This window comes from Corynebacterium tuberculostearicum (genome assembly GCF_022347235.1).
Lineage (GTDB): Bacteria > Actinomycetota > Actinomycetes > Mycobacteriales > Mycobacteriaceae > Corynebacterium > Corynebacterium tuberculostearicum_F.
In genome coordinates, this window is the sequence record NZ_JAKRDX010000006.1 from 1 (window position 1) to 113,259 (window position 113,259).

The following is a 113,259-nucleotide window of genomic DNA, read 5'->3' on the forward strand; positions in this document are numbered from 1 at the left end:
AACCGGCACACACCAACCAACAAACCACTAAGCCTGCTGGCAGACAAACCAATCAACACACAACCATGCACACAAAAAATAAAAAGTACATTGGCACACTATTGAGTTCTCAAACATCATCACCACACAACAACCACACACTTTTGCATGTAGCTCGTTGTGAGCAAAAAGAATTTTGTTTTGTCAGGGCCTGTTTTCCTATCGCCGCTTCAGCCAGGAACTTTAGTGTTCCTGTGGGGCGCTGTCGGTCGCGCTGACCCGTATTAAGTTACACAGCGACCTAAACAAACACAAATCCCCAGGTAAATGGTCCTTTTGGGTGGCTTAAGATATGCCCATCCAAGCACTCATTCCGCCACGGTGTGCATTTGCTCGGCGAATGTAGGCGGGGAACGTCAATGCCCAGGCCGCATAGAAGGCCACCGCCAAGAAAAGCTGGACAACCGCGGGAACCGCCACCTGAGTGCACAGAAGGGCCGTCCCGGCGATGAGGACCGCATAGAAGGCGAATAGGTACCAATTCTTCTTTCCCAGAAATTCCAGACTGGCCACTACTGGGGCACAGGTGGCGCTAGGCAGCGCGACGGCCGCAACGAGTCCACCGTCTTTCCCTAGTACTGCGCTGAAGGTTAAGGCGACGACGACAGGGATCAGTCCGAGCACTGCAGTGTGGCGGGCCCAGACGGTACGGCTACCACCAAGCACCGTGTATCCACGAAGGGATACCCGCAAGCTGTGCAAAGCCGCAGCGAGCGCTACCGCTGTCAGTGCCCAGCATAAACTTCCTAGGAAGCCTAGGACTGGGATTTGATCCTCATACCTGTAGAGAGCAAGACCGATCGCAGGAGCCAAACACGCTGCGCCCCACGCCTTGACCTGGGGGCGATAGATTGCTTGCCCGGCCAAGGTACGAGGGAACCATCCAAATCCGTTTGAGGGTTGGGAACCGGTCGTGGTGTACCCGACCCGTTTAGGAGTAGCCCTGCGGTACATGGCCCACGCCGCTGCGACGGCATAAATGGGCAATGCCCACCACAACTGCACGGTGAGGGCACCGATAGCTGACGCTAATGTACACAGGACAACGAGAATGCGGCGATGCTCATTCCAGAATTTCGAGCCTAGGCCCACCAACTGATACTTCTTAAAGTCTGGTGTCAGGGAAAGTATTAGTGACAAGGAAAAGATCACCGGGAGCACGTTCCACGTTCCCTGCGCCATGACGGGCATGAGGAGCAAAGCGAAAAGGAAAAAGGTCCAGCTCCACCAATCGCCTAGGTACCACAGGAGTTTCATGCTTTCTCCTCCAATGCCATAACCGCACGTTCCAAGGAAACTTCATTGATCCGCAGGCCATGGGCCTGGGCCGTGCGGAAGATAGGCTCGGTGGCGGCAGAGCGGGCGTCGGCAAGCAGGCGATCTCCTACAAGCGTGGTTTCTCTACTCAGCACTGGGAGATCGAGCTCTTCGACCGCTGCGTTGAGAGCCTCCGATGGGCCCGTGAGCTCAAGAATTCCCTCGATGAAGTCATCAATGGGGCCTGAAATTGGGCTGTCCCCCATCAAAGCGACGGTATCGAGAAGACCCGCTACCTCATTGAGGTGATGGGTGGAGATGACGATGGTACGGCCGTGTTCCTCACGAAGGACCTGATAGAAAAGCTCGCGGCGCTGTGTGTCGAGGCCGAGATAGGGCTCATCAAGAAGCATGACTTCACAGCCAGAAGCAACGGCGAAGATGAAGCCCACCGCAGACTTTTGCCCGCGGGAAAGGGCAGAGTAGGCCTTGGCCGGCACGTCAAAGCGAACCAGCAGCTCATTGAACCGCTCCTCATCCCAATGCGGCCAGCGCGCCTTACCAATAACGCCCAGCTTTCCGATGCCCCAGGAATCCGGCAGTGGGTTATCAATACCCATCAATATGACTCGGTTGAGAACCGACTGCTTGTCAAAGGGTTCCTCACCGAAGACGGTGATACCGCCAGATTGGATTTGTCCGGCAATTTTGCGCAGGAGCGTGGTTTTGCCAATGCCATTGGGGCCAACTAAGCCGTGTGTGAGGCCATCGGCAAAGGTGAAATCTCGTGTTGTAATCATGAGTACATTCCTCGGCTTTCTGCAACGCGATCAAATAGGTCGTGGAGTTGGGCGCGGTTGTAGCCCAGGCGAACGGCTTCGTCGACAAGCGGTGCCATGTATTCCGCCGCGAAGTCGGCGCGGCGGCGCTCGCGGATCGTTTTCAGGGCCCCTTCTGCCACAAACATGCCGATACCGCGGCGCTTATCCAGCACCCCGATATCCACTAGGAGGCTGATGCCCTTGCGGGCAGTGGCCGGGTTGATGTTGTGGAAATCAGCAAGCTCGTTAGTAGATGGGGCCCTATCCCCCTCACCCAAGGTTCCGTCCACGATGGCGTCCTCCACCAAGGAAGCAATCTGGCGGAAGAGTGGTTGCGTGGAATTATCCATTGACCCTCGGTTCGTTGGTTAGTTACTTGTGTAACTAACCATATCGGCAACACCCCATCCCTGCAATACTTCCAGAGAGAAAACTTTTTTGCGGCCACTGCGCTGGGATTTTGCCCAAGCTTATCGACGTTTTGTGACTAATGGGGCACACTGGAAACCACAAAGAATTTTATTTAGAACAATTAGAACGGAACTTAGGAGCCATGCTTGAACGCACACTCGTCTTTGTCGATACCTCATACTTGCTCGCAAGCTTTTATAACTCGTGGGAAACGGGTGCCCGCGCACAGCTAGAAATCGATCTGCCCGAGGTGGTCAGCACCATGGGCGGGATGATCGAGAACCAACTGGGAACCCCAATCCAGCGCCAATACTGGTATGACGGCATTCCCGATACCGGCCCACACCGCTACCAGCGCGCCCTGCGCACCTGCGAAGGGGTCCAGCTGCGCACCGGTCAGCTCATCGAATGGGGTGAGCGCCGCACCCAAAAGGCCGTAGATACCCGTCTCGTAGCGGACATGGTCATCGCCGCCATGAAGGGACAATTCACCGACTTTGTCCTCGTCAGCGGCGATGCGGACATGATTCCCGGCGCTCAAGCCGCCGTGGATAACGGCATCCGCGTACATCTTTATGGGTTTGGCTGGGACTCCATGTCCTCCGCACTGCGCCATGCCTGCGATTCCACCACCATCTTGGACCCTCGCGAGGACTTCGCAGACGCTATGGAATTGCAGGTCCTAGAAGGCCCGCTTCCTCCAGTGGTGCGCGAAAATGGGCATAAAGAGGGCGAGGAAATGCCCGAACCGGATGAATGCGGCGAGCCTTCAGAGGTGGAGGCAGCCTTCGGCGCCACAGAAAAGCCCACCCCGGCCCCAACGCCCAAGCCGGCTCCTCCCAAGGCGGATGCCGCAGAGGATTCCGCCGCCGAGGAGGACTCCCCCGCGGAGAAGCCGGCGCCCAAGCCATCCATGATGGCACCGCGCCGCAAGCTGCGCTCTAAGTATGTGCCGCTGCCGGAAGAAGTATGGAGCTCGGCCGGCTTCCAATCCCCATTCGACGTGGGCCAGCAATACGCCTCGTGGTGGTTCGATAACGCTGCTAGCACCGAGCAGCGAGATCAGGCACATCTACTTTCCGGCGGCGGGCTTCCCCCGGAGATCGACCGCCCGCTGTTGCAGTTTGCCTGCGAAACCCTGCACGAATACACCCTGACCGAAACCCAGCGCGTGAACCTGCGCGATGGATTCCACTCAGGGATTCGTGGGGTTCTCATTAACGTTCGCCGGCAGAATTAATCGCCGGACTCGAGCTCTTTCTTCTTTTTAAGATCCGCCCGGATGGCATCAAGGCGCGCAGTCGCCTTCATGTCATTGCCGGCGGCTTGGATCTCATTAATGCGATCGCCGCCGGTGGCGTGCTGCAATTCTTGCGCGCCAAGGGCATCGGCGTAGCGCTTTTCAATCTTGGCACGCACAGAATCAAGAGTAGGTACGGAATCGTCCGGGTTGAGCTGATTCATGGAATCAATAGCCTGGGCGTTCTTTTCTTGCATAGCCGCCTGGTCCGCCTGAGCCTCCAGCTGGCTAACTTGCGCTAGTTGTTCCTTCAAGCGCGCCTCAGACTGCTGCTGCTGGCTCTTGGCCTGCGCGGCAGCCTGCTCTGCGGCGGCGTACTGCTGCTTAACGTCTTCCAGCTCCTGCTCCACCGCTACCAGCTGGGAGGCAACCACTTCCGCAGCCTGGTTATACTCGGAGGCCTTTTGCGGGTCCTCCGCAGAATCCGCCAGCTCCAATGCACGCTGGGTTTGAGACTGGTAGTCCTGCTGGGACTTAACCAGCCGATTCATCTGCATCTCCAGCTGGGACTTATGGCCGATGATTTCTGCAGCGTGATCAGAAATCTGCTGGTGCTGCTCCTTGGCGGCCTGGACGGCCTGCTGGATCTGCACCTTCGGATCAGCGTTCTCATCAATCTTCTGATCGAAGGAACTCATCATGTACTTCCAGCCCTTGCTGAAGGGGTTAGCCATTATCTTCTCCTTTGGACATAAAAAGACGCTTTCTAGCGAGTTTAGCGATACTCACCAGAAAGCGCCCAGGAAGCTAGCGGGGATTAACCCTGCGCGTTCTGCTCTTCTACCTGGCGGCGAACCTCCGCCATATCGAGTTCCTTGACCTGCTTCAGCAGGTCTTCCAATGCTGCAGGTGGCAGCGCGCCAGCCTCGCGGAAGACCAGGATGCCATCGCGGAAGATCATCAGCGTAGGAATGGACTGAATCTCCAGCGCGGATGCGAGGCCCTGGTTAGCCTCGGTATCGAGCTTGGCAAAGGTAGCATCCGTGTGCTCTTCGGAGGCCTTTTCAAAAACCGGCGCAAAGCGCTTGCAGGGGCCGCACCAATCGGCCCAGGCGTCTACGAGCGTAATGCCCTCGCCGGTAACGGTTTCTTCAAAGTTTTCTTCGGTGACGTCGATAGTAGCCATGGTTGTTCTAACTCCTTTGCGGATTGCTTTATTCCCCAACGTACATGAAAAATCCTTGTCATATACCCCTAGGGGGTATAGAATGGGCCCAGAAACCAACTCTAAGAAAGGATCATCATGAGCACCAAGAACTACACCGTAGAGGGCATGACCTGCGGACATTGCGAAATGTCGGTGAAGGAAGAGGTCGGCGAAATTTCTGGCGTTAGCGAGGTCACTGCGGACCATACCACCGGCGCCGTCACGGTTACTGGCACCGATTTCACCGATGAACAGGTAGCGGCCGCCGTGGCTGAGGCCGGCTACACGCTGAAGTAGGAACCACCATGTCCCACTTGGACCTTGGCGTAACAGGAATGACGTGCACCTCCTGCTCCTCCCGCGTCGAGCGCAAGCTCAACAAGCTCGAGGGAGTAAGCGCCAGCGTCAATTTCGCTACCGAGGCGGCGGCCATCGAGTATGACTCCCAGTCGGTAAGTCCACAGGAGCTCATTTCGGTGGTAGAGAGCGCAGGATACGGCGCCTTCGATATGGCGGGGGCGAAGGCGGAGGAGCCCCAAGCCGAGAAGAGCAGTGACGGAGGGCTACTGCGCCGCACCATCATCTCTGGTGCCCTATCGCTACCGCTCATGGTGGTATCGATGTGGCCGGCACTGCAATTTCCCAATTGGCAGTGGGCCTGCGCCATCGTGGCCACCATCGTCTATATCTTTGGTGGCGCGCCTTTCCACACCGCTACGTGGACGAACCTCAAGCACGGTTCTTTTACCATGGACACGCTTATCACCATGGGAACCTCCGCGGCCTATTTTTGGTCGCTGTGGGCGCTGTTTTTCGGCAATGCAGGCGAACCGGGCATGAAAATGCACATGACGCTGGACGCGAACGCGGCGCAGATGGACCACATCTATTTCGAGTCCGTGGGCATGGTCATTACCTTCCTCCTACTCGGCCGGTGGTTCGAGGCACGGGCCAAAGGCCAGTCCTCTGAGGCTCTGCGGGAGCTACTCTCCCTAGGAGCTAAAGAAGCCTCGGTGCTGCGCGAGGGAGGCGAGCAGCGCATTCCAATTGCCCAGTTGCAAGTAGGCGATGTCTTCGTAGTACGCCCGGGCGAGAAGATCGCCACCGATGGCATTGTCGTTGCCGGTAACTCGGCGGTCGACGCCTCCATGATCACCGGCGAGCCCGTGCCCGTCGAGGTCGGGTCCGGCGATGCGGTGACCGGCGCAACCATTAATGCCTCTGGCAAGCTTGAGGTTCGAGCGACCAAGGTGGGCGAGGATACGGTACTGGCCCAAATGGCCCAGCTGGTCACGGATGCACAAACGTCCAAGGCACCAGTACAGCGCCTCGTGGACCGCATTGCGCAAGTCTTCGTCCCCGCGGTCATCGCCGTAGCAGTGCTGACGCTCCTTGCGCATCTCTTCTTCGGCGGGGTGGCCCCAGCGTTTATTGCCGCGGTCTCCGTCCTCATTGTGGCCTGCCCTTGCGCTATGGGCTTGGCGACGCCCACCGCGATCCTCGTCGGCACCGGCCGCGGGGCGCAGCTGGGGCTTGTCATTAAAGGCCCGGAGATCCTGGAATCTACGCGGCAAATCGATACCATCGTCATGGATAAGACCGGAACGGTCACCGCCGGAGAGATGTCCGTTACCGCCGTACACGGCGACGTCCTCGACTTGGCCGCGGCCGTGGAACACAATTCCGAGCACCCCATCGCTCGCGCTATCGCTAGCGAGCGCAGTGTAAAGCCGGCTACCGACTTCGCAGTGGTTCCGGGTGGCGTGGAAGGAACTGTGGAGGGGGTCCGGGTAGGCGTCGGCAAGCGCCAAGGCCCGTTGGGCGACCTGGAAGGGCCGTTCCGCGCCGCACAGGATGCTGGTGCCACGCCGGTGGTCGTCACCGTCAACGGACAGCCCGCAGGCGTCATTGAGGTGCGCGATACCATCAAGCCCAGCTCGGCCGCCGCCGTGGCGCAGATGAAGGAACTGGGGCTAACCCCTTACCTGCTGACCGGTGATAATGCCGGGGCCGCCCGCGCAGTGGCTGCCGAGGTGGGAATCGATCACGTCAGCGCTGAGGTCCTGCCAGAGGACAAGGTGAACCACATCAAGGAGCTGCAGGCCGCGGGGCACACCGTGGCGATGGTGGGCGATGGCATTAACGACGCCGCCGCGCTGGCCCAAGCCGACCTCGGCCTCGCCATGGGCGCGGGTACCGATGTTGCCATTGAAGCCTCCGATATCACCCTGATGAACGGCGATCTACGCTGTGCCGCTGATGCCATTCGGCTCTCGCGCCGCACACTAGCAATTATTAAGGGCAACCTTTTCTGGGCCTTTGCCTATAACGTCATACTCATTCCTGTTGCCGCGCTCGGCTGGCTCAATCCCCTACTGGCGGGCCTGGCCATGGCGCTGAGCTCGGTTTTCGTGGTTACTAACTCGCTACGGCTGCGCGGCTTTTCCGTCCGGCGCTAAATAAGGCCGCCGAGCACCCCTGAGCAGGCTAGCATTGGCGGGGCGTACACTCCCCCGCCACGAAAGAAAGGACTAGCGCGTGCTCAGCAGGGTATCCCTCGCCGCGTGGACCGCGGTTATGGTCGCGTTAACCACGCTCAAGCCCTTCTACCAGATTGGCTATTTGTGGAAACCGGAAAATCAGCGCGCCCGGGATTTGCGCTGGGTTCCTTTCGATGAATTTTCCGGCGGCAGCTGGTTTGGCCCGCTATTTGAGTACGCGGGCAATACCGCATTCTTCATCCCCTTCGGCATGCTGGTCTTTAGCCTCTGCCGCTCCGTTAAGAAGACAGCTGCGTGGGGATTTGGCCTCAGCCTCGTACTAGAAGTGTGCCAATATGCTTTCGCCCTGGGGCGCACGGATATCGATGATCTTCTCTTCAATACCCTGGGCGCTCTGATTGGCGCGACGTTCGCCCGCCTGTGCGGCGAACGCCTTTTCCCCGTATGGCGGTGGCTGGCGCTCGCCGCAGCTGCGGTTTTCTTGGTATTGGTCATCCTTGGCCCACGATTGGGAGACCCCAACGCGGTGGTAGACCTGTAATTTAACCGTGCGCCATATTGACAAACTTGGAGTAGTGCAGCTGGTGCGCCACCTGCACGGTATCGATCGGGCCGCCACGGTGCTTGGCTAGGATAATATCCGCCTCTCCGGCGCGCTCATTATCGCGGTCCTGGGAATCGGGGCGGTAGAGCAGCATGACCATATCGGCGTCCTGCTCCAGCGAGCCAGACTCACGGAGATCCGCAAGCTGCGGCTTTTTATCCGTACGCGCCTCAGGTCCACGGTTCAGCTGCGAGATCGCGATGAGGGGAACCTCCAGCTCCTTGGCCAAGAGCTTCAGCTGGCGGGAGAACTCAGAGACCTCTTGCTGGCGAGACTCGACCTTTTTACCCGAAGACATCAGCTGCAGGTAGTCCAAGACGATGAGGTCCAAGCCGTGCTGCTGCTTGAGGCGGCGGGCCTTGGACCGAATTTCCATCATCGTGAGATTCGGTGAGTCATCAATGAAGAGTGGGGCGTCTTGTACTCGGTTAAGGGTCTCATCGATCTTTGCCCAGTCCTCGGTGGAAACCCGGCCACCGCGCATATCGGCCAGCTTCACCTCTGACTCCGCTGAAAGCAGGCGCATGACAATCTCAGAAGCCGACATCTCGAGAGAGAAAATCACCGAGGACTTGCCGTGCTGCAAGGAGCAGGACCGCATAAAGTCCATGGCCAGGGTCGATTTACCCACACCAGGGCGAGCAGCAACGATGACCATCTGGCCCGCGTGAAGGCCGTTAGTTAACTTGTCGAGGTCGATGAAGCCAGTCGGCACGCCTAGCTCCACACCGCCGGCTTGCTGCAGGGCGGCGAGCTCATCAATGGTGGGGTCAATGAGATCCCCCAGGACTCGGTAATCTTCTGCCGTCTTGCGCTGGGCGACGGCGAAAACTTCCTGCTGCGCACGGTCCAGCACGGACTCGATTTCTGCATCTTCGGTGCCGGAAAATCCGAGCTGTACTACGCGCGTACCGGCATCAACAAGCTTGCGCAGCACTGCCTTTTCCGCGACGATTTCGGCGTAGTAGCGTGCGTTGGCCGCCGTTGGCACCGTGGCTAGCAGAGTGTGGAGATAAGGAGCACCGCCGACGCGCTCGAGGTTATTAAAGCGGTCGAGCTGGGAGGCCAAAATGACGGCGTCGACGTCCTTGCCCTCTGAATAGAGGTCCAGCATGGCACGGTAAATCAACGTGTGTGCCGGATAGTAGAAATCCTCCGGCTCCAGCTCCTCGATGACTTCCATCACCGTATGGGGGCTCAGCAGCATGGCACCCAGAACACCCTGCTCCGCTTCGCGGTCCGCGGGGGGTTGGCGGAATTCGCCATAGCGCTTTGGCTCTTCCTGCTGATAGCGACGGCGCGGAGCCGGTTCCTCCTCTGGCGGCGGCTCCGGTGGCAGGTGTTCATCATCAAAACTGGCGTTGGTCATGTCTTCCCCCTTGTAGCTATTCGAGCGTCCGAGCGTATCGGAATCTCAGTGTAGTCTAGTGCCCGGACACCACCCCCTGGGCATAACTTCCACAGTTATCCACAGGGTGCTGTGAAAATTGCAGGTCGCGAGAGCCTTTGCCCATATTTGCCCTGCATAGGCCTGTGGATAACTCCAAAAGCCCATGACCTGCGCAAATCAAAATCCCAGCTCAGGGTATGTTTTTCCCGGTGTGAAAATAGGCACATCATCCGTGGATAAGGGGCCTGACCTGCGGGTTAATAAAGCAGCCTCCACGTAAACAGAAAGTTAAACGGCCAAAGAGTTATCCACAGAATTCCACAGTTATCCACAGGCCGGTGAAAACGCGCTAAAGGCCCCAAGTACCTGCCACCTCACATAGCAGGAACTTGAGGCCTAAAGCGTTGCTGTTGTCTTTGGGTCTTATTTGGACCGTCGTGCGCCTAGTTAGGCAGCAACGACCGAGAAGTTCACCTTGCCGATAACATCAGCGTGCAGCTTCAGCTCGACCTGGTAGTTGCCGGTCTTCTTGACCAGGCCCTTAGGAAGCACAACGATGCGCTTATCCAGCTTAGGGCCACCAGCCTTGGAGACGGCGTTGACAATGTCTTCTGCTTGAACGGAACCGAAGAGCTTACCGGATTCGGAGGTCTTAACCTCTACCTTGACATCCGTCAGCTGCTCGAGCTGGTTGCGGACCTCACGTGCGTGATCCAGGTCGCGAATCTCGCGAGCTTCCTGGGCGCGCTTGATGCCCTCAATCTGCTTCTCTGCGCCGCGGGTAGCCACGATGGCCAGGCCGCGAGGAAGCAGGTAGTTACGTCCGTAGCCGTCCTTAACCTCAACAATTTCGCCAGCGGCGCCGAGGTTCTCAACGGCAGCGGTGAGGATCAGCTTCATGATCCCTGCCTTTCAATTGAGTTAGTTGAATAGTTGCGGGTGACAGACTTAGAACGGAGGTTCAGAATCAGCGCCTCCGAAACCACCTGCAGGTGGTGCGGAGTTCCACGGATCCTCAGAAGGAGCCTGGTTCTGCTGCGGCTGCTGTTGCTGGCCGCCTCCAAAACCGCCCTGATTATTGTTATTCGAGCGCTGTTGGCCGCCGCCGCCAAAGTTATTGCCGCCCTCACGCGGATTGCGGTTTACCTGAGCGGTGGCGTAGCGCAGAGACGGACCGACTTCGTCGACGTCAATCTCGAATACGGTGCGGTTATCGCCCTCACGGGTCTGGAAGGAACGCTGCTTCAAGCGGCCGGTAACGATGACGCGCATGCCCTTAGACATGGTCTCGGCAACGTTTTCCGCTGCCTGACGCCATACGTTGCAGGTCAGGAACATAGCTTCGCCGTCTTCCCACTGATTCGTCTGCGAGTTATAGCGACGAGGGGTGGAGGCGACGCGGAAGTTAGCTACTGCCGCACCCGCCGGGGTGAAGCGCAGCTCGGGGTCAGCAACGATGTTGCCTACCACCGTGATATTGGTATCTCCCTGTGCCATGTCTTTACTCCTTATCGGTTACGTGGATTGTGCTTGATCCCAGTATCCGCTACTTGCTGTCGGTGCGCAGAACCTTGGTACGCAGGATGGTGTCGTTCAGGTTCAGACGGCGGTCGAGCTCGGCAACCGAAGTGTGCTCGCACTCCAGGTTGACGACGGCATAAATGCCCTCTTCCTTCTTGTTGATGGGGTATGCAAGACGACGCTTGCCCCATACATCAAGGTTCTCAACCTTGCCGCCTTCCTGGCGGACGATTTCGAGGAACTTATCCAGGGACGGGGTTACGGTGCGCTCATCCTGATTAGGATCCAGAATGATCATGACTTCGTAGTGACGCACGGACCTCATCACCTCCTATGGTCTAGTAGTTTTCGGCTGCATCACCTTTGCGGATGCAGCAGGAGGGTACGTTGCGTCAAGCAACCCCACTACAGTACCGCAAATGACCGGCGAAAAGAAATCTAACCAGTGGTCGTTGCGGCGAAAAACACAGCAGCAGTCGCCGGAATGATGGTGAGGAAAAGAATGGCCAAAAGCCCCAGCACGATGGGCCCGCGGCGATCTTCACGATTGTGGAAGAGCCAGAAGGCCCCCATCACGCAGAGGAATCCCAAGATGATGGATGCCATTCCGATATAGGTAATGATCATGCGAATGCTCCTGCCAAGGGGTCGCGGCCGGCGTGCGCATCGCGCACCTTATCCGGGGTCTTTCCGCACATCTGGCGAATGACGAGGACAGCCATGGCGATAATGAGGGCGTCGCGGGAGATAATCGCAACGTCAAGCAGCTCGTGCGGAATACCCTTATTGTCTGTACCCAGCATGTGCCACATGAGTAGGGGCCACACGAGGGCGTCGACAAGCGCCCAGCTAAAGACCAAGCGCCAGCGTGGCAGGGCTAGGGCCGCGGGCACTACCAGCCACAGAGAATACTGGGGCGACCATACCTTGTTGAATAGTAAGAAGGCTGCCACGATGAGGTAAACCAGCTCGGCCATGCGCGGGGTCCGCGCGCTGCGCAGGCCCAACACCGCAATCGCCGCACAGAGAGCCAAAAACGCCACCAGGCTGAAGGTATTGAGGAACTCAGGGCTAAAGCTAATCCCAGTATTGCGGCTGAGCACCGAGTAGATGGTGGTCCACTCCGCACCGCGCTCTTGGTTGAGGCGGAAAAATTCGCGCCATGCCTCCGGGTACTTCAGTGCCACCGGCGCGTTGACCACAATCCAGGTCACGGCCGCGCCGAGCAAGGCATAGAAAAATTGCGGCAAGCGACGATTGCGCACCGCCAAGACCAGGAACGCCCCCAAGAGAAAGAGCGGCCACAGCTTAAAGGAAGTGCCAAGGCCGATGAGGACACCCGCAACGACAGGGCGCTTGCGCGCGGCGGCCAAGAGCGCACCTACGGCAAAGGCAATGGAGGGGATATCCCAGTTGCTGAAGGCGTGGATGATGACAAGGGGGCTGGCGGCGACGAGGATGGTGTCCCAGGTGCGGTTGCCCACCAGCAGGTAGACCATGTAGAGCACGCCTACCCAGATGCACGCCATGACCAAGGCGGTCAGGCCGAAGTACCATCCGGCCTCCGGGATGCCAACCCACTCAACCAGAGAGTACGTATTGCGGGCAATCCAGCCCATCAACCCCTGGAATAGGCCCGCGAGGACTGGGTACTCCATATAGCGGGTCAGGTCACCCTCTTGCCAAGAATAGGCATAGGGGAAGCCGCCTTCGTCGAGGCCACGGCCACCGTAGAGCGGGATGATGTCGTTATAGCAAAAAGAGGTGTACTGGCGGTTGCCCGCCCAATTTAGGTTAATGACCCCGTCATCACCGCGGGTGCCGCCGGCGCAATTAGCCTTCGAGAGGAATCCGCACGCCAGGAAAACCCAGCCGACGGCGATTATGGCGCGCAGCGGGGTCCACCACTGGGTGCGGCGTACACCGGCAAAACGGCCCCTTGGCCCGCCGAGGAATTCAATTACCCCGCGGGCCAAGGGTTCTGAGGAGGCGGGAATGCGCTGGTGCGGATTCGCTGTCACTGCCGCCTACCCTAGGAGATCTGCCAAGTCGCTATCGGGGCCGATGAGGTCATCCAACGACGGCGCCTCTGGCTGGGCCGGAGCCTGGTTGCTATTACCGCTATTGCCACCATTGCCGCTATTGCCATTACCGCGTTGCGGTTTCGGGGCAGGCTTCGGACTCTCCGGCTTATTCTCCGGCTGAACCGGTTTGGTCTCCTCTTCCGGAGCTGCTTGCTCGGCAGGGGCCTCGTAGTCCTGGGTATCGCCAGCGCCGCTATCCCAGCTCGGGTCATAGGCCGGAGCGGCCGTTCCGGCGCCCATGTTGCCGAATCCCAGCGGATAGGCAGCCGGGAAGTTTTGGAATTCGGAGTTGGCCAGGGAGTTGTCCAGCACGGCCTTCCAAATCTTGGTTGGCGCGCCGGCGCCGTACATGATGCCGCCGTACTGATCGAAGATAGCGGAGGTGTTATCCGCGGTACCTACCCACACGGCGGTAGCCAGCTGCGGGGTAGCACCGACCATCCAGGCATCCTTGTTATTTCCGGTATCGCCCATCTGAGTGGTGCCGGTCTTTGAGGCGGAAACACGGCCACCGGCAAGAGCGCCATTAGACCATGCGGCCACCGGCTCCATGGCTTCGAGGACGTTATTGGCCACGTTGGACGATACGCGGCGCTCGCCGCCGTCTTCGGGGTGCTCGTACAGCACTTCGCCGGCAGCGTTTTCTACGCGCTGCACAAAGTGCGGGTTATGCCACACGCCCTGGTTAGCCAGGGTGGACATTGCGGTGGCCATATCGAGCGGGCGGGACTGATACTGACCCAGAGCGATGCCTTCGAATGGCTGCTTGCCCTTTTCCGTCAGCGTCTTGTCAATGCCCGGCAGGGACTTAGCCACGCCAAGGGCGTGCGCCATATCCGCGGTGTCCTGGGTGCCGTTCTTGAGGTCCGCCTGCAGGCGAAGGAAGGAGGTATTCAGGGATTGCTTAGTAGCCTCGCGCAGGTTGCACACGCCGCAGCCGCCGCCCACGTTGGTGACAACATCCGAACCAGGCAGCTGGTACGGAGCGGACGAGTAATTGGTATCGAGGCTGATGCCCTGCTGCAAGGCGGCCGCAAGGGCCATGATCTTGAAAGTAGAACCGGTCTGCAGCGGGGAGTTGGCATAGTCCCAACCATTGGAATCGTGGCCGCCAAAGTATCCGCGGACCGCACCGGTCTTCGGATCGATGGTCACGGAAGCCGCACGCGCATCCTCTTGCAGCGGAGCCATCTGGTCATCAACTGCCTGAATGGTGTTGTTCTGCACATTCATGTCGATGGTGGTGGTGATGCGCAGGCCGCCGGTGGACACCTCGTTTTCGGTGATGCCTACCTCTTCCAACTCGCGGATGACCTGATCCTTGATGTGGCCATTAGCGCCGGGCGCCTCGGTGTAGGCGGAGTACTCAGCTGGGTCGCGGGTCTCTGGGAAGACCATGCCATCGCGCTGTTCTTGGGTGAGGTCGCCCATTCCCACCAATCCATCAAGGACGTAGTTCCAACGGTCCTCGGAACCCTCCTGGTTCACGCGCGGGTCGAGGCCGGATGGGGACTGAATGAGGCCGGCGAGCATGGCGCCTTCCTCCGGAGTGAGGTCCTTGGCGTCCTTATCAAAGTAAGCGTTGGACGCCGCCTGGATGCCGTAGGCATTGCGGCCGAAATACACGGTGTTGAGGTAGGCGTTGAGAATATCCTTCTTATCCCACTCATTGGTCATCTTCACCGAGTAGATGAGCTCGCGAATCTTGCGCACGTAGGAGTATTCGTTGCCCACCAGCGTATTCTTCACATACTGCTGGGTAATGGTGGAACCGCCACCAGCATCTTCATTACCGGTTACCTTACCCACCACGGCGCGGCCGAGGCCGGTGAAGGAGAAGCCGGAGTTATCCCAGAAGTCACGGTCCTCCGCGGCCAGCACGGAGTCCTGCACGTAATCTGGGATTTCATCCAGCTTCACGTGGGTGCGATTGCCTTCCGGCGGCACCAGGCGGGCGAGCTGGGTCTGATTATCACCCGCGTAGATGGTGGAGACCTGGTTATTGGCCAGGTCCTTGGGCTCCGGAACGGTGTATTGCGAGTATGCGTAGGCAAAAAGTCCTGCGGGCAGTGCTACAAAGACCAGTAGGAACGCCAAAACGACCCACGGCCAGATGCGGCGCTTCTTTGTCGCCTGCTTTTTGCTGGGGCGAGCCACCTTAGTGGACTTGCCGGTAGATTCCTTCTCGGTCACTGATTCGTGTCCTCATTCATCCCTGATCACAAACTAAATAATTGCAGCTTACTGCCTAAGGCGGTGCGCTGGAAACTAACACGCGTTAAATGCAGTAGCAGAACGCAACAAGTGGTTCCACCGGCACTGGCGGCATACCTCCACCTCGTGCACCGTAAACTCCAAGCCCTCGGCCACAAACTCCGCTATTTCTTTCTCACTGCGGGCGCTTCCGGCGCGGCGGCCGAGGTTCTCGCCATAGACCCAGCGCGTGAGCCGCAAAGGCTCGCCGCACACGGGGCATTCCTTATCCATGGTGCGCCCATGGTGCTCAGCTGCGGCGCGCAGCAAAAAATCAGCATCGCACACGTCCTCCCGCGTGAGCTGCCCGGCGCGAAATTCGCGCAGGTGGTGGGCGCGCTCCCACTCATGGGAGAGCACGTGCTTATAGGCAACGGAATTCACCCGGATCATCCTAATTACCTCTTCTTGATCGATCCACATGGCGTTATGCCACCGTAGGGCATAGTTTTCGGCTTACTCTTGCGCAGTCACTGACAGCCACAACTCATGGAGTTAAAGGAGTAGACCGTGTCCGAAAAAGTAAAGGTCGCCATCGTGGGCGTCGGCAACTGCGCCACGTCCCTCATTGAAGGCGTGGAGTTTTATCGCAACGCCGCGGCCGACGCAGATATTCCCGGTTTGATGCACGCCCAATTTGGCCCGTACCACGTAGGCGATGTGGAATTCGTTGCCGCTTTCGACGTGGATGCGGACAAGGTGGGCAAGGATCTGGCGGAGGCTACGCGCAGCTCCCGCAATTGCACCATTTCCATTACCGACGTCCCTGAGCTGGGCGTTACCGTGCAGCGCGGCCCTACCCTGGACGGCCTCGGCCGGTACTACCAAGAATCCATCGCGGAATCGGAAGCCCCGCTTGCCGACGTCCCCGCCATACTCCGCCAGTCCGGCGCCGACGTCGTAGTCTCCTACCTGCCGGTGGGCTCTGAGGAAGCGGATAAGTTCTACGCCCAGGCGGCCATCGATGCAGGCTGCGCCTTTGTCAATGCCTTGCCGGTCTTTATTGCCTCTGATCCGGTATGGGCGAAGAAGTTCGAAGATGCCGGGCTGCCCATCGTGGGCGATGATATTAAGTCCCAGGTGGGCGCCACCATTACTCACCGCGTCATGGCGAAGCTCTTTGAAGACCGCGGCGTGCGCTTGGAGCGCACCATGCAGCTCAATGTGGGCGGCAATATGGATTTCAAGAATATGCTCGAGCGCGAGCGCCTCGAATCCAAAAAGATCTCCAAGACGCAGGCCGTAACCTCTAACCTGCACAACTCGCCCATCGCCGGCAAGCGCGAAGACCGCAACGTCCACATCGGGCCTTCCGATTACGTGGAATGGCTCGATGACCGTAAGTGGGCCTATGTCCGCTTAGAGGGCTCCGCCTTTGGCGAAGTACCGCTGAACTTGGAGTACAAGCTGGAGGTCTGGGACTCGCCTAACTCCGCCGGCATCATCATTGACGCCGTACGCGCCGCCAAGATTGCCCTCGACCGCGGGGTGGCGGGCCCGGTACTGGCTGCCTCGTCCTACCTGATGAAATCCCCGCCGGTACAAAAGGCTGATGACGTGGCGCGCGCCGAGCTAGAAGGCTTTATTGCCGGAAACTAATTTTTTGACTTCCGAACTACCGCGCAGGGAAAACGGGCTATACAATCGTTTTCTATGACGCAGCAACATGAGGAGAAGGGCCCCGCTCAATCCCCGTCTACGTACGAGGATGCCGTCGAGGTCGCGCGTTCCATCCAGCCGTCGCTCAATAAGCTCATTCTTATTTTCCAGCGCACGGCGGAGGGCTCTTCATTGACCACCTCCCAGGTGTCCATCATGAACCAGCTGCGTATGCGCGGACCGTCCCGCGTTTCCACCATCGCGCAGGCAGAGCTTATCCGCATGCCCACCGCCTCCAACGCGCTCTATCAGCTAGAGCGCCGCGGATACGTGGAACGCCACCGCGATGAAGAGGATCGCCGCGGCGTCTTGGTAGCGCTGACGCAACTAGGCGAATCCGAACTAGCCATCGTCTCGCAGCAGCGCGCCTCCGCCCTAGCAGAGATCATGCGGTGGCTCGAGCCGAAGGATTTGGAGACCGCCAACGAAGTAGCCACCGTTATCTCCAAGCTGGCTGATGTCTATCGCCCCACAATGCACGGCGAACAGCGCTAGTTTTGCCCGCGGTGATTTCATTTTTCGTGGGCTTAACGTGATAATTGAGAAAACGAAAACCGTAATCTCTCACTAGTTCACTCCGTATGGCAACTGATTCTTCCGATGGGCATCTGCCGGCCTTGAGCAAGGGCTCGGCCGATAAACCCCTTCGCATTCTTATTTCTTGGAGCCCTTCTTCCTCCGGCACCGAGGCTCTAGATTGTGCCGCGTGGCTTTCCCGTACCGCCGCTACCCAGGTGCGCGTCATCTCGACCGTGTTTCAGCCGTGGACTACTACTTCCCTCACCAAGCTGGGCGGAAAATATAAGAAATGGTTTAAAGCACAAAAGGAGGCCTGCGCGGCCGCGACCCATGCCGCCCTCGATGAAGCCGGCGTACCCCGCAGCTGCTGGGATGACAAGCCTTCCCTCTTGGTCGATGGGCCTTCGCGCCCCCATCTGCTGACGGAGATGGCCAAGAAGTTCGAGGCAGACCTCATCATCTTAGGCCCCAACCAGGCGGCGCCGAAGGGCCGTTTCTTCGCTGGTTCTACGGCCGATACCCTGCTGCATTATTCCCCTCAACCATTGGGCTTGGTGCCCCGCAAGGTGAAGCTGTCCAAACACGGCGTCACCCGCTTCAACTTTGCCATTACCGAACGCAGCCCGCGCGAAGATCATGAGATGCTCGCCGCAGCGGAGCTCGCCAACCGCTGGAACCTGCCGCTGCGCCTGCTTGCCTTCTCGGCAAAGGGACTGCTCAATACGCCGTCCAAGGATAAGCACGATATGGCGCTTAAGCTGACGGCCGAGTGGCTCGAGGATTCCCTCGCCATGCTGGACCGCGCCCGCGATAGCATCCAAGAAAAATTCCCCGATCTGGATGTCACCTCAGAAATCGGTTCCGGTGCAGGCTGGGGCGGGGCGGTGGATTCGCTCAAGTGGAAAAAGGGCGATCTGATGCTCATGGCCTCCACCCCGCAGGGCCCCATCGCCCGCGTGTTCTTGGGATCTACCGCCACGGAGCTGCTGCCGCATATTCGGGTGCCTATCTTGGTCCACCCATCCTGCGGTTAGGATTGGGGCATGAGCCTGCGACCAGAGCATCCCGAAAACGATCTGACTTCCGATGCGGACTATGCCAATCTGCGCCGCCCGGAACCGCGGAGCTTTGATGAGCTGGCCGATGAGCCGGACCCTTTAGAGATTGCCGCTGCTAACCGCCGCTCCACCCGCCAGGCCGTCTGGTACATGATCGGCGTTCTTGTGCTCTCCGCGCTGTATGGTTTCGCGGTCGCACTCTTTACTCGGCTCTCCGGCGGCCCCTTGTGTGAGGATGGCACCACCACGTGGCTCTGCACCGACGGGCAGCGCACCTTCTTTAGCCTGACCACCCCGATCATTCCCTTCTTCGGCATGATCGGCTGCGCCATCATCATGGTGCGCAAGCTGCACCGCTATCTGCGGTGGCGCAGTTGGATGGCCATTTTCTGGGTAATGGCCTGCAATTTCATGCTGTGGACTATCACCGATATCCAGCTGTTCCTCATGGACTCGGCCGCCGCATAGATACTTTCCGCCTCCCTATGATCCTCCTGCTTGATAATTACGATTCTTATACCTTCAACCTTGCCCACCTCATCGCGGAGGTAGCCGGACGCGAACCACTCGTCGTCGCTGCCGGTGAAGCGGACGGACTGGCCGAGCGCGTCCGTGCCGGCGAATTTTCGCATGTGGTGATTTCTCCTGGCCCGGGCACGCCGGAACGCGAGGAGGATTTCGGTGCTGCCCGGGGCATTGTCGCCGCCGCAGCCGCGGCCGAGATTCCGGTACTGGGTGTATGCCTTGGTCACCAGGGGCTAGGTCTGCTGGCCGGTGCCCAGGTGTCGCGCGCGCCGCAGCCGCGCCACGGTTTTGTCTCTACCATCAGTCACTCGGGCGAAGGCATCTTCGCCGGAATCCCGCAAGACTTCGAAGTGGTGCGCTACCACTCCCTGCATATAGAGGAGACCCCCGGCATTACCGTGCATGCCCGCAGCGAGGATGGCGTCATCCAAGCGCTTAAGGTCGACGGCTTGCCGCACTGGGGCGTGCAATTTCACCCGGAGTCGGTGCTTACCCAGTACGGCCGGGAGATTATGCGCAACTTTCTGGGCGGGTTCCACCTGCTCCACCGCGAAGTCCCCGGCGCGGTGGACTGCCCACGGGTCTTTGCCGCCCTGCAGGCCGAGGGCAACAATGCCTTCTTCCTCGACTCCGCGGATCCCCGCGGGCGCTATTCCATCCTCGGCGATACCGCCGGCGCATTGAGTCGCTCTTTCCGCTACCGGCTTGGCGACGCCCCCGATATCCTCACCCTCCTCGACCGCGAGCTCGCCACCCGCATCATCGACGCACCGGAGCTCCCGTTTACCGGCGGGGTCATCGGGTACCTGGGCTATGAATGCGCCCAGCTCACCCTGCCCATTGAGCTACGCCACCGCTCCCCTTACCCAGATGCCTACTTTGTGCGGCCGCAGTCCTTCATCGTCTATGACCATCAGGCAGAAACCGCGCACCTGTGCTGCCTTGCCGGTGACGGCGCCGAGGATCTCCTGGACCGCCTGGAGGCCGCCTTGGCTGCAAAGGAGTCACGGTCTACGGAGGAGGACGGTGGGGCGTCGCTAAGCGCGGGCTCCTGGCGCAGCCCTGGCTACCTGGAGCGGATTAAGCGCGCCCAAGAATTCCTGCACGCCGGCGAGAGTTACGAAGTCTGCCTGACCGATACCTACACGGCCGCGGCCGAAGGCGAGCTCTATCGCCGACTGCGCTCGCACAATCCCGCTCCCTATGCCGCACACCTCGTCTTCGACGGCGTGGAAGTATGCAGCGCCTCGCCCGAACGCTTCCTCACCGTGCGCGGCCGTGGGGTAGAGGCCAAGCCGATTAAGGGCACCATCTCGGCCGACCAGGATCCCGCGCTGCTGACCACGGACCCGAAGACACGGGCCGAAAACCTCATGATCGTCGACCTACTGCGCAATGATCTCTCCCGGGTATGCGAGCCCGGCACCGTGCGCGTGCCGAAGTTAATGCAGGTAGAAAGCTATGCCACCGTGCATCAGTTGGTCTCCACCATTACCGGGCAGCTGCGCGCCAGTGCCACCGCGGTCGATGCCCTCCGCGCCACCTTTCCTCCCGGATCGATGACGGGCGCGCCGAAGCTGCGCACCTGCGAGATCATTGACCAACTCGAAACGGGACCGCGCGGCGTGTACTCCGGCGTGGTGGGCTACCTGGGGTTTGACGGACAATCCGATCTCAGCGTGGTCATCCGCACGGCCGTGCGCGCGGCCGGTGAGGTCACCATCGGCGCCGGCGGGGCCATCGTCCTGGATTCAGATCCGGCCGCCGAGCTGGAGGAGCGCAACCTCAAGGCCCAATCCGTGTTGGGGGCGTGGCAATGAGCACCTACCTCTGGCACGAGGGCAGCTTCATTCCAAGCCAGCCCCACCCCGGCCCCTTTGACGTTGCGGATTCTTGGCGGATGCTTGCCGACGCCCACTCCAACGCCCTCCCCCTGCACCTCCAGCGCTTCGAGTCGGTGGCCGGACCGCTTCCCGCCGGCTTCGTCCCCGCGATGCTGCAGCTTATGGGCCCCGGCGATCTCTTCCCCCGCATCTCGCTAGCCGGCGGACAACTGCGCCTCGATATTCGCCCTGCGCCCCCTGCGCGCCCGGTCACCCGGGTGACCTATGTGCAAGCCCCCGACCCGCGCATGCAGCCTTTAGTCAAGGGCCCCGACTTCCCAGCGCTGGCACGCTACCGTAACAAGCATCAGGCAGACGGCACCGATGACACCGCCATCGTGGATGCCTCCGGTGCCATGGTGGAGACCACCACCGGCGCGCTCGTCGCCTGGGATGGGGAGACGCTCATCCTCCCCACCGGTCAGGCGCTACCCAGCATCACGCTGCGCCAGGTCATCCGGCGCGCCTCGGACCTTGGAATTCACACCGAAACGCGCCCCATCACCCCTGAGCTCGCCGCCGAGTGCCCCCTGTGGTTCCTCAACTCGCTCCACGGCATTAGCCCGGTCAGTAAGCTACACGCCCCCACCGGCACCGGCGCCATCCATCCGCCGGGCAGCCCACATACCACCGCGTGGCAGCACTGGTGGTGGGGCTGCTTCCGCAAGGAACCGGCGCGCGACTAGCTCTCCTGCTTGGCTAGCTGCGCTGCCACTTCGGCGCAATCCGGCCGGCCGCAGTGCTGGGTTTCTACGTGCTGAATGCAGTCATCACAGATGAGTACTTGCTGGCGGCAGGTGTCTTCATTGATGCAATTGTGGAAGGTATTGGTGCCCTTGCCGCAGTGCACGCAGTGGCCCAGCTGGATGAAGCCGGGGTCTTGGAGTCCTTGGCCAAACTCATGGTGCATGCGCTTGTCAAAGACATACATGGAGCCTTCCCACAGGCCATCGTTGCCGTACTTTTCGCCGTAGCGCACGATGCCGCCATCGATCTGGTAGACCTCTTGGAAGCCACGGTTCTTCATCAACGAGGACAGGATTTCGCAGCGAATGCCACCGGTGCAGTAGGACACCACCGGCTTATCCTTCATCCAGTCATACTTGCCGGATTCGATTTCCTCGATGAAGTCATGCGTGGTTTTCACATCGGGCACGACGGCATTTTTGAACTTGCCAATCTCTGCCTCCATGGCGTTGCGGCCGTCAAAGAAGACGACCTCCTCGCCACGTTCTTCTACCAGCTTATTTACCTCTTCGGGCTTGAGGTGCACGCCGCCGCCGACGACGCCGTTTTCATCCACCTTCAGCTCGCCCGGCGCGCCAAAGGCCACGATTTCATCGCGCACCTTGACCGAAAGGCGCGGGAAGTCATCCGCGCCGCCCTCGGACCACTTGAACTGCATGCGCTTAAAGCCGGGGTATTCCTTGGTCTGGCGGACGTAGCGCTTGCAGGCTTCCATATCGCCGCCAACGGTGCCGTTAATGCCGTGCTCGGAAATGAGGATGCGCCCCTTGAGCCCCAGGGACTCGCACAGGGTGCGCTGCCACAGCATGATCGCGGTGGGATCTTCGATGGGGGTAAAGCAGTAATACAGGAGAACTTTGCCAATAGTCACGCCCCAATCTTAGGCCCGCAGCTGCGCAGATCCCCAATCTTGTAGCTCTCCTTTATATGACTGCGGCCCCTCCAGCACAAGCTGAAAGGGCCGAATCTTGAGCATGCGAAAGTTAGCGCTTTTGGTACAGCGCCTTCTTGCGGGCAAAGACTGGGTCAGAGGTCACGAGCACGCCGAGGTTGCGGAAGATTCCCTCATCCACAGAACCCAGGATGGTGGTGGTGTGGACGTCGCAACCAGCAAGCTCCTTGATCTGCTCCAGCGCCTTGCGGGCATTGTCATCCTTCGCCGCAGACACGGACAAGGCGATCAGAACCTCGTCGGTATGCAGGCGTGGATTCTTGGAACCCAAATGCTTGGTCTTGAGCGTTTGAATCGGCTCGATGGACTCGGGCGACAGGAGGTGGATATCGTCATCGATGCCCGCTAGGTGCTTCAGCGCGTTGAGCAGCATCGCCGCCGAGCAGCCCAGCAGGGGCGCGGTGCGGCCGGTGATCATGGTGCCGTCGTGCAGCTGCATAGCGGAGGCGGGCTCGCCGGTTTCTTCCGCGCGCTGGCGAGCAGGTGCCACCACGGGGCGGTCTTCTACCTTGATGCCGGCCTTGGCCATGATGACCGCGGCGCGCTCGGATTGCTCGGTGCCCAAGCCCGCACGAGCCTCTTCCACCTGCGCCTTGAAGTAACGGCGGATGATTTCTTGCTGGGCGGCGGCGCGGCACACGGCGTCGTCAGTAATGCAGAAGCCCGCCATGTTCACGCCCATGTCCGTCGGGGACTGGTACGGGGTGGTGCCGGTGAGCTTTTCCAAAAGCGTGCGCAGCAGCGGGAACGCTTCCACATCGCGGTTGTAGTTCACGGTGGATTCGCCGTGGGCGGACAGGTGGAAGTGGTCAATAATATTGGAATCATTGAGGTCCACCGTGGCTGCCTCATAGGCCAGGTTCACGGGGTGTTCCAGGGGGAGATTCCAGATAGGGAAGGTTTCAAACTTGGCGTAGCCGGCATTTTTGCCGCGCTGGTGTTCGTGGTAGACCTGCGAGAGCGCGGTGGCCAGTTTGCCGGAGCCAGGGCCCGGCGCGGTGACAACGACGAGGTCGCGGGAGGTTTCCGCAAACTCATTGCGCCCAAAGCCCTCTTCGGACACGATGAGGTCCGTATTGGTGGGGTAACCAGGGATAACGCGGTGGCGCGCCACCTTGAGGCCGAGGCGCTCGACCTTTTCGATGAAGGCCTCCGCCTGGGAGTTGCCTTCCTCCAGCTGGGTCATGACGATGTTTTCCACCAAGAATCCGCGGCTGCGGAATACATCCACCAGGCGCAGCAGGTCATCTTCATAAAGAATGCCCAGGTCCGCGCGCACCTTCTGGCGGGAGATATCTTTCGCATTGATGCAGATGAGGATCTCTACGTCTTCTTTGATGCGCTCCAGCATCGCGATTTTATTGTCCGGGGTGAAGCCGGGCAGCACGCGGGAGGCGTGCATATCGTCAAAAAGCTTGCCGCCCATCTCTAGGTAGAGCTTGCCGCCGATTTCCTCGCGGCGGGCGTGGATGTGCTTGGACTGCAGCTCAATGTATTTCTCGCGGTCAAAGCCGATTTTTTGCGTCATGATTTGAAAGCCTTCCCCTGAGTTAAATCATTCCGCATTTCGAGTTTACGCTATTGTCTCCCCGCAAATAAGTGAGCTGGTTAGCGCCCGGTTTTGCCGAAAATTCTTCCCGATTAAACTGGATTTCATGCCTGAAGGTCACGTCATCCACCGCCTAGCTAATAAATTCAACGCCGATTTTCGCGGCATGCCGCTGCGCGTGACCAGTCCGCAGGGTCGCTTCGCGGCGGAGGCGGAGCTTCTCGATGGCGAGCGCATCGAGCTGGCAGAGACCTACGGCAAGCACCTTTTCGTGCACTTTAGCGCCCCGGATCCGCGCCATATCCTCTATATTCACCTAGGCCTGATTGGCAAGCTGCGCTTCGAGCCCCGCGAGGAAGCCGGCGGACAGATCCGGGTGCGCATCGATAATGGCACCGAGGCCGCTAACCTGCGCGGACCGCAGTTTTGCCGCCTGCTCACTGAAGAGGAGTACCGCGCACAGCTAGCCAAGGTGGGCCAAGATCCGCTGCGCGCGGACGCCGACGTGGAGGCGCTCTGGGCCAAAGTGCATAAATCTCGCCGCAGCATCGGCTCACTCATGATGGATCAGCACCTTTATGCCGGCGTGGGCAATATCTACCGGGCGGAGACCCTCTTTCGCCACGGGCTCTCCCCCTTCCTGCCGGGCCGGGACGTTTCCCGTGAAACCTTTGACGCCACGTGGGCGGACTTGGTGGATCTGATGGAGTACGGGGTGGAGCACGGCCGCATCGATACCGTGCGGCCCGAGCACTCCCCCGAGGCCATGGGCCGCGAACCGCGCAAGGACGACCACGGCGGCGAAGTCTACGTCTACCGCCGCGCCGACCTACCTTGCTATATCTGCGGCACCCCGGTGGCAGAAAAGGTCATGGAGGGACGCAACCTATTTTGGTGCCCGACCTGCCAACCGGCTCCTTAAAGGCCTATCCTGGCGGGCATGCGACATGCCTATAGCGTTGCCGCCGTCCGCGCGGCGGAGCATTCCCTTCTCGCCCAGCAGAACTTTGACGATGAGCTCATGCGCCTAGCTGCACGAGGCGTGGCGGCCACAGCCGCGAGCATGCTCGGCTCTTATCGGCGCGTAACTATCCTTGCCGGGCCAGGCGGCAACGGTGGCGATGGCCTCTATGCTGGCGCTTTCCTGGCAGAAGAGGGCTACTCAGTGGAGGCCATCCTCGCGGCGGATAGCGCCCACGAACCCGCGCTAGAGGCATTTACCGCGGCCGGCGGAACCATTGCGCACGACCTAGGAAACGCCGATCTGCTTATCGACGCCGTCGCCGGCCTCGCCTCCACACGCGGCCTTTCCGGTGCCCCGCTGCGCGCCTATACCGAGGCCAAGAAGCGTGGGGTGCCGGTATTAGCGGTGGACATTCCTTCGGGCATTAACGCCGATACCGACGTGGCTGCAGCCGATGCCGTGGAGGCAGACGTGACCATTAGCTTTGGCTGGGCCCGTGCCGGACATATCTTTGCCCCGGAATGCGGTGCGGTGGTGCTCTGCGATCTGCGCCTACCCGGCGCCCCACGCTCCTTTGCAGAAGAGCTTTCCGCTACCGCGGAACCGGTGGGCTATATCGCCAACGAACCCACTATTGCCTTGCCCTACCAGTGGCCGACTGAGCCGGTGCTTTCGGGAGAACAAGGCCTGGTCACCGCCCCAAAGCCGGTGGGCTGCACGGGACCGATTCTGGATCCGACTCCGGGGGCGAAAAGCACCAAGTACACCGGCGGGGTGACCGCGGTCTGTGCTGGCAGCAGCGCTTTTCCCGGCGCGGGCATCCTCGCCGCCACGGGTGCGGTGCGCGCTACGCCGTCCATGGTTCGCGTCGTGGGCAGTGACTCCGTGGTCACGAGCCTGCCGGAGGTAGTGCCCCATGCCAGCGTCCAAGAAAAAGTCCACGCCCAAGCCTGGGTAGTAGGCCCAGGGCGAGGCACCGGACCGGAGGCGGCCGCCGAATTGCGCGCCGTGCTAGAACGCGGGCTGCCCACGATTATCGACGCCGATGCGCTCACCGTGCTCTCGGCCGACGGCGATCTACGCGAACTCGTGCGCGATCATCCCTGCGCCGTCCTGACCCCGCATGCCGGGGAATTTGAGCGGCTCTACGCGGCAACTCTCGGCCGCGAACTTGATCTTTCGAAGGGGCTCGGGGTGCGCCTGCGGGAGCTTTCCGACGCGCTCGACTGCTTCATCCTGCACAAGGGCCGGATCACCACGGTCACGGCCCCAGGCCAGAAAATTTATGGCATGAACGCAGGGCACTCCTACGCGGCCACCGCCGGTTCTGGTGACGTACTCTCTGGCATCCTCGGAGCCACGCTCGCGCAACTGGATGCCGCCGAGGCGGATGCGGAGGCGATAATTATGGAAATCCTGCACGCCGCGGCCATCCACCAACACGCGGCGGCCATTGCCGCCCACACCCCGGACGGCTTTGGCCTTTGCTCCGCCTCTCAGATTGCCGCGGCCGTGCCGCAGGCAATCGCACGACTACTCCTCATGCAGCGCTAGCTGAGGCTAGCTGAGCGCAGAAACCTTCTCCTGCTCGGAGACGTGGCCGTCCTTGACCTCCACGACGCGGTCAGCGAAGTTCAGCAGGGAGCGGTCGTGGGTCACCAGTACGGTTGCGGTGTTCATCTCCTGGGTGACATCGCGCAAGAGGCGGATGATTTCCTGCGAGAGGTGGGAATCAAGCGCAGAGGTAGGCTCATCGGCCAAGAGCAGGTCCGGCTGTTCCATGAGCGCTCGGGCGATATTGACGCGCTGGCGCTGGCCACCGGACAACTGACCCATGCGGCGGTTTCCCATCCCCGCTAGGCCAACAAACTCCAATAGCTCATCGGCGCGCTGTGGGCGCAGCTTGCGGCCAGCGATATGATCCATGATCACCAATTGGTCGCGCACATTGAGCGAAGACAGCAGGTTGGCCTGCTGGAAAATGATGGAGCGGGTACCGTCCACGTGCACGGACCCGGAGTCCGGGGTGATGAGGCCAGCAGCTACGGACAGCAACGTGGACTTGCCGGACCCGGACTCGCCCACGATGGCGGTAAGGGTGTTGGATTCGGCGATGAGGGAGGCGTCGGCAAGCGCGGTGGTCGTGGTCTCGCCGTCCTGGTAGGTCACGGTGGCGTTGCGGATATCAAGAATGGTGAACATGTTAAGCATTTCCTCCAAGGGCATCGAGTGGGTTGGCTTTAGCTACGCGGCGGGTAGCAATAAGGGCGCCGGCCATGCCGAGGGCCCAGATGCCAACCGCGGGAACGGCGATGGTGCGCAGGGAAACATCGAAGGGCACGGTGCCGGAAGCAAGCGTGCCGAGCACCCAACCAACGACAGCACCCGCAATGGTGCCGGCCGCCAAGATGATGGCGGCTTGTGCCAGGGCATCGCGCAAGAGATAGCGCACGGTGGCACCGAGCGCGCGCAGGATGGACAGGTCGCGGGTGCGTTGAATGGTCCATACGGTCAAGAAAGCGACGGTGACCAGCGCGGAGATGCCGTACAAGAAGCCCTGCATGGTAAGCAGCGAGCCGCGCTCAGACTGATAGGCCGCTAGGCCGGAAAAGGACGTGGACACCTTCACGGAGCCTGGAACCTCGTACTTATACAGCGCTGCAGTACCGATAACGCCTTCTGGAGCATGGCTAATCTGCTGCCAGGACTCGGTGGAGGCCCACACCACCTCGGAGTGGGAGTACATGGTCTCCGGAACGGTGCCCTCCACCGAGAAGTCGGCGCCGCCTAGGGTGACGGTACCGGCCGCGTCGATGGACTCTGGCAGGAGCACACCCTGCTCCGGGATGGTCTTATCGGTACCCGGAACCTGAGTTCCGGCCGGCAGGCTGAGGACAGCAACGCCGCCGTGGCCCTCCAGCTTGGTCTGGGCCGCACCGAAGGGAATGCCATCGCTGGCGACATCGCCGGCGTGCATCTCGGATTCGCTAAAGGAAGGGTCCTCGGTGGAAAAGGAAATATATGGGTACTCCTCTTCTAGGGACTCCAACGCGGAAGTATTTTGCTTGGACAGGCCCTCCGTGAGGCCGGAGAGCATCACGAGCAGAAGGGTAATGAGCGCAACCGTGCCGCCGATGAGCGCGAAGCGGCCGCGCGCTGTGGTGATTTCTCTGATTGCTAGGAACATAGTTCTATATTCGCTTTATGCAGGTCAGAAGTAATCGGCCAGCTCGCTGAACCTCGAGTCAACCAAGTGGTTGATTCACGGTCCACCGGTGCGCGGATATCCTGGGTGGTTGTGTTTAAGGGACAAAAATTATGGGTTTATGGCCTCCACGCCATGTTCGCGTTTCTGCTGGTCTTCGGCGTGGCGCGCGCCTATGTGGATGACCGGCTCGACGCCCGGGTAATCGGCTTAGCCATCGCCCTCGCCGTGGTGTATGCCGCACAGCGTTGGCTGCCCACATGGTTATGGCTGGGTGGGCTATGCCTCCTGTGGCTGGGCCTGATGGTGCATGCGCAGGATTTCATGTGGCTGGAATTCCCGCTCATTTTTGTCTTTCTGCGTGCCCTGCCCACCGTGCCTGGGTTGGTCTCCATCGCCATACTGTGGACAGCAGCGGCATTCATTCCCGCCTGGATGCACCCCGCGAGCTGGTCCATCGCTGCGGCCGTGGGACCGCTTATCGGTACCGCCTTTGCAGCCACGGTCTTTTTCATCCAGCGGCGTCTGCAGGCAGAGGCGGCGCACCACAGGGACATAGCCAAGCAGCTGCGCGAAACCCAAGCCGAGCTGGCCGCCAGCGAGCACCAAGCCGGCCGGCTGGAGGAGCGCGAGCGCCTCTCTCGCGAGATCCATGACACCGTCGCGCAAGGCCTCAGCTCTATCTTGCTGCTCTCCCGCGCGGCCCGCGGCACCGATGATCCAGCGACCAAAGAGGAGCAGTTGGCGGTCATTGAGGATGTCGCGAGCGAGAACCTGGCTGAGGCCCGCCGCTTCGTCCGCGAGCTTGCCGGACCCGATGAGCGGCTGGAAACCCAGCTCACTTCCCTACTGTCCCAGATGCGCAGCCGCGTGAAAGCCTTGGGGGAAGAGACCACCTTTGAGCTGGTGGTTTCCGGCAGCGGCAAGGTGCCCGAACGCATCAAAGAGGTCATCGTGCGCGCCGCCCAAGAGGGCCTGAATAACGTCATCAAACACGCCCACGCCTCGCGCGCCGTGGTCACGCTCGGCCTCTTCGAGGATGCGGTGACCTTGGACGTCGTTGATAATGGACGCGGACTATCCGCCTCCCCTGGCCCCGATGGCGGGGATCATGGTTTCGGGCTTACCGGCCTGCGCGGCCGCGTGGAAGCTGTGGGCGGCACCATGAACCTGGAATCCGGCGAAGGCACTGCCCTAGCCGTCCGTATCCCGCTGAAGGAGAAAAGCAATGGTTAATGTCATGCTGATTGATGATCACCCAGTGGTCCGGGCCGGCCTGCGCGCCATCCTCAATACCTTCTCCGATGTCGAGGTAGTCATGGAAGGTTCCACCGGCGCGGATGTAGATAAGCTCTTTACGGACGACGCCCCACAGGTAGACGCCGTGGTCTGCGATATCCAGATGCCCGGCATGGATGGCATCGCGGCCACCAAGCGGGTAGTGGAGGCCGACGGGCCGCCGGTGCTCATCCTGACCACCTATGACACGCAGGCCGATATCCTTGCCGCCGTGGAGGCCGGCGCGATGGGCTATCTGCTTAAAGATTCCCCCGAGCAGGCGCTGCACGAGGCCGTGCTCAATACCGCCGCGCACCGCCGCACCTTGGCACCGGAGGTAGTGGACCTCCTGGCCCAGCGCGTGGGCCGGCCGCAGGAATCGCTATCCACCCGCGAGCTAGAAATCCTCCGGGCGCTGTCCACCGGTTCCTCCAATAAGGAACTAGCCAAGCAGCTCTTCATCTCTGAGGCCACGGTCAAGACCCACCTCATTCACATTTTTCAGAAGCTGGGCGTGGAAACCCGCACCGCCGCGGTGACCGTGGCGCGGGAGAGGAAGCTCATTTAATGCTGGACTGCATAGTCATCGGTGCCGGCCAGGCGGGTCTTGCGGTGGGCTACTACCTGCGCAAGAAGGGGCTGAATTTTGTCATTCTGGACGCCGAATCCGGCCCCGGCGCGGCCTGGCGCCACACCTGGCCTTCGCTGACGCTCTTTAGCAATTCCGCCTCCTCTAACCTGCCGGGATGGCCCATGCCCCACCACGAGGGTTTTCCGCCGGCCAGCCACGTCATCGACTATTTTGCACGTTATGAAAAGCGCTATGAACTGCCCATCCGCCGGCCAGTCAGAGTGGATGAGGTGACCCATGATGGCGCGTGCTTTCACGTCTTTGCCGGTACAGAGCATCTGACCGCGCGCACGGTCGTGGCGGCCACGGGCACGTGGTCCGCGCCCTTTATCCCCTACTACCCCGGCGATTTTGGCGGACAGCAATGGCATTCAGCCTTCTACCCAGGCCCAGAGGACTTTGCCGGGTCCACCGTGGCGGTCGTGGGTGCGGCCAATTCCGGCGCCCAGATCGCGGCTGATCTCCTGCTTTCCGGAGTGGAGACCACCTGGTATACCCGCAACTCCCCGCGGTGGATGCCCGATGATGTTGACGGCCGCGTACTCTTTCAGCGCAATCGCGCCCGCCTCAACTCCATGATGCGTGGCGAGCCAGACCCCGGCGCGGATTCCAACCTGGGCGATATTGTGATGGTCCCACCGGTCCTACGCGCGCGGGATTCAGGGCTTTTGCAGGCCACCCCCATGTTTTCTTCGCTTGAAGAAGTCACCGCAGACCACCTCATATGGTGCACCGGTTTCCGGCCTGCCCTCCGGCCCATCCGCGGGCTCCTTGATGGCACCTCCCCCACCGTCGACGGCCTCTTCCTCGTGGGGTACGGCACGTGGACCGGACCCGGTTCCGCAACCATTACCGGGGTAAGCCCCTTTGCCAAGCAGACCGCGCGCGACGTTGCGAATATATGTGACTAAAGCTATAGGTTAGTCTCAGCTAATTCGACTACACTGCCTTCACGCAGAGAGTGCGAAACGATTAGGGAAAGCTGGTTTATACATGTCTGCCTGGGATCTCTACGATGACCTCATCGATGCCATTCCCCGTGACATAATGGTCTCCCGCGCCGCCCAAGGCCCGCGGTGGACCCGGGTATACAACGAAAGCCCTAGCTGCGGCATGGCCATGACCATGTCAGCAACTTCTCGCCCGGCCCAGATGCGCGCCGAGTACTCCGGCGTTCCTTTACGCGCCATCGCCCAGCTGGCCAAGAGCTGGAATTTCTCGGAGGCTTCCTTCGGCATGGCCGCGCTAAATTCCTACTACGCCACACCTTCTGTGGCCGACGAGCATGGCTTTGCGCTTGCCGACGCCCCCTGGCCCCAAATCTTCGATCCCTTCCGCAACGCCGTCGCCGGGAAGAAGGTCGCGGTCATCGGCCACTTCCCTTTTGCGCCCAAGGCACTCAACCAGGCTGCGGATTTTTATATGCTAGAGCGCTCGCTCAATGAGGGCGACTATCCCGATTCCGCCGCCGAATACATCCTGCCCGAGTGCGATTATGTCTTTATTACCGGCTCTGCCTTTGTCAATAAAACCGCGCCCCGCCTGCTCGAGCTCTCCCGCGAGTCCTTCAATGTCGTATTGGGTCCGTCAACTCCCTTAGCCCCGGTACTGGTTGAAGACTACGGCGTATCGCAGGTCACCGGAATGGTCCCAACCTCTCCCCTGGCTATGTTCGAGGGCTTAAGTGGTACCGATGCCGGCACTACCATGTTTGACTGGGGCCACCGAGTGGAATTATCTGCCTAAGGCCGCGCCGCCAAAATCGCCTCGCATGCCGCTGCATAGATTTCTGCGAGCTCATCGATGGTTTTCTCCCGCACATAGGGAACGAGAATCACGTTGCGCGTAGTCGCAACGCCAACCAGCCTAAGGCCCACCGCTCGAGGCCTAGTTTCTAGAGAACTACCCCGGCCATAACGGCAAGCAGTAATGCACCCAAGCTCAATGCCGTAAACCACCCGATGACGCGTACAGTCCGCAGCTGGACCTTCGCGCTACTGCGGCTTACCAAGAACGCGCCCACAGACGCACCGAGGGTGTTGAAAACGAGGTCATCGACGTCGCTAAATCCCAACGAGAATACGTATTGGGTAATTTCGATACCCAGGCTGAGCACCATTGCCAGGAGGATGGTTCCACCGCGGCCAAAGCGAATGCGCCGTGAATTCTGTCCCAGCACCACTAGGCACGCCCCGAGCGGCATAAACAGCGCGATATTGCCAAAGGTATTGGTCCACGGACCCCACCACGGATGAGGGTTATTAAAGCCGTTGAACATCTGCAGATCGAGGCTGCGGCGAGCATGCGCACTGGCATCGATCACGCCGGGGATATCAATAAATGGCTTACCCACCGTAGCTACGGCGATTGCCATCAAAACGACCACACAGGCGACACCTGCATTGCGCCACAGGGTGGGTCGGGCAGGCACGCCCGGCGCCCCAACCTGGCGCGAGATGCGGGTGGATGTCGTAGTCATCGTCATGTTGTTCAAGTTAACAAGCAAGCCTGAAAAATCGCCGTGATATTCGCTGTTAAATCCCTGCATCACATTTAACGTACGATGGTGAGCATGAGCACGCTACTAGTAACTCGCAACGAAGATAAGTCCGTTACGACCTCCTTCGAAGAGGGAGAGTTCCTCGGCGAGGGCGACCTTACCGTTGATGTTTCTTATTCTTCCCTGAACTACAAGGACGCCATGGCTATCGCAGGTGACCGCGGCGTCATGCGCACCAGCCCGCTGGTTCCGGGCATCGACGTGGTCGGCACGGTTTCCGAATCCAGCGTCGAGCGCCTCCCAGTTGGCACCTTGGTAGCTTCCTTCGGCGATGGACTCGGCGAATTCCGCCACGGCGGCTACACCCCGAAGCAGCGCGTCAACTCCCAAGCAACCGTCGCCCTGCCCGCGGACTTCACCGCAGAGCAGGCGGCCGCCGTTGGCACCGCGGGCTACACTGCCGCACTGTGTGTTAATTCTCTGCGCGGGCTGCCCGATGGTCCGGTCCTGGTCACCGGCGCCACCGGTGGCGTGGGCTCCATCGCCGTAAACCTCCTTTCCAATGCCGGCTACGAGGTTCACGCGATGACCGGCCGCCCGGATGACTACTCCCAGTACCTCCACGAGCTTGGCGCCCACACCATTGTGGACCGCGCCGAGTTCGCCGAGGCCGGAAAGCCACTACAAAAGGCTAGCTATGCCGGTGCCGTCGACACCTCCGGCTCCCACGTCCTAGCCAATGTATTGGCCCGCACCGTGTGGGGCGGCACCGTCGCTTCCACCGGTATGGCCGCCGGCCCAGACCTGCCCACCACCGTCTTGCCTTTCATTCTGCGCAACGTACACCTGGCCGGCGTTAACTCTGTCGACGCCCCGCTGCACTACCGCCAGAACGCATGGCAGCTGCTCGCGCGCAAGCTGGACTTGTCCATCCTCAAGTCCCTGACCAATACGATTCCTCTGTCGGACGTTGTCGAGGAATCCAAGTCCCTCCTCGAGGGCACCCACCACGGACGCACCGTCCTCAAGATTTCCTAGGCCACCCCTAGATACTCTTGCACGGCACCCGCCATCTCGGCGGGTGCCTTTTTGTATGCCCAGTTACTGCGCGAAGCTCTAGCTTTCCGACGTCCCCTCTTTAACTACCCCGCGTAGCAACGTGCGGGAAATCCTGCCCAAGGTTTGTAGGTCTTCGTCACTAAGGGTGCCCACCACGATTTCCTCGACTGCGGCGGTATGTCGCGCGATCGCTGCGTTGAAAGCGGTACTTCCCTTTTCCGTCACAGTGACTTCAACCGCGCGGGTTCCCAACTCCGGCGCCTCGCGCCTGGAAACCAATTTTCGGGACTCCATGCGCACTAACTGCCGATGCAGCCGCGATTTCTCCCACCGAAGCTCTGCCGCCAATTCATGCGGGCGTGTAGGAATCTGGCGGCGACGATTCAGTACGGCCAAGACCGCGTAGTCTGCCTCGCTCAAACTAGAGCCACTCTGCAGCTCCCCAGAAAGCCGCGCGTGGAGCGCTTCCTGCATGGCAACAAAGTCACCCCACGCCGCGCTTTGCTCCACACGCATGGCATTCCTCCTTTGGTTTTCCTTCTTTCACCAGTCTATACTGCACAGTTGATCTAGCAACTCATTGGCTAGATGGGAGTTGATACACCAACTCCCACTACTGCACAGAGATGTGGGTCTACGAGAACCACAGTTTCCCAAACCAATGCCTTTGGTCTCGAAAGCACTTATGTTTTGCTTTTGAATACCTATCTGCTGAAACCCACCATTGTTTGAGTAGATATGTTCTTGACCGGAAAATTAAATAGTGAAGCGACTACCCGCGGCAAGAATGCGGCTGCGAACGCAATGACCGCTCCGGCAGAGGAGACCACAGCGTTTAGAATGGCAAGCATGGATAAGCTATTTAGCACGTGCGGTTTCGACTTCGCGGATATGGAAGAACTCATTGCGGAGCTGCCTACCGACCACGACATGTGGGAGGCGCCCGGATTTGATCGAGTGCTATTCCACGCCGACCCGTCCGGCATGGCGGTTACAGCCATGGAGTACGAGGGGGAGTGGGCCGCGGTTCCTTCGTACCGGGGTGGGGAAGAGGCACCGGGGACGATATATCGCGCAACGCCCTATATCGGCATTGTGGAAACGGGGGATTTACGGTTCGCGGCGCTGGCGGATGCGCCCTTTGCCCTGCCGGCGGGCAACCCGGTCGGCGGAGAGAAGCTCCAGGAACAGGTGCGGCCGGCGGTTGTGGCATTGAAATACGAGGTAGGGGAGCCGGAAGAGTTTTCCTTGACTTCGCCCGCTACCGAGCGCTTCTACCGGAACTTCAAGCCCAGCATGCTCAACCCGCAGGTAGAGGTGGCGGGGACTATCGGGGGCGTCGCCAAGCACAGCAATGAGCTGGGCATGGGGGAGTTTTGGGTATGCGACCTCGACGGCCTCCCGCTCATTGTGAACGAGAAGCTTGAGGTCGGCCAGGGGATCCGGACGCACGGCATTGCGCTGTGCGCCACGGAATTTTGGGAAGGGTAACTACTTGACCACGAGGTTGACCATCCGGCCAGGGACGTAGATTTTCTTGACTACGTTCTTAGCGTTGGTCAGCTCGGCAATCTTGGCATCGGCGAGGACAACCTCGAAGACCGCATCCTGGTCAGCATCAGCAGCTACGTTGATGCGGGCCTTTACCTTGCCGTTGATCTGCACCGGCACCTCGATCTCATCGTCTACCAGGTACTTTTCCTCAAAGGTAGGGAAAGGCTGGTAGGTGATGGTCTCGTCATGTCCAAAGCGCTGCCACAGTTCCTCCGCGATATGCGGGGCAATGGGGGAGACCAACTGTGCGATCGGCTCCACGGCGGCGCGTGGGGCCTCGGTGCGGTAGGTCTTGGTCAGGTAATTGACGTACTCGATAAGCTTGGCCACCACGGTATTAAGCCGCAGGTTCTCGTAATCATCGCGCACGCCCGCGATGGTGCGGTGGAGCTGCTTGAGGTCATCCTCGCTCAAGGCGGCGTCGGTAGTCGCCAGCTCGCCGGTGTCCTCGTTGACGGCCAGGCGCCACAGGCGCTGCAGGAAGCGTTGGGAACCTACGACGTCCTTGGTAGCCCACGGGCGGGAGGTATCCAGCGGGCCCATGGACATCTCATAAACGCGCAGGGTATCGGCACCGAAGTCGCGGCAGATATCGTCCGGGGCCACGGCATTCTTGAGCGACTTGCCCATCTTGCCGTACTCCTGCTTGACCTCTTCGCCGTTGTAGTAGAACTTGCCATCTTTTTCTTCTACTTCAGCGGCCGGCACGTACACACCGCGGGAATCCGTGTAGGCATAGGCCTGAATATAACCCTGGTTGTACAGGCGGCGGTAGGGCTCCTGAGAGCTGACAAAGCCCAGGTCAAAGAGCACCTTATGCCAGAAGCGGGAGTAGAGCAGGTGCAGCACCGCGTGCTCGACGCCGCCGACGTAGAGGTCCACGCCGCCCGGATCCTGCGGGCCATGCTGCTCCGGACGCGGGCCGGTCCAGTAGCGCTCGTTCTCGATATCGCAGAATGCCTCATCATTGCGGGGATCGATATAGCGCAGCTGGTACCAAGAAGAACCCGCCCACTGCGGCATAACGTTGGTATCGCGGAAGTAGGTCTGTGGGCCATCGCCCAAATCGAGCTCTACCTCGACCCAATCGCGCACCTTTGCCAGCGGTGGTTGTGGCTCGGAATCCTTGTCCTCGGGATCAAAGGAAACTGGCTTATAGTCTTCTACCTCTGGCAACTCTACCGGGAGCATGGATTCCGGCAGGGCGTGGGCAAAGCCGTCCTTGTCGTAGACGATGGGGAAGGGCTCGCCCCAGTAACGCTGGCGGGCGAAGAGCCAATCGCGCAGTTTGTACTGCACCTTTTCGCGGCCGGAGCCGTCCTTTTCTAGCCATTCGATGGCCGCGGCAATGGCCTCGGCCTTGTTCAGGCCGTTGAGATCTAGGCCCTTGTCATTGGAGGAATTAACCAGCGCGCCGTCCTCGGTCCAGGCTTCTTCCTCCACGTTTCCGCCAGAGACAACCTCCGTAATAGGTAGGCCGAAGGCCTGGGCGAACTCGTAGTCACGGGTGTCGTGCGCCGGAACTGCCATGATGGCACCGGTGCCGTAGCCGGTCAGCACATAGTCCGCGATGAAGATCGGGACCTTCTTGCCAGAGACCGGGTTGGTGGCATAAGTACCCAGGAAGACGCCAGTCTTTTCCTTGTTCTCCTGGCGCTCCAGGTCGGACTTGGCGGCAATATCGGTGCGGTAGGACTCAACGGCCTCCTTCGGATCATCGTGGCCGTAGGTCCAACGCTCATCCACGTCATCGTCATAGGGGATGGGGGAGAGGAGGGCGTCGACAAGCTCATGCTCTGGGGCCAGCACCACGTACTCGGCGCCGAAGAGGGTATCCGGGCGGGTAGTGAAGACCTCAATCTCGTAGCCTTCAGCTGGGAAGGAGACCTCTGCGCCGCGGGAACGCCCAATCCAATTGCGCTGCATGGACTTAACCTTCTCCGGCCAATCCAAAAGCTCCAGATCATCCAGCAAGCGATCGGAGTAGGCGGTAATGCGCATCATCCACTGCGAGAGGTTCTTACGGAAGACCGGGAAATTTCCGCGCTCGGACTTACCCTCAGCGGTGACCTCCTCGTTTGCCAGCACGGTGCCCAAGCCTGGGCACCAATTCACCGTGGAATTAGACAGGTAAACCAAGCGGAATTCATCGATAGCCGCAGCCTTTTCCTCTTCGGTGAGGTCCTCGTAGTAGCGGCCGTCCTTGGTGGTGCGCTTATTGGCCTCTAGTTCCTTGATGAGCTCTGCAATCGGGCGCGCCTTCTGCTGTTCCTCATCAAACCAAGAGTTATAAATCTGCAGGAAGATCCACTGCGTCCACTTGAAGAACTCCGGATCGGTCGATTCCACGGAGCGGCGCGGATCGTGGCCCAGGCCCAACATGCCCAGCTGGCGGCGCATGTTTTCAATATTCGCCTCGGTGGTGGTGCGCGGGTGGGTACCGGTCTGGATGGCGTACTGCTCGGCCGGCAAGCCGAAGGCGTCGTAGCCCAAGGTGTGCAGCACGTTCTTGCCCAGCATGCGGTTATAGCGGGCGTACGTATCGGTGGCGATATATCCCAGTGGGTGTCCCACGTGCAGGCCCGCACCGGAAGGGTAGGGGAACATATCCTGCACATTGAGCTTTTCCTTAGGCAACTCGCCCGCATCGGTGGCGAGCTCGCCGACCGGGTTCGGGGCATTAAAGGTGCCATTGTCTTTCCAGTACTGCTGCCAGGTCTTCTCGATCTGGTTCGCCAGCTCCGGGGTATAGCGGTACGAAGTGGAATCGCTCTGGGTAGTCATAATCACACAGTGTAATAGCCGTATCCCGGCGCGGGGTAGTTCGCTACGCTTTCCGCGTTCCGCAGGGCACGCACATCCAAAATCCCCGCCGTATTCGCCCCCGGTTTTCGCGTCATTTCCGCCGCTCGCAGCCAAAATGCAGATCTGCATGAAAATGATCTAGGCTGGGGTAAATGAGCCAGGAGAAGTTTCGCAGCCAGCTATCATCTTTTGCAGACGCAGCGGTATTCCAGGGGATCCCGCACCTGCGCCTCTCTCCAGCTACCGACACTTTGGAGCTGTTCCTACCGGCCGTAACCGCAGGTTATGAGCCAGAAGATCCACAGTGGACCGTGACCGCACACCTGCTCGATGGCAGCGAGGACACCCGCAAGTTTTACTATGTGGAGGGCGAGGAACCCGGCTTGTGGATCAGCATGCCACGTGCCTTTAGCCACCTCAGCGTCTCCTTTGAGGAGCACACTGTGGAATTCGCCGGCGTGGCCAATGGCGGCCTGCTGTTGGATTCCACCCATCGCCCAATCGATACCACCACCGCGGTGGCCAAGGGCTCTTATACCTTCATCGCCCCTGCTGGCACGGAGCTCGCCAAGGCCAAGGTCGGCGAGGCCCGTCCCCACGGTGCATGGGAGGGCTGGACTATCGCCCCGGTAGAGGTCAGCCAGTCTTTCACCGTGGAGGTCCCGCGCCAGGAATCCGCAACCATCAAGGTCTCCGGCAGCCCTGATTTTGCTTGGGACATGGCTGTAAAGACGCTACCCAATGCCCATGGCCTGGATGGCGAACTGGTCTATACCCAGTCCCCGCGGGTCATCGCCAATACGGATCTCAGCATGGAGCTGACCTATGTCCCCATTGGTGGGGAAGAGGAGGCCGTGCTGGAGGATGAACTACCGGAGGGCATCCACGAGGTGCTCCCCGCGGATGCCTTCGAGGATCCCTGGGTAGGCCGCTACCGCTTCACCCTGTACAAGGACGAGGAACTGGTGGATATCCAGTACCTCAACTTTGCGGAGTCGCTGCACATGCGTGCCAAGAACGAAGGCCCGCGCGGCACCAACTTCCGCTTTATCGACGCCCTGGGCAACCTTTCGCCGTTTAGCTATGCTTTGGCTTCTGCGCCGGGCAAGGCTATCCAGATGGAAAAGGGCCAGCGCGTCTTTGGCGAAGACGAAAGCGTGCGCGAGGAGACCGTCGGCAGTGAAGCCGGCTATGAGCTGACCTTCCAGGTGGAGCCGGCGACGATTCGCACCCGCGTCAAACGTACCGCCGCCGAGCCCGTGGATTACCTGGATAAGCAGGTCATCCTGGCGGACCAGCTCGATGCCGATGCACTTTTTACCATCCACTCACCGGAGCCACTGCCGCTGGCAAAGTTCGTGGTTATTGATAAAAACCAGAAGATTAGGGACCTTGTCACCGCCAATGGCTCTACGGAGGCCGCCACCAGCCTGTCCGTGCCTAACCGCGCGCTGAAGTCGGCGCTGACGAAGAAGACCTCGCTGGAGCTCTACCTCCTGTGGTCCACGTTGTCCTATGAGGAATACCTCGAAGGACTGCCGGAAAAAGAGCGCGCAGCGCACCAAAAGCGCAGCTTTGAGCGTCGCGTCATGGAATATGAGGCCACCGCGGCCAGCGACCTCATTTATGCCGCCATTGCCACCGTGCGCAAGGCACCGTTGGTCGCCCGCGCAACCATTGAGGACGGCATCCTCATCCCTGAGCAGGCGCATGAGGAGGAGGTAGAACTGCTGGCTTGGGCGTGGCCGCTGGGTAATCCTGCGGGCGAGCCGCAACCGCTGGAGCCCACGGAGGAAGGCTTTGAGCTGCCCGAGGAGCTGCTGGACGCCGGCCACCTCATCGTGGACTTCCGCGAGGATGAGCCGGCCAGCGACTTGGCCGCGCCGCAGTACCCGCCGGCTAGCGCCCTCATCATCTTCCAGGACGGCGAAACCGAAAACACCGAGGGTATGTGGCCCACCTACGCGGCTATGCGCCGCCTCGCGCCCAAGGCCAAGGAAACCTTCGAGGGAATCATCAAGGAGATTGAGGCGGATCCGCTCGCCAGCATGGATGCCCTCATGGCGGCAGATTTTGAGCCGGGGCAGCGCATGCGCGCCTTTGTCCGCACCGGCTTGGTCTCCCGCACCTTCCGCCGCGAGGAGCGCGAGGAGTCGGCCGCCGAGCCTTCCTCACTCTTGGCCGCGCTTGCCGACGCCGCCCATGACTACGTCGAAACCCACGGCTCCGCCTCCCTCGCGCGCGTGCCGTCCACCGGCGTCGACGATGTCACCCGCCCCATGCTGCTGATGAGTGCAACGGGCGAGGCACCTACGCCAGCAACGGACGGCGACCAGCTCTGCGATGATGCCCACCGCATCGCCGCACTGCGCGAGTGCTTTGCCAATGACCTTGCGCTCACCCGCCTGGGCACCATTTCTAACCTGCGTAGCACCGCAATGCAGCTGCGGGTGACGCTGCAACAGCTGGGCGTCGATAAGTCCGTCCTGCATACCCTGCTCGCGCTGGACGCCTTTGGCGATGGCAATTCGGAGCTCGGCGATTCCGCCTGGATGCCGTTTATTTCCTATGTCTTTGCCATCACGGCGCGCGGCGTAGCCAATGGCAAGCTGGCGGACCCTGCTTTCGCCGCCACGCTTGACGACGCCCTCCCACAGCTCGCCGAGGCCGTCTCCCTCGCCCCGCAGCTTTTCTACCGCGATATTCTCACCGCGGAGGCGCTCACGCTCAGCTAGGGTGACAGGCATGCAGGTCGTCTCCACCAATGTCGCCGTCCGCCGGCCGGACCCGAGCGGGCGGCATGAGTTCTCGGGCATCGACAAAAAGCCGCAGGATTTCATCGATTTGGCAGCACCCGGACCCCATTATGGCGATGGTTCCGGCGTGCTCGGCGATATAATTGGCGACACCCAACATCACGGCGGCAACGATAAAGCCGTCTATGCCTACTCCCGTGAGGAACTGGATTACTGGCAATCTGAACTTTCCCGCCCGCTGGCCTCCGGCAGCTTTGGCGAAAATCTCACCACGCAGGGCATCGATCTGTCTGCTCTGCTCATCAATCAGCGCGTGCGCATCGGCACCGCCGTGCTTGAGGTATCCGTGCCCCGCCAACCGTGTGCCACCTTCTCCGGCTGGCTAGGGGAGCGCGGCTGGCTCAAGCGCTGGACCGCGCGCGGCGACTGCGGCACCTACCTGCGCATCATTTCCCCCGGCCGCATTCGCCCCGGCGACGCCATTGAGCTGGATACTCCGCCCAGCCACGGCATCACGATGCGCATGGCCTTTGCCGCCAAGATGGGCGACCGCGCCCTTGCCCGGCGCGTTATCGATGCTGGCTGCCTGCCCGCTCACCAACAGAACTCGCTTCGAACCTAGTTACACAAGCACTCATAGTCCGCCATGTCGAGCTCAGCAATGTCCCGTTGTCGCACCCGCAGTCGATGAGCCCAAACATCCAATAGGGGAATGGGACCGTTAATCAGCACATCCATGCGCAGCGGATGTCGACGCATACTCTACTTCCGGAACCGCAGGCTGTGTCAGCGCCTTTAGCTTACCGGCGAGGCCAGCACACTCTTTTTGCCCGTTGTGCGCGCAAAACAAAAGCACGCCAGCGCTAAGCGCTGGCGTGCTTTTCATGCTGAGTGCGAAGGAGGGGAAGTGGCTGTGTTACTTGCCCGCTTCAAAGCTCAGATGGTGCCCCTTCGCCTTAGGGAAGCGGCCGTGCACAAAGAAGTAGTAGATAGCGGCGATGACCACGAGACCCGCGAGAATGAGATACATCGTGTCAAAGCCAGTTGCCGCAACGATGGGGCCCAAGCCAAACGGGGCCAGGCCAATGCCGAGGTCCATGAGCAGGAACATGGTGGAGATACCGGCGCCCAACTGCGCGGCAGACACCGAGCGCACGGAGATGGCTTGGCAGGCGGGGCTGAGGGTGCCGAAACCCAAGCCGGTGCAGGCGCCCGCGACTACCAGCATGACGTCATTGGTGGGGAAGCCCATGATCAGCAGGGCCACGACAAAGGCGGCCAAGCCGAGGTACATTACGGCATTATCACCCTTATGGTCCTGGATACGGCCCAAGAAGAAGCGCATGATGAGCATCGTGACCGCATAGCCGATAAAGAAGAGCCCTGCGCCGGTGGCCAGGTCTTCCTTGCGGGCGTAGGCGTTGAGGTAGGTCACCACGCCGGAGTAGGCGATGCCGACTAGGAGCATGAATAGACCGATAGGAACCACATTGGGATGCACGGCATTGCGCAGACTAAAGGCCGGCTTTTCGGAGGAAACCTCGGCCGGATAGCGCAGCACCAAGGCCAGGATCAGGGAAACAATATTTGCACCAAGGGCGACAGCAAAAAGCGTGGTGTAGCCGATGTTGTTAGCCAATAACAGGCCGATAGCTGGACCAAACGCGGTTGCCAGGGTAGTACCCAGGGCGAAGTATCCGGTGCCTTCCGCACGGCGTTCGTGTGGGATAACGGACTGCGCCACCGCCATAAGTGCGGTGGAGGTCAAGGCATAGGCCGCGCCGTGCACCATTCGCACGATAATCAAGACCGCAACATTATGCGCAAAAAAGTACGCCACAGCTACAAGTGTGACGAAGGCCAGGGAAGCCAAGGCCGCCTTCTTGTGGCCCACGCGGTCCACGATCCAGCCGGAGAACACGCGCATGCACGTCGCGCCCAGAACAAAGGCACTGGAGGCGAAACCGCCCACGGTATCCGATGCCCCGAAACTCTCTACCGCGTAGAGGGCCATGGTGGTTACGAACAGGTAAAAGACCAAGAACTGACAAAAATTAGCCACCCACGCGAGGACAAACGTAGGCGTAATCAGCGGCGGCTTAGCCGCTGCAGATTCTGTAGGCGTCATATACTCACTCCAAATAACAAAAAGAAAATTCCTTCTCCACGCGCTGGCCATAAGGCCGCGCATCGCAGACGAAGGAAATAGAAATTGAATTATACGGAGAGGCACTATACGCCCCGCAGGCTGCAAAGGTTAATTGAAAAGCTTTCCAGACCCTTATCGACGCCGCCCTCGTACAGGTGGCTACCGGCAATCGCCGTAACTTGAGCCGGGTCGCGAAAAGGGGACCCGGCTGGTTCCCCCGCTTTGTTAAGCGCTCTAACCTCTAGGCACCGGCATAAGGATCACGGATACCCAAGTACTGCACCGAGGTATATTCCTCAATACCTTCGGCGCCGCCTTCGCGTCCTAAACCAGAGTGCTTGACTCCACCGAATGGGGCAGCGGCATTGGAGATGACACCGGCATTGAATCCCATCAAGCCAAACTCGAGGCCGTCGGCAACGCGCCAGAGGCGATCGGAATCCTCCGTATATACATAGGAGGCAAGTCCGTACTCCGTATCGTTCGCAATCTCTAGCGCTTCCGATTCATCCTTGAAGGTAAGGATGGGCGCGACCGGTCCAAAAATTTCTTCCTGAGCCACGCGAGTTTCACGTGAAACATTGCTCAGGATAGTGGGCGCATAGAAGTGGCCCGCGCCCTCGCCGCGGGTGCCACCGGTGACAACGGTCGCGCCCTTGTCCACCGCATCCTCAACCAGGGAGGCGACATTGTCGAGCGCCTTAGCCTCAATCAGCGGACCACACGTCACGCCTTCGTCCATGCCATTGCCGACGACGAGCTTCTCAAACTCTGCTGCCAGCTTCTGCGTAAACTCTTCCGCCACGGACTCGTGCACCACGAAGCGGTTGGCCGCGGTGCAAGCCTCGCCAATATTGCGCATCTTCGCGCCCATGGCTCCCGCAACCGCTTGGTCGATATCCGCATCCTCGAAAACAATGAACGGTGCATTACCGCCTAGCTCCATAGAGGTGCGCAAGACATTATCCGCGGCACCCTTGAGAAGGGTTTTGCCCACTGGAGTAGAACCGGTGAAGGAGAGCTTGCGCAAGCGGGCGTCGGCAAGCAAGGGCCCCGAAATAGCCGAGGCGGAGCTACCGGAGACAACATTGAGCACGCCCTGTGGCAGGCCGGCATCGAGCATGGTTTGCGCGAAGTACTGCGCGGTGAGCGGCGTCAGCTTGGCCGGCTTCAGAACCATGGTGCAGCCCGCTGCAACGGCTGGGGCAACCTTTCGGGTGGCCATGGCGAGGGGGAAGTTCCACGGAGTGATCAACAGGCACGGACCCACGGGCTTGCGGCGGGCAACCATGCGCAAGGTGCCTTCCGGGACAGGGGAGTAGCGGCCATAGTCACGCGTGGCTTCCTCACTAAACCACCGCAAATATTCCGCGCCATAGGTGACCTCACCTTGGGACTCAGCAAAAGGCTTTCCCATTTCAAGGGTCATTAGGGTGGCGAATTCATCGGCGCGCTCGTGTAACAACTCAAAGGCGCGGCGGAGAATATCGGCGCGCTCGCGCGGGGTGGTGCGCGCCCACTCATCTTGTACCGCACAGGCAGCATCGAGGGCAGCCACCGCATCATCAGAATTCGCCGACGACAGCGTGGCGATGGTCGCGCCCGTTGCCGGATTTTCTACGTCAAAGGTCTCGCTGGAAGACGCGTCGCGCCACTGTCCGCCAATCAATAGCTGGGTGGGGACGTTCGCTAGTAGTTCCTTCTGATCGATGCTCATATTCATCACCTTTCTCCATTGCGTGAATGCACCCCACAGTACCGCGAATCGATATTCGGTCTTCTTGGTCCTGCGCCAGGCACGGCAACATAGGGGAGTGGGCGAATATTTTTATCAATTACCTTCCAAGCTATAGAAATATAGGTTAGTATGACCGACATGAAGAAGATGACTACTGCTTGGTGGTGGCGCGCGTAACCCGCGGGCCTTATTCCACCTCCCATTTTTAGGCTCGCATTCTGCGGGCCTTTTGGCGTTTTAGTGCCTCTGCTCGCGGAAGCCCATTATCCGTTTCCCCGTTCCCCACACCCACCGAAAGGGCACTGCAATGCCACACACCGCTACTCGCGATATCTCCTACGGCAGCGATGCGGCCGCAATCTTTGACGCCCTCGCACAACCGCACGACTCTCTATTGCTCGAGAGCGCGGACATTGAGACGAAGAAGAATCTCAATTGCCTCGCCGTACTCAAGGCGGCCCTGAAAGTAACGTGCCACGGCCAGAGGGTCGAGGTACGCGCTCTCACGGAAGCGGGGGAGTCGCTCCTTCCTTCCCTGGAGGAGCGGTTCCACCATCGCTTAGTTTCACGTGAAACTACCACCGCGGCTTTCGAGTTCTCGCTGTCCACACACCCCGACGAGCGGGAGCGGCTTCTTGCCGAATCTACCGCTGATATTCTGCGGTTCCTGCAATTAGAAGCCAACTATTCCTCTCCTTTATTGCCGTTCCTTGGGGGCGGATTCGCTTATGACTACCTCGCTACTTTTGAAGAACTGCCCGAGGTTGAGCCCGGGGCCAACACCTACCCGGACTTTGAATTCTTGGTAGCCCAAACGGTCCTCGCAGTGGACCACCTACAAGGAACTGCACACCTAGAAGGCTGGGACATCGACGACAAGCGCCTGCGGGAAGAGTTGGATTCTCTTGCCTTACTGCCGGTGGCTGCTCGTCCCACGGCGCCGCAAAGGGAAAGGATCCGGGCGGTGGCCGATGTGAATGATGCGGGGTTTCGGGCGGACGTCGACAAGCTTAAAGGCAATATTCACGCCGGCGATATCTACCAAGTAGTGCCCGCGCGCGCCTTCACCGTGGAATGCCCCAACGCCCTGGCTGCCTACCGGGCGCTGCGCGAGACTAACCCCTCGCCCTATATGTTCTACGTCCGCGGTGCCGCCTATGAGCTCTTCGGCGCCTCGCCAGAATCAAATCTCAAATTCACGCCAGAAGATAGGCAGATTCAGCTCTATCCCATCGCCGGAACTCGGCCACGCGGGCTCAACCCGGATGGCAGCATCAACCATGAACTAGATATTCGCAACGAGCTAGAAATGCGTACAGACCAGAAAGAGATTGCGGAGCACACAATGCTGGTGGACTTAGCACGCAATGACCTCGCTCGCGTGGCCGTGCCCCGCAGCCGGCAAGTGGCAGAACTCCTGCACGTTGACCGCTACTCACGGGTCATGCACCTAGTCTCCCGCGTCACGGCGACGCTCCACCCGGACTTCGATGCGCTCGATGCCTACCGCGCGTGCATGAACATGGGAACGCTTACGGGAGCGCCCAAACTTCGCGCCACCGAACTGATACGCCGCACGGAAGGAAAGCGCCGCGGCTCCTATGGCAGGGCGGTGGGATACCTGCGCGGCGATGGAGCCATGGATAACTGCATCGTCATCCGCTCGGCCTACGTCCAGGACGGCACCGCAGTGGTGCAGGCCGGCGCCGGCGTGGTCAAGGATTCAGTGCCGCAAGCCGAGGCCGATGAAACGGTGCATAAGGCCTACGCCGTCCTCCATGCCATCGCCATGGCACACGGAGCCGAATTGGAGGTACAGCGATGAGCTCGCCGCATATTGTCCTTCTGGATAACCACGATTCTTTTGTCTACAACCTCGTCGATGCCCTCGCTGGGTTCGATACCACCGTTTTTCGAAATACCGTAGCGGTGCACGACGTGCTGCGCGCGCAGCCCGACATTATTGTGCTTTCCCCGGGCCCCGGCCATCCACGGGACGCCGGCTGCATGATGGAGCTTATCGACGCCACCCTAGGCACCATCCCGATCCTCGGCGTATGCCTCGGCTTCCAAGCGCTACTCGAGCACCACGGCGGCGCGGTCGAACCGTGCGGGCCCGTACATGGGAAATCCGTCCCGATGACTCTTACCGAGGCCGGGGTTAAGCACCCCGTCTTTCAGGGCCTTGCCACTGATACCGAGCCGGACCAACCGGATCACCTTGGTACGCAAGTTCCGGTGGCGCGCTATCACTCGCTTGGATGCGCGGACCTCCCTCAGGGGATGCGTTGTCTCGCGCGTACGTCCACGGACATCGGAGAGGTAGCCATGGCGGCCGAGACGAATGACGGTAGCGCCCTCGGCTTCCAGTTCCACCCCGAGTCCATCCTCACGCCCCGCGGCCCCCTCATGCTTGAGCGTTGCATCAATCAATTATATACGCACACCACTATGGATACGGAGAACTAAAAATGAACCACCATCCCCTGCGTACCTTGCAAGCCTTCCTGAATAACCCTCAGCCCACCATCGAAGAAGCCATGGAGGTATTTACCCCCTTGGCCGTGGGTGACTACGACGATATTCATATCGCGGCGCTGCTTACCCATATCCGCACCCGCGGCGAGACCTTCGCAGACATTGCCGGCGCGGCCAAAGCTTTCTTGAAAGTGGGTTATCCATTCCCCATCACCGGAGAAGAACTCATGGATTCGGCCGGCACTGGTGGCGATGGCGCGAATACCATCAATATCACTACGGGCGCCTCCCTCGTTGCCGCCGCCGGGGGAGTGAAGATGATCAAGCATGGCAACCGCTCGGTCTCTTCCAAGTCCGGATCGGCCGATGTTCTCGAAGCCCTGAATATTCCACTGGACCTAGACGCCGCCCGAGCAGTGCGCCAATTTAAGGCTTCCAACTTCACCTTCCTATTCGCCCCGGCCTACAACCCAGCAGTCGCCCACGTACAACCGGTGCGCAAGGCGCTAGGTATCCCCACCATCTTCAATACGCTAGGGCCGCTCCTGTCCCCAGGACGCCCGTCACTGCAAGTTATGGGCATCGCCAACCCAGCCCAAGGCCAACTCATCGCGGAAGTCTTCCGAGAGCTCGGCCGGGAGCGCGCCTTGGTGATCCACGGTGCTGGCACGGATGAGATCGCTACCCACGGCACGACGCAGGCCTGGGAGCTCAACGACGGCGAGATTGTCACTTATGAGCTCACCCCAGAAGACCTTGGCATCAAGCGCCACGAGCTGACGGACCTGACCGGAGGCGACGGAGCCGCGAATGCCCGAGCCCTTCGTGCGGTCTTTGCCGGGCGCGGCGAGCCCGCCCATTGCGACGCCATCGCCGCCACCGCTGGCGCCATGTTTTACCTCAACGGGACCAAGGAGACTATCGCGGCGGGGGTCACTCACGCAAAGGAGCTGATCGGCAGCGGAACTGTTGAACAGTGGCTCACCCTTCACGAGAACGCCAACTATGCAGTAGGGGAGGAGAGTTAATGTCGGAGAATACTTTGCCTACGGTGCTCGAGGAGATCGTCGCCCAGCGCCGCACTCACCTGCCCGCACTCCGGGAGCGGCTGTCCCACGTGGACTTGGCTCGCGTGCCACGCTCGGAGCGTTCGCTTGCCGACGCCCTCCGTGGCACCAACCGCTTCATCTTAGAGTGCAAGTCTGCCTCGCCGTCCCTTGGCAGAATTCGCGAGGACTATCGCCCGGGCGATATTGGCCGGATCTACTCTCGCTACGCCTCCGCCATCTCGGTCCTGTGCGAGCCCGATCGGTTTGGCGGCGACTATGACCATTTACAGACTGTCGCGCTATCCACCCATGTGCCGGTGCTGTGCAAAGACTTCATTGTCGATCCCCTCCAGGTCTATGCCGCGCGTTATTACGGCGCCGATGCCATCTTGCTCATGATGTCTATCGTCGACGATGACACCTACGGTGAGCTCAAGGCACTGGCGGACGAACTCGGCCTAGACGTCTTGACGGAAGCCATCACCGAGGACGAAGTCGATCGCGCGGTGGATTTTGGCGTCGATATCATCGGCATCAACAACCGCAATCTCCACGATCTCAGCATTGATTTAGGCCGCACCGAACGCCTAGCCCGCCATGTTCCAGACGGAAAGGCGATAGTTTCCGAATCTGGAATCCGAGATAACGCCACCGTCCGCCGGTTAGGAGCCCACGCGCATGCCTTCCTTGTAGGCTCGCAGCTCACCTCCCAGGACGACATCGATCGGGCGGCGCGCGACCTTGTCTTTGGTGTCAATAAAGTATGTGGCCTTACCACCGCCTCCTCCGCACAATCAGCGCGCGCTGCTGGAGCCCGCTATGGAGGCCTCATCTTCGCACCGGATTCGTCCCGCAGTGTTTCACGTGAAACCGCACAAAGCATCATTTCCGCGGAACCAGAGCTGGAGTACGTAGCCGTGACGCGCTCTACGGATGTGGAAACGCTGCGGAGCATAGCCCAGATCCCCGGCCTCAAAGTTCTCCAGCTTCACGCCCCATTCCAAGGGAGTAGGGAAGCAGAGCTGCAATTCCTTCACGATGTTCGGGGCGTCGCTGACGGCCTTAACCTTTGGCGAGCCATCGACATGAATAACTCTGAATTCGCTGCCTTAACGCCGGACCTAGTGCCAGAGGTAGAGGCCCTCGTCCTCGACTCCGACAGCGGCGGGACAGGAACCACTTTTGAATGGCAGACGATTCCCGATGAAGTGAAGCAGAAATCCCTCCTCGCCGGAGGGCTCCGGCTAGACAACCTCGAAGAGGCACTGTCAATCGGCACGCTGGGACTCGACCTCAACTCAGGCTTGGAGTATGCACCCGGCCGCAAGGACGCCTCATTAATCGCCCAAGCCTTTAGCACCATCCGAAACTACACACACCCATAGAAAGAAGAGAACGATGACAGTTTCACGTGAAACGCTCCTTCCGGCATACTTTGGTGAATTCGGCGGACAGTTCGTCCCCGAATCCCTCATCCCGGCGCTCGACCAACTTGAGGAGGCCTTTGTCGACGCACAAAACGACCCCGCATTTCGCAAAGAGCTAAGCACGCTATTGCGTGATTATCTCGGCCGTCCCACACCAATTACAGAGGCGAAGAACCTCGGGGGTAAAGCGCGCATTTTCCTCAAGCGTGAGGACCTCGTACACGGTGGGGCGCACAAGACGAACCAGGTCCTTGGTCAGGCACTGCTAGCAAAGCGGATGGGGAAGACACGCATTATTGCGGAGACCGGAGCTGGCCAGCACGGCACCGCTACTGCACTTGCTTGCGCATTGCTGGATCTCGAGTGTGTGGTCTACATGGGCGCGAAAGATGTGGCTCGACAACAGCCAAACGTATTCCGTATGGAGCTCATGGGCGCGAAGGTCGTCGCCGTCGACACCGGATCCGGAACTCTCAAGGACGCGGTAAATGAAGCCCTTCGTGATTGGACCGCCACCTTCCATGAATCCCACTATCTCCTCGGTACCGCGGCCGGACCCCATCCATTCCCAACCATCGTCCGAGAGTTCCACAAGGTCATCTCTGAAAAGGCTAAGTCCCAGATGCTTGAGCGCACCGGTGGGCTACCGGATGTAGTCGTGGCTTGCGTCGGCGGCGGCTCCAATGCAATCGGCATGTTCGCAGACTTTATTGAGGAAGAGGAAGTGGAACTCGTGGGCGCCGAACCTGGCGGCGAAGGCCTAGACTCCGGCAAGCACGGTGCCACCATCAACAACGGTACGGTCGGCATCCTCCACGGCGCGCGCAGCTACCTCATGCGCAACGCGGACGGCCAAGTGGAAGAATCCTATTCTATTTCCGCCGAACTCGACTACCCAGGTGTAGGACCACAGCACGCGCACTTACACGCCAGTGGCCGCGCGCACTATGTCGGCATTACTGACGCCGAAGCACTCGAAGCATTCCAGCTTCTTTCCTCTAAGGAAGGCATCATTCCAGCCCTCGAGTCCTCTCACGCGTTGGCCTACGCCTTGAAGCGGAAGGATGAGGACATCAACATTTTGGTCTCCCTATCCGGTCGCGGCGATAAGGATATCGACCACGTTCGCCACACCCTTGAGAACCACCCAGAATTTAAGCTCCAGGAGAAGAACTAATGAGCACCCGATACGAAGACCTATTCCGCTCACTACACAACAGGGGAGAGGGCGCCTTCGTCCCCTTCCTTATGTTGGGCGATCCCACGCCGGAACACACGCTGGCCATCGTGCGAACCGTCGTCGCGGCCGGAGCCGATGCATTGGAGCTCGGCGTTCCATTTTCTGACCCAGTGGCCGACGGCCCCACCATTCAGGCCTCCCACCTTCGCGCGCTCGACGGCGGCGCCACCGTAGACTCCGCCTTAGAACAGGTGCGAGCAATCCGCGCGGAATTTCCCGAGCTCCCCATCGGCATGCTCATCTACGGCAATGTGGCTTTCACTCGCGGTTTCGACCGTTTCTACGCCGAGTTTGCGGAAGCGGGTGCGGACAGCATCTTGCTTCCCGACGTCCCCGTGCGCGAAGGTGCTCCCTTCATCGCCGCAGCAGAAAAGGCCGGTATGGATCCAATCTTTATTGCCCCGGCCCGCGCGACCGCGCACACCCTCGAGGGCGTCGCTCAAAGCTCACGCGGCTATATCTACGCAGTATCGAGAGATGGAGTTACCGGTGCCGAAAAGCAATCAGAAACAATTGGCCTCGAAGAAGTCGTCGCTAACATCAAGAAGTTTGACGGACCTCCGGTACTGCTCGGATTCGGCATTTCCGAGCCTGAACACGTGCGCGATGCCGTAGCCGCTGGGGCAGCGGGGGCCATTACAGGATCCGCAATCACCAAGATTATCGATCGCCACGTTTCACGTGAAACAGACGCGGAAGGCAGGCCAGTGGAAGGAACTCCAGGCCGCATTTCCGACGAGAGAGCATTGCATAAGGAACTCGCCGAGTATGTAACTCGCATGAAGGCAGCGACTCAAGAGTAGTCCTGAAGACGCGAAGAACCCTCCTCAGCTCTCGGCAGCTGAGGAGGGTTCCCTATAAAAAGCCTCTACGCGGTTGCTTCTGCAGATTCCTCTTCGGTGTGGTCCTTCTTGGAGCCCGCGAACTTATCCACGATCATCGCGATAGCGCCGTCGCCAGTAACGTTGGCAGCCGTGCCGACCGAGTCAATGGCGATGTAGGCCGCGATCATCAGCGCCACCATGCCATCGTCAAAGCCCATCATATCCGCCAGTAGTCCAGCTGCGACCATAACCGCGCCGCCAGGCACACCTGGTGCCGCAATCATCATGATTCCCAACAGGAAGATGAAACCAAGGCCGGTGCTCGTACTAATATCCAGGTTCGCCATGTACACAATCGCAAAGGCATAGAGCGTCAGCTTAATCATGGAACCAGAGAGGTGAATGGTCGCACACAGTGGGATAACGAAGCTTGCCACCGGCTTCGAAATGCCATTCTTCAAGGTGGACTCCATAGACACCGGGATGGTGGCGGCAGAAGAAGAGGTTCCCAGTGCGGTGAAATATGCCGGCACCATATTGCGCAATGCCTTGAAAGGATTCTTACCGGTGATGGCACCAGCGATGATGTACTGGAGCACCAGGTAAACCAGAGTCATGACAACCGCCAGGATCAGGACCTTCGCGAAGGCCGAGAGTACTGAGCCCAAATTGCCATTCATGCCCAAGCCTAGGAACATGCCAAAGATATAGAAGGGCAGAATTGGCACTACAAAGCCCCAAATAACCTTGACTACTACGCTCTCCAATTCCTTTGTAACCGCATACAAGGTATCGGACTTCACTGTAGTCATCGCTACGCCGATGCAGAATGACAACAAGAGAGCCGTCATAACCTCAAAAGGCGGAGCCATTTCCACCTCGAAGTACGGAGTGAGTACCCCCTCATCAATATCGGAGACATTTGTAATCAGATCCTGACCACTGAGCATGGTGGGGTAGAGCCAGTGCGCAAGTACGTAGGCAAGAAGACCCGCAACAATCGTTGAGCCGTAGGCAATACCTGCAGTAACACCCAGCCATTTTCCGGCCCCTCGTCCCAGACCAGCAATCGACGGGGCGATAAGCGCGAAGATGAGGACCGGAATAAAGAAATTGAGGAAGTTACTAAAGAGTCCATTGAAGGTGGCGAATACGCGGCCAAACCATTCTGGCGCGAATTGGCTCACCACCACGCCAAGGATGATGGCGACGATGATGCGGAACAACAGAGATTCCGAGAGTTTCTTGAAATTCATGTACTTACAATCAAATCGGGTGTTTCGCGCCTTGGTAAAAGTTCCAGAGTGAAACAGCGCGGTACAGAGGCAACGGCCGCTTCAATATCTATCGATCGACCTTAAAGGCATACTACCCGACTGGAGGCATAGTCAAAACACTCACCCCAGCGACGATTTTCATCTTGGCGCTACAAGGTTAAACTAAGTACATGATCGCTGTGGGAATCATCTTTTTAATCCTCGCCGTCTTCCTCATCATCGTGGGAGCCTTGGCCTCAACCAAGCGCCTACCTGGAAATAGCTATATCGGCTTGCGCCTGCAGGAGATTCGCAAATCCCGCGAAGCATGGGACAATGCCCATCGCATTGCCGGGCCATTCTGGATGCTGAGTGGCGTCTGCTTAGTCTTCGGCGGCATCGTCGCGCTCCGCGCTGAGGGCTGGATGTGGCTCATCCCGGTTCTTACTTTTGTGGCCGCTGTACTAGCCCTCTCCATCGGTTCCAACCTCGGCTCACGTGCCGCGTTCCTCTACGAACAAGCACACGCAGACGAGGACGGTTGCGGAGACTCCTGTAATTGTGGTTCCGACGGTTGCGGTGGGGAAGAGGCCGCCGCAGCACCCGCCCCTCAGGTTGATGTCGACGCGCTCCGTCACGCCGCTCGCGAATCCGATAGGTGACCAAGCACTGCTGCGCAATCTTCCCCTTCTGGAAAAGAATCACATTTCATCCAGAAGGGGAATTTTTGTAGCCATCGTATTCGTGCCAAACTATCGCCGAGCACTTTTCAGAAGTCACAGTGACGTTATTAATCCGGATAGTTGCTTACCTATTTTTAGTAACTGTCGATATTTTAATCCGAGTCACTGTCTGGAATTAATCACTTCCTGGAATTAACCTATACTTGACTTACTCTATAGTTGAGTTACTGCACTAGCGCGATTCCTGCGAGAGAGGATAGAGGTTACGTAAAGCTGCCATGGAACCCTGGCAGGCAAGAGCACAACCAACCCCCTAAAGGGCAGAATATAGTCCATGAAGAAAAGTACCGCCATAGCGGCCATCGCCGCTTCAACTTTTGTTATCGGCGCTTACGCTGAGCAAGACCATAAGGTAACGACGTCCGTAGCAGAAGCACACGAACAGCAATCTGCACAGAGCATCGTAGATGATTTAGGCTTCGAGTCTGGCACCTATGAACTTGTCACTACTTCCGAGGGCTCTCCGGAGACTTGGGAAGGACTCCTAGCTAACTAACTACAGTGTTTCACGTGAAACTTTGATTTCAACCGAGCGAACGGGAACGGCACAACACGCAAGACCGACAGGCTAGAGTAGAAGCATGATCAAGTGCTCCCGTCGAATGTTCTTGCTTGGATCCGCCACCACATTTGCAGGCGCCTACGCCGCGGCCTGTGGCTCCTCTCCATCCGCAGAAATTGCGGCTACCGAGATTCCAATTGGCTCCGCGAAGATTGTTGATGGCGTGATCTTCACCCAGCCCAAGGAAGGCGAGTTTAAGGCCTACTCCCAAACCTGTCCCCACCAGCACAATCCAATCACCGAGATCGATGGCATGACGGCCACCTGCACGGCGCACAACACCTCCTACAATCTCAGCGACGGAAGCGTGATATCCGGCCCGGGGCGCGATCCATTGGAAGAATACGAAGTTAAACAAGACGGTTCTAACGTCACCACGGCCTAAAGAGTATTTCCGGTGTAGTTTCACGTGAAACTACACGGGTTGTGTTTCTCGGCCCGAGTATCTGCAGCATGTGAAGACGAATCGGGTTTAAACTCTTAGCATGCTGCAGCGTTTGAAGAAGCCCGACCCGCTAATTGTCCTGATTATCCTGGCGGTCATCATTGCGATAATCGCACCAGCCCGCGGGAACTTTGCCGACATATTCGGCCAATTAACAAACGTGGCCATCGCGCTACTCTTCTTTTTGTATGGCGCGAGGCTTTCCACTCAAGAAGCTCTCAACGGACTAAAACACTGGCGGCTACACCTCACAATTCTCGCTTTCACCTTTGTGGTTTACCCGCTTATAGGCATAGCTCTGCGCCCACTCACCGCTGTCATATCGCACGACATGTACCTGGGCATCTTATTCCTCACGCTGGTTCCATCCACGGTGCAGTCATCGGTTGCCTTCACCTCAATCGCGAAGGGAAACGTGGCGGGCGCAATCGTATCGGCTTCTGCCTCAAACTTAGTGGGAGTGATCATCACTCCATTGCTCGTCATGTTCCTCATGGGAACTGGGGGAGGAGTTCACATCGATACGTCAGTATTCGGCGAAATCGCCCTTCTATTGTTAGCGCCATTTGTTTTAGGTCAGCTTACTCGGCGCTGGGTAGGCAAGGTTGCACAAAGCAAGGCCACTAAAGTCGTGGACCGCGGCTCAATCGCGATGGTGGTGTATTCCGCTTTTTCCAAGGGCGTTGTGGACGGAATTTGGTCCTCTATTTCTCTGTGGGACCTGGCGTTCCTAGTTGTCTTCGCCGCGATCTTCGTCGCCTTCATGCTGTGGCTCACCAGAAAGGCAAGCCAAAAGATGGGATTCAACCGCGCCGATACCATCGCAATCGAGTTCTGCGGATCGAAAAAGTCATTAGCCACGGGGCTACCCATGGCCTCGGTCATCTTTGCTTCTGGCGGCGCATCCCTTGGCCTACTAATCCTCCCGTTGATGATTTACCACCAGGTTCAGCTGATGATGTGCTCATGGCTAGCGGCCCGTTACGCGCAGCACCCCGGCACGTAACTACACTTAAGTGCCATGACGAATTACCTTTACGTACGAACCGAACTGAATGTGCCCGGAGTGGGCTCAGCGATCCACATGGCAGAAATGGAAGAGCGCGACGCGAGCAGCTGCCGCATGGTGCGCATGATTGCACTGGATCCCTCGGATGCCATCGTCGGGGTAGCAACACCGAGTAGTTCCACGGGAAACGTAGATCAGCCGCAAGAGGTTGTCCCTCACCCGGATACCTATGATGATTTTCCGGACATCAGCGCGCAGTACGTGGACCAGTCTCGGTTCGACGCCCTGTGGTCCGAAGCCACCGCCAAGTTCGGCCTATAAGAATCACAAGGGCTACAAGACTACGTTGACGAGGAGCATATAGAAGGCGGTTCCGCCGAAGATGGACAGCGCAGACTCCCGCTTCCACAGATGCAGCAGGAAAGTGACCACCACTCCGAGGAGAGCCGCCCAGATGCCACCGGGGGCGCTGGACTGCCCGTGGACGGTATACACCACCAAGATGGTCATCACTCCGACAGGCATCATCATGCCGAGCAAGGAAAAGAACTGACTATCCTTCATCCATTTCACAAAGGAGAAAGGAAGTTGGCGTAGTACAACGGTAATGAGGCCGACGGGAACTAGGACGGCCGCGATGGAAGCAAGGGTGATTCCAGCGGGCATTAGTACTCCTCACGGAATCTCTTAACGTCGCCTCGTCTACGCAAGGTAAAAGCCGCATCGACGCGTGGGGATAGGTACCGAATAATGAGCAGGATGAAGTAGGCGCTCAGGGCCACCATGAGGAGTTGTCCAGGGGCGAAGGCGGCCGCGAGGATCCCCACCATCGCCGCGCTTAGGGGTAAAGAAAGGTCCTGGTTATTGCGGAAGGAATCCATAGCCAGCACGACGAACAGCGCCACTAGGGCGAATTCCATGCCCTGCACGGTAGAGGGAATGACCTGGCCGGCGAGAGCACCGACAATGCCACCGCCTACCCACAGGGCCTGACAAAAAATTTGGATGGTGAGGATCCGGGCCCCGGTCGGACGGTCATCGGTGGGGAGGGAGGAGACGATGGCATAGGTTTCGTCGGTAAGCGCGTAGGTGGAATAAGCCCTGCCTAGGCGCGAGCGAATGCGGTGGCGGGGAAAGGTGAGGCCATAGAAAATATGGCGGAAGTTCACCATGAAACCGGTGACTAGAGAAGCCACGGCTGTGGCGCCGCCGGTGACCATGGAAATGGCGAGGAACTCCATCGAGCCGGCGTAAATGACGATGGAGAAAATAGGCGTCCACCACCAACTGAAGCCAGATTGGACCATGAGCAGGCCGAAGGCTAGGCCGAGGGGAATAAGGCCGATGGCGGCGGCCCAGGTATCCCGCAAGCCTTGTGCAATATCCTCACGCATGCGGGCTAGTGTAGCCCACTGCCTGCAGCTCGATAGGAATTAATTGTCTTCCACGTTGACAGGATAGGTGGAGTACAACGGCAACGGCATGGGTTGGCGCTTCATAACATCGGACCAGAGGTCGGCCGGGCCCGGCGTAATAACGTCTTGGGCCAGGGCAGGGGAGACGAACCATTCGCCGGCCTCGATTTCCTCCTCCAACTGGCCCGGGCCCCACTCGGCATAGCCGGCAAACATGCGCATGCCTGAGACCAAGGGCTCAATCTCTTCTGGGTCGGCACGTAGATCCACATGCGCGAGGCGCGGGGCGAGGCGGGTGAGTCGGTCGTGCTTGTCCGGATCGACGCCCTGGTTGGTCTGCGCGAGTCCTACGACGGATTGCTGATTGAGCGGGCCGCCGATGTACAGCGCCTGCGGCTTGGCCACAACGGGAAGCCATTCTGGCAGCACATTGAAAATCGCCACCTCGGAGCGCTTGGTCAGATCCACGCCGAAGGTCATCATGTCATTGTGCTCAATGACGAGAATGACGGAACGGGCGAATTCCGGCGAAAGCATGCCCGGAGCGGCGATGAGCAGCTGGCCGGGGGCGGGGTCATTGCGCTCGAGGGCGTTGAATAATCTATCGGCAAACATCACTGTTTAGAATCCCACCACTCGCGCAACTTCGCAATCGCGTCCTCGCGCTCGAGGGGTCCATGCTCGAGGCGCAGCTCCTTGAGATAGGACCACGCCTGGCCCACCTCAGGGCCGGGCTGGAGTCCTAAGATCTCCATGATCTCGTTGCCGTCGAGGTCTGGACGCACGCGCGCCAGGTCCTCCTTGCGGCCGATCTCTTCGATGCGCTCTTCCAGCTGATCGTAGGTGCGCTGGAGGCGGCGGGCCTTCTTGGCATTGCGGGTGGTGCAATCGGCGCGCACCAGCTTGTGCAGGCGGGGGAGAAGATCGCCGGCGTCGGTGACATAGCGGCGCACGGCGGAATCGGTCCATTGATTTTCCCCAAACCCGTGGAAGCGCATATGCAGATAGACCAGCTGACCGATGGACTCCGTGGTGGCCTTCGGGTACTTCAACTTGCGCAGGCGCTTGCGGGCGAGCTTGGCGCCCACCACCTCGTGGTGGTGGAAGGAGACCTTGCCATCGGTGTTATCAAAGGTATCCGGCTTGCCAATATCGTGCAGCAGCGCCGCCCAGCGCAGGACGAGGTCTGGACCATCTTCTTCCTGGTCCATGGCCTGGCTCAGCACCTTGAGCGAGTGGGCATAGACGTCCTTGTGCTGCGCGTGTTCGTCCGCGGTCATGCGTAGCGCGGGGATCTCGGGGAAGATATAGTCCGCGATTCCCGTAGATACCAGTAGATCAATGCCATCCCACGGGGCGGTGCCGCAGATGAGCTTATCCAGCTCCACCTGCACGCGCTCCACGGTAATGCGCTGGATTTCGCCAGCCATATCCCGCATGGCCTCCACAACACGATCGGCCACGCGGAATTCCAGCTGGGAGGCAAAACGAGCCGCACGCAGCATGCGGAGCGGATCATCGTGGAAGGAGATCTCCGGCTTATCCGGGGTATCGAGCACCCGGTCAGCTATGTCTTGGAGGCCGTGGAGGGGATCGTGGAACTTAAAGGAGGCGTCGGCAAGCAGCTCAATTGCCATCGCATTGGCCTTGAAGTCGCGCCGCACTAGGTCGCCTTCCAAGGTGTCACCGTAAACCACCTCAGGATTGCGGGACTGGCCGTCATAAGAATCGGAGCGGAAGGTAGTGATCTCAATCTGCTGGCCCTTGTAGGCCGCGGAGACGGTACCGAAGTCTATGCCGGTATCCCACACGGTTTCGGCCCACTCATCGAGGATCTCCTTGACCACCTCGGGGCGGGCCGGGGTAGTAAAGTCCAGGTCATTTCCCAAGCGGCCCAAAAGCGCATCGCGCACAGAGCCGCCCACGAGGTAGAGCGAGTAGCCGCGCGCGGCAAATTTCTCCACCAGTCCGCCCAGCAGGTTGCTGAGGGAGGAGACGGTGGATTCCGCGCGGGCAAGAACGCCGATTAGCTGAGTGTCCTGAAAATTCACGGGTGAGAGTCTACTACGATTGGCAGGGATGACTAACCAAGAACAGGGCCCCTCCAAGGGAGGCGGCCGCAACCGCAACCGGTCTCGGCGCAGGCGGCGCCGCCGGCCGGATAATCGCGCGCGCCGCACCACCCAGCAGCGCAAGCCCTACCGCGGTGGCAATGGCCAATCCACGGCCATGGAAACCCGCGATGAAACCTCCGCGGGTGGCCTCGTTGTCTCCGGCTTGGCGGAGTGCGTCGATGCCAATGGCAACGTCGACCTTTCCCGGCTCTATGTGGCGCTCATCGGCCGCCTCGACCGCCGCGGGCGCCTGCTGTGGTCCATGCCTAAGGGCCACGTGGAAAATGGCGAGGCCAAGGAGGTCACCGCTGAACGCGAGGTATGGGAAGAAACCGGCATTTCTGGTGAGGTTTTTGCGGACCTCGGCATGATTGATTACTGGTTCGTCTCTGATGGGGTGCGCATCCATAAGACCGTGCACCACCACCTGCTGCGTTTTGTAGACGGCATTATGAACGATGAGGATCCAGAGGTCACTGAGGTCTCGTGGATCCCCGTCTCCGAACTCATCGAGCACTTGGCCTACGCCGATGAGCGCAAGCTGGCGCGCATCGCGCATGATCTCCTTCCCGATCTCGCACGAAAGGAAGCCGCGGCGGGGAAAGTGACGCCACGGTAATGCGCCTACGCCTGAAGTCTTGGGCCGCCGTGGGCGGCTGCATGGCGGTAGCGGGGTGGGGCTTGTGCCTGCCGCTACCAGAAGCCGCCGCGCAGATGGACGCGGCCGCCGAAAAGCAGCAGGATATCCAGGCATGGTTGGGCGCGCGCGGGCCGGAGCGGGCCAACCTTGATCTCCTTGCGGCCGAGCCCTTTACCGTGGGCAAAGACCTCAAACTGACCTTCCGGCTGCACAATCCCACCGATGAAGCCATGGAGGATCTCCAGCTCACGAGCCGCCGCGGCGATGCCGTGGAGGACACCGCGCAGGCCCGCACGCAGCTGGCCACGGGCGAATTCCCGTATTACGGTCCCAGCACTACCACCGCGCCCCTGCAGCCGGGCGAATCCCGGGAGGTCACCTTCCAGGTTCCCACCTCCCTGCACGGCGAGCAGACCCTGGCCATCGAAGAGCCTGGCTCCTATCCGCTGCTGTTTACCCTCACCGGCACCGTAGGCGGCGAGGCGGTCAGCTTTGCGGAGGAACGCCTTGTTGGCCAGATAAAGGGGAAGGAGCAGGCGCTTGGCGATGCCCCCTCGGATCCCACACCCCACGATCTCACCGTGGTCTATCCCATCAGCGCCGATATCGACTCGGTACCAGGCGGCGCTGGGGGAGAGGACCTTATCCTCTCCTCTGATGAGCTGGCCGGTGAGCTGGCGGAGGGTGGCCGGCTCGATCGCTTGGTCAGCACGTATGCCAACCATGATCTGCGCGGGGCAGGCTGCGTAGCCATCGATCCCGCCCTCTTGGATACGGTCAACCGCATGGCGGAGGGCTATAAGGTAGGTTCGGCCCGCCCACCTCAAGCCGAGCGCCCTAAGCGCCTGCGCGATTCGTGGTTCACTAACGAGGACGATGTGCACCTCGAACCCGGCACTGGGAAAGAGGATGCTGCCCGCTGGCTCAAGCGACTGCGCGAGCTCGATTGCTTTATGTCTATGCCGTGGGCGAATGCCAATGCTTCCTCCGTGGCCAAGGCGAATAATCCCTTCCTTACCTACGAGGGACTGCAACGCGGCAATCACACCATCGAGCGAATTCTCGGTGCCAAGCCGGCCACCACCGTGCTCGCGGTCGGCTCCGGCTATGTGGACCAGCAGCTTCCCCTGCCCGCATTGGTGGCGGATAATACTTCGTGGCCTGGCCGCGCCGTGACTTTCGACGCCTCCCTGGGCGCCCTCCTCGCCCAAACCGGTTCCAAACCACAGACGGTGGGCTATTCCAACCCAGAGCTGCGCTACGATTACTCGCTCGATTCCGATCTTTCTCGTGCCATCACCGGCGGCGCCGCACTGAGCTTGGCCGCGAGCGATGACACCGTGGCACGCTTGCCCAATTACTTGGATCCCAGCGCGGCCGAGTACGCACTCGACTCTGCCGAGGCACTCATCGCTTCCGGTAAGTCCCATCCGCGCACCGTCGGCAGCCTGAAGCAGGAGACCGCGGAGCCCGGTTCACTGCCCGGCAGCCCCTTTAGCGATCCCGCCGCCTTTGCCGAATCCGATATCGTCCGCGTGGAGCAGCAGGCCCGCTATACCGATGAGCTGATGAATATCATGGTCGATGATCCAGATATCGCGCTCACTCGCTATGAATTCGTCCTGCCTTTGCGCCGGGATCTGCTCGCCGCCCTCTCGCTGACCAACCGCGATAGCTTGGGAAGCAATGCTGAGGCGCAGCGCCGGTTCACTCATACGATGGATGTGCATTCCGATACGCTGCGGGACCTGCGTTCTTCTGTGGCGCTTATCCCACCGGGCAATGTCTATACCCGCGTATCTGAGTCATCGCCGCTGCTCATCGTGGCAGAAAATGGCCTGCCACTACCGGTGGAGGCCAAGCTGCAATACGATGCCCCCGATGGCGCGCGCCTCAACACACCCAAGAGCGTCCGTATTCCGGCCAAGGGCTCTATTACTGTATCCATGACCGCCGATATGCCTAAGGACGCCGATCGCACGGACATTGGCTTGTGGCTTGCTACCCCGGAAAAGCAAACCATCTCCGAGCCCATCAATATCGCTGTGCAGACGCGTGCCGGTATCGTAAGCGTGTATGGCGTCGGCATAGCCGGCGCCCTTGCGCTGGTCTTAGCCACGCTCTTCCGGCTAGGCCGCCATCGGCGCAAAAAATCACAAAGGCTTAAAAAGTAAGTTGAAGTTGTATCCTCTATGACTGATAAGACTGGCCGCGAGGCCGAACACGTGGAGAAGTCACCTGCGGGTGTAGTTGACCCGAAGGATGCCGCCGCGCCGGCAGAGCACCCCGCCCCGGCGGGTGCCCGCGGCCGCATCGTCCAGGCCTCTCCTCCCGCTCCGGTGCCAGAAAAGCGCCCCACCCCAGCGGTGAAGGACACCACCGTTCCTCCTGAGGAAGATAAGTCCGCGCTCACTGGACGTAACGCGGACAACGAATCATCCAATCAGGATGTCATCCGCGCAACAGGCACGATGGCCATCGCGACGCTGCTATCCCGCATCACTGGTTTCTTGCGCCAGATGCTTATCGGTGCCACGCTCGGCGCCACGGTGGGCACCGCGTTTAGTAGCGCCAACCAGATCCCGAACCTCGTCACCGAGATCGTTTTGGGTGCGGTGCTGACCTCTCTGGTTGTGCCCGTCCTCGTGCGGGCCGAAAAGGAAGACACGGACCGCGGCGAGACCTTTGTCCGGCGGCTATTTACCCTGGCCTTTTCCATCCTGGGCATAGTTACCATCGCCTCAGTGGTGCTCGCACCCTTCTTAACCAGGATGATGCTGCCGGAAGATTCCAAGGCCAATGCCGTACAGGCAACTTCCTTGGCCTTCTTGCTGCTGCCGCAGATTCTTTTCTACGGCCTCTTCGCCCTTTTCCAGGCCGTCCTCAATACCAAGAATATCTTTGGTCCGGGCGCCTGGGCGCCGGTGATCAATAACTTCATCTCCATTGGTGTGCTGCTGGCTTATCGCTTCCTGCCAGGCGAGCTCGACCCGCATGATCCCACGCCAGTAGCCGACCCACACGTCATGCTCTTGGGCTTGGGCACCACCACAGCGGTGATGGTGCAGTGCCTCATCCTATTGCCGTATCTGAAAAAGGCCGGCATTAACCTGCGCCCCAAGTGGGGCCTTGATGCCCGCATCAAGCAATTCGGCGGCATGGCACTGGCCATCATTACCTATGTGGCCATCTCCCAGCTGGGCTACGTGGTCACCTCCCGCGTGGCCGCCTATGCGGATGCCGGCGCACCGCTGGTCTATCAGAATGCCTGGCTCATGCTGCAGGTGCCTTATGGCGTAATCGGCGTAACGCTGCTGACCGCCATCATGCCGCGCCTGTCCCGCAACGCCGCCGACGGCGATGTAGATGCCGTGGTCCGCGATCTCACCCTGGGCTCCAAGCTGACCTTCATCGCGCTTATCCCCATCGTCATCTTCATGAGCGGCTTCGGCGTTCCTATCGCCCGCGCCCTCTTCCAATACGGTGCCTACGGCGCCGAGAGCGCCGAGCAGCTTGGCCTGACCATCAGCTTCTCCGCCTTCACACTCATCCCGTATGCCTTGGTGCTGCTGCACCTGCGCGTGTTCTATGCCCGCGAGGAAGCCTGGACGCCTACCTTCATCATCGCCGGCATCACGCTGACCAAGATCGTCCTCACGCTCTTGGCACCATTGATGACGTCCAACCCGGACCGCGTGGTGATTTTGCTCGGTACGGCCAATGGTTTCGGCTTCGTCTCCGGTGCGGTCATTGGCGGCTTCCTGCTCAAGCGCAAGCTCGGCAGCCTCGGCGGCAAGGCCGTCACGCAGACCGTGCTGTGGGCTTCCGGTGCCGGCCTGGTGGGCTTGGTCGTCTCCTGGGTGCTGTACTGGGGCGTGAATTTCCTCCTCCCGGAGAATCTGCCGTCCATCGTCTCGCTGATCAAGGTCGCGGTGCTCGGCATCATCTTCCTCATCGCCACCGGCTTGGTGCTGTCCAAGTCCTCCTTGCCGGAGGTGCAGAATTTGGCCCGCGCCCTGCAGCGCATCCCGGGCATGTCCCGCTTCATCAAGGTCGATTCCTCCAAGGCCATCGAGCTGGAGGAGCCCGACGTACCGGAAATTCGACCGGTATTCTCCCAGGACGCCTTCAACGCCACCCTGGTGCCGCCGCCGATGTCCGCCGGTATCGTCCGCGGACCACGCCTCGTGCCGGGTGCCCCGGTATCGGATGGTCGCTTCCGCCTGCTCCAAGATCACGGTGCGGTCACTGGTGCACAATTCTGGCAAGCACGCGAGCAGGCCACCGGTCGCCTGGTCGCCTTGACGTTCGTCGATACCAATAGCTTGGCGCCAATTGCGCCGGCAACACCGGGAATCGCGGCGCGCCGCTCCGCGGAGATCTCGCGCAATACCCGCCGCCTTGCCGAGCTGGAGCTCGATACCGTGGCGGATAATATCCAAGTTCTGTCTTATCGCACGGGCTGCCTGGTAGTGGCGGATTGGTTTGAGGGCACCTCCCTTAAGCAGGTGGCTGAGGCCGATAACCTCGATCCCCATTCCGTGGCTCGTGCTACTGCACCGCTTTTTGCTGACGCCGCCGCTGCCCACGATGCCGGCCTCATCCTCGGCGTGGAACACCGCGATCGTTTCCGCGTCTCTACCGACGGTGTGGTCAAGGTTGCCTTCCCCGCCGTGCTGGACGGCACCTCCGCCGCTACCGACCGCGAGGCTCTAAGCTCCGCCCTGGAGCTGCTCGTAGAGTCCACGGAGCCTTCGCCGAAGAAGCTGCGCGATATTTCTGAGGACGCCAACCTTCCCGCGGACGAGGCCGCCCAGCGCGTCGAAGATGCGCACTACGGACTCGATAGTGCTGATGAGGACAGCCGCGAGGAAAAGATGGAGGAGCTGCAAGAGGCACAGGCGCTAACCTTGGCCGGCATCGCCCAGCGCCTGCGCGACTTCGCTCCGGAAGAGCCAGAAGAAGCACCTGAGGCCCTGCCGGTGAAGGCACAGGTAGAACCGGATCAAGAGGATGACCCGGCGCAAGAACCCGGCTTTGGCGGCCGCGGTTATTCCGGTTCCGGCGTCATCGTCATCGGCATCTTCGCCACCATCTTCGTCGTAGCAATGGCCGCGCTCACCACCTGGATCATGTCCTTGCTCAGCAATGTGGAGGCATCCAACCCGGTCAGCGAGACCATCCATGGCAGCACGGGCATTCCGGATACCCCGCCGGTGCGTCTCCAGCCTTCCTCTGCGGTTACCGTCCCTGATAACAAGGACTATGCAGCGCTTATCGACGGCAAAACGGCCACCACCTGGTCCACCGAAGAGGAGGACACCGGCGTCCTCGTCACCTTGGATACGCCAACGCACCTTGCGGTACTGCCGGTGGTGCAGTCCAACTCCACTGGGGCAAAGTACGCCGTCTATGGCGTAAATCAGGACAGCTTCAATCCGGAAAACCCACAAGCTGGCTCCCTGCACCAACTGGCCAGGGGCAAGTTCAAAAACGGCAAGGAAGATATCGAGCTGGAGGAAACCACCGAGCAGTTCGACGGCCTCCTCCTCATGATCACCGAGCTGCCCAAGTCCGATAAGGCAACCATCGCAGACATTGGTCTCGTCGGGCAGCCCTAGGCACAACCCACACGGCCGAATCGAGGACACGACCCTCGATTCGGCCTTCTTTTTTAAGATTTTCCGCATTAACAACTCTTTGACCTGCACGTTCAAAAATTATTTACTTCACGTGTTGACTATTTAGAAGTGGTACTTACACTGTGGGGCGTAACGCACACAACAGCCTTAGGAGTATTCATGGTGCTGTTGCAAAGTTGGGGCAGTAGAAAGACCGGCGTGAAATAATCAGAGCCATGGGCATCTTCTCCGGTCGGCATTTCCCCCGTGACATCATCCTGTGGGCGGTGCGGTGGTACTGCCGCTACGGCGTGAGCTACCGCGACCTCGAAGAAATGATGACCGAGCGGGGTGCGCCAGTCGATCACACCACGATCTACCGCTGGGTGCAGAAATACGCCCCTGAGCTGGATAAGCACACTCGCTGGTACCGGCAGGTACCCGACTGGCAGGCCCGGTCCTGGCGGGTGGATGAGACCTATATCCGGGTCGGCGGCACGTGGTGCTATCTCTACCGGGCTATTACCGCCGGTGGGCAGACCTTAGACTTCTACCTCTCACCAAAACGGAATGTGGCTGCGGCCAAGCGTTTCCTGGCCAAGACGCTGCGATCGAATACGACAGCCGGGTCCCCGCGGGTCATCAACACCGACAAGGCACCAGCTCTGGCCAAGGCAATATCCGAGCTGAAGGCGGAGGGAATCTGCCCTCAGATGGTGGAGCACCGGCAGGTGAAATACCTGAACAACGTTCTCGAGGGAGATCATGGCCGACTTAAAAGAATCCTGGGACCGAAGGGGGCGTTCAAAAACCGAATTTCCGCCTACCGGACGTTGAAAGGGATGGAAGCGATGCATTCATTACGGAAAGGTCAGGGCACGATGTTTGCTTATGGGCACCCCAATCCGGACGCGGTGATCGTCAACCGGGTCTTCGAGACGGCCTGAGAACGCCGGCACGCAGCGGCCATCAGGAAATGAGAAACTGGGTCGTCTCGGCTCTCCGCCCAACTTTGCAACAGCACCCAACGTAACGACCCTTGGACAGACGCCTTCAGGTGAGTGGAGTTTCCAAAGCAATCGTTACACTTGTAATTATGGAGTTTGCCTCTATTAAGGTGTGGTGCGTTGGAAGCTGATGTGTGGGCTCGGGGGTTAACCGAGGCCGAGACGGTCGATGACGTCCGCTTGAATCTTGCGAGAATTGGTGTTTTTTCAAAAACAGAACTCGTCAACATACCATTACTCAGTTTGACTACGCTCACTGAGCGCTATATTTCTGTTTCAGCTAAAGAGCAAGAGCAGACTGATGATATTTATCAGAATTTGCTCGTGAAGCAGACCGACGAGTTTGGCGAAGCGATAAAAAGATTGAGCGCGGATCCTTATTCTTTCGTGTTTTCAGTGCTCAACCAGCCCGACAGAGTTACGGGTGAGTTTGCGGCGGCGCTGCAGTTGAGGTCAACGAAACGTATTGGAAAGATGACTGCGCAGATTTGGGCCGGTATGTTTTGCCAAGCCGGGATAGAACACCTTCTCCATACTGGGGAAAACTGGAAAGCGCATCCTCTCGCCGCAGTCTTTGGGAGTTCCCCTAGGACTACTTACTTGCCTGTCCATAAGCACCGATGACCGTCTGACTGTTCATCAACTACGTAGGTTGATTCTGAAATCTGAAGTGTCCCGGGTTTTGTTCTGTTTGAGTACACCCAAGCGCCACAATCTGCACCGTTCGCCATGGATTGCCCCAGCCTTTTGCTGTAGTTTCTACTGCTTCTACAGAAAGCAAACACGCTTTGAGCTCGTTCGAGTTACTGGAGCTTGAACCCTACGACGTCTACTTCGTCATCGGCAGCTAATCCGGGATAGTGAGTATCTAGCGCTTCCTGAAGCTCGGAAAGAGAGCCAAAACCGTCATTTCTAGCTTGCTTTTCCGACAATTCACTTCGCTGGGTAGAGACAACGGACGTAACCTGTGCCGGAATAGTGACGACCTCTCCGGATTCTTTCTCGAAGACAATTTGGGCACTTCCTTCATGGAAGGGATCATCTACCCGGATGGTTTGTTGCTTTTCTCCGCTACGAATTGATTCCTCGTAGCCTTCCCACATGTAGATGTGCTGCTCTTGTTCCATATTTCGCCAGTTGAATGCGAATGGCAAGAGTTCTTCTACGGTAGGTGCTTCAAGTCCATTGCTTCCGCGCACGATGCACCGGATGGACGGATCAACATCAAAAAGCACCTGGCGGCATTTACCGCAGGGAGGAATAATTTGACCAGTAGGTCCGTATACGGCGGCTACTGCTTGGATTGGGTCCTCTGGATAACTAGCAGCATGGTTGGCTAAAGCCGAGATCTCCCCGCAAGGACCACCGAGGAAATGGTGCGCGTTCAAACCGAGTACGTGTTTTCCTGATTTGGTAAGGAGCGCTGCGGCTACAGTGTGGTCTTCTCCGTCTTGAAAACGCTGTGCATGGGTAGTTGCTTTGGCCAGTAAATTTCGAAGTTCGTTAGTAATCACTCTTTAAGGGTAATAAATGCTAACGCGCTTGATCTATACGAAGACAGAGATCGGAAACACTAGGGTTTTTGAGATGTACCAATCGCTTACAAAGCAAGACAGGACCATACGAGGACGTTGAGTGGATAGAGCGTGCCGCACCCCTATATTTAAGGATGTGGAATCGCCTACCCCTCCGGGTTAGAACCCGCTAGATCCACTTCGCAATCGGGCACAGCGGTTCGGGCCCGTATTTTGCTGCTGGTACACGGGGTCCATTTTATTGGGGGGATCGAATTCATATACTTGTGCGTTGTCGGATAGACACCAAGCAAAATGTAATTCTAAAGTACACTTCTCCGCTATAGTGGAGTTACATTCTCGACCTCCTGCCAACAGCGATGGCGGGAAGATTGGTGGTAGTAAATTGCGCACTTCCATTCTCTCCACTGTGGTGGCAACTCTCCTGACTGTTTGTGCTTCCCCAGCTGCGTTTGCAACTGAATATAGTCCTAAAGCGGAAGAAAATCCTTACTCAATTTTAGAGCTATCCCAAGGAGAATCTGTTTCAGTTCCTCATGGATATGACATCGGTTTTGTAGAAGAAAAGCCATCTTTTGCTCTGATGGCTCGTTCTGCCAATACCGCTCCATCCTGCATCCAGGCGAGGGTGGAAAAACTTGCTGTCCAGGTTTATAACAACTGCGAGTCCGATATGAGAGTCAAAGTTATTATGACCGCTGACACGTCTCCTATTTTGGGGGCTAAAGACAGTGCCTGTAACACGATTGCTCCAGGTACCAGGTCAAATGTTAGATGGATCATCCGCGGAAACGAGAAAATAGATAGGGTAGAACTTTGCTAAGAAATATTTCTAAAACCTCCAGGTGGATTATTTCCATTCCTGTTGCTTTTTCACTACTGTTCGTTAGCCCAGCTCCAGCTTTTTCGGCTGTGCAAAAAAATGATCAGGGCATGATCACCGTGAAGTGCCACGTGGTGAAGCATGAACCGGGAAACCCAGTAGTAGGGTATGTTTACGGCAATCATCCGAAAGATCTTACAAAAGCGGAGAAAAATGCGGATTCGTTCACGAACTTATTCGGAGACAATGTGCATAAAAGACACTGCTACCCTCAGTCTAGGTATACAAATTCTGGAGCTTTCACTGTAGACGGCGATCCGATTTAATATGTCGGGCGAAACTCTTCTTTTTACAACTTACTTCCTCGCTCGAGAGTCTGACCTTGAACAATTCCATAAACAGTATTTAAAAAGAGTGGATAAGGCTCGAGAGATAACACAGATACTCTATGTAACTGACGAAATTACACATGGGGGAGATGAAGTAATTCGCGAAGTCATGATGCAAGATTTCCGTAGGGATATGCGAGACTTTGGAACTTACCCATTTGATGAATCTGAATGGGGTTTGTATAGCCTTTCATGTGTGGCTAAAGACGTTGACGAGCCCGCGATGGAAGGGGCTGGTGTCTCTCGGCTATGGCGTGATTTGGCATTAGGTGAAGAGACAGTACCTAGGGAATTTACCAGTCATGTAAAAGCCGTTAATGTGTCGAGCGATGGCAGAGGGTTCCCTCTGGGATCTATTTGTGCTTGATTGTGATCCGGAAATTCACCGGAATATCCATATGATAAATGCCGTCACCTCTTGATTAAGGCAGAGGGTGTATCAGTGCGGTACACCCATCTGTACGCGCTGACCTGCGGCGTTGTGGGTTGTGCCGAGCGTGCTGCCGGAGTCCCTTTCAGTGTCCCTGGGGTAGGAGCGGCCGCATGAAGGTGCGCTCGTACCGCAGGACGCACTCGGACTCGTCTCGAATCCGGTCAGCGGCGATGAAGTCCGAGTGGGTGCCGAACAAGGTGCGGTACTGCTCGTAGGCAGCCAGGCTGGGGAAGCTGAACAGGGATTCCGCACGGTCACTCACACCTTCCGCGGGTAGGTAGTACCCGTGGTGGGTGCCGCCGTGTTCGTCGACATGCCGCATCCAAGCGCGGGCGAACTGTTCAAAGGCTGCGATCTGGTCGGGGTCGATGGTGTAGTGGACGACACAGGTGATCACATCCACAACGCTAGGCCCACAGGCGCTCATTGGGGAGCCTTTGTCTGTGCGCCTCGTGGTGCAGCACACCAATCTGCCTGGTTTACCTGCGGAAATGCGTCAGTTCGCCAAGTTGGCGCCGAGTTCAACGGTGAGAACTCCGACGGCGATGAAGAGGATGCCGAGGGCCATGGTTCGGGTGAGGGGTTCGTGGAAGATGACCCGGGCGAGGATCGCGGTGAGAGCTACGCCGGATGCTGCCCAGATGCCGTAGGCGACGCCAAGGGCCATGCCGTCGGCCAAGGCGAGACTTAAGGCGACGAACGCCACGAGATACCCCGCGATGACGCCGATGAACCATTTCTTCACCCGGCCACCGTCGGAGGCTCGTAGCGACATGGTCGCGACGACTTCGGACAAGATGGCGCCTGCGAGGAAGATCCATCTCATGAGTTGACTCCTGCTTCCTGGGCTGCGGTTTGCTGAGCTTTCTGGGAGCCGAGTTCGACGGTGAGGACACCGCTGATGATCGCAACCATTCCAAGACCCATCACAGCGGTCAGAGGTTCACCGAAAATCGCGGCGGATAGCACGGCGGCGAGCACGACCCCGCTGGCTCCCCAGATGCCATAGGCGACGCCGATCTGCATTCCTTCGCGCAGGCAGAAGGTGAGGAAGACGAAAGCGCCGATGTATCCGGCAGCAACCACGATGTACCAGGATGGGTGATTGAGCGCCGCCTTGAGAGACAGCGTCGCCGCCACTTCGGTAGTGATGGCACCAGCGAGCAGGAACCACTGCTTCATGGGGTTGTTCCTTCGATCAGGGAGCGAATGCTGGAGACGACGGCTTCGAGATCCGCGCCGTGGAGGGTGGACACACCTGTGGCCTGGGCGCCCCAGAGTCCGTCGGCGGCGAGTCGGGCGGTGGTCAGCCTGGCTCGGGTGGCGGCGTCGAGATCGTCCGGGAGTTCGAGCCAGCGGCCCATCCGCGTAGTCCACGGTTCGGTGAGTTCGGGCCGATACGTCGCTTGGCCCCAGATGATGAACTCGGCGCGCTTGGCGGCCCCGTGGGCGGCGACGTGAACGTAGCTCAGGAGCCGCTCGGTGGCGTTGGCGTTCTCGAGGGGCTTGCCAAGGGTGGCAGTCATGTCGTTCTCGACGTTGGCCGCAGCGTGGTCGACGATCGCGGCGAGCAGTACGTCGCGGTTGCGGAAGTGATATAGCAATCCCGGTTTGGTGAGCCCGGCCTCGTGGGCCACTGCGTCAAGGGTAATGTCGCCACCCTCCGCTGCGTTCATGACGCGGAGGGCAGCTTCCAGGATCTCGGAGCGCTGACTGGTTCGCATATAGCTAACTTTACCATTTGGTAGGTGAAGCCTTCAACTGCGGGCGCTGGTAGGGGCACCTGGGGTACACCCTATTGTTACGCCGCTTTGGAGCAGAATGTTTCCTGTAAATAGGGCCGTTCCTAGCATTGTTTTACACGCGTCTAGTGGGGTCTAGGCCTTATGTTTACAGAAAGTGGTGAGTGTGGTGTTATCGTCTGACGGTTTCCATAGGTTGCATCCCTCAGTGTGGTGTGACGCTTGCTGATGGTCACTGACATCTTGCGCCACTTGAAGAGTGTGAGACGGCAAAAACTAATCCAACTGGTCCACAGCGAGGTCCCAATACCCGCTGGGTAGTTTGCCTCTAAAAGGCAGCGGAGCTTAGGACCCCAACCCCGCACCCTGCGTGACGGCGGTAACTATAGTGCGTAGATATGACCGCACCACAAGACAAGACGCAGCACGAGTTGCTCCAAGAACGCGCAGCGGCGGTGGACCTGCGCGCCTATCACCTCCACCTCGATCTCTCGGAGGTACTCGATAGCCCCACCTACCGCGTGACTACCCGCCTCGAGCTCACCAGCAATGAGCCCGAGCTTTTCCTGGATTACCTAGGCGAATCCGTCGCGGAGGTCAAGGTCAATGGCACCCCGCAGGAAGTGGACTTTGATGGCAGCATCATCCGGCTGCACGGCCTGCCGGTAGGCGAGGAGCTCGCCATCGAAGTCACCGGCCACTCCCGCTATTCGCGCACCGGCCAGGGCCTGCATCGGATGCACGATCAAGCCGATGACGCGACCTACCTGTATTCACACCTCGAGCCTTCCGACGCCCGCCGCATCTTCCCCTGCCTAGAACAGCCGGATCTCAAGGCCGTCTTCCACGTGCGCATGACCGCACCGAAAAAGTGGCAGATCCTTTCCAACCAACCGGAAGTCGAACGCAGCGAGGAAGGCGAGCTCGCGACCGTTACCTTCGCGCCGACCCCGCCGCTGTCGACGTACCTGACTTCTTTTGCGGCAGGCCCTTACCAGTATCAAGAGCGCACGTGGACTGCCCCGGATGGCAGCCACTCGGCACAGTTACGCGCCTTTGCGCGCGCATCCATGTTTGAGCACCTGGACGAGGAAATCCTAGAACTTACCGCCCAAGGCATGGACTTTTTCCACCAGAACTTTGGCTATCCCTATCCGTGGGGCAAGTACGATTCCATCTTTGTACCCGAATACAACCTCGGCGCTATGGAAAATCCCGGCCTGGTGACGTTTACGGAGAACTACATCTTCCGCTCCCGCGCTACCCGCGCGCAGCATGCCGGCCGTGCAAATACCATCCTGCACGAGATGTCCCATATGTGGTTCGGTGATCTGGTCACTCCGCAGTGGTGGGATGATCTATGGCTTAAGGAATCTTTCGCGGAGTTCATGGGCGCGGATTCTTCCGTCCACGGCACCGACTACGCCGAGGCCTGGGCCAATTTTGCCGGCGCCCGTAAGAACTGGGCCTACCTGCAGGATCAGCTGCCCACCACGCACCCCATCAAGGCGGAGATCCCGGACGTGGATGCCGCACGCCAGAACTTCGATGGCATCACCTATGCCAAGGGAGCGGCGGTGCTCAAACAGCTGGTGCACTACGTCGGCCGCGATAATTTCTACGCCGGTGCGCGCGACTACTTCCAGGAGCACGCCTTTGCCGCCGCCACCTTTGATGACCTCCTGCAGGCGCTCAAGAAGCACACGGACCGCGATCTTGATGCCTGGTCGCAGGCCTGGCTGCGCACCTGGGGCCCGGATACCCTCACTCCGGAGTTGCACACCGAAGGCGAGAAGATTGCAGAGCTGGCCATCATTGCAGACGCCGAGGACGTCACCCGACCGCACCGCCTGACCGCTTCGCTCTTTGATGCGTCCCTGCACAAGTATCGCGAGATCGACATCGATCTCCCCACCGGCGATGGCACCACCCGCACCATCATCGATGAAGCGGCCGGCCTTCCGGCCCCGGCATTGCTGCTGCTTAACGACGCCGACCATACCTACGCCAAGATCCGCTTCGACGAGACCTCCCTAGACACAGCGAGTGAGCGCCTGACCGACATCGAGGATGAATTGACCCGCGCGGTAATCTGGACCGCCCTGTGGAACCTCACCCGCGATGGGGAAATGTCGGCGATTGACTATGTGGGGGTCGTCGTCAAGCACGAAGCCTACGAGACCAACACGACGCTGCTGGCTGCTGCCTGCGCCAATGCCAACTTTGCGATTGCCCACTATGTTGCAGACGCCGACCGCGAGCAGGTCCGCACCGACTATGCCGAGGCGATCTGGGGCCACCTGGACGAGGCCGAACCAGCCTCGGACGCCCAGCTTGTGCTCGCTCGCGCCGCCATCCGCGCCCTCGCCGCAACGCCGGAGGAATCAGGTACCGCGCGCCTTAAGGCCCTGCTCTCCGGTGGCATTGCCGGCCTTCGCGTGGACCCCGAAATCCGCTGGTCGATCTTGCGCGCCCTCGCGGCCCGCAATGCCGTAACCCCGGCCGAGCTCGAAGAGGAAAAGCAGCGCGATAATACGCTGACCGGCGCTACCGAATTCCTCGGCGCCAGCCACGCCTTCCCCACGCCGGAGACCAAGCGCTCCGCGTTCGATAAGGCACTTACGCCCGGCGCATATTCCAATGCCGAGGTGGACGCACTGGTCGCCGGTTTCAATGCCCCGCGCTCAGCTAGCCTGCAGGAGGCCTTTGCGGAGGAGTTCTTCTCCCGCGTGGAAGACATCTGGGCCGCGCACCCGATTGAGATTGCTAACCGCCTCATCCGCGGCTTCTACCCGGAGTTGCCGATGGCCGATGCCGCCACCACGCGCCTGCTGCACCGAAAGCTGCCAGGAGCGCTGCGCCGTATCCTGCTGGAATGCCGCGATAACCTGCGGCGCACCCTCCGCGTGCGGGCTGGTCAATAAACTGTACAGCCTAGCGCTCGCGCCCTAGTTCCCCTCGGGTCACACTGTGTATAACAGTTGTTGATCCGGGGGGAATCTACATATGACGCTCAGTCATGACCGCAGTGACGAAGAACTAGTTGATGCTTTTATTGAGGGGGACAATAAGGCCTTTTCCGCCATCGTGGAACGCCACCGCACGCGGCTGACCACGGTAGCGCGGCGCTACACCAGAAACGATCACGATGCCCAAGATGTGGTCCAGGAAGCCTTCCTGCGCGCCAGCTGCAACCTGCACTCCTATCGCCGCGAGTCTGCGCTTTCGACCTGGCTGCACCGGCTGGTGAAAAATTCTGGCTATGACTACTTGAACCACCGTTCTAACAGGGAAAATGCTTCATTAGATGCGGAGGACTTCGACGACGATCGCAATCCGCTACTCGCGCATAATCCTTCCGAAAACCTAGCGGAGCAGCTGGCGGTGCGCGAGGCCATGCAGCTGCTGCGCGAGGATCAACGCGAAGCGCTGGTGCTTACCGACGTCGCCGGGTTCCGCGTAGGCGAAGTTGCCACCGCCCAAGGGGTAAAGCCCGGCACCATCAAATCCCGCCGCGCCCGAGCGAGGGAAGTCCTTCGCGCCGCCATGGGGTGAGTTTGCTAATACCGACGTTTGTCAGCGCGGCGGGTAGACTCAGGGCGTTACGCGAAACCACACTCTGATTTAAGGGAGTTAGCAATGACCGTCCACGATGTTGCCATCGTAGGTTCCGGCCCTGCCGGTTACACCGCCGCGCTGTACGCGGCACGCGCCGAGCTCAACCCGATTGTCTTCGAGGGCTTCGAGTACGGCGGCGAGCTTATGAATACCACCGAGGTAGAAAACTACCCCGGCTTCCAAAAGGGCATCATGGGCCCAGAACTCATGGAAGAAATGCGCGCCCAGGCCATCCGCTTCGGTGCGGATCTCCGCATGGAGGTCGTTGACTCCGTAGAGCTAGAAGGCGAAATTAAAAAGCTGCACGTCGGCGACGAGCTCTTTGAGGCCCGCACCGTTATCCTCGCCACCGGTGCCGCCCCGCGCCACCTCGGCGTTCCCGGTGAGGAAGAACTCTCCGGCCGCGGTGTATCCACCTGCGCTACCTGCGATGGCTTCTTCTTCAAGGGCCACAATATTGCCGTTATCGGCGGCGGCGACTCCGCCATGGAGGAGGCTACCTTCCTCACCAAGTTCGCGGACTCTGTCACCATTGTGAACCGCTCCGAGAACTTCCGCGCCTCCAAGATCATGCTGGAGCGCGCCCAGGCCAACGAAAAGATCAAGTGGGAGACCAATAAGGTCGTCGAAGAAGTTATTGAAGCCGATGGCAAGGTCGGCGGACTCAAACTCAAGGACGTCACCAACGGCGAGATTTCCACTTTGGATGTCACTGCCATGTTCGTAGCAATTGGCCATGATCCGCGCTCTTCCTTCCTCAATGATCAGGTCAAGCTCAATGACAACGGCTATGTTGTAGTTGAACAACCCACCACCAAGACCTCCCTGCCAGGCGTTTTCGCCTGCGGTGACTTGGTGGATGACCACTACCAGCAGGCAATTACCGCGGCCGGCTCCGGTTGCCGTGCGGCAATTGATGCGGAACATTTCCTCGCAGAAAACCGTTAATTCAGTATGAGCAACGTCAAGAAAGTAACCACCGATACGTTCCGTAAGGACGTCATCGAGTCCGATAAGCCCGTCATCGTCGACTTCTGGGCCGAGTGGTGTGGCCCGTGCAAGAAGCTTTCCCCCATCCTGGAAGAGGTAGCGGAGGAGTTGGACGGCCAAGTCACCGTCGCCAAGGTTAACGTCGATGAAGAGCGCAACCTAGGCGCCATGTTCCAGATCATGTCCATCCCCAATGTGCTGATTTTCAACCACGGCGAGAAGGTAGACGAATTTGTGGGTCTGCGTTCTAAAGATGACATCGTGGCGCAAGTGAAAAAGCAGCTTTAACTGTTAATCTAATTCCTATTAGATTAAGCGTGTAGAAATTCTGGAATGCGGCCCTAACTAAAGCGGGCTGTGAAAGGGGTATAAGGCGTGAATCGCGTTCTTCGAGTCGGCGATACAAGCGTGCGTGTAGCTGAGGCTCGCGCTACCTTGGCCCGGCTCGGCCTCTTGTCAGATTTCAAGGGGGAACTTTCTGCTTGGAAGAAGCAGAAGTACTCCGAGAGCGACAAGAGCTTTGATGCCAATTTGTCTGAGGTCCTCAAGGCCTTCCAGCAATCCCGCGGTATCGTGCCCACGGGCGAAATCGACGATCTCACCCTGCGCGAACTGCGCCAAGCCTCATACACGCTCGGCAGCCGCGTCCTTAGCTACGAGCCTGCGAATGAGCTGGTGGGTGACGATATCTCGCAGCTCCAGCAACAACTGCAAGAGCTCGGCTTCTACCAGCAGCGGGTAGACGGCCACTTCGGTACTAATACCCACGCGGCACTGAAGGAATATCAGCACAACTGCGGCCTGCAAGAAGATGGTGTGTGCGGCCCCGCCACCATCCGCGCCCTTGGGCTGCTTGGCCGCCGCATCACCGGCGGCTCCGCGCACAATATCCAAGAGCGTGAGCGCGTCCGCAACGCCGGCCCAAAGCTGGCGGGCAAGCGCGTTGTCATCGACCCTGCCCTAAGCGGCGGCGACGCCGGCCAGCTGGTCAAGGGTCGCTTCGGTGATATTTCCGAGCAGGAAATCCTGTGGGACCTCACCCAGCGCATCGAGGGGCGCATGATTGCCGCAGGCATGGAGACCATCATCTCCCGTCCTCGGACCTCCGATGCGGACGTCAAGTCCCGCGCCGAACTGGCTAACGCCTTCGATGCGGACATGGTCATTTCCCTAGCCTGCGATTCCTACCCCAATGAGAAGGCCAATGGTGTTGCCACCTTCTACTTCGGTTCCGAATCCGGCAACTCCTCACTCATTGGTGAGACCCTTTCCGGTTTCATCCAGCGCGAGATTGTCGCGCGCACTGAGCTGCTGGACTGCGGCAACCACGGCCGCACCTGGGACCTGCTGCGCTTGACCCAGATGCCGGTCATCCAGATCGTACTGGGCTACCTGACCAACCCAGAAGACATAAAAATCCTCACCAACCCGTCCCGCCGCGATGACATTGCGGAAGCGATCGTGATTGCCGTAAAGCGCATGTACCTCATGGAGCAGGACACCGCCGTAACCGGCGCCTATAAGTTCTCCGAGCTGCTCCAGGCCGAACAGTCCTAGGCCTCGAATCTAGGCCAAAGCGCGGGCCAGGAGATCTTCGGCGGCTGCCGCACTGAGCATATCGTGCTCGGGCGGCAGCTCGAGCCGCAAGCGGGGGAGTACTGGGTGATCTGCGGCCACCTCAAAGCCGGCGGAGCGCAAAGTCTCATAAGACATCAGCCCGATATAGGCCGGTTTGTGGCCCAAGAAATCCGCTGCTGCCGCAGGATCGCCGTAATAGCCAAAGGCCTCCACGGCGGCGCTGCCGCGGTTAGTGAGGTGCATAATGGCGGCGTCGACAAGCACTGCTTCAATGCCACGCCCCATTAAATGTGCCTTAACGAAGAGCGAGGTAATGATCTCCGCATCGTTTGAAATGGGGGCGGTGGGAAGCTTGGCGGCGCCGGCAGCATCCTCGCGGGAGCAAAAGAGAATGGTGGCGTCCTCGCCCACGGTAAAGCCGCACTGACCAAAGGAGAGCAGGGTAGTAGCCAGCCACACTTCCTTTTCAAAGGCGGGATCGACCACGGAGGCCTCCAGCTCCCAAAAGGTACTGCGCGCGGCCTGGCGGTGAATGCGCGCGCCTTCGCGTACCGGCTCGAGGATCATCGCCTCGGACTACTGCTGACCCTCAATGAGCGCCATGATGCGCTCGAAATCTTCTTGGTCCCCAAATTCCACGACCATCTTGCCCTTGCGCTTGCCCATGGTCACGGTGACCTTGGTATCGAAGCGGTCGGACAGGCGCTCAGCGGAATCGGTAAAGTACTGCGGCTGCGGTGCCGGCTGCTTCTTCTTGGATTCGGCCGGCTTACCATCGCGCTTGTAGAGGGTGACTGCCTCCTCGGTCGCGCGTACGGACAGGCCCTCCGCGATGATGCGGTTGGCAATGTATTCCATGGCCTCGGTGTCATCCAAGGACAATAGGGCACGCGCGTGGCCGGCAGATAAGGTATCAGCAGCTACGCGCTTTTGTACCTCTACCGGCAGCTTGAGCAGGCGCAACATATTGGTCACCTGTGGGCGCGAACGGCCAATGCGGTCCGCCAGCTCGTTCTGGGTAACACCGAATTCTTCCAGCAGCTGCTGGTAGGCGTGCGCCTCTTCCAAGGGGTTGAGCTGTACGCGGTGGATGTTCTCCAGCAGGGCATCGCGCAACAGGTTGTCGTCCTTGGTATCGCGCACGATGGCCGGAATCGTGGCCAGGCCCGCCTTGGAGGAAGCGCGCCAACGACGCTCACCCATGATGAGCTCAAAGCCGCCTTCCTCGGAAGGACGAACGACCACAGGCTGCAACAGGCCAAACTCGCGGATCGAGTGGACGAGCTCGCCGAGTTCATCCTCGTCGAAGACCGTGCGCGGCTGCTTCGGGTTGGGGATGATATCCCCAATGGAAATCTCACGGTAGGTCGCACCGATAGGAGCCGGGGTGGCTTGGCGCTTCTTGGAGGACTTAGAGCCAGAACCCTGCTGAATGGTGGGGGCTCCCTTTACGCGCTTGCCTTCACCACCTTTCCGGCCCGGCTGCGGGGTGGAATTTCCCAAAATAATATCCGCGGCGGAATCGCCCAAGCGCGGCTTGCGGGTAGGAGCATCAGGACCGGACGGGATGAGTGCGGCTAGGCCTTTGCCAAGGCCGCCTTGCTTCTGTTCTGCCATGAGTTCCTATCCTTCCAATTCCGCGTAAATCTCTGGGCTCACGCCAATCGCCCCGGTGGTCGGGTGCGGGCGGTAATCGCCACGCCGGTCAAGCTCGCGCGCGGCCGCAAGGTAGGCGCGGGCACCGGTGGACGAGGGAGCGTAATCAATAACCGTAGTACCGTACCCCGGTGCCTCGGAAACGCGCACGGAGCGCGGGATAACATTGGCCAGCACCACGGCTCCGAACTGTTCGCGGACGTTATCGGCCACGTCCTCGGCCAAGCGCGTGCGGGCGTCATACATGGTCAGCAGCACGGCGGAAATATGCAGATCCTCGTTGAGGTGCTCGCGAATCATGGAGATATTGCCCAGCAGCTGGCCCACGCCCTCCAGGGCGTAATACTCGCATTGAATCGGGATGATGACCTCTTCAGCGCAGGTCATCGCGTTAATGGTGAGCAAACCCAGCGATGGCGGGCAATCAATGAAGACATATTCGAAGCCGTGCTCTTCAAGGAAGCCATTATGTAGGGCGTCGTACAGCCGAAATTCACGGCGTACCAAGGAGACCATTTCAATCTCTGCGCCAGCCAGATCAATGGTGGCGGGGATGCAGAAGAGGTTCTCGTTGTGCGAGGAGGGCTGCATGGCCTTCTCGGCGGTGCAGTCCCCAAGGAGCACCTCATAGCTGGAATCGGTGCCGGAATTATGTTCCGCGCCCATGGCCGTGGAGGCGTTTCCCTGCGGGTCAAGATCGATCACCAGCACTTTTTTGCCCTCTGTGGCTAGCGCTGCGGCCAAGTTGGCGGCGGAGGTGGTTTTGCCTACGCCGCCTTTCTGGTTAGCAATGGTGATAAGGCGCGGATTAGTCATGCCGTCTACTTTAGTTCACGCGCGGGACACGAATGATCGTGGTTCCCTCGATGGTGCTGACCTCGGCCTTTCCACCGCCGGCCTTCTTAATGTCGGCGGCATCGCGTTCCAGTTCCTCGTGTACCGAAGAACCCTTCAGCGCGATCATCTCGCCACCCTTGCGCACGAGCGGCAGCGACCACTTCGCCAGCTTGCCCAGGGGCGCGACGGCGCGGGAGGTGACCACGTCTGCTCCCGCCACGGCCTTTTTAATCGGTCCCTCTTCGGCACGGCCGCGCAGGACCGTCACGTTGTCTAGGCCCAGCTCTTCTACGACTTCGTTGAGGTAGTTATAGCGCTTGAGCAGCGGCTCGATCAGAGTGATCTGCAGGTCCGGGCGCGCAATGGCCAGCGGAATGCCGGGCAGCCCGGCACCCGAGCCGACGTCGATAACCGTGGCACCCTCCGGGATTGCCTGCTTGACGACGGCACAGTTAATAATGTGCCTGTCCCACAAGCGTGGCACCTCGCGGGGGCCTATAAAACCACGAGTGGACCCGTCTGTAGCGAGCGAATCATGGTAAGCCTGCGCGAGGGGCAAGCGGGAGCCGAATACTACTGACGGGTCCATCTCGGACACGATGGGGTTCTCCTCCGTGTTTATTTGTTTTTGCGCTGTTTCTTGGTGCGGTTGTCCTTCTTGCGGGCACCCGGCTTAGGCGCGGAAGTGCGCTTGGCCTCAACCTTAGCGGCTTCCTCTTCTTCTTCCTCGCGGTCCATCTTGGCATAGACGATGCGGGTTTGGAAGAAGGTCCAGACCGTATTGGCCATCATGTAGAACAGCAAGCCAATCGGCCAGATGAAGCCGGAGAAGACCAGCATGGCCGGCATGACCCACAGCATCATCTTGGACATCATGGCCATTTGCTGCTGCATCATTTCCGCGTTCTGGCCCTGCGGTGCTTGGGTCTTGCCAGCAGCACGGCGCTTTTCCTGGCGGTTGAGGCTCATGCGGGCGTTGAAGTGCGTCAGGACCGCAATGATGGCGATCATCGGAACGATGATGACGGCAGCCTGGCTGGTAGTAACACCCTCTACAATCGGCGAGTTCAAGCGCAGGTTGGTCACCAGCGGAACATCAAAGATCTTGGCGTCTAGGAACTGCTGAACCAGGTCCGGCTTAAAGATGTAGTTCGCGGTATTGGCGTTATCCTCAATGGACATTGGGTCACCACTGGGGTGGCCAATACCACCGGCTACCGCAACGGTGCGGTCGAAGGAGCGCAGCACGTGGAACAAACCAACGAACATTGGAATCTGCACGAAGACCGGCAGGCAGCCGGCCATCGGACGAACGCCGGACTCCTTGTAGACCTTCTGCATTTCCTGCGCGGCCTTGGTTTGGTCATTGCCGTACTTCGCGCGGATTTCCTGCACCTTAGGCTGGATTTCCTGCATCTTGCGCGAGGAACGAATCTGGCTAATGGTCGGCTTGACCATGAGTGCCTTAAGCGTCCAGGTCAGCAGCACAATGGCCAGAATCCAGGTAATGCCCCAGGCGGGGTCCATTACGAGGGACAGCAGCCAGTGCCAGAACCACAAAACGGCCGAAATTGGCCAGTAAATGAAATTAAGCACGAGTGTTTAATCCTCAATTGTTGTTGGTACCCGGGACCGGATCGAATCCGCCCGGATGCCAGGGGCCGCATTTGCAGACCCTGGCTATTGCCATCGCCGTACCCTTGATTGCGCCGTGTTGAGAAAGCGCCTCTAGGGCATAAGCACTGCATGTCGGCTCGAACCGACAGGTCGATACCATCTTAAGGCCAGAGACATGTTTTTGGTAGAAACGAACCACTTTGACCATTGGTTTGGCCAATCCTCTGGCTGGGGGAATTTCCTCCCCGCGGGAATTTAGATATCCCATTGCTTGCGCAGTGCTTTGGCAAGATCTTTTTCTAATTGCTCACTGCTAGCAGTGGCGCTGGCGGGCAAGGCACGGATGACTACGTCCACGCTGGCGGGCAGCTTGGGAATGAATGTCATGCACACATGGCGAAGCCGCCGGGAGGTGCGGTGGCGAACCACTGCATTCCCGACGGCTTTAGAAACAATCAGCCCAAATCGCGGCCCAGTGGCGGCGATATCGGCTGCCTTGTCCGTACCTGCGTTGTCGTGCGCATGCACGACGACCGTACGAGTGCCCGCCCGGCGACTACCCTTCATCGTGCGCCGAAATTGCGTCGGCGACGTGAGCTTGTGCTGGGCTGGAAGCATAACTTATGCAGTCAGCTTTGCGCGGCCCTTCTTGCGACGAGCTGCAACAATGGCGCGACCTGCACGGGTGCTCATGCGGGTGCGGAAACCGTGCTTGCGAGCACGACGACGGTTGTTCGGCTGGAACGTGCGCTTACCCTTTGCCACGTTAATTCTCCTTGAAGTTGTGCGTAGGCACACCACCGCGATGCAGCGGCACGCCCACTGATGAATAGATTCCATGAACCTGACGCATCACAGTCTCTCCGGTGCACGGCGAGCCGACGGGCCCAGCCGGTGCGAGGTGACGCAGTCACTTTCACGCGCAACTCTTTGTTGCAATAGACCATGCCAGATTACGTGATTTCTGCCGCTGGGAACAAATCGACACCCGGGTACACCCGAAATTACATAAATGTTTTTTCCTGCAGCTAGAGGGCCAGATTCTGTGCTCTTACTGCACCTAATCCGTCACACAGTAAGACCCACCCCAACCCACACCCGGGTGGTGAATTTTTCTCGCTAGACACACCCGCCGTTTCGGCGGTAGAACAGAAGAATCAAATTCCACAGCCCAACCGGTCATGTGGATAACTCTAAATCAACGCTTGAGACTTGTGCAGTTTCCGCAGCATAGGGCCATAAACTGACCAATGAAGAGTTATCCACAGTCATGAACTAAGCTGTGAATAACTATTTAATCCACACCTGTGGATAACTCTGTGGAGATCGAGGTGACTCGATAAAAACCGATGTGAAAACCACGGTGGAATCCGCAGTGAAAATTGTTATTCAATGTCCACCCGTCCCCGACTAAATTCCACAAAGGTAGCCTGTTGTGACTGACCCACAAGCGAACCTGCATGCCGTTTGGCGCGCGGTCGTTGATGACCTGCTCGCACAATCCGAGCAACCCAATTCCGAGGTCCCCAGTTTTTCGCACTCACAGCGCCTTTACCTCCAACTGGTTCGCCCCATCATGATGGTTGAGGGCTACACCCTCGTTGCCGCCGAAAACCTGGATGCCAAAAATGTGGTCGAAAATGAGTTGGGCGAGCACATTGCCAAGGCATTAACCCGCCACCTAGGCCGACCGTGTTCCTTTGCGGTTACCCTTGCCACCCCGCAAGAGCCACAGCCGCCGGCCGCGGACCCTGCACCACAGCCAACACCCCCTCAACAACAGCAACCGCCGCAGAACACGGAATCTACCCAGAACTACATTCCGCGCCCACAGCAAACGGATGCCGCTGCACAGCAGGCCCCTTCCCAGAACAATTGGCAGTCGAGTCACGCCCCTGCAAGCCTGGATGAGCTGGCCCAGCACTATAACCAACAGCAGGCAGAATCCGCGGGAAATTTCTCCGGTGCTGCCACCAATTCTGCCCGCATCCCGCGCGAGGCCCCTGCGCACGATCCCAACCGTGAAACTTCCCTCAATCCGAAGCACACTTTCGATAGCTTCGTCATCGGTTCTTCGAATCGTTTTGCCAATGGTGCCGCCGTGGCTGTGGCCGAGAATCCCGCCCGTGCGTACAACCCACTATTTATCTGGGGTGGCTCTGGCCTGGGTAAAACGCACCTTTTGCATGCCGCCGGCAATTACGCCCAGGTACTGCATCCGGGTCTGCGCGTGAAGTATGTGTCTTCGGAAGAATTCACGAATGACTATATTAATTCCCTGCGCGATGACCGTCAGGAATCATTCAAGCGGCGCTACCGCAATCTCGACATTTTGATGGTCGATGACATCCAATTCTTGGAAGGCAAAGAATCCACCCAGGAAGAGTTCTTCCATACTTTCAATGCGCTGCACCAAGCCAATAAGCAGATCATTTTGTCTTCGGACCGCCCACCGAAGCAACTAACCACGCTGGAAGATCGCCTCCGCACCCGCTTTGAAGGCGGTCTTATCACCGATATTCAGCCGCCAGATCTAGAAACGCGTATCGCGATTTTGATGAAGAAGGCGGCCAATGACGGCACCGAAGTGGATCGCTCCGTGCTTGAGCTCATTGCCTCTCGTTTTGAGTCATCTATTCGTGAGCTCGAAGGCGCACTGATCCGCGTTTCGGCCTATTCTTCCTTGGTGAATGAGCCAATCAACGTGGAGATGGCAGAAATCGCGTTGCGCGATTTGGCCCCAGATTCCGCCGATAGGCAAATCACCGCTACCTCGATCATGGAGGTCACGGCAGAATTCTTCGATATTGATGTAGAGACTCTGCGCGGCGCTGGCAAAAAGCGTGCGGTGGCGCATGCACGCCAGTTGGCTATGTATCTGTGCCGCGAGCTCACGGAGCTATCCCTTCCCAAGATCGGTGAACAGTTCGGCGGCAAAGACCACACCACCGTCATTTACGCGGATCGCAAGATCCGCAAAGAGATGACTGAAAAGCGCAATACCTACGACGAGATCCAGGCGCTTACCCAGCGCATCAAGAATCGCGGTCGCGCCTAGATCTCGTCACCTTTTCTACAGCTCCTTCCTTAAGCGCCTTCCTTATATAAAGGAGGGCGCTTTTGTCTGCCCCTTGTCACTTCGAGGATTCTGCTCGCACTACTTAAAGGTGAGACCAGAACTACCAGATCAGAGATTCTTGACTGAGACGCCGAAACCTGGTTCAAACCGTCCACACAGCCGCCTACACCTTCGTGTAATTCCACAAAGAACCCAGAAGGTTCGCGAAAAGTACTCTCTTAACTGCGAAAAGAGTTATCCACAGCGTTATTCACACTTGTGTAATTTCATCTTTGTAATTCGTAGATCTTACTCACAGTTTTAAATTCCACAGGCCCTATGCTGGGAGAACCACCCTGTGATCAGTGCTGTGTGTAGATCGGTGATCAAATGACAAAACCTGTGGATAAAACGGTGATCCCGTTAGTTGTCCACATTTCGCCCCGATTGATCACAGCAAGATCACAAGAATTGGCACACCCCAGATCTATGTCCTGAACTTGTCATTTACCTGGTTACCCACAGATCCCACAGCGCTTATTACTACTACTAAATTATTTCTCTGATCTGTATAGAAGAAAGAGGGTGTGTGGAGTTCGGCCCGGCCTGCCTCCGGCCAGGCGCGGATCGAACGGGCAGAGATGGAATTACACGTTGTGGCGCACCCCGCCCGATGCGGTAAGTTGGAAGCCAGTCTTTTGTAAGTAACAAATTTCCTACTTGCCCCAGAGGAGCTCTTCGCACCATGGATGAAGCCGTGTCATTTCGCGTTGCCAAAGATGACCTTGCCAACGCCGTAGCGTGGGTTGCTCGCAGCCTGCCGTCCAAGGTCACCCAGCCCGTGCTCCGCGCGATGCTGATCACCGCGGATGACAATGGTCTTGAGTTCACTGGCTTCGATTACGAGGTATCCACCCGCGTCCGTATCGCCGGCATGGTGGATGAACCCGGACAGATCGCGGTAGCCGGCAAGCTCCTCTCTGACATCGTCGCTTCCCTTCCCAACAAGGAAGTGGAGATCTCCCAGGTAGATTCCAAGGCCCTGGTTACCTGTGGTTCTTCCCGCTTTGAACTGCCACTGATCCCTCTGGATGATTACCCGCAGCTTCCGGTCCTACCGGAGGTTACCGGCACCATCCAGCCGCAGCTATTCGTCGAGGCCATCCACCAGGTCGCCGCCGCGGCCGGCAAGGATGACACCCTGCCCATGCTCACCGGTGTGCACATGGATATCCGTGGCAAGGACATTGAGATGACGGCAACGGACCGCTTCCGCCTGGCCATGCGCACCTTGGAATGGGAGCCGAAGTCGCCGGATGTAGAAGCGAAACTCTTGGTGCCTGCGAAGACCCTGCAGGAAACCGGTCGTTCCTTGGATCCGCACCTGAATATCCCAGTGGAAATCGCTGTGGGCACCGATGACAATATTGGTGCCGATGGCCTCTTTGGCCTGCACGCGGATAATCGCGAGACCACCACGCGCATGCTGGATGCGGACTTCCCTAATGTGCAGCCCCTGTTGCCGAAGAGCCACACCAATATTGCCTCCATTGAGGTCGCCCCGCTCCAGGAAGCAATTCGCCGCGTGTCTTTGCTGACGGATCGCAACGCGCAGATCCGGATGGAATTCGCCGATGGCCAGGTAACCCTTTCCGCCGGTGCGGATGCTGGTAACGCCACCGAGACCCTGCCGTGTGCATTCCATGGCCGCGATGAATTCCTCATCGCCTTCAATCCGGGCTACCTCAAGGATGGCTTGGGCGTCATCAATACCGACCGCGTGGTCTTCGGCTTTACCGAGCCTTCCCGCCCCGCCATCATGATCCCAGAACCGGAAGAGCTGCCTGAGGCCGATGAAGATGGCAACTTCCCCACGCCGGAGACCAACTTCACCTACTTGCTCATGCCGGTTCGCCTGCCGGGCTAATGTACGTCAGGGATCTCGATGTTCGGGATTTTCGCTCGTGGCCCGAACTTAATGTGCAGCTAGGGCCGGGGATCACCCTTTTTGTCGGGCGCAATGGCTTTGGCAAGACCAATATCGTTGAGGCCATTGGCTATACCGCCCACCTTTCTTCCCACCGCGTTTCCCACGATGCACCGCTGGTGCGCCAAGGCGCGGACAGCGCGCGGGTATCCATTACCGCGGTGAACCAAGGCCGCGAGCTTACTACCCATTTGCTGATTAAGCCCCACGCGGCCAACCAAGCACAGATTAATCGCACCCGCCTGCGCAGCCCTCGTGAGTTGCTGGGTGTGGTAAAAACTGTGCTCTTTTCCCCGGAGGACTTGGCCCTGGTGCGCGGGGAGCCGGCCGGGCGCCGCGCCTACCTCGATAGCATCATTGCCTCGCGGACTCCGCGCCTAGCGGGCGTGAAGGCCGACTACGACAAGGTGCTCAAGCAACGCAATGCCCTGCTGAAATCGGCCTCCGGCAGCCTGCGCCGCGGCTATTCCGATAGCGATGGCGCCGCTGCATTGGCCACCTTGGATACCTGGGATGCGCAGCTTGCCCGGCTCGGCGCCCAGGTGATTGCTGCGCGCCTTGCGCTTGTCGACGCCCTCTTGGACCACATCCCCGCCGCCTATTCCGGCCTGGCGCCAGAATCGCGGCCGGCGCACGTGGAGTATAAGTCCACGATCGATACCTCCGATCGCGAGGTGCTAGAGGCCGTGCTGCTCACCGAGTTGGCTGCCGCCCGGCAGCGCGAGATCGAACGCGGCATTTCCCTGGTGGGCCCTCACCGCGATGATCTGGTGCTCAACCTGGGTGATCAGCCGGCCAAGGGCTTTGCCAGCCACGGCGAGACGTGGTCCTACGCCATCGCGCTGCGCCTGGCGGAATTCAACCTCCTGCGCCAGGAGGGAGGATCCGATCCGGTGCTCATCTTGGATGATGTCTTTGCCGAGCTCGATGCCAAGCGCCGCAAGCAGCTGGTCCACTTGGCCGCCGAGGCCGAACAGGTGCTCATTACGGCGGCCGTGGATGAGGATCTGCCCGGAAACTTGGAACCCATCGTGCGCTACCGCGTGAGCGTAGAAGACACCGAGACCGGCCGCATTTCCAAGCTCAGCGCCGAGGAAGGTGAGGGGAATGAGTGAGGATCAAGGGGGCGTCGGCAAGCAGCGCATCGATCCCGTCACCCAGTATTTCAAGCTGGTTCGGTCCACCTCCAAAAACCCGCCGAAGCTGACCCGTCCGGTGCCGAAGATGCCGGTGCCTTCGCTGGAGAAGGCGCAAAAGCAGGGGTATATGGGCTATCAACGGGGCATACCCACTGGCCCGGATGGCAGGAAGAAGCGGCGCACCTTGACCGTGCCGAGCCTGGGATCCCAAATTAACCGCGAGGTAGTCAACCGTGGGTGGGAGCATGACCTGGCCAATGGCTGGGTGATGGGCAATTGGGAGCATCTGGTGGGCGAGCGCATCGCCGCGCATACGCAGCCGCAGCGGATTAAGGACAAGATTGTCTACGTATCCTGCGATAACTCCACGTGGGCAACGGAGCTGCGCTACCTGCAGCGGCAAATCCTGCGGAAAATCTCTGACCGCCTGGGCCCCGATGTCATTGTGGAACTGCGGATTCACGGGCCGAAGCAAAGGCGCAATTACGAGGGGCGGCAGTGGGTCAAACCGCAAGGATCACAAGATACCTACGGCTAATAGGCTGAGGTTTACTCAGACCTGCACAATGTAAAGAACCTCAGAGCGCGCCAGATTCCTATCTCTCACGGGTGTGGGGTGTCTTTCAGTAGGGGGTATCCGTGTAGAATAGTCAAGGTCTTAGAATTAGCTATAGCCAAAAGGAGAGCACGAATCCGTGGCTGAAGAACACGCATATGATGCCGGGTCAATTACGATCCTGGAGGGCCTCGAGGCCGTCCGTAAGCGCCCCGGCATGTACATTGGTTCGACCGGTTCGCGCGGCCTGCACCACCTCATTTGGGAGATCGTTGATAACTCCGTCGATGAGGCCATGGCCGGCTACGCCGACAAGGTTACCGTCAAGCTGCTGGAAGATGGCGGCGTCGAGGTCATCGATAATGGCCGTGGCATCCCGGTAGAAATGCACGCCTCTGGCGCACCTACCGTCCAGGTGGTCATGACCCAGCTGCACGCCGGCGGTAAGTTCGACTCCGACTCCTATGCCGTTTCCGGCGGCCTGCACGGCGTCGGCATTTCCGTGGTGAACGCGCTGTCTACCCGCGTGGAGGCGGAGATTAAGCGCGACGGCAAGCACTGGTACCAAAACTTCCAGAACGCCATCCCAGACGAGCTCGTTGAGGGTGGCAATGCCCGCGGCACGGGCACCAAGATTCGTTTCTGGGCGGACCCGGAAGTTTTTGAAACCACCGAGTACGATTACGACACCATCGCCCGCCGCCTGCAGGAAATGGCCTTCCTGAACAAGGGCCTGAGCATTGAGCTCATTGACGAGCGCGTCACCGAAGAACAGATCGAGCTGGAGGAAATCGCCGATGCAGAATCCGGCGAGACCAGCGCGGATGAAACCTCCTTCGATGATGCCCCGGACGCCGGCGATACCTTCAACGAAGAATCCGGCGAGGCGAAGGACGCTGCGGCAGAGAAGAAGCGCCGCAAGAAGGTAACCTTCCACTACCCAGATGGCTTGACCGACTACGTCAAGTACCTCAATAAGTCCAAGACCGCGATCCACCCGACCATCGTTTCCTTCGATGCGAAGGGCGAGGACCACGAGGTAGAGGTAGCGCTGCAGTGGAACCAGGGCTATAAGCAGTCCGTTCACACCTTTGCCAATACCATCAACACCCACGAGGGCGGCACGCACGAAGAGGGTTTCCGTGCGGCCCTAACCTCCCTGATGAACCGCTACGCCAAGGAGCATAAGCTCCTCAAGGAAAAGGACGGTAACCTCTCCGGCGATGACTGCCGCGAGGGCTTGGCGGCCGTCATTTCCGTCAAGGTGGGCGATCCGCAGTTCGAGGGTCAAACCAAGACCAAGCTGGGCAATTCCGAGATCAAGGGCTTTGTCCAGCGCGCGGTCAACGAGCACGTCAATGACTGGTTCGATGCCAACCCGGCAGAGGCCAAGGCCATTATCAATAAGGCTGTGTCCTCCGCGCATGCCCGCATGGCTGCCCGCAAGGCTCGCGAGATGGTGCGCCGCAAGTCCGCCACCGACCTCGGTGGCCTGCCGGGCAAGCTCGCGGATTGCCGTTCGAAGGATCCGAAGATTTCCGAGCTCTACATCGTGGAGGGTGACTCTGCAGGTGGCTCCGCTAAGGGCGGCCGCGATTCCATGTTCCAGGCCATCCTGCCGCTGCGCGGCAAGATCCTGAACGTGGAGAAGGCCCGTATGGATAAGGTCCTCAAGAATGCCGAGGTTCAGGCGATTATTACCGCGCTGGGTACCGGCATCCACGAGGAATTCGATATCAAGAAGCTGCGCTACGACAAGATCGTGCTCATGGCCGATGCCGACGTTGACGGCCAGCACATTGCCACGCTGCTTCTGACCCTGCTCTTCCGCTTTATGCCGCAGCTGGTTGAGGACGGCCACGTGTTCCTGGCTAACCCGCCGCTGTACAAGCTCAAGTGGTCTAAGGGTACTCCGGGCTATGCTTTTTCCGACGCCGAGCGCGATAAGCTGCTGGCCGAGGGCTTGGAGCAAAACCGTAAGATCAACAAAGATGACGGCATCCAGCGCTACAAGGGCTTGGGCGAGATGAACGCCTCCGAGCTGTGGGAGACCACGCTCGACCCGAGCACCCGCATCCTGCGCCGCGTGGACCTGGAAGACGCGCAGCGCGCCGATGAGCTCTTCTCCATCCTCATGGGTGACGATGTCTCGGCCCGCCGCTCTTTCATTACCCGCCGCGCAAAGGACGTCCGCTTCCTGGATATCTAGAGCGCAGTATGAAGCCCACCGTGGAATTTACCGCGGTGGGCTTTAATTGTGGCGTCGGAAAGCGCTGGGCCTAGGCCTGGGATCTGTGCTGATCCGCTACGGCGAATCCTAGGGAAGCAAGGCACATGGCGAGGATGACGCCGAAGCCGGCAATGATGGACAGCGGCCAGTCCGCGCTTGTGCCGTGCAAGGTGGCAAAAACGATGGCCGTAATAATGGCAAGCCCAATGGCCGTACCGATGCGCTGGCCGGTCTGGAGGACGGCGCCGGACGATCCGGCGTAGGCCTGTGGAACATGCGCCAAGGTGAGCGTTTGGTTGGGGGAGATGACCGAGCCTTGGCCGCCGCCAACAAGGGCCAGCGAAAGGACCATCCACCATTCGCTGGCTCCCCATTGCTCGGTGGCCCAGATAAGCGCAATGGTGGCAATGAGGCCGGAGATGGTCACGAGCATGCCCAGCACCACGACTTTGCGGCCGTGGACGGATACGGATCGACCGGCCAGTGTGGCAGAAATGGAGCTCAACAAGGCAGCCGGAATGCCTACGGATCCGGCAGCCAAGGCGGAGTGTCCGAGTCCGCTTTGGAAGTAGAGTGCCACGAGCACCCAAATGCTGGTAATACCCATAAACCACAAGGTGGCGATGATGGTGCCATTGCGAAAACTCGGGGTGGCGAAGATAGTGAGATCCACCATCGGCGGATGGCCGGTGGCCTTGTGGCGGCGCTCCCATAGCACCCATCCCACAAGGAGGACGGCGCCCAACAATAGGAGCCACCACACCGCCGGGGAAGCGGACGATTCCATGAAGGGGAAGAGGATGGCCCATACGGCAGCGCCGAGGATCAGCGCGCCGATGGGATCCAGGGTGGCTAGGGCCTTGAAGATGCCCAATTTATTGCCGGCGTCATCGCGTACGCGAGAGAACAGCGGCCGGGGAAACCACAGCAATCCTAAGATGATGGCAATAAGGCCGACGGGGAAATTGACCAGCATGGTCAGTCGCCAACCTAGGTCCGCGCCGCCGAGGCGAATGAGCAGGCCGCCCAGTACCGGTCCGATAGCCACGGCGATGCCCACCGTGGAGCCAAAGTAGCCGAAGGCGCGGGCGCGTTCCGGACCGCGGAAGTACTGCTGGATCATTCCCACGCCCTGCGGATTGAGCAGACCAGCGCCTAGGCCTTGGATAAAACGGGCGGCGTTGAGTGCCTCCGCGTTGGGGGCAAAGCCGGCGACGGCGGCGCTGAGGGAATAGATAGCAATGCCCGCCAAAAAGATTCCGCCGCGGCCGACGAGATCTCCAGCGCGGCCGGCCGCCACAAGGATGACGCCAAAGGTGAGCGCATAGCCGGAGAGCACCCATTGCACATCAGACTCAGAGGCTCCCAGGCCCGATTGAATCGAGGGCAGGGCTACGTTCACGATGGACACGCTCAGCAGGGACATGAACAGCGCCGTGAGCAAAACGATAAGTACCCGCCAGCGGGCGGGATCTTGGCCGGCGGGGTACTCGGTTTGGTTAGCTGCGGAAGTAGTCACTTCCACACTTATACTCTGCGGTTTGTTCTAGGTTCAACCGCGCGGAAACTACATGTGTTTTTGCAGCACGCGGCCGAAATCCGGTACCGCAGGGGTGAGGAACTTCGAGGCCTTACCGCGCAAGGAGTTATAAGGCTTAGACAGCGCGGGGGAGTTAATCTGCTCGGCGTGCTTATCGGCCACCGACATGATGGAATCGCTCACCTGGGTGCTGCGGGGCTCGAGGAAGGAACCGAAATCCTGCTCGGAGCTGCGTGCAAACTCTTGCCAGTGCGGATCTAAAGCGTCGAGGATATCCGGCAACACGCGGCCTAGCGCCTTGGTGATGATGGCGGAGTCTACCTTCTTCGCGGCGGCGACGGCGCCCTTGAGCGCCATGCCGGTAATGCCCGATTGCTTGGCGACGACCCCCTCAACCAGCTCGCCGCAATCGTTAATCACCGCAGTGCGCTGCGGACCTGACATAAGTTCAGAAAGATGTGCCATGCTGCACCACCTTACGCGAGTTAGGCGGGCTGGCCCGGCAGGCCAGGGAGGTTGGCCTGAATGGCAGCAATCTGATCGGCGATCTGGCCCAAGCCGGCATCGCGGGCAGCTTTCTCCAGATCGACGTTAGGGGAGTACAGGGCCACGGCGCTGGCCAGCGCGGTGACACCGGCGGCCGCTGCGGTGATAATCAGGGCGAGGTCCAGCTGGGAAGAACCGGTAGAGGAGCCACCGGCCTCGCCCGGCTGAAAGTCCGGATTTACCGTTTCTTTCCAGGAATCGGCATCAGCGGCGGTAGCGGTAGGAGCAGTTACGGCGGTGGCAGCTAGCGCCACGGCGGTCAGGCCTGAGGCGGCAATCTTCTTGCAGCGGGACATGGTGGTAGTTCCTTTCTTGGGTCACTATCCCCAGTAACTTAGGTAACTTCTTTAACACTAAGGTAGACGCGCGCGCTGTACTTTGCGAACTCTGCGTTATACCCGTTAAGCGCTGGCACGCGGGCTAATACCTCCGCCATGGCGCGGGCGGCATCGCGGTGGTTGTCATGAATGGCTATTCCTTCCACCTTGGCGGTGCTGGCAGCCGCCGCGGCCGCCAGGGCGGCGAAGTTGATGATGCGGACGTTAAAACGAGCGCAAAATTCGCGAGCCAAGAGGTAGAGCTGTTCAGTGCTCATAATCGCCTAGGACTGTGTGGGCCGGGTGCGGCGGATTTCCGCCTCCAGCTCAGCGCGGCCGGGGAGGAGGGCGCGGGCGGTGGATTGCACGTGGGCGTCGGCAAGCGTGCGGGCGGCGGCCGCAACAACGGCGCGCACCACTGCCTCGTGCTTGGAGGTGCCCTGCGCGGAAGCCAGTAGCGTGAGCGCGTGATCCTGCTCGTCCGTAAGTCGCAATGTCATTGCCATGCCTCAGTGATACCACGGTGATACCATCCGTGCGGCAATTCGAGTTCTGAAAGGCGCTAGAGGGTAGAATTTGGCGTTATGAGTGACAATAACGACGATCTTTTTGATCGCATATTTCCCATTGACATTAATGAGGAGATGGAGTCGAGCTACATCGACTACGCCATGTCCGTCATCGTCGGCCGTGCCCTGCCGGAGGTGCGCGATGGCCTGAAGCCGGTGCACCGCCGCATCCTCTACGCGATGTTCGATTCCGGTTACCGCCCGGAGCGCGGCTACGTAAAGTCCGCCCGTCCGGTCTCGGACACCATGGGTCAGTTCCACCCGCACGGTGACTCCGCTATTTATGACACCTTGGTGCGTCTGGCCCAGTCCTGGAACATGCGCTATCCGCTGGTGGATGGCCAGGGTAACTTCGGCTCCCGCGGTAACGATGGCCCGGCAGCAATGCGTTATACGGAGTGCAAGCTCACCCCGCTGGCCATGGAGATGGTGCGCGATATCCGCGAGAACACCGTGGACTTCTCGCCCAACTACGATGGCAAGACCAGCGAGCCAGACGTCCTGCCGTCCCGCGTTCCGAACCTACTCATGAACGGTTCTGGCGGCATTGCCGTGGGTATGGCCACCAATATTCCGCCGCATAACCTCAACGAGCTGGCCGAGGCCATCTACTGGATGCTGGATAACCCAGACGCCGATGAAGAGGCTGCGCTGGAAGCCTGCATGGAACGCGTCAAGGGCCCGGATTTCCCCACCGCTGGCCTCATTGTGGGCGATCAGGGCATCAAGGATGCCTATACCACCGGCCGCGGCTCCATCCGCATGCGCGGCGTGACCTCCATCGAGGAGTCTGGATCCCGTCAGACCATCGTCATTACGGAGCTGCCGTTCCAGGTCAACCCGGATAACCTCATCTCTAATATCGCGGAGTCCGTGGCCAGCGGCAAGATCGCGGGCATCTCCAAGATTGAGGATGAGTCCTCCGACCGCGTGGGCATGCGCATCGTGGTCACCCTTAAGCGCGACGCTGTGGCGCGTGTGGTGCTCAATAACCTCTACAAGCACTCCCAGCTGCAGACCTCCTTCGGTGCCAACATGCTCTCCATTGTTGACGGCGTGCCGCGCACCCTCCGCCTGGATCAGATGCTGCGCTACTACGTGGAGCACCAGATCGAGGTCATCGTTCGCCGTACCCAGTACCGCTTGAACGAGGCCGAGAAGCGCGCCCACATCTTGCGCGGTTTGGTCAAGGCCCTGGATATGCTGGATGAGGTCATCGCCCTTATTCGTCGTTCGCCCACCGTGGACGAGGCGCGTGAAGGCTTGAAGGAGCTTCTCGACGTCGACGATATCCAGGCCGATGCCATCCTGGCCATGCAGTTGCGCAAGCTGGCCGCCCTGGAGCGTCAGAAGATCATCGATGAGTTGGCCGAAATCGAGCGCGAAATCGCCGACCTGAAGGATATCCTCGCCCGCGAGGAGCGCCAGCGCCAGATTGTCCACGATGAGCTGGCAGAGATCGTCGATAAGTATGGCGATGAACGCCGCACCGAAATTATTCCGGCGACCGGCGATGTCACCGATGAGGACCTCATCGCCCGCGAGAACGTCGTGGTCACCATTACCTCTACCGGCTACGCTAAGCGCACCAAGGTGGATTCCTATAAGGCACAAAAGCGCGGCGGCAAGGGCGTGCGCGGCGCTGAGCTCAAGCAGGACGATATTGTGAAGAACTTCTTCGTCTGCTCTACGCACGACTGGATCTTGTTCTTTACCAACTTCGGCCGTGTTTACCGCCTCAAGGCCTATGAACTGCCAGAGGGCGGTCGCGCCGCACGCGGCCAACACGTGGCTAACCTGCTGGAATTCCAGCCGGAAGAAAAGATCGCGCAGGTCATCCAGATTCAGTCCTACGAGGACGCTCCTTACCTGGTCCTCGCCACCCAGCAGGGCCGCGTGAAGAAGTCCCGCCTGACCGATTATGAGTCCGCGCGTTCCGCTGGCCTTATCGCCATCAACCTCAACGAGGGCGATGCGCTCATCGGCGCACAGCTCGTCTCCGAGGGCGATGACATCCTACTTACCTCCGAGCAAGGCCAGGCTATCCGCTTTACTGCCGACGACGACCAGCTACGCCCCATGGGCCGCGCTACCGCCGGTGTGAAGGGCATGCGCTTCCGCGGCGATGACCAGCTGCTATCCATGTCCGTGGTCCACGATGGCGAGTTCCTTTTGGTAGCCACCTCTGGCGGCTACGGCAAGCGCACCGCCATTGAGGAATACACCCCGCAGGGCCGCGGTGGCTTGGGCGTTATGACCTTCAAGTACACCCCGAAGCGCGGCAAGCTCATCGGTGCCATCTCCGTCGATGAGGATGACGAGATCTTCGCCATCACCTCCGCCGGCGGCGTCATCCGCACCGAGGTGGACCAGATTCGTCCGTCCTCCCGTGCGACCATGGGTGTGCGCTTGGTGAACCTGGCCGACGACGTCGAACTGCTTGCCATCGACCGCAACGTCGAAGAAGATGGTGAGGAAGACGCTCAGGCTGTAGCCAAGGGTGAAAAGACCGTGGATGAGGTCCAGCAGGAGCACAAGGCTGGCGATGCTTCCAAGGATGAGGAGTAATTAATGGCACGACGAGACGTAACGATTACGCGAATCTCGCCCACCTCCGCGTTCCGCGTTGGTCTGGCCTTGTCACTCGTCGGACTCATTGCCTGGATGCTGGCCGTATGCCTGCTCTACATCGGCCTGAACCAGGTGGGCATCTGGGAATCGCTCAATAGCCTCGTCGGCGGCGTGGGCGGCGGATTCGAGGTCACCTTCGGTGTCGTCATCTCCGCCTCCGCGCTCATCGGCGTTATTTTCGCCGTTCTCCTTACGTTGCTGGCACCACTGATGGCGGTTATTTATAACGCCATAGTGGACGTCTTTGGCGGCCTGCGGGTCGACCTAGACAACCGCTAGCGCCTCTCTCGTTCTGGAAGGTGCCGGCACCTTCGGGTGTCGGCATTTTTCTTTCTTCCGTGCAAATCTTTCCCCTCTTTCGAGTTGCAAGAAATATTTGTTGAGCAGGCGATTTGTGTAAATCCGGGGATAGTATGTAGAGTTAATTCTCGTTCCGCACAAGGGCCTATAGCTCAGTCGGTTAGAGCGCATCGCTGATAACGATGAGGTCGCTGGTTCGATTCCAGCTAGGCCCACCACGGAACAATGGGGCATTAGCTCAATTGGTAGAGCATCTGCTTTGCAAGCAGAAGGTCAGGAGTTCGATTCTCCTATGCTCCACAGCATGAAGTCCGGCTTCCTCTTCGGAGGGGCCGGACATTTTTCATTTCTGCGCTCATTCCCAAGCGCTCTGAGAAGTGACTCAATGGCGAGCGCTCCACTCGGATCACCATTTTCGTCCATATAAACCGGCAAAACTGTCGACGAAAATTGAGGTTTGGATGGACGATATCGTTGAAGACAGCACTAAGGCAGTCTCGAAAAGGGGGGTGTTCCTATATAGGTTGTCAACTCCGTGGGTGGGCTTGTTTGGGGGTGTGAACGGCTTCTGCTTCGTCTCGTAGATGTTGTTTTGGGTACCTTGAGGAGCCGGTTGGGCTTGCTGTGCAATCGGCTTGGATGGGGGTCTGTTGGCTTTAGGCTGCTGCAGCCTCCTGAGCTGTAGAGATGTCTCGGTAGTGCTCGCCGTTTCGCATCATGGCGAAGAGGACGTTGAGGCGTCGGCGTGCGAGTGCGACGACTGCGGCGTTGTGTCTTTTGCCTTCTTTGCGTTTTTGTTCATAGAGTTGCCGGGAACGCTCGTGGAATCTGATCGATGCAAAAGACGATTGCCATAGGGCGTTCTTTAATTTTTGTTGAGCGATCGTCTGCCCCCATGTGTTGGGCGACTGCGACGGTTAATCGGCCGATGTTGTTGGGCTGATCGACAATGACAAGGACCGAGGCGTTGTCGGCGAGGAATTGGCCGAAGAGCTTGCGTAGCGAGCCTTCATGCTGATTGATGCGTTTGGACAGGACTTGCCTGCCTTGGGGATCGAGGACGCAGGCGTGGTGGAAGTATTTGCCGACGTCCACGCCAATGACGAAGTCATAGGCCATGGGTGTGTTCCTCCTAGCGATGAATTAGAAGTTGGACTATTTGAGCTTCATCGCTGGGGGTGGTCGGACATACTTAGTACTGGCATCTACATTACTGTGAGACCTCGTACCACCTGGGCTGGGTCAGGTTCCTATTGAGCTGTTTGAGTATGTCACTGTCTTCGGAGGCATCACCCCCGGATCATTTTCAGACAGGGGCGGGAATAAGCCATACCGAAGCCAGCGACTAGTTCTACTGTCCTTTCAGACGGAGGGAACGGAAATAAACATAGCCCGCCCAATCGGGTGGACAGGCTATGAATCTTCGGTGCCCTGAGGTGGAACTGCTAACAACGAAATGGGGGGGAGCGGGGGCAAAGTCAATAATTCGAGTCTGGCATAAGTAGATAAGGATTGCCTAACCTAATACTGTTTCAAGTTATGTTCCCGATCGGGAATCGGCAACGGAAGCGAGGCGGCGACGATGAACAGAAAACGTGGATCGACCAGAGAACCCCTCTCCGGAGGGGGAGTCGGGGACGCGGGCCCGGACGGGACGGGCGACGGCGACGCCGTGGCATCGCAGACGGACGATGGGCGGTTGGTACACGTCGCACCGGTCGCAGCGGGTGGCCGACCATCCACCCGCGATATGCTCGGCGGCGCCATCGTCGAAGTGCGGCGCAACCTGGTGTCGTCGCAAAGCGGAATCGGCTACGAATGCCCGGACATCGACGTCGTACGCGAGGTGTGCCCCTCGATCCTCGGATATTCCTACCACGTCGCCTTCGATGCTCTCCCCGATGAGTCGGTGGAGAAGATCCGCACGTCGAGACTGTACGCGATGCCCGTCGTCTCCGGTCTGCTCGCCCGTCTCGGGGCGGCCGTGACGTCGCGGAAGGCGCGGGCGAAGGGCACTCCGCAACCCGCCGAGCTGGTCGTCGCACTGTCCTCCGTCGGCGCGGGCGATGCGGGGTCGGCGGCCGAGACAACCGTCGCCCGGGCGACTGGCCCGGGTTCCTACAAAATGACCGCGGCCATTGCCGCCGCCACCGTTGCGTCGGTCGCGGGGAAGCCGGTCGCGCCGGGGTGCCGGGATCTCGTCGGCCACCCCCGGCTCCTCGAACCGGTCCTCGCCTTCGCCCGCGATGCGGGCATCCATATCGAAACGCCGCATGACAACCCGACCACGGGGCCACTGCCGGCAGCGGCCCACTGCGACACCAAAGAAAAGGAGAAACGATGACGGATCAAGCTGAACGGGGTGCGGCGATCGTCGTCCGCGACCTCACGAAGAGCTACCCGATTGCGGGCAAAGCCGGCACCGCGCCCGGAGGCGGGGCAGGTGCTCCGCCGGACGGCGGGCGCAAGGGAAAGCGCGGCGCCCGGATGCGCAAGCATGTGCTCGACGGCGTGAGTTTCACCGTGCCCGCCGGGTCGATCGTGTCGTTCCTCGGCCACAACGGCGCAGGCAAGACCACCCTCATCCGAATCCTGTCGACGCTCATCACCGCAGACTCCGGCGAGGTGAGCATCTTCTCGCGCGATGTGAAAGAGGATCCGGCGGGCGTGCGCGCTGACATTGCCACCACCGGCCAATTCGCGGCGATCGACGAGAACCTCACCGGCCGGGAGAACCTGGAGTTCTTCGGGCGTCTGCGCGGACTCGACCGCGCCGACGCGGCCGCCCGCGCGACGGAACTGCTCGCGCAATTCTCGCTCGCGGACAGTGCCTCGACGTTGGCGTCGGCCTATTCGGGTGGCATGCGGCGCCGCCTCGACATCGCCGCGTCGCTGTGCGTCGTGCCCAGGTTGCTGTTCCTCGACGAACCCACGACGGGGCTGGACCCGGTCAGCCGCGAAGAGTTGTGGGGCTTCATCCGGCAACTGCGGGACGACGGAATGACCCTGGTGCTGACCACCCAGTACCTGGAAGAGGCGGAGGCGCTGGCAGACCACGTCCATCTGCTCAAGGACCGCCGCATCGTCGCCAGCGGAACGCCGGAGGAATTGCGTCGCGACTTCGGGTCGCACGTGCTCCGCGTGTCCTTCGCCACCGCCGCCGGGGCGGAGGCATTCGCCCGCTGCCTAAGGGGAGCGTGTCTGGACCGCGCCCGCGTCGCGGGGAAGATGGTGTCCCTCGACGTCGACCCCGGACCGCAGGTCCTCGAGGCGGTGGCGCGGGCGATGGAGGCCTCGGAAGCGTTGCCGGATTCGCTGAGCGTGTCGCCGCCCACCCTTAACGAGGTGTTCATATCGATGAACGCGGGGGGTGCGGCGCGATGAGTGCGACGTCGGTCGCGGCGTTCCTCCGTCGGGATCTGCTGCTGTTGCGACGCAACACCGCGTCGCTGATCTCCATGTTCGTCGTTCCTCCCCTCTTCCTGCTGTGCCTGTACGCGGTGTTTGGGTACTCAGCAGGGCAATCCGGCTTCGGGTACCTGCGTTTCGTGCTCGGCGGCTGCCTGTTCCAGGCGGCGATGTTCACCGCCGCGGCGTCGGCGATGGCGGTGGGACAGGACGTCGAATCCGGGCTCGTCGACCGTGTGCGCGTGTTGCCCGGGGCCACGGGCGGCTATGTCGCCGGCAGGCTCGCCACCGATGTGCTGCGGATGTCCGCGTCGATCGCGGCGCTGCTGATCGTCGCGTGGGCCTGTGGCCTCGACATGGCTCTCGGTGACGTCGCGTGGACAGTCCTGTGGTCACTGCTCGCTGCCGCGGTCCTGTCCCTGGTCACGGACGGGGTGATCCTGATGGTGCCCGCTCCGGTGTCGACGGCCTCATCGATCCAGGCGCTGGAAATGCTGCTGCTCATGTTCTCCACCGCGTTCATTCCGACGACCGCTGTGGACGGCTCCCTGCGCGACATCGTGCGCCACATGCCTTTTTCGCCGGTGATCGAGGTGATCAGGGCGGCGTCCCCGGGCGCCTTCCCGAATCACGCCGGGGAAGAGGCCGCCCTGTGGCTCGGTGTCGCGACGGTCGTCGGAATCGTCCTGTTCATCCGCCTGTTCACCTCGAGGAGCGAATCATGATCGACGCCATTTTCGTGCATCTGCGGCGCATCGTCCACACTTGGCTGCGGCGCCCTGACTTCTGGTTCATGACGTTCATTGCTCCGCTCGTGTACCTGTTCATCGTCAACCGCATGTTCGGTAGCCTGGTCAGGCAGCTCACCGGAGAGTTCGAACTCCGGAACGCGGTCATCCTTGTCGTAACGGCGTGGGCGTTCATCTTGGCCATCACGGGATCGTCCACCGTGTTCGTTGAACGCAGCAATGGCCTCCACGAGCGGTTGATCACAATGCCGGCACCGTACGCGGCCGTGCCGACCGCACGGATAATCGCCGAGTTCATCCGGATCATGGCGATGACGATCGTCGTCGCGGCGGTGGCCGCCTTGCTTTCCGACGGCCCCCTGGAGGTGTCCTGGTGGTGGAGGATCACGGTGACCGGCGCGATGGTTGCCGCCGCGGCCGCATGCACCGGCACGTACATCGCGTTCTCCATCACCAGCCCCCAGGGATCCGTGGCCCTTATCCCGTTGATAATCGTTGCGATGTTCGTCAACACGGTGCTCATGCCCGCCGACCACTTCCGTCCCCTCCTGCGCGGAATCGCCGGGCACACCCCCGTATCCGCGGCCGGCGAGGCCGTCAACGGTACCGGGGCTGCGGGTCTGGTGGTCTGCGCGGCCTGGTTCTTTGGTATCGCCGTGCTCGCGGCGTGGGGCATCGCCGTGAAAACGAGGCCGGGGGAGTCTGCATGACGGCCCGCGAATCCGAGCATCTAACCCGAAACCGCCGCGTGGACGCGGCCCACACACCCGGAGACAGAACCAGATGAAGTCGATCGCCCAGATCGTCCAGAACAACCGCAGGCTCCTCGCGGCCTACGAGGACAAGGTCCAGCCGAGGTTCCTAAGCCGCTATGCGCGCGAACCGATGGACGCCGCCGCCGTGTACCGGAAGCTCCGTGCGCTGGATCCCGGGCCGGATGCGCCGGCCCGGGTCCTCGACCTCGGTTGCGGAACCGGGTGGCTCGCCCGCACGCTCGCCGCTGAGTCTCGCTATCGCAGGGCGAACATCGTCGGCTACGACCTGTCGCCCAATGCGATCCGCATCGCCCGCGAACGCGCCGCCGCCGACGGGCTTGGGGCCCAGACGGAATTCCACGTTGCCGACATCCTCACGCCGCTCGCGGGAGAGCCCGGCGGGGCCTGTGAAATCTGGGTGTGTGGCGCGCTCCACCAAATGAAGGATGCGGGAGCCGCGCTCGGCAGGGTCTCCGGGCTGCTCGCCGACGGCGGCATCGCTTACGTGCAGACATTCGTCGAGGATCCCGACGTGAACGAGCGGGTCGACATGGCCGTCATGGCGAAGATGGGCCACCGGGTGTTCCGGGGCAGCGAGCTCGAGGACCTCGCCGAAGCCAACGGGCTGAAGCTGGACGGAGCCTCACGCGCCGGCATGGTGTATTTCTGCACTCTCGCGAAGAAAAGCGCGATCGGGGAGGCGGGGAAGTGAGCGCCGTGGACGGGACCGTCGGCCCGTGGTCGCTGCTCGCCCCGATCCGGACCCGGATGCGTGCGGTGGTCGCGTTGTCCGTCCTGTCGTCGGTGGCTACCGTCGCTTCGCTGGTCGGCATCATCGACATCGCGATGACGTACCCGGAGGCCCCGGTGCATCGGACGTGGTTGGCCGTGGTTGTCATCGTCGTCGCCGCGACAGTGCGAATGGCTGCGGACGGCGCCGCCGGCATGCTCTCGCACCGGGCGGATAACGACCTGCAGCTCTACCTCCGGCGCCGGTTGGTTGCCCATATCCGGAAGCTGCCGCTGGGTTGGCTGGACGCCCGGCGCTCGTCGGGGATCATCGGGTCGGTTGAGAAGGACGTCGCGGCCGTCCACCAGCTCATGGGCCACACCGTCGGCGAGACCGTGGTGGCGGTGCTGGTTCCCCTACTTTCCCTCATCGCGCTCGTCGCGGTCGATTGGCGGATCGCGGCGGTGGCGGTCGTCCCGGTGCTGGTCACCTTCGCCCTGATGGGCGTGATGATTTCGCGCGGAGCCGGTCTTCAGCGCGACTACGAGCGAGCCTCTGAAAAAGTGACGGCTGCGGTCATCGAGTTGGTGCGCGGCATCCCGGTGATGAAGTCCTTCGGACGCGCCAGCCAGGGCGCGGGCCGCTACGATGCCGCGGCGTCGTCGTTCGTCCGCGCGTGGTCCGCCTGGTCCCGGCAGTCGAACATCTATCTCGGGCTCATCGACGTGGTGACGTCCCCGATCACGGTCCTCGCAGTGGTGTGCGGCGCCGGCCTCGCTTTGAGGGACACCGCGGGCGGCAAACCGGAGGGTCTCGTCGCCGGGCTGGTTCTCGGCCTTGGACTCTCCGCGGCGATCGTGAGGGTGGCTATGAACTCCGAACCCATCATCGCGGGGATCGCCGCCCTGAAGTCCATCGCGGAGGTGCTGGGCACGCCGCCGATCACCGAGTCCGCCGAGCCGGTGCCCGTGCACGGAGGCGCGCTCGAGGTCCGGAACCTGGTCTTCTCCTACGGGGATGGGCCGCGGGTCCTCGACGGGATGTCCGCGACGTTCGAATCGGGGGCCCTCACGGCGCTGGTGGGACCCTCCGGTTCCGGAAAGTCCACCGTCGCCCGGCTGTTGGCGCGTTTCCACGACCCTGTCGAAGGCTCGGTGCTGCTGGGCGGCGACGATCTTCGCGACATCGCCGTGCGCGACGTGCACCGTTCGGTGTCGGTGGTGTTCCAGGATCCGCAGTTGCTCACGCTGCCCTTGCGGGAGAACATCCGGCTGGCCAGGAGAGACGCCACCGACGGCGAAATCATGGCGGCCGCGAAGCTCGCGAACCTCGATACGGTCATCGCGGCGCTGCCGAAGGGCCTGGATTCGGTGGTCAACGTCGACGTGACCTTTTCCGGTGGTGAGGCGCAGCGCGTGGCCATCGCGAGGTCGATTGTCACGGACGCGCCGGTGCTCATCTTCGACGAGGCAACCGCTTACGCGGATCCGGCTTCCGAGGCCCTCATTCAGTCCGCAATTGAGCGTTTGGCTCGTTCGCGGACGGTGATCGTGATTGCGCACAGATTGAGCACGATCCGCAACGCCGACCGCATCCTCGTTCTCGATGGGGGAGCGGTCGCGGAGGCGGGCACCCACGACGAGTTGCTTGCGCGCGGTGGCCGCTACCGGGATCTGTGGCGCGCGTTCGCGCTCGACGACGAACCATCCGCCCCGCGGGGCACTGAAGCAGACGATGAAAAGGCAGGGAACCGATGATCCGGGACTTGTGGTCGATGACGGATCGGCGCTCGAAGATGACGCTGGCGTGGCTCATTGCGTTGGCCGCGCTTGCCGCGCTGGCACAGGGAGCGGCGTTCGTCGCGCTGCTGCCGCTGCTGTCGGCTCTGGCCGTGGGAGATGATGCGACGGCGTGGCGTTTCACCGGCGTTATCGCCGGCCTCGCGGCCGCCCATGCGGTGCTGTCCCTCGCCGCGGGGACGGTCGGCAGGGCGAATTCCGCAGCGGTGCTGTCGTCCCTGCTGCGTTCCCTGGGCGAACGCGTGCTGACGTTGCCACTCGGGTACGTCACCAAGTCCACGGCCGGCCGCTTTTCGGAGATGGCGTCTTCGGGCATGGCGTTCGCGGCGTCCGTGCCGCACGTGATCCTGCGGCCCGTCATCGCTGCTGTGGTTGCGCCGACCGTCATCGCTCTCGGAATTCTGGCGGTGGATTGGCGCGTCGGGTTGGTTCTCGTCGCGTCGGCGCCGGTGCTCTTCTTCGCCTACCGGGCCATTGGCCGAGTCGGCGGGGAGTCGGACGAAGCGCATGCTGACGCCGTCGCTGCCGTCTCCGGCAGGCTGATCGAGTTCACCCGCGGCCAGCAGGTGATTCGCGCCGCGGGCGACGGTTCGGCGGCGGACGCGATGGTGGATGAGGCGATCCAGGCCCAACACGATGCGTTCGCGAAGGCGACGTCGACGCAAGGCGCGGCCATCGGACGGTTGGGCTCGGTCGTCCATGCGGTGTTCACGGCGGCGGTGGTCGTCGCCGTGGCGGTCGCCGCGACGGGCGGGATGTCACCGGCGCATTTGGCGTCGATGCTCATTGTGGTCGTCCAGTTCACCGGACCGATCACCACGGCGGGAGCGTTGTCCGGCGGTTTCGGCGCGGGCCGCAATACGTTGGCTGCGCTGCGTGACCTGCGGGCGATCCCCGCCCTTCCCGAACCGGCCGCACCGGAGCTGCCCGACGGGCATGACGTGGAGTTCCGCGGCGTGAGCTTCGGGTACGGGGAGAAGAAGGTCCTCGACGGCGTCAGCTTCCGTGCACCTCAGGGAGTGCTGGTCGCCATAGTGGGACCTTCGGGGGCGGGCAAGACGACGGTCATGCGGCTGCTGTCGCGGTTTCATGATCCAGACTCGGGGGAGATCCTCATTGGCGGGGTGCCCTTGCCTCGGATCGGCACCGACGGCGTGAACTCGCTGGTGACCCCGGTGTTCCAGGAGACGTTCCTCTTCGACGCGTCCGTGCGGGACAACGTGGTCTTCGCCGACCCCGGATTCGGTTCCAGGCCCGGCGACGGAGACCGCTTGCGCGAGGCCGCCCGGCGATCCGGGGTGGACCGCATCGTGGAGCTGCTGCCTTCCGGGTGGGATAACCCGGTGGGGGAGGAGGGGACGCTGCTGTCGGGAGGCGAGCGGCAGCGCGTCGCCATCGCCCGGGCGCTTCTGAAGGATTCCCCGGTGGTGCTTTTCGACGAGCCGACGTCCTCGCTGGATGCGGCCACTGAGCGGGCGATTGTCGGCACGATGGAAGCGTTGCGCGGCGATCACACCGTGATCGTCGTCGCCCATCGCCTGCACACCGTCCGCGATGCCGACCTCATCGTCGTGCTTTCGGAGGACGGGACGGTCGCAGAACGGGGCACGCACGATGAATTGCTGGCGAAGGGCGGCCGCTACGCCGAGTCGTGGACGTGCCGGACGGGAGGCTCCCCGGGCGCCTGATCCTCGTCCGTCGAGGACTATCGCTCCGGTCCGGTACCGGTGCAGTGGTCCCGCCACGCCATCCCGGTCAGCGGGTCCTCGACGATGCCCTGGGCGACAGGGTCGTAATTGAAGCCGTAGTGCTCGGTGCGGTGGGCGGGGCACACGTCTTGGACGGTGATGTTGGTGACGCCGGGTTCCCGCACGAAGGAGTTTTAGTGGGGGAGCACGGCATTGTCGTGCCGCGTGCCCAGGAAGGTGTACCGAACGCCCGGTCGAGTGATGTCGCCGATGGTCAGCTCATTCAGCAGCATGGAACCGGAGATCTGCTGTTCCCAGGCAAGCGCGTTCGTTTTGCCGGCGTTTCGGGAGTATCCGTGGCGCATCTCGGGGTGGACGTCAAAGCGATCGGCTGCGCTGTGCGCCCGGGGCCCGTGGTTCGAGGCCCGGTACCGATGAGCTGTTCGACGACCCGGTCCCCGCCCAGCTCCCGGATGTAGTGGTGGGGCAGGGGTCCGCTGCCCTGCGAATACCCGACGAGGTTGACCGCCGGGGCTCCGGTCGCGGCCAGCACCCGGTCGACGACGGAATCAAGTGTTTTCGAGCTGTGGCGGATGTCGCCGCTGAACACAGCCCATTCGACGGGGTGTCCATCGACGACGAGCGGGTTGTCGGTGAACGTGTAGGCGCAGAGCCCGGCCCGCCCATTTCGCGTAGGCGTCCTCCCGGGTCCCGGGAATGAGGATGACGGGCAATTCACCGTCCCGGGGCGGCACCGGAAGTCGTTGGCGCCGGGGGCACCAGACCGGGCTTGGCCATGGACAGGGCCCGGGCGGCCGCGGGTGAGGTTTGCCGGCGGCCGAGCCACCGGTCGGGAAACCGCCGTCCGACAGCGACGAGGGGATTCTCGTCACCTCGTCGGGGGTGTTCCTATATAGGTTGTCAACTCCGCGGGTGGGCTTGTTGGGGGTGTGAACGGCTTCTGCTTCGTCTCGTAGATGTTGTTTTGGGTACCTTGAGGAGCCGGTTGGGCTTGCTGTGCAATCGGCTTGGATGGGGGTCTGTTGGCTTTAGGCTGCTGCAGCCTCCTGAGCTGTAGAGATGTCTCGGTAGTGCTCGCCGTTTCGCATCATGGAGAAGAGAGCGTTGAGGCGTCGGCGTGCGAGTGCGACGACTGCGGCGTTGTGTCTTTTGCCTTCTTTGCGTTTTCGTTCATAGAATTGCCGGGAACGCTCGTGGAATCTGATCGATGCAAAAGACGATTGCCATAGGGCGTTCTTTAATTTTTGTTGCCAGCGCGGTTGGGCGAATTCGACATAATGGACGTTCCTGATTGATTTGTCCGTGGTGATAGGCCTGCATAGGACGCTAGGTGCGCTGCATCGGGGAGGTCGGACATATCGCCAACAGTCATGAGGATCTGTGCTGCGCTACGTGGGCCGATGCCGGGCATGGATAAAAGAATCTCGGTTTGAGGAATGTCTTGAATGAGCTTGAGTACCTGTGCTTCTATTTCCTTGCGATGCTCTAGTTTGGCCAGTGCGTCTTTGGCGGACATTGCTACGCCAAGTTCGGCGTATTCTGCGCCGGCAATGGACACGGTCTGTCCGTGGATGGCAGCAAGCATGGCATCGATGACAGGCTCGGGATTGCGCGCTTTGTGACTGCGCGCAAAGGCTGCTAGGCGTGTTTTACCGATGCGTCGAATCTTGGTGGGGCCGCCGTATTTTGCAAGTAGGTGGAGGATCCATTTTCGGTGAATCATCTGTCCGCGCAGGACATGTTCGAATGCAGGATAGGTTCCCACGAGCGCGGATCGCATCTGGTTAATTAGGCGTGTGTAGGCCCGGGCGAGGTCTTCGTCGATACCGTTGAGAACTTTCAGCTGGGTAAAGACTTCCTCAACGCGGTCGACGCTGCGCAGGGAGTCCGGAAGGTTAAGACCGGCATGGGCGATAACGTAGGCGTCGCGTACATCGGTCTTTGAGTTGCCGACGTGGATGCGAGAGAGCTGTCGCATCGCAAGCCCTGGTAGATAGCGAACATCTGCCCCCATGTCTTGGGCGACTGCGACGGTTAATCGGCCGATGTTGTTGGGCTGATCGACAATGACAAGGACCGAGGCGTTGTCGGCGAGGAATTGGCCGAAGAGCTTGCGTAGCGAGCCTTCATGCTGATTGATGCGTTTGGACAGGACTTGCCTGCCTTGGGGATCGAGGACGCAGGCGTGGTGGAAGTATTTGCCGACGTCCACGCCAATGACGAAGTCATAGGCCATGGGTGTGTTCCTCCTAGCGATGAATTAGAAGTTGGACTATTTGAGCTTCATCGCTGGGGGTGGTCGGACATACTTAGTACTGGCATCTACATTACTGTGAGACCTCATACCACCTGGGCTGGGTCAGGTTCCTATTGAGCTGTTTGAGTATGTCACTGTCTTCGGAGGCATCACCCCCGGATCATTTTCAGACAGGGGCGGGAATAAGCCATACCGAAGCCAGCGACTAGTTCTACTGTCCTTTCAGACGGAGGGAACGGAAATAAACATAACCCGCCCAATCGGGTGGACAGGCTATGAATCTTCGGTGCCCTGAGGTGGAACTGCTAACAACGAAATGGGGGCGATGTTGGACGGGAGCGGCATCTACAAGGTTGCGCGGCAGCGCGCCGAAGAGATGCTCGGCTCGCAGGTGCTGCATCCTTTTGGTCCCGACTGGGACGTATTTAAAGTACGCGGCAAAATTTTCTTGCTGTTGACAGCGGTGACCGGTCAACAGCAAATGATCATTAAGGCCGAGCCGGAGGACTGCCAAGCGCTACAGCAGCAGTATCCATTCATTGCGCCGGGCTACCACATGAATAAGCGGCATTGGGTTTCTGTCTATCCACACGCAGATCTGCACGAACGGCTGGTAGAGGAGTTAGTCACGGACTCCTATCGTTTGGTGGTGGAAAAGCTGCCGAGAGGGCGGCGGCCGATCGATCCGTCCTCTGTGCACTAAAGCCCTTTGTATTAAGGACAATGGCGAGTCACTTTAAAATTAAAGCCATGTTGATAGAATAAATCCCATGACCGAGCGCGATGACTACTGGCTAAATGATGAAGAGCTCGCATCATTTATGTCCTTAATGAGCGTAAATATTCGCTTGACCAATATTTTGGATGCTCAGCTGCGTGATGACGCAGGCCTGAGCTTTTTTGAATACACGGTGCTCTCTCGGCTATCTGAGGCGGAAAATCGCGAGATGCGTATGCGTGATTTGGCGATTACCGCCAATGGATCTTTGTCTCGCTTGAGCCAGGTTGTTACGCGCCTAGAAAAGCAGGGGTGGGTCGTGCGCCAGCCGTGCCCGACTGACGGCCGCACCACCATGGCACAGCTGACGGATAGCGGCTGGGATAAGGTAGTCGAGACCGCGCCTGGACACGCTAAGCAGGCGCGAAGGTCCGTAATGGATAACCTGACCCGCACGCAGATCCGCCAGATGCTGCAGATCAATCGGCGGATCATAAAGGCCATTGAGAATGATGAGCGCTATGGTGGGCGCTATTAGGCAGTGTGCCTTGCGAGGCTATTGCTTGGGATAGCCGCGGCGGCCCGAGACGGTTTTATCGAAAGGGATCCAAAACCGCAGGGCCGCTTCCTTGTTTTTCGAGATGCCGATGCGCGGTCCGCGTACCCATTCTGGTTCGGAGGTTCGCTCAACAATCTGAATTGGTTGGTGGTTATCTTCCAGCGTGAAGCCTAAGGCCTTGCCCAAGTTTCCTGGCCCGCGGGCAAGATTATGAAAATCGGTGGTGCCGCGGCGGGCGAAGGCGATATCGGCGCCCTCGACGATTTCGCCGCCGCGCAGCAGGCAGCCTTGGCCGGTGCCATCAGGGGCGCAAACGATATTGACGTTGCGGTGGATACCATAAGAAATATAGACATAGAACCTACCCGGCGGACCGAACATGGCCGCATTGCGCGGGGTCTTTCCTTTAAAGGTATGTGCAGCGGAATCCTCGGCACCGAGGTAAGCCTCAACCTCCGTGAGGCGGATGCTTACCCCGGCATGGGTGAGGGTGCAGCCGAGGAGTTGGGGAGCGACGGCGTCGGCAGTCAGGGCAAAATCAATCATTAACCACGAGCGTAGTAGCGCTTACCTGCTACAGGGGTGCGCAGGAGGCGATCCAAGCTCACGGGCTCGAGGCCCTTCGCGCGCAGGCCGTCGATAACGCAATCGGCGGCGTCCACGGTGGTGGGGTGGATATCGTGCATCAACACAATGGAGCCGGCGCGGGCGCCTTGGACGGCCGCGGAGCACACATGGTCGGAGTTGCGGTCCTTCCAATCCACGGTGTCGACGTCCCACAACGCTTGGGAGACGCCCTTATCGCGGGTGGCCTGATCCACGGTGGCGTTGGTCGCGCCATAGGGCGGGCGTACCCAGCGCGTGCCTTGGCCGGTGGCCTTTTTGATGGCGGCATTGCCGGCGTCGATTTCCTGGGATACCTGGTCATAGGACAGGGTGTTGAGCTGGCGGTGGCTCTTGGTGTGGTTGCCGATGGTGTGGCCCTCGGCCTTCATGCGCTTGAGCAGCTCAGGATGCTGATATGCGTTGGGGGCTAGCACCATGAAGCTTGCGTGCGCGTTCTTTGCCTTGAGCTTGTCCAGTAGGCGGTTGGTCTCGGCACCGGGGCCGTCGTCATAGGTGATAGCTACGCAGTTGGCACAGTCGACGCCGCCATTGTTGCGCGGCTGCGGCTTCTTTGGAGCTGGGGCGGCGGGTGCCTTCTTCGCGGGGGCATTATGTGGGAATGCCTGGGAGCTGAAGTCTTCGACCTGTGCGCGGGCATCCTCGATGCGATGGTTGATTTCTCCTTGAATATCCGCGCTTGAAGACGCAGGCAATCGCGGGATTTGCGGTAACTGTGCATGAGCGGCTGCTGGCATGGCGGCGGCAATAAGCACGGTGAGTGCAGAGGTGAGGATGCGGCGCATAGTGATCCTAAAGGTCAGGGATAGTGGACATGATGTGCCCATGACCCTAGCGCCTGCGTGTTACTGACGTGATAGGACATGCCTAAAGTGTCCAAAGTGATTTGAGTGGTTCAGGTTTTAAGCGGTTTGTGGTTGCTTCGGCTGCGGTAGTAAAGTGTGTAGGCACTGGGGCATTAGCTCAATTGGTAGAGCATCTGCTTTGCAAGCAGAAGGTCAGGAGTTCGATTCTCCTATGCTCCACAGCATGAAGTCCGGCTTCCTCTTCGGAGGGCGCCGGACTTTTTCAATGCAATGGGTGCATTGACGTTGATGTCGCGCCTTTTGTCCATCTAAACCAGCAAAACCGTCGACGAAAAATGGGGTTTAGATGGACAAAAATCCTGATCTTCGGAAGTCCGGATAGATAGTGCAAGGTCGCGGGGAGGAAACTTTAAGTACAGTAAGTGGGGAATTATTACTATTACGCGAAACCATTAGGAGACTAACCATGGCCGCCAACGTTCGCTACAACGATCCCTTTACCTCCACAGAGAAGAAAGTTTCGGCGCCGGAGGGCGCCGAATACGTTGTGGTGCGCAAACGTGGCGAGGCCGCAGTGGATGGCGAGGTCATGAGCTTTCACGGCACTCGCGAAGAGGCGCGCGAGGCGGTCATGGCCGGGCTGACCGAGGAATTTAAGACGGCCGTGGATAATGAGCCGATTTACGTTACGCACGCCCGCCTGCGCTCGCTTTAGAAGCGTTTCAGCATCACAAAGTGTCCCTCGTGGCTGCCCACGTGTTCAAAGCCGAGGTGCTCATAGAGCCCCTTCGCGCGGGGGTTATCGGGGTGGACGGCTAGCGAGATGCCGGGGGCATGCAGGGTGTGGGCGAGGGAAATAGCGGCGTCGATAAGCGCGGTGGCAATGCCCTGTCCCTTATAGCGGGCCTCAACCGCGATGGCGATCTCCGGAATGGCGGGCTCGACAAAACCAAAGCCGTGGTTGTCCTCCGTGCCCCAATTGAGCCACACGCCACCGGCCGGGACAAGCTCCTCCCAGGCGATGAAGCCGCCCTGGTTGGGATCCCAATTTTCCACGTAGAAGGCAAAATCATCGGCAAAATCGGGGGAAAGCTCGCCGTGCTCGTCACCGAAGGTATCGGTGAGGAAGTTGAGGCGGGCGAGGTAGGTGCGGTCAGATTCTTGGGTTGCGCGAAGTTCCATGGAATCCACGATAGTCGCCAGTGGTGCACACGGGGTACGCATGCGAAAATCCCCTCCGCACAGGCCAGTGACCTGTGGGAAGGGATGCGGCTGCCGCTTAGGCTAGGTGGTAATTGCGGACGTCGTGACCGTTAAACTCGCGCTCGATACCGGCCTCGTCTACGGAGTGGAAAGTGGTTCCGTTATCGATGGCGAAGCGCAGGTTATCCACGCGAGAGGAAGGGTCTTTAGACACCGCACCCGCTGGGAAGTAGTACGTTGCGCCGTCTTTGAGCTTGACGGTAAGGGTCTCAAAGCTCATTGTTCATCTCCTTGTAGAAAGATCCCTAATGTGGGAATTCAATCAAGAGATTTTTGTCTAAGCAAAGAAATGAGATCTAGGCAACGCTGAATATACCCCCACGGCGGGGTGGAAAGCGTATTTATTCTTTGACCTACAGGCGGTGCTTGCCCTCGTTTTGGTGGTCATCGGTAATGCGGGTGGTATCGGCTGGCTGAGCTTCTTCTTCGCGGTGCTTGGCCAGCTGCTCGTCGATGGAACCCAGCAGTTCCTCATCGCGTACAGCGCCTTCCTCAACGAGGTCAGACTGGGTGTCATTCTCGCTGGTGGAGGTGTAGACCAAGGTGGACTCCGGAGCGGTGTGGGAAGCGGACTGGAAGTCATCCACGCGCGGCGGGGTCTGGGAAGGCTTGTCGTTGGAGCGCAGCCAGTAGTAGGCGCCGCCGGCTGCAGCGGACAGCAGGGCGATGATGCCGGCGAAGATCCAGCCCTTAGAGGACTTCTTGTTCTTCTTCTGCTTCTTGGCTACCTTGGCGGACTTCTTCTTGAGGTTCTTCTGGGCCTTCTGAGAATCCTTCTTGGCCTGCTTGCGGGCCTTCTTAGCCTTCTTGGTGGCCTCTTCCTTGGCGTCGTTCAGGCGCTCGGTGGCGTCTTCGCGGTAGTCGTTGAACTCCTCCAGGGCGCGCTCGAGGCGGGAGTGTGCGGCGCGGGTAACGGCGCCTGCCTGACGGCGCGGCTCGGCGAAGGTGCCGTTATCGCGCTCGTCCATCTTCTGTGCGGCCTCTTCCAGGGCGGTGTAGGCCTCGCGGGACTTTTCCTCGCGGTAGTTATTGAACTGGCTCCACAGGTTCGATGCGGTCTTAAAGGCCACGTTCAGTGTGGTGGGGTTCATGGGGTGGAACA

110 protein-coding genes, 3 tRNA genes and 4 pseudogenes are annotated in these 113,259 nt (G+C 59.8%); 62 read left to right on the forward strand and 55 right to left on the reverse strand.

Annotation, left to right across the window (positions count from 1 at the left end; all coding sequences use genetic code 11):
* Positions 1-324: 324 nt before the first annotated feature.
* From MHK09_RS04500 to MHK09_RS04510, 3 genes are all read right to left on the reverse strand, one after another.
* Positions 325-705 carry a hypothetical protein gene (locus tag MHK09_RS04500; RefSeq protein ID WP_250412783.1) on the reverse strand — a complete coding sequence of 127 codons (381 nt, stop codon included), beginning with the start codon at positions 703-705 and terminating at the stop codon, positions 325-327.
* Between the two features lie 587 nt (positions 706-1,292).
* Entirely contained in the window at positions 1,293-2,096 is an 804-nt protein-coding gene (locus tag MHK09_RS04505; protein WP_250412784.1) for an AAA family ATPase, read from the reverse strand.
* Positions 2,093-2,467 (reverse strand): GntR family transcriptional regulator, encoded by a 375-nt coding sequence (locus MHK09_RS04510; RefSeq protein ID WP_005327000.1) that lies wholly within the window; start codon positions 2,465-2,467, stop codon positions 2,093-2,095. Before MHK09_RS04510 ends, MHK09_RS04505 begins: the two co-directional genes overlap by 4 nt.
* Before the next feature lie 203 nt (positions 2,468-2,670).
* Here MHK09_RS04510 and MHK09_RS04515 point away from each other — a divergent pair, with 203 nt between their 5' ends.
* Positions 2,671-3,768, forward strand: coding sequence for an NYN domain-containing protein (locus tag MHK09_RS04515; protein WP_250412785.1), 1,098 nt, complete (start codon positions 2,671-2,673; stop codon positions 3,766-3,768).
* Here MHK09_RS04515 and MHK09_RS04520 read toward each other — a convergent pair.
* On the reverse strand, positions 3,765-4,502 hold the full coding sequence (locus MHK09_RS04520; protein WP_005325958.1) for a PspA/IM30 family protein: 738 nt from the start codon (positions 4,500-4,502) through the stop codon (positions 3,765-3,767). The two genes, MHK09_RS04515 and MHK09_RS04520, sit on opposite strands and share 4 nt — an antisense overlap.
* Positions 4,503-4,585: 83 nt before the next feature.
* The gene (gene trxA / locus MHK09_RS04525) at positions 4,586-4,954 is read right to left on the reverse strand and encodes a thioredoxin (protein ID WP_005325956.1); all 369 of its coding nucleotides are present in this window, start codon (positions 4,952-4,954) and stop codon (positions 4,586-4,588) included.
* A gap of 117 nt (positions 4,955-5,071) precedes the next feature.
* Between trxA (MHK09_RS04525) and MHK09_RS04530 the strand changes: the two genes are divergently transcribed.
* From MHK09_RS04530 to MHK09_RS04540, 3 genes are all read left to right on the forward strand, one after another.
* Complete coding sequence (locus MHK09_RS04530; RefSeq protein WP_005325954.1) at positions 5,072-5,272, forward strand: heavy-metal-associated domain-containing protein; 201 nt, start codon at positions 5,072-5,074, stop codon at positions 5,270-5,272.
* An 8-nt stretch (positions 5,273-5,280) separates the two neighbouring features.
* On the forward strand, positions 5,281-7,434 hold the full coding sequence (locus MHK09_RS04535) for a heavy metal translocating P-type ATPase (protein ID WP_250412786.1): 2,154 nt from the start codon (positions 5,281-5,283) through the stop codon (positions 7,432-7,434).
* 118 nt (positions 7,435-7,552) lie between these two features.
* The gene (locus MHK09_RS04540; protein WP_250412881.1) at positions 7,553-8,017 is read left to right on the forward strand and encodes a VanZ family protein; all 465 of its coding nucleotides are present in this window, start codon (positions 7,553-7,555) and stop codon (positions 8,015-8,017) included.
* A 1-nt stretch (position 8,018) separates the two neighbouring features.
* Here the strand turns inward: MHK09_RS04540 and dnaB are convergent, their stop codons facing one another.
* The 8 genes from dnaB to MHK09_RS04580 all read right to left on the reverse strand — a co-directional run bounded on the left by dnaB (position 8,019) and on the right by MHK09_RS04580 (position 15,721).
* Positions 8,019-9,449, reverse strand: a complete 1,431-nt coding sequence (gene dnaB, locus MHK09_RS04545; protein WP_005325950.1) for a replicative DNA helicase — start codon at positions 9,447-9,449, stop codon at positions 8,019-8,021.
* A 468-nt stretch (positions 9,450-9,917) separates the two neighbouring features.
* Positions 9,918-10,370: a 50S ribosomal protein L9 gene (rplI, locus tag MHK09_RS04550; protein ID WP_005325949.1), complete on the reverse strand. Its 453-nt coding sequence runs from the start codon at positions 10,368-10,370 to the stop codon at positions 9,918-9,920.
* 48 nt (positions 10,371-10,418) lie between these two features.
* Positions 10,419-10,967, reverse strand: coding sequence for a single-stranded DNA-binding protein (locus MHK09_RS04555; protein ID WP_005326997.1), 549 nt, complete (start codon positions 10,965-10,967; stop codon positions 10,419-10,421).
* A gap of 49 nt (positions 10,968-11,016) precedes the next feature.
* On the reverse strand, positions 11,017-11,307 hold the full coding sequence (gene rpsF / locus MHK09_RS04560; RefSeq protein WP_005326996.1) for a 30S ribosomal protein S6: 291 nt from the start codon (positions 11,305-11,307) through the stop codon (positions 11,017-11,019).
* A 122-nt stretch (positions 11,308-11,429) separates the two neighbouring features.
* Entirely contained in the window at positions 11,430-11,618 is a 189-nt protein-coding gene (locus tag MHK09_RS04565; protein ID WP_005326995.1) for a hypothetical protein, read from the reverse strand.
* Positions 11,615-13,012, reverse strand: coding sequence for a glycosyltransferase family 87 protein (locus tag MHK09_RS04570; protein WP_200435873.1), 1,398 nt, complete (start codon positions 13,010-13,012; stop codon positions 11,615-11,617). The genes MHK09_RS04565 and MHK09_RS04570 overlap by 4 nt, the downstream gene beginning before the upstream one ends.
* Positions 13,013-13,018: 6 nt before the next feature.
* Positions 13,019-15,268, reverse strand: coding sequence for a transglycosylase domain-containing protein (locus MHK09_RS04575; protein WP_250412788.1), 2,250 nt, complete (start codon positions 15,266-15,268; stop codon positions 13,019-13,021).
* 75 nt (positions 15,269-15,343) lie between these two features.
* The gene (locus MHK09_RS04580; RefSeq protein ID WP_034667960.1) at positions 15,344-15,721 is read right to left on the reverse strand and encodes a DUF5318 family protein; all 378 of its coding nucleotides are present in this window, start codon (positions 15,719-15,721) and stop codon (positions 15,344-15,346) included.
* Between the two features lie 117 nt (positions 15,722-15,838).
* Between MHK09_RS04580 and MHK09_RS04585 the strand changes: the two genes are divergently transcribed.
* The 6 genes from MHK09_RS04585 to MHK09_RS04610 all read left to right on the forward strand — a co-directional run bounded on the left by MHK09_RS04585 (position 15,839) and on the right by MHK09_RS04610 (position 21,658).
* Entirely contained in the window at positions 15,839-16,927 is a 1,089-nt protein-coding gene (locus tag MHK09_RS04585) for an inositol-3-phosphate synthase (RefSeq protein ID WP_150851203.1), read from the forward strand.
* A gap of 54 nt (positions 16,928-16,981) precedes the next feature.
* Positions 16,982-17,482, forward strand: a complete 501-nt coding sequence (locus MHK09_RS04590) for a MarR family winged helix-turn-helix transcriptional regulator (RefSeq protein WP_005325935.1) — start codon at positions 16,982-16,984, stop codon at positions 17,480-17,482.
* 86 nt (positions 17,483-17,568) lie between these two features.
* Positions 17,569-18,540 (forward strand): universal stress protein, encoded by a 972-nt coding sequence (locus tag MHK09_RS04595; protein WP_250412790.1) that lies wholly within the window; start codon positions 17,569-17,571, stop codon positions 18,538-18,540.
* Positions 18,541-18,549: 9 nt separating this feature from the next.
* Entirely contained in the window at positions 18,550-19,032 is a 483-nt protein-coding gene (locus MHK09_RS04600) for a hypothetical protein (protein WP_250412792.1), read from the forward strand.
* 17 nt (positions 19,033-19,049) lie between these two features.
* Positions 19,050-20,909: a chorismate-binding protein gene (locus MHK09_RS04605; RefSeq protein WP_250412794.1), complete on the forward strand. Its 1,860-nt coding sequence runs from the start codon at positions 19,050-19,052 to the stop codon at positions 20,907-20,909.
* Positions 20,906-21,658, forward strand: a complete 753-nt coding sequence (locus MHK09_RS04610; protein WP_250412796.1) for an aminotransferase class IV — start codon at positions 20,906-20,908, stop codon at positions 21,656-21,658. Before MHK09_RS04605 ends, MHK09_RS04610 begins: the two co-directional genes overlap by 4 nt.
* Here MHK09_RS04610 and trhO read toward each other — a convergent pair.
* Positions 21,655-22,590 (reverse strand): oxygen-dependent tRNA uridine(34) hydroxylase TrhO, encoded by a 936-nt coding sequence (gene trhO / locus MHK09_RS04615; RefSeq protein ID WP_005325928.1) that lies wholly within the window; start codon positions 22,588-22,590, stop codon positions 21,655-21,657. The two genes, MHK09_RS04610 and trhO, sit on opposite strands and share 4 nt — an antisense overlap.
* Positions 22,591-22,702: 112 nt before the next feature.
* Complete coding sequence (locus tag MHK09_RS04620) at positions 22,703-24,199, reverse strand: DUF1846 domain-containing protein (protein WP_250412798.1); 1,497 nt, start codon at positions 24,197-24,199, stop codon at positions 22,703-22,705.
* 127 nt (positions 24,200-24,326) lie between these two features.
* On the opposite strand from MHK09_RS04620, the gene MHK09_RS04625 reads away from it, so the two are divergent.
* Positions 24,327-25,142 carry an Fpg/Nei family DNA glycosylase gene (locus MHK09_RS04625; protein WP_250412799.1) on the forward strand — a complete coding sequence of 272 codons (816 nt, stop codon included), beginning with the start codon at positions 24,327-24,329 and terminating at the stop codon, positions 25,140-25,142.
* Between the two features lie 18 nt (positions 25,143-25,160).
* Entirely contained in the window at positions 25,161-26,738 is a 1,578-nt protein-coding gene (locus MHK09_RS04630) for a bifunctional ADP-dependent NAD(P)H-hydrate dehydratase/NAD(P)H-hydrate epimerase (RefSeq protein WP_250412801.1), read from the forward strand.
* Between the two features lie 6 nt (positions 26,739-26,744).
* Here the strand turns inward: MHK09_RS04630 and MHK09_RS04635 are convergent, their stop codons facing one another.
* Together MHK09_RS04635 and MHK09_RS04640 are read right to left on the reverse strand one after the other, a co-directional pair.
* A complete protein-coding gene (locus MHK09_RS04635) occupies positions 26,745-27,386 on the reverse strand; it encodes an ABC transporter ATP-binding protein (protein WP_250412802.1) in 642 nt (213 codons plus the stop codon).
* Position 27,387: 1 nt separating this feature from the next.
* A complete protein-coding gene (locus MHK09_RS04640) occupies positions 27,388-28,371 on the reverse strand; it encodes an ABC transporter permease (RefSeq protein WP_250412803.1) in 984 nt (327 codons plus the stop codon).
* 153 nt (positions 28,372-28,524) lie between these two features.
* On the opposite strand from MHK09_RS04640, the gene MHK09_RS04645 reads away from it, so the two are divergent.
* The 4 genes from MHK09_RS04645 to MHK09_RS04660 all read left to right on the forward strand — a co-directional run bounded on the left by MHK09_RS04645 (position 28,525) and on the right by MHK09_RS04660 (position 32,044).
* A complete protein-coding gene (locus MHK09_RS04645) occupies positions 28,525-29,625 on the forward strand; it encodes a sensor histidine kinase (RefSeq protein WP_250412804.1) in 1,101 nt (366 codons plus the stop codon).
* A complete protein-coding gene (locus MHK09_RS04650) occupies positions 29,618-30,235 on the forward strand; it encodes a response regulator transcription factor (protein ID WP_250412805.1) in 618 nt (205 codons plus the stop codon). The genes MHK09_RS04645 and MHK09_RS04650 overlap by 8 nt, the downstream gene beginning before the upstream one ends.
* Positions 30,235-31,209 (forward strand): NAD(P)-binding domain-containing protein, encoded by a 975-nt coding sequence (locus tag MHK09_RS04655; RefSeq protein ID WP_250412806.1) that lies wholly within the window; start codon positions 30,235-30,237, stop codon positions 31,207-31,209. Before MHK09_RS04650 ends, MHK09_RS04655 begins: the two co-directional genes overlap by 1 nt.
* Before the next feature lie 82 nt (positions 31,210-31,291).
* On the forward strand, positions 31,292-32,044 hold the full coding sequence (locus tag MHK09_RS04660) for a DUF364 domain-containing protein (protein ID WP_005325917.1): 753 nt from the start codon (positions 31,292-31,294) through the stop codon (positions 32,042-32,044).
* Between the two features lie 148 nt (positions 32,045-32,192).
* Here MHK09_RS04660 and MHK09_RS04665 read toward each other — a convergent pair whose 3' ends face one another.
* A complete protein-coding gene (locus MHK09_RS04665; RefSeq protein ID WP_250412807.1) occupies positions 32,193-32,783 on the reverse strand; it encodes a VanZ family protein in 591 nt (196 codons plus the stop codon).
* 78 nt (positions 32,784-32,861) lie between these two features.
* On the opposite strand from MHK09_RS04665, the gene MHK09_RS04670 reads away from it, so the two are divergent.
* Complete coding sequence (locus tag MHK09_RS04670) at positions 32,862-33,836, forward strand: MDR family oxidoreductase (RefSeq protein ID WP_179387129.1); 975 nt, start codon at positions 32,862-32,864, stop codon at positions 33,834-33,836.
* A 78-nt stretch (positions 33,837-33,914) separates the two neighbouring features.
* Here MHK09_RS04670 and MHK09_RS04675 read toward each other — a convergent pair whose 3' ends face one another.
* Positions 33,915-34,373, reverse strand: coding sequence for a MarR family winged helix-turn-helix transcriptional regulator (locus tag MHK09_RS04675; RefSeq protein WP_250412808.1), 459 nt, complete (start codon positions 34,371-34,373; stop codon positions 33,915-33,917).
* Between the two features lie 333 nt (positions 34,374-34,706).
* Between MHK09_RS04675 and MHK09_RS04680 the strand changes: the two genes are divergently transcribed.
* Entirely contained in the window at positions 34,707-35,348 is a 642-nt protein-coding gene (locus tag MHK09_RS04680) for a hypothetical protein (RefSeq protein ID WP_236587128.1), read from the forward strand.
* On the opposite strand, the gene leuS is transcribed toward MHK09_RS04680, so the two are convergent.
* Positions 35,349-38,195, reverse strand: a complete 2,847-nt coding sequence (gene leuS, locus MHK09_RS04685; protein ID WP_250411185.1) for a leucine--tRNA ligase — start codon at positions 38,193-38,195, stop codon at positions 35,349-35,351.
* Between the two features lie 173 nt (positions 38,196-38,368).
* On the opposite strand from leuS, the gene MHK09_RS04690 reads away from it, so the two are divergent.
* Positions 38,369-40,951, forward strand: coding sequence for a hypothetical protein (locus MHK09_RS04690; RefSeq protein ID WP_250412810.1), 2,583 nt, complete (start codon positions 38,369-38,371; stop codon positions 40,949-40,951).
* A gap of 10 nt (positions 40,952-40,961) precedes the next feature.
* Positions 40,962-41,594, forward strand: a complete 633-nt coding sequence (locus MHK09_RS04695) for an MOSC domain-containing protein (protein WP_250412811.1) — start codon at positions 40,962-40,964, stop codon at positions 41,592-41,594.
* 294 nt (positions 41,595-41,888) lie between these two features.
* Here the strand turns inward: MHK09_RS04695 and MHK09_RS04700 are convergent, their stop codons facing one another.
* Both MHK09_RS04700 and MHK09_RS04705 read right to left on the reverse strand, forming a co-directional pair.
* A complete protein-coding gene (locus tag MHK09_RS04700) occupies positions 41,889-43,100 on the reverse strand; it encodes an MFS transporter (RefSeq protein WP_040425455.1) in 1,212 nt (403 codons plus the stop codon).
* A gap of 262 nt (positions 43,101-43,362) precedes the next feature.
* Positions 43,363-44,844 (reverse strand): NAD-dependent succinate-semialdehyde dehydrogenase, encoded by a 1,482-nt coding sequence (locus MHK09_RS04705; protein WP_436232102.1) that lies wholly within the window; start codon positions 44,842-44,844, stop codon positions 43,363-43,365.
* Positions 44,845-45,166: 322 nt separating this feature from the next.
* Between MHK09_RS04705 and MHK09_RS04710 the strand changes: the two genes are divergently transcribed.
* The 6 genes from MHK09_RS04710 to trpA are packed head-to-tail and all read left to right on the forward strand — an operon-like array spanning position 45,167 to position 51,856.
* The gene (locus tag MHK09_RS04710) at positions 45,167-46,684 is read left to right on the forward strand and encodes an anthranilate synthase component 1 (protein WP_250412813.1); all 1,518 of its coding nucleotides are present in this window, start codon (positions 45,167-45,169) and stop codon (positions 46,682-46,684) included.
* Positions 46,681-47,328, forward strand: coding sequence for an anthranilate synthase component II (locus MHK09_RS04715; RefSeq protein WP_250412815.1), 648 nt, complete (start codon positions 46,681-46,683; stop codon positions 47,326-47,328). Before MHK09_RS04710 ends, MHK09_RS04715 begins: the two co-directional genes overlap by 4 nt.
* Positions 47,329-47,330: 2 nt before the next feature.
* Positions 47,331-48,365: an anthranilate phosphoribosyltransferase gene (trpD, locus tag MHK09_RS04720; protein ID WP_250412816.1), complete on the forward strand. Its 1,035-nt coding sequence runs from the start codon at positions 47,331-47,333 to the stop codon at positions 48,363-48,365.
* A complete protein-coding gene (gene trpCF, locus MHK09_RS04725) occupies positions 48,365-49,771 on the forward strand; it encodes a bifunctional indole-3-glycerol-phosphate synthase TrpC/phosphoribosylanthranilate isomerase TrpF (protein WP_250412818.1) in 1,407 nt (468 codons plus the stop codon). Before trpD ends, trpCF begins: the two co-directional genes overlap by 1 nt.
* A gap of 13 nt (positions 49,772-49,784) precedes the next feature.
* Positions 49,785-50,990: a tryptophan synthase subunit beta gene (gene trpB / locus MHK09_RS04730; protein WP_250412820.1), complete on the forward strand. Its 1,206-nt coding sequence runs from the start codon at positions 49,785-49,787 to the stop codon at positions 50,988-50,990.
* Positions 50,990-51,856 (forward strand): tryptophan synthase subunit alpha, encoded by an 867-nt coding sequence (gene trpA / locus MHK09_RS04735; protein WP_250412821.1) that lies wholly within the window; start codon positions 50,990-50,992, stop codon positions 51,854-51,856. Before trpB ends, trpA begins: the two co-directional genes overlap by 1 nt.
* A 65-nt stretch (positions 51,857-51,921) precedes the next feature.
* Here the strand turns inward: trpA and MHK09_RS04740 are convergent, their stop codons facing one another.
* Positions 51,922-53,133: a dicarboxylate/amino acid:cation symporter gene (locus MHK09_RS04740; RefSeq protein WP_250412822.1), complete on the reverse strand. Its 1,212-nt coding sequence runs from the start codon at positions 53,131-53,133 to the stop codon at positions 51,922-51,924.
* Positions 53,134-53,324: 191 nt separating this feature from the next.
* On the opposite strand from MHK09_RS04740, the gene MHK09_RS04745 reads away from it, so the two are divergent.
* The 5 genes from MHK09_RS04745 (at position 53,325) to MHK09_RS04765 (ending at position 56,213) form a co-directional block, all read left to right on the forward strand.
* Positions 53,325-53,795: an SdpI family protein gene (locus MHK09_RS04745; RefSeq protein ID WP_250412823.1), complete on the forward strand. Its 471-nt coding sequence runs from the start codon at positions 53,325-53,327 to the stop codon at positions 53,793-53,795.
* A gap of 355 nt (positions 53,796-54,150) precedes the next feature.
* Positions 54,151-54,372, forward strand: coding sequence for a hypothetical protein (locus MHK09_RS04750; RefSeq protein WP_250412825.1), 222 nt, complete (start codon positions 54,151-54,153; stop codon positions 54,370-54,372).
* Positions 54,373-54,457: 85 nt separating this feature from the next.
* Positions 54,458-54,823 carry a Rieske (2Fe-2S) protein gene (locus MHK09_RS04755; protein ID WP_250412827.1) on the forward strand — a complete coding sequence of 122 codons (366 nt, stop codon included), beginning with the start codon at positions 54,458-54,460 and terminating at the stop codon, positions 54,821-54,823.
* A 100-nt stretch (positions 54,824-54,923) separates the two neighbouring features.
* Positions 54,924-55,889: a bile acid:sodium symporter family protein gene (locus MHK09_RS04760; RefSeq protein ID WP_200435897.1), complete on the forward strand. Its 966-nt coding sequence runs from the start codon at positions 54,924-54,926 to the stop codon at positions 55,887-55,889.
* A 15-nt stretch (positions 55,890-55,904) separates the two neighbouring features.
* Complete coding sequence (locus MHK09_RS04765) at positions 55,905-56,213, forward strand: hypothetical protein (RefSeq protein ID WP_005325876.1); 309 nt, start codon at positions 55,905-55,907, stop codon at positions 56,211-56,213.
* A 12-nt stretch (positions 56,214-56,225) separates the two neighbouring features.
* Here the strand turns inward: MHK09_RS04765 and MHK09_RS04770 are convergent, their stop codons facing one another.
* From MHK09_RS04770 to MHK09_RS04785, 4 genes are read right to left on the reverse strand one after another with little or no spacing between them, the layout of a single operon-like run.
* A complete protein-coding gene (locus tag MHK09_RS04770; protein ID WP_179387112.1) occupies positions 56,226-56,558 on the reverse strand; it encodes a branched-chain amino acid transporter permease in 333 nt (110 codons plus the stop codon).
* Positions 56,558-57,286, reverse strand: a complete 729-nt coding sequence (locus MHK09_RS04775; protein WP_005325868.1) for an AzlC family ABC transporter permease — start codon at positions 57,284-57,286, stop codon at positions 56,558-56,560. Before MHK09_RS04775 ends, MHK09_RS04770 begins: the two co-directional genes overlap by 1 nt.
* A gap of 39 nt (positions 57,287-57,325) precedes the next feature.
* The gene (locus MHK09_RS04780) at positions 57,326-57,922 is read right to left on the reverse strand and encodes a YqgE/AlgH family protein (protein ID WP_150850467.1); all 597 of its coding nucleotides are present in this window, start codon (positions 57,920-57,922) and stop codon (positions 57,326-57,328) included.
* On the reverse strand, positions 57,922-59,358 hold the full coding sequence (locus MHK09_RS04785) for a CCA tRNA nucleotidyltransferase (protein WP_250412828.1): 1,437 nt from the start codon (positions 59,356-59,358) through the stop codon (positions 57,922-57,924). The genes MHK09_RS04780 and MHK09_RS04785 overlap by 1 nt, the downstream gene beginning before the upstream one ends.
* Positions 59,359-59,536: 178 nt before the next feature.
* On the opposite strand from MHK09_RS04785, the pseudogene MHK09_RS04790 reads away from it, so the two are divergent.
* From MHK09_RS04790 to MHK09_RS04810, 5 genes and pseudogenes are all read left to right on the forward strand, one after another.
* Positions 59,537-60,040: pseudogene (locus MHK09_RS04790) on the forward strand (NUDIX hydrolase); the annotation flags it as partial.
* The gene (locus MHK09_RS04795; RefSeq protein ID WP_250412830.1) at positions 60,040-62,235 is read left to right on the forward strand and encodes a DUF6049 family protein; all 2,196 of its coding nucleotides are present in this window, start codon (positions 60,040-60,042) and stop codon (positions 62,233-62,235) included. The pseudogene MHK09_RS04790 and the gene MHK09_RS04795, both read left to right, overlap by 1 nt.
* 18 nt (positions 62,236-62,253) lie before the next feature.
* Complete coding sequence (gene murJ, locus MHK09_RS04800; protein ID WP_250412832.1) at positions 62,254-65,682, forward strand: murein biosynthesis integral membrane protein MurJ; 3,429 nt, start codon at positions 62,254-62,256, stop codon at positions 65,680-65,682.
* Positions 65,683-65,918: 236 nt separating this feature from the next.
* Positions 65,919-66,629 carry an IS6 family transposase gene (locus MHK09_RS04805; protein WP_250412834.1) on the forward strand — a complete coding sequence of 237 codons (711 nt, stop codon included), beginning with the start codon at positions 65,919-65,921 and terminating at the stop codon, positions 66,627-66,629.
* A gap of 180 nt (positions 66,630-66,809) precedes the next feature.
* Positions 66,810-67,313: a hypothetical protein gene (locus tag MHK09_RS04810; RefSeq protein WP_239193706.1), complete on the forward strand. Its 504-nt coding sequence runs from the start codon at positions 66,810-66,812 to the stop codon at positions 67,311-67,313.
* Between the two features lie 179 nt (positions 67,314-67,492).
* Here MHK09_RS04810 and MHK09_RS04815 read toward each other — a convergent pair whose 3' ends face one another.
* Entirely contained in the window at positions 67,493-68,203 is a 711-nt protein-coding gene (locus MHK09_RS04815) for an ASCH domain-containing protein (protein ID WP_250412835.1), read from the reverse strand.
* 346 nt (positions 68,204-68,549) lie between these two features.
* Between MHK09_RS04815 and MHK09_RS04820 the strand changes: the two genes are divergently transcribed.
* Positions 68,550-69,047, forward strand: a complete 498-nt coding sequence (locus MHK09_RS04820; RefSeq protein ID WP_250412837.1) for an alpha-amylase inhibitor — start codon at positions 68,550-68,552, stop codon at positions 69,045-69,047.
* Positions 69,048-69,951: 904 nt separating this feature from the next.
* Here MHK09_RS04820 and MHK09_RS04825 read toward each other — a convergent pair.
* The 4 genes from MHK09_RS04825 to MHK09_RS04840 form a co-directional block, all read right to left on the reverse strand.
* The gene (locus tag MHK09_RS04825; RefSeq protein ID WP_174232238.1) at positions 69,952-70,266 is read right to left on the reverse strand and encodes an NIPSNAP family protein; all 315 of its coding nucleotides are present in this window, start codon (positions 70,264-70,266) and stop codon (positions 69,952-69,954) included.
* Between the two features lie 99 nt (positions 70,267-70,365).
* On the reverse strand, positions 70,366-70,695 hold the full coding sequence (locus MHK09_RS04830) for a DMT family transporter (RefSeq protein ID WP_250412839.1): 330 nt from the start codon (positions 70,693-70,695) through the stop codon (positions 70,366-70,368).
* Positions 70,692-71,051: a DMT family transporter gene (locus MHK09_RS04835; protein WP_003849971.1), complete on the reverse strand. Its 360-nt coding sequence runs from the start codon at positions 71,049-71,051 to the stop codon at positions 70,692-70,694. The genes MHK09_RS04830 and MHK09_RS04835 overlap by 4 nt, the downstream gene beginning before the upstream one ends.
* Positions 71,048-71,593, reverse strand: a complete 546-nt coding sequence (locus MHK09_RS04840; RefSeq protein WP_034666346.1) for a TetR/AcrR family transcriptional regulator — start codon at positions 71,591-71,593, stop codon at positions 71,048-71,050. The genes MHK09_RS04835 and MHK09_RS04840 overlap by 4 nt, the downstream gene beginning before the upstream one ends.
* Positions 71,594-72,009: 416 nt before the next feature.
* Between MHK09_RS04840 and pepN the strand changes: the two genes are divergently transcribed.
* From pepN to MHK09_RS04865, 5 genes are all read left to right on the forward strand, one after another.
* On the forward strand, positions 72,010-74,535 hold the full coding sequence (gene pepN / locus MHK09_RS04845) for an aminopeptidase N (RefSeq protein WP_250412841.1): 2,526 nt from the start codon (positions 72,010-72,012) through the stop codon (positions 74,533-74,535).
* 82 nt (positions 74,536-74,617) lie between these two features.
* Complete coding sequence (locus tag MHK09_RS04850) at positions 74,618-75,166, forward strand: RNA polymerase sigma factor (RefSeq protein WP_250412842.1); 549 nt, start codon at positions 74,618-74,620, stop codon at positions 75,164-75,166.
* Between the two features lie 84 nt (positions 75,167-75,250).
* Complete coding sequence (trxB, locus tag MHK09_RS04855) at positions 75,251-76,177, forward strand: thioredoxin-disulfide reductase (RefSeq protein ID WP_250412843.1); 927 nt, start codon at positions 75,251-75,253, stop codon at positions 76,175-76,177.
* Positions 76,178-76,183: 6 nt separating this feature from the next.
* A complete protein-coding gene (gene trxA, locus MHK09_RS04860; protein WP_005326021.1) occupies positions 76,184-76,507 on the forward strand; it encodes a thioredoxin in 324 nt (107 codons plus the stop codon).
* 87 nt (positions 76,508-76,594) lie between these two features.
* Positions 76,595-77,776, forward strand: coding sequence for an N-acetylmuramoyl-L-alanine amidase (locus MHK09_RS04865; protein WP_250412844.1), 1,182 nt, complete (start codon positions 76,595-76,597; stop codon positions 77,774-77,776).
* Positions 77,777-77,785: 9 nt separating this feature from the next.
* Here MHK09_RS04865 and MHK09_RS04870 read toward each other — a convergent pair whose 3' ends face one another.
* From MHK09_RS04870 to rpmH, 8 genes are read right to left on the reverse strand one after another with little or no spacing between them, the layout of a single operon-like run.
* Positions 77,786-78,364, reverse strand: a complete 579-nt coding sequence (locus MHK09_RS04870) for a 2-methylaconitate cis-trans isomerase PrpF family protein (protein WP_250412846.1) — start codon at positions 78,362-78,364, stop codon at positions 77,786-77,788.
* A 9-nt stretch (positions 78,365-78,373) separates the two neighbouring features.
* On the reverse strand, positions 78,374-79,414 hold the full coding sequence (locus tag MHK09_RS04875; RefSeq protein ID WP_250412847.1) for a ParB/RepB/Spo0J family partition protein: 1,041 nt from the start codon (positions 79,412-79,414) through the stop codon (positions 78,374-78,376).
* Between the two features lie 6 nt (positions 79,415-79,420).
* Positions 79,421-80,269 (reverse strand): ParA family protein, encoded by an 849-nt coding sequence (locus tag MHK09_RS04880; RefSeq protein WP_005326017.1) that lies wholly within the window; start codon positions 80,267-80,269, stop codon positions 79,421-79,423.
* A 10-nt stretch (positions 80,270-80,279) separates the two neighbouring features.
* Positions 80,280-80,879 carry a 16S rRNA (guanine(527)-N(7))-methyltransferase RsmG gene (gene rsmG / locus MHK09_RS04885; protein WP_040425466.1) on the reverse strand — a complete coding sequence of 200 codons (600 nt, stop codon included), beginning with the start codon at positions 80,877-80,879 and terminating at the stop codon, positions 80,280-80,282.
* Positions 80,880-80,908: 29 nt separating this feature from the next.
* Positions 80,909-81,886 (reverse strand): membrane protein insertase YidC, encoded by a 978-nt coding sequence (gene yidC, locus MHK09_RS04890; RefSeq protein ID WP_250412848.1) that lies wholly within the window; start codon positions 81,884-81,886, stop codon positions 80,909-80,911.
* A 13-nt stretch (positions 81,887-81,899) separates the two neighbouring features.
* Positions 81,900-82,115, reverse strand: a complete 216-nt coding sequence (gene yidD / locus MHK09_RS04895; RefSeq protein WP_005326014.1) for a membrane protein insertion efficiency factor YidD — start codon at positions 82,113-82,115, stop codon at positions 81,900-81,902.
* Positions 82,116-82,162: 47 nt separating this feature from the next.
* Positions 82,163-82,525: a ribonuclease P protein component gene (gene rnpA, locus MHK09_RS04900; protein WP_200435906.1), complete on the reverse strand. Its 363-nt coding sequence runs from the start codon at positions 82,523-82,525 to the stop codon at positions 82,163-82,165.
* A gap of 3 nt (positions 82,526-82,528) precedes the next feature.
* The gene (gene rpmH / locus MHK09_RS04905; protein WP_003847033.1) at positions 82,529-82,672 is read right to left on the reverse strand and encodes a 50S ribosomal protein L34; all 144 of its coding nucleotides are present in this window, start codon (positions 82,670-82,672) and stop codon (positions 82,529-82,531) included.
* 670 nt (positions 82,673-83,342) lie between these two features.
* Between rpmH and dnaA the strand changes: the two genes are divergently transcribed.
* The 5 genes from dnaA to gyrB all read left to right on the forward strand — a co-directional run bounded on the left by dnaA (position 83,343) and on the right by gyrB (position 90,856).
* Positions 83,343-84,965 (forward strand): chromosomal replication initiator protein DnaA, encoded by a 1,623-nt coding sequence (gene dnaA, locus MHK09_RS04910; protein WP_150850218.1) that lies wholly within the window; start codon positions 83,343-83,345, stop codon positions 84,963-84,965.
* A gap of 745 nt (positions 84,966-85,710) precedes the next feature.
* On the forward strand, positions 85,711-86,892 hold the full coding sequence (gene dnaN, locus MHK09_RS04915; protein ID WP_179387173.1) for a DNA polymerase III subunit beta: 1,182 nt from the start codon (positions 85,711-85,713) through the stop codon (positions 86,890-86,892).
* Positions 86,892-88,067 carry a DNA replication/repair protein RecF gene (recF, locus tag MHK09_RS04920; RefSeq protein ID WP_005325992.1) on the forward strand — a complete coding sequence of 392 codons (1,176 nt, stop codon included), beginning with the start codon at positions 86,892-86,894 and terminating at the stop codon, positions 88,065-88,067. Before dnaN ends, recF begins: the two co-directional genes overlap by 1 nt.
* Positions 88,060-88,629, forward strand: a complete 570-nt coding sequence (locus MHK09_RS04925) for a DciA family protein (RefSeq protein ID WP_005325990.1) — start codon at positions 88,060-88,062, stop codon at positions 88,627-88,629. The genes recF and MHK09_RS04925 overlap by 8 nt, the downstream gene beginning before the upstream one ends.
* Before the next feature lie 157 nt (positions 88,630-88,786).
* Complete coding sequence (gene gyrB, locus MHK09_RS04930; protein WP_250412849.1) at positions 88,787-90,856, forward strand: DNA topoisomerase (ATP-hydrolyzing) subunit B; 2,070 nt, start codon at positions 88,787-88,789, stop codon at positions 90,854-90,856.
* A 70-nt stretch (positions 90,857-90,926) separates the two neighbouring features.
* Here the strand turns inward: gyrB and MHK09_RS04935 are convergent, their stop codons facing one another.
* The 5 genes from MHK09_RS04935 to MHK09_RS04955 are packed head-to-tail and all read right to left on the reverse strand — an operon-like array spanning position 90,927 to position 93,786.
* Positions 90,927-92,402, reverse strand: coding sequence for an MFS transporter (locus tag MHK09_RS04935; RefSeq protein WP_250412850.1), 1,476 nt, complete (start codon positions 92,400-92,402; stop codon positions 90,927-90,929).
* Positions 92,403-92,444: 42 nt separating this feature from the next.
* The gene (locus tag MHK09_RS04940; protein WP_005326876.1) at positions 92,445-92,882 is read right to left on the reverse strand and encodes a DUF6918 family protein; all 438 of its coding nucleotides are present in this window, start codon (positions 92,880-92,882) and stop codon (positions 92,445-92,447) included.
* 20 nt (positions 92,883-92,902) lie between these two features.
* Complete coding sequence (locus tag MHK09_RS04945; RefSeq protein ID WP_250412851.1) at positions 92,903-93,259, reverse strand: hypothetical protein; 357 nt, start codon at positions 93,257-93,259, stop codon at positions 92,903-92,905.
* Positions 93,260-93,297: 38 nt separating this feature from the next.
* Entirely contained in the window at positions 93,298-93,558 is a 261-nt protein-coding gene (locus tag MHK09_RS04950; protein ID WP_250412853.1) for a cell filamentation protein Fic, read from the reverse strand.
* A gap of 6 nt (positions 93,559-93,564) precedes the next feature.
* Complete coding sequence (locus MHK09_RS04955; RefSeq protein WP_250412855.1) at positions 93,565-93,786, reverse strand: CopG family transcriptional regulator; 222 nt, start codon at positions 93,784-93,786, stop codon at positions 93,565-93,567.
* A 78-nt stretch (positions 93,787-93,864) separates the two neighbouring features.
* Between MHK09_RS04955 and gyrA the strand changes: the two genes are divergently transcribed.
* The 4 genes from gyrA (at position 93,865) to MHK09_RS04975 (ending at position 97,080) form a co-directional block, all read left to right on the forward strand.
* Positions 93,865-96,417, forward strand: a complete 2,553-nt coding sequence (gene gyrA / locus MHK09_RS04960; protein WP_005326873.1) for a DNA gyrase subunit A — start codon at positions 93,865-93,867, stop codon at positions 96,415-96,417.
* Positions 96,418-96,420: 3 nt separating this feature from the next.
* A complete protein-coding gene (locus MHK09_RS04965) occupies positions 96,421-96,759 on the forward strand; it encodes a DUF3566 domain-containing protein (RefSeq protein WP_034667939.1) in 339 nt (112 codons plus the stop codon).
* A 162-nt stretch (positions 96,760-96,921) separates the two neighbouring features.
* Positions 96,922-96,998 (forward strand) — tRNA-Ile (locus MHK09_RS04970).
* A gap of 9 nt (positions 96,999-97,007) precedes the next feature.
* Positions 97,008-97,080: transfer RNA gene (locus MHK09_RS04975), tRNA-Ala, on the forward strand.
* 356 nt (positions 97,081-97,436) lie between these two features.
* Here MHK09_RS04975 and MHK09_RS11870 read toward each other — a convergent pair.
* Together MHK09_RS11870 and MHK09_RS11875 are read right to left on the reverse strand one after the other, a co-directional pair.
* Positions 97,437-97,655: pseudogene (locus tag MHK09_RS11870) on the reverse strand (IS110 family transposase); the annotation flags it as partial.
* Positions 97,656-97,671: 16 nt separating this feature from the next.
* Positions 97,672-97,899 (reverse strand): annotated as a pseudogene (locus tag MHK09_RS11875) (IS110 family transposase); the annotation flags it as partial.
* A 631-nt stretch (positions 97,900-98,530) separates the two neighbouring features.
* Here MHK09_RS11875 and MHK09_RS04985 point away from each other — a divergent pair.
* The 7 genes from MHK09_RS04985 (at position 98,531) to MHK09_RS05015 (ending at position 105,909) form a co-directional block, all read left to right on the forward strand.
* Positions 98,531-99,124 (forward strand): hypothetical protein, encoded by a 594-nt coding sequence (locus MHK09_RS04985; protein WP_250412856.1) that lies wholly within the window; start codon positions 98,531-98,533, stop codon positions 99,122-99,124.
* Complete coding sequence (locus MHK09_RS04990) at positions 99,121-100,164, forward strand: ABC transporter ATP-binding protein (RefSeq protein WP_250412858.1); 1,044 nt, start codon at positions 99,121-99,123, stop codon at positions 100,162-100,164. The genes MHK09_RS04985 and MHK09_RS04990 overlap by 4 nt, the downstream gene beginning before the upstream one ends.
* Positions 100,161-100,913, forward strand: a complete 753-nt coding sequence (locus tag MHK09_RS04995; protein WP_005325973.1) for an ABC transporter permease — start codon at positions 100,161-100,163, stop codon at positions 100,911-100,913. The genes MHK09_RS04990 and MHK09_RS04995 overlap by 4 nt, the downstream gene beginning before the upstream one ends.
* Positions 100,910-101,647, forward strand: coding sequence for an ABC transporter permease (locus MHK09_RS05000; RefSeq protein ID WP_005325972.1), 738 nt, complete (start codon positions 100,910-100,912; stop codon positions 101,645-101,647). Before MHK09_RS04995 ends, MHK09_RS05000 begins: the two co-directional genes overlap by 4 nt.
* Positions 101,648-101,720: 73 nt before the next feature.
* Positions 101,721-102,404, forward strand: coding sequence for a class I SAM-dependent methyltransferase (locus tag MHK09_RS05005; RefSeq protein WP_248099372.1), 684 nt, complete (start codon positions 101,721-101,723; stop codon positions 102,402-102,404).
* Entirely contained in the window at positions 102,401-104,179 is a 1,779-nt protein-coding gene (locus MHK09_RS05010) for an ABC transporter ATP-binding protein (RefSeq protein WP_179387189.1), read from the forward strand. Before MHK09_RS05005 ends, MHK09_RS05010 begins: the two co-directional genes overlap by 4 nt.
* Positions 104,176-105,909 (forward strand): ABC transporter ATP-binding protein, encoded by a 1,734-nt coding sequence (locus tag MHK09_RS05015; protein ID WP_005329286.1) that lies wholly within the window; start codon positions 104,176-104,178, stop codon positions 105,907-105,909. Before MHK09_RS05010 ends, MHK09_RS05015 begins: the two co-directional genes overlap by 4 nt.
* 17 nt (positions 105,910-105,926) lie before the next feature.
* On the opposite strand, the gene MHK09_RS05020 is transcribed toward MHK09_RS05015, so the two are convergent.
* The 3 genes and pseudogenes from MHK09_RS05020 to MHK09_RS05030 form a co-directional block, all read right to left on the reverse strand.
* Entirely contained in the window at positions 105,927-106,094 is a 168-nt protein-coding gene (locus MHK09_RS05020) for a hypothetical protein (RefSeq protein WP_005329284.1), read from the reverse strand.
* Between the two features lie 9 nt (positions 106,095-106,103).
* Complete coding sequence (locus MHK09_RS05025) at positions 106,104-106,274, reverse strand: hypothetical protein (RefSeq protein WP_154762578.1); 171 nt, start codon at positions 106,272-106,274, stop codon at positions 106,104-106,106.
* 684 nt (positions 106,275-106,958) lie between these two features.
* Positions 106,959-108,166 (reverse strand): annotated as a pseudogene (locus MHK09_RS05030) (IS110 family RNA-guided transposase).
* 346 nt (positions 108,167-108,512) lie between these two features.
* Here MHK09_RS05030 and MHK09_RS05035 point away from each other — a divergent pair.
* Both MHK09_RS05035 and MHK09_RS05040 read left to right on the forward strand, forming a co-directional pair.
* A complete protein-coding gene (locus MHK09_RS05035; protein ID WP_200436167.1) occupies positions 108,513-108,890 on the forward strand; it encodes an MmcQ/YjbR family DNA-binding protein in 378 nt (125 codons plus the stop codon).
* 67 nt (positions 108,891-108,957) lie between these two features.
* On the forward strand, positions 108,958-109,443 hold the full coding sequence (locus MHK09_RS05040) for a MarR family winged helix-turn-helix transcriptional regulator (protein WP_086589162.1): 486 nt from the start codon (positions 108,958-108,960) through the stop codon (positions 109,441-109,443).
* 18 nt (positions 109,444-109,461) lie between these two features.
* Here MHK09_RS05040 and MHK09_RS05045 read toward each other — a convergent pair whose 3' ends face one another.
* A complete protein-coding gene (locus MHK09_RS05045) occupies positions 109,462-110,010 on the reverse strand; it encodes a DNA-3-methyladenine glycosylase (RefSeq protein ID WP_250412860.1) in 549 nt (182 codons plus the stop codon).
* Entirely contained in the window at positions 110,010-110,873 is an 864-nt protein-coding gene (locus MHK09_RS05050; RefSeq protein ID WP_250412861.1) for a polysaccharide deacetylase family protein, read from the reverse strand. Before MHK09_RS05050 ends, MHK09_RS05045 begins: the two co-directional genes overlap by 1 nt.
* A gap of 167 nt (positions 110,874-111,040) precedes the next feature.
* On the opposite strand from MHK09_RS05050, the gene MHK09_RS05055 reads away from it, so the two are divergent.
* Both MHK09_RS05055 and MHK09_RS05060 read left to right on the forward strand, forming a co-directional pair.
* Positions 111,041-111,113, forward strand: a tRNA-Ala gene (locus MHK09_RS05055).
* A 247-nt stretch (positions 111,114-111,360) separates the two neighbouring features.
* Positions 111,361-111,609: a hypothetical protein gene (locus MHK09_RS05060; RefSeq protein ID WP_005329702.1), complete on the forward strand. Its 249-nt coding sequence runs from the start codon at positions 111,361-111,363 to the stop codon at positions 111,607-111,609.
* Here MHK09_RS05060 and MHK09_RS05065 read toward each other — a convergent pair.
* From MHK09_RS05065 to MHK09_RS05075, 3 genes are all read right to left on the reverse strand, one after another.
* The gene (locus MHK09_RS05065; protein ID WP_034668745.1) at positions 111,606-112,076 is read right to left on the reverse strand and encodes a GNAT family N-acetyltransferase; all 471 of its coding nucleotides are present in this window, start codon (positions 112,074-112,076) and stop codon (positions 111,606-111,608) included. The two genes, MHK09_RS05060 and MHK09_RS05065, sit on opposite strands and share 4 nt — an antisense overlap.
* A gap of 97 nt (positions 112,077-112,173) precedes the next feature.
* The gene (locus MHK09_RS05070; RefSeq protein ID WP_005329698.1) at positions 112,174-112,377 is read right to left on the reverse strand and encodes a hypothetical protein; all 204 of its coding nucleotides are present in this window, start codon (positions 112,375-112,377) and stop codon (positions 112,174-112,176) included.
* A 133-nt stretch (positions 112,378-112,510) separates the two neighbouring features.
* On the reverse strand, positions 112,511-113,248 hold the full coding sequence (locus tag MHK09_RS05075) for a hypothetical protein (RefSeq protein WP_250412862.1): 738 nt from the start codon (positions 113,246-113,248) through the stop codon (positions 112,511-112,513).
* Positions 113,249-113,259: the final 11 nt, after the last annotated feature.

Bases quoted from the DNA above. Each gene is read 5' to 3' on its own strand.
- MHK09_RS04645 (WP_250412804.1), top strand. From the start codon at position 28,525: ATGTTCGCGTTTCTGCTGGTCTTCGGCGTGGCGCGCGCCTATGTGGAT.
- MHK09_RS04620 (WP_250412798.1), bottom strand. From the start codon at position 24,199: ATGACGCAAAAAATCGGCTTTGACCGCGAGAAATACATTGAGCTGCAG.
- MHK09_RS04950 (WP_250412853.1), bottom strand. From the start codon at position 93,558: ATGAGCACTGAACAGCTCTACCTCTTGGCTCGCGAATTTTGCGCTCGT.
- MHK09_RS05045 (WP_250412860.1), bottom strand. From the start codon at position 110,010: ATGATTGATTTTGCCCTGACTGCCGACGCCGTCGCTCCCCAACTCCTC.
- MHK09_RS04655 (WP_250412806.1), top strand. From the start codon at position 30,235: ATGCTGGACTGCATAGTCATCGGTGCCGGCCAGGCGGGTCTTGCGGTG.
- MHK09_RS04510 (WP_005327000.1), bottom strand. From the start codon at position 2,467: ATGGATAATTCCACGCAACCACTCTTCCGCCAGATTGCTTCCTTGGTG.
- MHK09_RS05050 (WP_250412861.1), bottom strand. From the start codon at position 110,873: ATGCGCCGCATCCTCACCTCTGCACTCACCGTGCTTATTGCCGCCGCC.
- MHK09_RS04660 (WP_005325917.1), top strand. From the start codon at position 31,292: ATGTCTGCCTGGGATCTCTACGATGACCTCATCGATGCCATTCCCCGT.
- trpD (WP_250412816.1), top strand. From the start codon at position 47,331: ATGAACCACCATCCCCTGCGTACCTTGCAAGCCTTCCTGAATAACCCT.
- trpB (WP_250412820.1), top strand. From the start codon at position 49,785: ATGACAGTTTCACGTGAAACGCTCCTTCCGGCATACTTTGGTGAATTC.
- trpA (WP_250412821.1), top strand. From the start codon at position 50,990: ATGAGCACCCGATACGAAGACCTATTCCGCTCACTACACAACAGGGGA.
- MHK09_RS04760 (WP_200435897.1), top strand. From the start codon at position 54,924: ATGCTGCAGCGTTTGAAGAAGCCCGACCCGCTAATTGTCCTGATTATC.
- MHK09_RS04880 (WP_005326017.1), bottom strand. From the start codon at position 80,269: ATGACTAATCCGCGCCTTATCACCATTGCTAACCAGAAAGGCGGCGTA.
- MHK09_RS04680 (WP_236587128.1), top strand. From the start codon at position 34,707: ATGGATAAGCTATTTAGCACGTGCGGTTTCGACTTCGCGGATATGGAA.
- MHK09_RS04665 (WP_250412807.1), bottom strand. From the start codon at position 32,783: ATGACGATGACTACGACATCCACCCGCATCTCGCGCCAGGTTGGGGCG.
- MHK09_RS05040 (WP_086589162.1), top strand. From the start codon at position 108,958: ATGACCGAGCGCGATGACTACTGGCTAAATGATGAAGAGCTCGCATCA.
- MHK09_RS04515 (WP_250412785.1), top strand. From the start codon at position 2,671: ATGCTTGAACGCACACTCGTCTTTGTCGATACCTCATACTTGCTCGCA.
- MHK09_RS04540 (WP_250412881.1), top strand. From the start codon at position 7,553: ATGGTCGCGTTAACCACGCTCAAGCCCTTCTACCAGATTGGCTATTTG.
- MHK09_RS05060 (WP_005329702.1), top strand. From the start codon at position 111,361: ATGGCCGCCAACGTTCGCTACAACGATCCCTTTACCTCCACAGAGAAG.
- yidD (WP_005326014.1), bottom strand. From the start codon at position 82,115: ATGGTCAAAGTGGTTCGTTTCTACCAAAAACATGTCTCTGGCCTTAAG.
- dnaN (WP_179387173.1), top strand. From the start codon at position 85,711: ATGGATGAAGCCGTGTCATTTCGCGTTGCCAAAGATGACCTTGCCAAC.
- dnaB (WP_005325950.1), bottom strand. From the start codon at position 9,449: ATGACCAACGCCAGTTTTGATGATGAACACCTGCCACCGGAGCCGCCG.
- MHK09_RS04610 (WP_250412796.1), top strand. From the start codon at position 20,906: ATGAGCACCTACCTCTGGCACGAGGGCAGCTTCATTCCAAGCCAGCCC.
- MHK09_RS04705 (WP_436232102.1), bottom strand. From the start codon at position 44,844: ATGAATATGAGCATCGATCAGAAGGAACTACTAGCGAACGTCCCCACC.
- MHK09_RS05025 (WP_154762578.1), bottom strand. From the start codon at position 106,274: ATGCGCCACGGATACTCCCGAAACGCCGGCAAAACGAACGCGCTTGCC.
- MHK09_RS05065 (WP_034668745.1), bottom strand. From the start codon at position 112,076: ATGGAACTTCGCGCAACCCAAGAATCTGACCGCACCTACCTCGCCCGC.
- MHK09_RS04675 (WP_250412808.1), bottom strand. From the start codon at position 34,373: ATGCGTGTGGAGCAAAGCGCGGCGTGGGGTGACTTTGTTGCCATGCAG.
- MHK09_RS04710 (WP_250412813.1), top strand. From the start codon at position 45,167: ATGCCACACACCGCTACTCGCGATATCTCCTACGGCAGCGATGCGGCC.
- MHK09_RS04650 (WP_250412805.1), top strand. From the start codon at position 29,618: ATGGTTAATGTCATGCTGATTGATGATCACCCAGTGGTCCGGGCCGGC.
- MHK09_RS04850 (WP_250412842.1), top strand. From the start codon at position 74,618: ATGACGCTCAGTCATGACCGCAGTGACGAAGAACTAGTTGATGCTTTT.
- MHK09_RS04600 (WP_250412792.1), top strand. From the start codon at position 18,550: ATGAGCCTGCGACCAGAGCATCCCGAAAACGATCTGACTTCCGATGCG.
- recF (WP_005325992.1), top strand. From the start codon at position 86,892: ATGTACGTCAGGGATCTCGATGTTCGGGATTTTCGCTCGTGGCCCGAA.
- MHK09_RS04840 (WP_034666346.1), bottom strand. From the start codon at position 71,593: ATGCGAACCAGTCAGCGCTCCGAGATCCTGGAAGCTGCCCTCCGCGTC.
- MHK09_RS05070 (WP_005329698.1), bottom strand. From the start codon at position 112,377: ATGAGCTTTGAGACCCTTACCGTCAAGCTCAAAGACGGCGCAACGTAC.
- MHK09_RS04745 (WP_250412823.1), top strand. From the start codon at position 53,325: ATGATCGCTGTGGGAATCATCTTTTTAATCCTCGCCGTCTTCCTCATC.
- MHK09_RS04605 (WP_250412794.1), top strand. From the start codon at position 19,050: ATGATCCTCCTGCTTGATAATTACGATTCTTATACCTTCAACCTTGCC.
- MHK09_RS05015 (WP_005329286.1), top strand. From the start codon at position 104,176: ATGATCCGGGACTTGTGGTCGATGACGGATCGGCGCTCGAAGATGACG.
- trxA (WP_005325956.1), bottom strand. From the start codon at position 4,954: ATGGCTACTATCGACGTCACCGAAGAAAACTTTGAAGAAACCGTTACC.
- MHK09_RS04530 (WP_005325954.1), top strand. From the start codon at position 5,072: ATGAGCACCAAGAACTACACCGTAGAGGGCATGACCTGCGGACATTGC.
- MHK09_RS04520 (WP_005325958.1), bottom strand. From the start codon at position 4,502: ATGGCTAACCCCTTCAGCAAGGGCTGGAAGTACATGATGAGTTCCTTC.
- MHK09_RS04535 (WP_250412786.1), top strand. From the start codon at position 5,281: ATGTCCCACTTGGACCTTGGCGTAACAGGAATGACGTGCACCTCCTGC.
- MHK09_RS04625 (WP_250412799.1), top strand. From the start codon at position 24,327: ATGCCTGAAGGTCACGTCATCCACCGCCTAGCTAATAAATTCAACGCC.
- rsmG (WP_040425466.1), bottom strand. From the start codon at position 80,879: ATGGACCCGTCAGTAGTATTCGGCTCCCGCTTGCCCCTCGCGCAGGCT.
- MHK09_RS04715 (WP_250412815.1), top strand. From the start codon at position 46,681: ATGAGCTCGCCGCATATTGTCCTTCTGGATAACCACGATTCTTTTGTC.
- MHK09_RS04750 (WP_250412825.1), top strand. From the start codon at position 54,151: ATGAAGAAAAGTACCGCCATAGCGGCCATCGCCGCTTCAACTTTTGTT.
- MHK09_RS04940 (WP_005326876.1), bottom strand. From the start codon at position 92,882: ATGGCACATCTTTCTGAACTTATGTCAGGTCCGCAGCGCACTGCGGTG.
- rnpA (WP_200435906.1), bottom strand. From the start codon at position 82,525: ATGCTTCCAGCCCAGCACAAGCTCACGTCGCCGACGCAATTTCGGCGC.
- MHK09_RS04630 (WP_250412801.1), top strand. From the start codon at position 25,161: ATGCGACATGCCTATAGCGTTGCCGCCGTCCGCGCGGCGGAGCATTCC.
- MHK09_RS04830 (WP_250412839.1), bottom strand. From the start codon at position 70,695: ATGAGATGGATCTTCCTCGCAGGCGCCATCTTGTCCGAAGTCGTCGCG.
- MHK09_RS05035 (WP_200436167.1), top strand. From the start codon at position 108,513: ATGTTGGACGGGAGCGGCATCTACAAGGTTGCGCGGCAGCGCGCCGAA.
- MHK09_RS04875 (WP_250412847.1), bottom strand. From the start codon at position 79,414: ATGGCAGAACAGAAGCAAGGCGGCCTTGGCAAAGGCCTAGCCGCACTC.
- murJ (WP_250412832.1), top strand. From the start codon at position 62,254: ATGACTGATAAGACTGGCCGCGAGGCCGAACACGTGGAGAAGTCACCT.
- MHK09_RS04565 (WP_005326995.1), bottom strand. From the start codon at position 11,618: ATGATCATTACCTATATCGGAATGGCATCCATCATCTTGGGATTCCTC.
- MHK09_RS04505 (WP_250412784.1), bottom strand. From the start codon at position 2,096: ATGATTACAACACGAGATTTCACCTTTGCCGATGGCCTCACACACGGC.
- MHK09_RS04755 (WP_250412827.1), top strand. From the start codon at position 54,458: ATGATCAAGTGCTCCCGTCGAATGTTCTTGCTTGGATCCGCCACCACA.
- MHK09_RS04780 (WP_150850467.1), bottom strand. From the start codon at position 57,922: ATGTTTGCCGATAGATTATTCAACGCCCTCGAGCGCAATGACCCCGCC.
- MHK09_RS04670 (WP_179387129.1), top strand. From the start codon at position 32,862: ATGGTGAGCATGAGCACGCTACTAGTAACTCGCAACGAAGATAAGTCC.
- MHK09_RS04775 (WP_005325868.1), bottom strand. From the start codon at position 57,286: ATGCGTGAGGATATTGCACAAGGCTTGCGGGATACCTGGGCCGCCGCC.
- MHK09_RS04555 (WP_005326997.1), bottom strand. From the start codon at position 10,967: ATGGCACAGGGAGATACCAATATCACGGTGGTAGGCAACATCGTTGCT.
- MHK09_RS04590 (WP_005325935.1), top strand. From the start codon at position 16,982: ATGACGCAGCAACATGAGGAGAAGGGCCCCGCTCAATCCCCGTCTACG.
- MHK09_RS04805 (WP_250412834.1), top strand. From the start codon at position 65,919: ATGGGCATCTTCTCCGGTCGGCATTTCCCCCGTGACATCATCCTGTGG.
- MHK09_RS04925 (WP_005325990.1), top strand. From the start codon at position 88,060: ATGAGTGAGGATCAAGGGGGCGTCGGCAAGCAGCGCATCGATCCCGTC.
- MHK09_RS04835 (WP_003849971.1), bottom strand. From the start codon at position 71,051: ATGAAGCAGTGGTTCCTGCTCGCTGGTGCCATCACTACCGAAGTGGCG.
- MHK09_RS04595 (WP_250412790.1), top strand. From the start codon at position 17,569: ATGGCAACTGATTCTTCCGATGGGCATCTGCCGGCCTTGAGCAAGGGC.
- MHK09_RS04965 (WP_034667939.1), top strand. From the start codon at position 96,421: ATGGCACGACGAGACGTAACGATTACGCGAATCTCGCCCACCTCCGCG.
- MHK09_RS04955 (WP_250412855.1), bottom strand. From the start codon at position 93,786: ATGGCAATGACATTGCGACTTACGGACGAGCAGGATCACGCGCTCACG.
- MHK09_RS04770 (WP_179387112.1), bottom strand. From the start codon at position 56,558: ATGCCCGCTGGAATCACCCTTGCTTCCATCGCGGCCGTCCTAGTTCCC.
- MHK09_RS05005 (WP_248099372.1), top strand. From the start codon at position 101,721: ATGAAGTCGATCGCCCAGATCGTCCAGAACAACCGCAGGCTCCTCGCG.
- leuS (WP_250411185.1), bottom strand. From the start codon at position 38,195: ATGACTACCCAGAGCGATTCCACTTCGTACCGCTATACCCCGGAGCTG.
- pepN (WP_250412841.1), top strand. From the start codon at position 72,010: ATGACCGCACCACAAGACAAGACGCAGCACGAGTTGCTCCAAGAACGC.
- trxA (WP_005326021.1), top strand. From the start codon at position 76,184: ATGAGCAACGTCAAGAAAGTAACCACCGATACGTTCCGTAAGGACGTC.
- MHK09_RS04640 (WP_250412803.1), bottom strand. From the start codon at position 28,371: ATGTTCCTAGCAATCAGAGAAATCACCACAGCGCGCGGCCGCTTCGCG.
- MHK09_RS04765 (WP_005325876.1), top strand. From the start codon at position 55,905: ATGACGAATTACCTTTACGTACGAACCGAACTGAATGTGCCCGGAGTG.
- MHK09_RS04740 (WP_250412822.1), bottom strand. From the start codon at position 53,133: ATGAATTTCAAGAAACTCTCGGAATCTCTGTTGTTCCGCATCATCGTC.
- MHK09_RS04985 (WP_250412856.1), top strand. From the start codon at position 98,531: ATGCTCGGCGGCGCCATCGTCGAAGTGCGGCGCAACCTGGTGTCGTCG.
- MHK09_RS04690 (WP_250412810.1), top strand. From the start codon at position 38,369: ATGAGCCAGGAGAAGTTTCGCAGCCAGCTATCATCTTTTGCAGACGCA.
- MHK09_RS04870 (WP_250412846.1), bottom strand. From the start codon at position 78,364: ATGATCCTCGAGCCGGTACGCGAAGGCGCGCGCATTCACCGCCAGGCC.
- trxB (WP_250412843.1), top strand. From the start codon at position 75,251: ATGACCGTCCACGATGTTGCCATCGTAGGTTCCGGCCCTGCCGGTTAC.
- MHK09_RS05000 (WP_005325972.1), top strand. From the start codon at position 100,910: ATGATCGACGCCATTTTCGTGCATCTGCGGCGCATCGTCCACACTTGG.
- MHK09_RS04945 (WP_250412851.1), bottom strand. From the start codon at position 93,259: ATGTCCCGCTGCAAGAAGATTGCCGCCTCAGGCCTGACCGCCGTGGCG.
- trpCF (WP_250412818.1), top strand. From the start codon at position 48,365: ATGTCGGAGAATACTTTGCCTACGGTGCTCGAGGAGATCGTCGCCCAG.
- MHK09_RS04635 (WP_250412802.1), bottom strand. From the start codon at position 27,386: ATGTTCACCATTCTTGATATCCGCAACGCCACCGTGACCTACCAGGAC.
- MHK09_RS05075 (WP_250412862.1), bottom strand. From the start codon at position 113,248: ATGAACCCCACCACACTGAACGTGGCCTTTAAGACCGCATCGAACCTG.
- MHK09_RS04795 (WP_250412830.1), top strand. From the start codon at position 60,040: ATGCGCCTACGCCTGAAGTCTTGGGCCGCCGTGGGCGGCTGCATGGCG.
- MHK09_RS04995 (WP_005325973.1), top strand. From the start codon at position 100,161: ATGAGTGCGACGTCGGTCGCGGCGTTCCTCCGTCGGGATCTGCTGCTG.
- MHK09_RS04695 (WP_250412811.1), top strand. From the start codon at position 40,962: ATGCAGGTCGTCTCCACCAATGTCGCCGTCCGCCGGCCGGACCCGAGC.
- MHK09_RS04700 (WP_040425455.1), bottom strand. From the start codon at position 43,100: ATGACGCCTACAGAATCTGCAGCGGCTAAGCCGCCGCTGATTACGCCT.
- MHK09_RS04990 (WP_250412858.1), top strand. From the start codon at position 99,121: ATGACGGATCAAGCTGAACGGGGTGCGGCGATCGTCGTCCGCGACCTC.
- gyrA (WP_005326873.1), top strand. From the start codon at position 93,865: ATGAGTGACAATAACGACGATCTTTTTGATCGCATATTTCCCATTGAC.
- MHK09_RS04580 (WP_034667960.1), bottom strand. From the start codon at position 15,721: ATGATCCGGGTGAATTCCGTTGCCTATAAGCACGTGCTCTCCCATGAG.
- rplI (WP_005325949.1), bottom strand. From the start codon at position 10,370: ATGAAGCTGATCCTCACCGCTGCCGTTGAGAACCTCGGCGCCGCTGGC.